98 protein-coding genes are annotated in these 103,391 nt (G+C 43.4%); 70 read left to right on the top strand and 28 right to left on the bottom strand.

The features are described 5' to 3' along the window. The 3 genes from L4D74_RS19815 to L4D74_RS19825 all read left to right on the top strand — a co-directional run. On the top strand, nucleotides 1–837 hold an 837-nt coding region (locus L4D74_RS19815; RefSeq protein ID WP_428754195.1), incomplete at its 5' end, for a TonB-dependent receptor domain-containing protein. Nucleotides 838–852: 15 nt separating this feature from the next. Beyond that, nucleotides 853–1,374: a YfiR family protein gene (locus L4D74_RS19820; protein WP_428754196.1), complete on the top strand. Its 522-nt coding sequence runs from the start codon at nucleotides 853–855 to the stop codon at nucleotides 1,372–1,374. Then, entirely contained in the window at nucleotides 1,371–3,287 is a 1,917-nt protein-coding gene (locus L4D74_RS19825; protein WP_428754198.1) for a diguanylate cyclase domain-containing protein, read from the top strand. The genes L4D74_RS19820 and L4D74_RS19825 overlap by 4 nt, the downstream gene beginning before the upstream one ends. 41 nt (nucleotides 3,288–3,328) lie before the next feature. Here the strand turns inward: L4D74_RS19825 and L4D74_RS19830 are convergent, their stop codons facing one another. Next, on the bottom strand, nucleotides 3,329–4,222 hold the full coding sequence (locus L4D74_RS19830) for a LysR substrate-binding domain-containing protein (protein WP_428754200.1): 894 nt from the start codon (nucleotides 4,220–4,222) through the stop codon (nucleotides 3,329–3,331). Between the two features lie 112 nt (nucleotides 4,223–4,334). On the opposite strand from L4D74_RS19830, the gene L4D74_RS19835 reads away from it, so the two are divergent. From L4D74_RS19835 to L4D74_RS19860, 6 genes are all read left to right on the top strand, one after another. Beyond that, nucleotides 4,335–5,297, top strand: coding sequence for a DMT family transporter (locus L4D74_RS19835; protein ID WP_428754201.1), 963 nt, complete (start codon nucleotides 4,335–4,337; stop codon nucleotides 5,295–5,297). Nucleotides 5,298–5,482: 185 nt separating this feature from the next. Beyond that, the gene (locus tag L4D74_RS19840; RefSeq protein WP_428754325.1) at nucleotides 5,483–7,570 is read left to right on the top strand and encodes an LruC domain-containing protein; all 2,088 of its coding nucleotides are present in this window, start codon (nucleotides 5,483–5,485) and stop codon (nucleotides 7,568–7,570) included. 9 nt (nucleotides 7,571–7,579) lie between these two features. Further along, nucleotides 7,580–8,023, top strand: coding sequence for a hypothetical protein (locus tag L4D74_RS19845; RefSeq protein WP_428754203.1), 444 nt, complete (start codon nucleotides 7,580–7,582; stop codon nucleotides 8,021–8,023). A 154-nt stretch (nucleotides 8,024–8,177) separates the two neighbouring features. Beyond that, nucleotides 8,178–8,732, top strand: coding sequence for an RNA-binding S4 domain-containing protein (locus L4D74_RS19850; RefSeq protein ID WP_428754327.1), 555 nt, complete (start codon nucleotides 8,178–8,180; stop codon nucleotides 8,730–8,732). A 155-nt stretch (nucleotides 8,733–8,887) separates the two neighbouring features. After that, on the top strand, nucleotides 8,888–9,643 hold the full coding sequence (locus L4D74_RS19855; protein WP_428754204.1) for a phosphatase: 756 nt from the start codon (nucleotides 8,888–8,890) through the stop codon (nucleotides 9,641–9,643). Nucleotides 9,644–9,848: 205 nt separating this feature from the next. Further along, entirely contained in the window at nucleotides 9,849–10,211 is a 363-nt protein-coding gene (locus tag L4D74_RS19860) for a cytochrome b562 (RefSeq protein ID WP_428754328.1), read from the top strand. Nucleotides 10,212–10,346: 135 nt separating this feature from the next. Here L4D74_RS19860 and bluB read toward each other — a convergent pair whose 3' ends face one another. From bluB to L4D74_RS19875, 3 genes are all read right to left on the bottom strand, one after another. Continuing rightward, complete coding sequence (gene bluB, locus L4D74_RS19865) at nucleotides 10,347–11,021, bottom strand: 5,6-dimethylbenzimidazole synthase (RefSeq protein ID WP_428754205.1); 675 nt, start codon at nucleotides 11,019–11,021, stop codon at nucleotides 10,347–10,349. 92 nt (nucleotides 11,022–11,113) lie between these two features. Further along, nucleotides 11,114–11,464 (bottom strand): hypothetical protein, encoded by a 351-nt coding sequence (locus tag L4D74_RS19870; RefSeq protein ID WP_428754206.1) that lies wholly within the window; start codon nucleotides 11,462–11,464, stop codon nucleotides 11,114–11,116. A 121-nt stretch (nucleotides 11,465–11,585) separates the two neighbouring features. After that, nucleotides 11,586–12,131: a GNAT family N-acetyltransferase gene (locus L4D74_RS19875; protein WP_428754207.1), complete on the bottom strand. Its 546-nt coding sequence runs from the start codon at nucleotides 12,129–12,131 to the stop codon at nucleotides 11,586–11,588. Nucleotides 12,132–12,445: 314 nt separating this feature from the next. Here L4D74_RS19875 and L4D74_RS19880 point away from each other — a divergent pair, with 314 nt between their 5' ends. The 7 genes from L4D74_RS19880 to L4D74_RS19910 all read left to right on the top strand — a co-directional run bounded on the left by L4D74_RS19880 (nucleotide 12,446) and on the right by L4D74_RS19910 (nucleotide 19,909). Next, nucleotides 12,446–13,405 carry a transposase gene (locus L4D74_RS19880; protein ID WP_428754209.1) on the top strand — a complete coding sequence of 320 codons (960 nt, stop codon included), beginning with the start codon at nucleotides 12,446–12,448 and terminating at the stop codon, nucleotides 13,403–13,405. Nucleotides 13,406–13,797: 392 nt separating this feature from the next. Then, nucleotides 13,798–14,481: an ABC transporter ATP-binding protein gene (locus L4D74_RS19885; RefSeq protein ID WP_428754211.1), complete on the top strand. Its 684-nt coding sequence runs from the start codon at nucleotides 13,798–13,800 to the stop codon at nucleotides 14,479–14,481. Nucleotides 14,482–14,560: 79 nt separating this feature from the next. Further along, entirely contained in the window at nucleotides 14,561–15,844 is a 1,284-nt protein-coding gene (locus L4D74_RS19890) for an ABC transporter permease (RefSeq protein ID WP_428754212.1), read from the top strand. Continuing rightward, on the top strand, nucleotides 15,837–16,736 hold the full coding sequence (locus tag L4D74_RS19895) for an outer membrane lipoprotein-sorting protein (protein ID WP_428754213.1): 900 nt from the start codon (nucleotides 15,837–15,839) through the stop codon (nucleotides 16,734–16,736). The genes L4D74_RS19890 and L4D74_RS19895 overlap by 8 nt, the downstream gene beginning before the upstream one ends. Next, nucleotides 16,736–18,067: a hypothetical protein gene (locus tag L4D74_RS19900; RefSeq protein ID WP_428754214.1), complete on the top strand. Its 1,332-nt coding sequence runs from the start codon at nucleotides 16,736–16,738 to the stop codon at nucleotides 18,065–18,067. Before L4D74_RS19895 ends, L4D74_RS19900 begins: the two co-directional genes overlap by 1 nt. 2 nt (nucleotides 18,068–18,069) lie before the next feature. Further along, entirely contained in the window at nucleotides 18,070–19,122 is a 1,053-nt protein-coding gene (locus L4D74_RS19905) for a sensor histidine kinase (RefSeq protein ID WP_428754215.1), read from the top strand. Nucleotide 19,123: 1 nt separating this feature from the next. Next, the gene (locus L4D74_RS19910) at nucleotides 19,124–19,909 is read left to right on the top strand and encodes a LytR/AlgR family response regulator transcription factor (protein WP_428754217.1); all 786 of its coding nucleotides are present in this window, start codon (nucleotides 19,124–19,126) and stop codon (nucleotides 19,907–19,909) included. A gap of 68 nt (nucleotides 19,910–19,977) precedes the next feature. Here the strand turns inward: L4D74_RS19910 and L4D74_RS19915 are convergent, their stop codons facing one another. Next, nucleotides 19,978–20,748: a helix-turn-helix domain-containing protein gene (locus L4D74_RS19915; protein ID WP_428754219.1), complete on the bottom strand. Its 771-nt coding sequence runs from the start codon at nucleotides 20,746–20,748 to the stop codon at nucleotides 19,978–19,980. 314 nt (nucleotides 20,749–21,062) lie between these two features. Here L4D74_RS19915 and L4D74_RS19920 point away from each other — a divergent pair, with 314 nt between their 5' ends. Further along, complete coding sequence (locus tag L4D74_RS19920) at nucleotides 21,063–21,794, top strand: SDR family NAD(P)-dependent oxidoreductase (protein WP_428754221.1); 732 nt, start codon at nucleotides 21,063–21,065, stop codon at nucleotides 21,792–21,794. A gap of 17 nt (nucleotides 21,795–21,811) precedes the next feature. Here L4D74_RS19920 and gloA2 read toward each other — a convergent pair whose 3' ends face one another. Both gloA2 and L4D74_RS19930 read right to left on the bottom strand, forming a co-directional pair. Continuing rightward, a complete protein-coding gene (gloA2, locus tag L4D74_RS19925; RefSeq protein WP_428754222.1) occupies nucleotides 21,812–22,204 on the bottom strand; it encodes an SMU1112c/YaeR family gloxylase I-like metalloprotein in 393 nt (130 codons plus the stop codon). Between the two features lie 80 nt (nucleotides 22,205–22,284). Next, nucleotides 22,285–23,208: a LysR family transcriptional regulator gene (locus L4D74_RS19930; protein WP_428754223.1), complete on the bottom strand. Its 924-nt coding sequence runs from the start codon at nucleotides 23,206–23,208 to the stop codon at nucleotides 22,285–22,287. 172 nt (nucleotides 23,209–23,380) lie between these two features. Between L4D74_RS19930 and L4D74_RS19935 the strand changes: the two genes are divergently transcribed. The 5 genes from L4D74_RS19935 to L4D74_RS19955 all read left to right on the top strand — a co-directional run bounded on the left by L4D74_RS19935 (nucleotide 23,381) and on the right by L4D74_RS19955 (nucleotide 27,523). Beyond that, a complete protein-coding gene (locus L4D74_RS19935; protein WP_428754225.1) occupies nucleotides 23,381–24,574 on the top strand; it encodes a glycine C-acetyltransferase in 1,194 nt (397 codons plus the stop codon). Between the two features lie 128 nt (nucleotides 24,575–24,702). Further along, nucleotides 24,703–25,734, top strand: a complete 1,032-nt coding sequence (gene tdh, locus L4D74_RS19940; RefSeq protein ID WP_428754226.1) for an L-threonine 3-dehydrogenase — start codon at nucleotides 24,703–24,705, stop codon at nucleotides 25,732–25,734. 494 nt (nucleotides 25,735–26,228) lie between these two features. After that, nucleotides 26,229–26,591 (top strand): antibiotic biosynthesis monooxygenase family protein, encoded by a 363-nt coding sequence (locus L4D74_RS19945; protein WP_428754227.1) that lies wholly within the window; start codon nucleotides 26,229–26,231, stop codon nucleotides 26,589–26,591. A 167-nt stretch (nucleotides 26,592–26,758) separates the two neighbouring features. Further along, nucleotides 26,759–27,307: a DUF2975 domain-containing protein gene (locus L4D74_RS19950; protein WP_428754229.1), complete on the top strand. Its 549-nt coding sequence runs from the start codon at nucleotides 26,759–26,761 to the stop codon at nucleotides 27,305–27,307. A 9-nt stretch (nucleotides 27,308–27,316) separates the two neighbouring features. After that, a complete protein-coding gene (locus L4D74_RS19955) occupies nucleotides 27,317–27,523 on the top strand; it encodes a helix-turn-helix domain-containing protein (RefSeq protein WP_428754230.1) in 207 nt (68 codons plus the stop codon). A 64-nt stretch (nucleotides 27,524–27,587) separates the two neighbouring features. On the opposite strand, the gene L4D74_RS19960 is transcribed toward L4D74_RS19955, so the two are convergent. Next, a complete protein-coding gene (locus L4D74_RS19960) occupies nucleotides 27,588–29,966 on the bottom strand; it encodes a hypothetical protein (protein WP_428754231.1) in 2,379 nt (792 codons plus the stop codon). Nucleotides 29,967–30,315: 349 nt separating this feature from the next. Here L4D74_RS19960 and L4D74_RS19965 point away from each other — a divergent pair, with 349 nt between their 5' ends. The 5 genes from L4D74_RS19965 to L4D74_RS19985 all read left to right on the top strand — a co-directional run bounded on the left by L4D74_RS19965 (nucleotide 30,316) and on the right by L4D74_RS19985 (nucleotide 39,476). Then, nucleotides 30,316–31,185 (top strand): hypothetical protein, encoded by an 870-nt coding sequence (locus tag L4D74_RS19965; RefSeq protein WP_428754233.1) that lies wholly within the window; start codon nucleotides 30,316–30,318, stop codon nucleotides 31,183–31,185. 32 nt (nucleotides 31,186–31,217) lie between these two features. Continuing rightward, nucleotides 31,218–32,570, top strand: coding sequence for an autotransporter outer membrane beta-barrel domain-containing protein (locus L4D74_RS19970; protein ID WP_428754235.1), 1,353 nt, complete (start codon nucleotides 31,218–31,220; stop codon nucleotides 32,568–32,570). 93 nt (nucleotides 32,571–32,663) lie between these two features. Then, nucleotides 32,664–35,759, top strand: a complete 3,096-nt coding sequence (locus L4D74_RS19975) for a chondroitinase family polysaccharide lyase (protein ID WP_428754237.1) — start codon at nucleotides 32,664–32,666, stop codon at nucleotides 35,757–35,759. Between the two features lie 116 nt (nucleotides 35,760–35,875). After that, the gene (locus tag L4D74_RS19980; protein WP_428754238.1) at nucleotides 35,876–37,678 is read left to right on the top strand and encodes a methyl-accepting chemotaxis protein; all 1,803 of its coding nucleotides are present in this window, start codon (nucleotides 35,876–35,878) and stop codon (nucleotides 37,676–37,678) included. Nucleotides 37,679–37,682: 4 nt separating this feature from the next. Next, on the top strand, nucleotides 37,683–39,476 hold the full coding sequence (locus L4D74_RS19985) for a DUF4955 domain-containing protein (protein WP_428754240.1): 1,794 nt from the start codon (nucleotides 37,683–37,685) through the stop codon (nucleotides 39,474–39,476). 96 nt (nucleotides 39,477–39,572) lie between these two features. On the opposite strand, the gene L4D74_RS19990 is transcribed toward L4D74_RS19985, so the two are convergent. Continuing rightward, the gene (locus L4D74_RS19990) at nucleotides 39,573–40,193 is read right to left on the bottom strand and encodes a hypothetical protein (protein ID WP_428754241.1); all 621 of its coding nucleotides are present in this window, start codon (nucleotides 40,191–40,193) and stop codon (nucleotides 39,573–39,575) included. 409 nt (nucleotides 40,194–40,602) lie between these two features. Here L4D74_RS19990 and L4D74_RS19995 point away from each other — a divergent pair, with 409 nt between their 5' ends. The 4 genes from L4D74_RS19995 to L4D74_RS20010 all read left to right on the top strand — a co-directional run bounded on the left by L4D74_RS19995 (nucleotide 40,603) and on the right by L4D74_RS20010 (nucleotide 42,319). Continuing rightward, nucleotides 40,603–41,346 (top strand): alpha/beta fold hydrolase, encoded by a 744-nt coding sequence (locus L4D74_RS19995; RefSeq protein WP_428754243.1) that lies wholly within the window; start codon nucleotides 40,603–40,605, stop codon nucleotides 41,344–41,346. Between the two features lie 97 nt (nucleotides 41,347–41,443). Next, the gene (locus L4D74_RS20000; protein ID WP_428754245.1) at nucleotides 41,444–41,761 is read left to right on the top strand and encodes a cupin domain-containing protein; all 318 of its coding nucleotides are present in this window, start codon (nucleotides 41,444–41,446) and stop codon (nucleotides 41,759–41,761) included. Nucleotides 41,762–41,821: 60 nt separating this feature from the next. Continuing rightward, nucleotides 41,822–42,037, top strand: coding sequence for a DUF3820 family protein (locus tag L4D74_RS20005; protein ID WP_265674459.1), 216 nt, complete (start codon nucleotides 41,822–41,824; stop codon nucleotides 42,035–42,037). 39 nt (nucleotides 42,038–42,076) lie between these two features. Next, on the top strand, nucleotides 42,077–42,319 hold the full coding sequence (locus L4D74_RS20010) for a hypothetical protein (protein ID WP_428754247.1): 243 nt from the start codon (nucleotides 42,077–42,079) through the stop codon (nucleotides 42,317–42,319). A 150-nt stretch (nucleotides 42,320–42,469) separates the two neighbouring features. Here L4D74_RS20010 and L4D74_RS20015 read toward each other — a convergent pair whose 3' ends face one another. Further along, a complete protein-coding gene (locus tag L4D74_RS20015; RefSeq protein ID WP_428754249.1) occupies nucleotides 42,470–42,808 on the bottom strand; it encodes a cytosolic protein in 339 nt (112 codons plus the stop codon). 343 nt (nucleotides 42,809–43,151) lie between these two features. Here L4D74_RS20015 and L4D74_RS20020 point away from each other — a divergent pair, with 343 nt between their 5' ends. The 3 genes from L4D74_RS20020 to L4D74_RS20030 all read left to right on the top strand — a co-directional run bounded on the left by L4D74_RS20020 (nucleotide 43,152) and on the right by L4D74_RS20030 (nucleotide 44,778). After that, a complete protein-coding gene (locus L4D74_RS20020) occupies nucleotides 43,152–43,421 on the top strand; it encodes a type II toxin-antitoxin system TacA family antitoxin (protein ID WP_428754251.1) in 270 nt (89 codons plus the stop codon). Further along, a complete protein-coding gene (locus L4D74_RS20025) occupies nucleotides 43,418–43,951 on the top strand; it encodes a GNAT family N-acetyltransferase (RefSeq protein ID WP_428754253.1) in 534 nt (177 codons plus the stop codon). The genes L4D74_RS20020 and L4D74_RS20025 overlap by 4 nt, the downstream gene beginning before the upstream one ends. 461 nt (nucleotides 43,952–44,412) lie before the next feature. After that, nucleotides 44,413–44,778, top strand: a complete 366-nt coding sequence (locus L4D74_RS20030) for a RidA family protein (protein WP_428754254.1) — start codon at nucleotides 44,413–44,415, stop codon at nucleotides 44,776–44,778. Nucleotides 44,779–44,899: 121 nt separating this feature from the next. Here L4D74_RS20030 and bamJ read toward each other — a convergent pair whose 3' ends face one another. Further along, entirely contained in the window at nucleotides 44,900–45,373 is a 474-nt protein-coding gene (gene bamJ, locus L4D74_RS20035) for a BamJ family beta-barrel-assembly machinery protein (protein ID WP_265674454.1), read from the bottom strand. A gap of 62 nt (nucleotides 45,374–45,435) precedes the next feature. Then, entirely contained in the window at nucleotides 45,436–46,059 is a 624-nt protein-coding gene (locus L4D74_RS20040; RefSeq protein WP_428754256.1) for a thioredoxin domain-containing protein, read from the bottom strand. Between the two features lie 181 nt (nucleotides 46,060–46,240). Here L4D74_RS20040 and L4D74_RS20045 point away from each other — a divergent pair, with 181 nt between their 5' ends. After that, nucleotides 46,241–46,873 carry an OmpA family protein gene (locus L4D74_RS20045; RefSeq protein ID WP_428754258.1) on the top strand — a complete coding sequence of 211 codons (633 nt, stop codon included), beginning with the start codon at nucleotides 46,241–46,243 and terminating at the stop codon, nucleotides 46,871–46,873. A gap of 145 nt (nucleotides 46,874–47,018) precedes the next feature. Here the strand turns inward: L4D74_RS20045 and L4D74_RS20050 are convergent, their stop codons facing one another. Next, a complete protein-coding gene (locus L4D74_RS20050; protein WP_428754259.1) occupies nucleotides 47,019–48,767 on the bottom strand; it encodes a formate--tetrahydrofolate ligase in 1,749 nt (582 codons plus the stop codon). A gap of 171 nt (nucleotides 48,768–48,938) precedes the next feature. Further along, entirely contained in the window at nucleotides 48,939–50,243 is a 1,305-nt protein-coding gene (locus L4D74_RS20055; RefSeq protein ID WP_428754260.1) for an inosine/guanosine kinase, read from the bottom strand. Nucleotides 50,244–50,452: 209 nt separating this feature from the next. On the opposite strand from L4D74_RS20055, the gene L4D74_RS20060 reads away from it, so the two are divergent. Next, nucleotides 50,453–51,403 carry a sensor domain-containing diguanylate cyclase gene (locus L4D74_RS20060; protein ID WP_428754262.1) on the top strand — a complete coding sequence of 317 codons (951 nt, stop codon included), beginning with the start codon at nucleotides 50,453–50,455 and terminating at the stop codon, nucleotides 51,401–51,403. Between the two features lie 70 nt (nucleotides 51,404–51,473). On the opposite strand, the gene L4D74_RS20065 is transcribed toward L4D74_RS20060, so the two are convergent. Beyond that, entirely contained in the window at nucleotides 51,474–51,947 is a 474-nt protein-coding gene (locus L4D74_RS20065) for a CreA family protein (protein WP_428754263.1), read from the bottom strand. 75 nt (nucleotides 51,948–52,022) lie between these two features. Here L4D74_RS20065 and L4D74_RS20070 point away from each other — a divergent pair, with 75 nt between their 5' ends. Both L4D74_RS20070 and L4D74_RS20075 read left to right on the top strand, forming a co-directional pair. After that, nucleotides 52,023–52,535 carry a hypothetical protein gene (locus L4D74_RS20070; protein ID WP_428754265.1) on the top strand — a complete coding sequence of 171 codons (513 nt, stop codon included), beginning with the start codon at nucleotides 52,023–52,025 and terminating at the stop codon, nucleotides 52,533–52,535. A gap of 125 nt (nucleotides 52,536–52,660) precedes the next feature. Next, a complete protein-coding gene (locus L4D74_RS20075; RefSeq protein ID WP_428754266.1) occupies nucleotides 52,661–53,338 on the top strand; it encodes an HAD-IA family hydrolase in 678 nt (225 codons plus the stop codon). Here L4D74_RS20075 and L4D74_RS20080 read toward each other — a convergent pair. Continuing rightward, nucleotides 53,312–53,524 (bottom strand): hypothetical protein, encoded by a 213-nt coding sequence (locus tag L4D74_RS20080; protein ID WP_428754267.1) that lies wholly within the window; start codon nucleotides 53,522–53,524, stop codon nucleotides 53,312–53,314. The genes L4D74_RS20075 and L4D74_RS20080 overlap by 27 nt on opposite strands. Nucleotides 53,525–54,307: 783 nt before the next feature. On the opposite strand from L4D74_RS20080, the gene hpf reads away from it, so the two are divergent. Further along, nucleotides 54,308–54,664: a ribosome hibernation-promoting factor, HPF/YfiA family gene (gene hpf / locus L4D74_RS20085; protein ID WP_265674444.1), complete on the top strand. Its 357-nt coding sequence runs from the start codon at nucleotides 54,308–54,310 to the stop codon at nucleotides 54,662–54,664. Nucleotides 54,665–54,991: 327 nt separating this feature from the next. After that, complete coding sequence (locus tag L4D74_RS20090; protein ID WP_428754269.1) at nucleotides 54,992–55,783, top strand: ribonuclease H1 domain-containing protein; 792 nt, start codon at nucleotides 54,992–54,994, stop codon at nucleotides 55,781–55,783. Nucleotides 55,784–55,872: 89 nt separating this feature from the next. On the opposite strand, the gene L4D74_RS20095 is transcribed toward L4D74_RS20090, so the two are convergent. The 3 genes from L4D74_RS20095 to L4D74_RS20105 form a co-directional block, all read right to left on the bottom strand. Further along, nucleotides 55,873–56,118 carry a hypothetical protein gene (locus tag L4D74_RS20095; RefSeq protein WP_428754270.1) on the bottom strand — a complete coding sequence of 82 codons (246 nt, stop codon included), beginning with the start codon at nucleotides 56,116–56,118 and terminating at the stop codon, nucleotides 55,873–55,875. Between the two features lie 184 nt (nucleotides 56,119–56,302). Beyond that, entirely contained in the window at nucleotides 56,303–58,393 is a 2,091-nt protein-coding gene (locus L4D74_RS20100; RefSeq protein WP_428754271.1) for an alpha-amylase, read from the bottom strand. Nucleotides 58,394–58,557: 164 nt separating this feature from the next. After that, nucleotides 58,558–60,627 (bottom strand): sensor histidine kinase, encoded by a 2,070-nt coding sequence (locus tag L4D74_RS20105; RefSeq protein WP_428754330.1) that lies wholly within the window; start codon nucleotides 60,625–60,627, stop codon nucleotides 58,558–58,560. A 157-nt stretch (nucleotides 60,628–60,784) separates the two neighbouring features. On the opposite strand from L4D74_RS20105, the gene L4D74_RS20110 reads away from it, so the two are divergent. The 4 genes from L4D74_RS20110 to lhgO all read left to right on the top strand — a co-directional run bounded on the left by L4D74_RS20110 (nucleotide 60,785) and on the right by lhgO (nucleotide 67,265). After that, nucleotides 60,785–62,134 (top strand): sigma-54-dependent transcriptional regulator, encoded by a 1,350-nt coding sequence (locus tag L4D74_RS20110; RefSeq protein WP_428754272.1) that lies wholly within the window; start codon nucleotides 60,785–60,787, stop codon nucleotides 62,132–62,134. A gap of 494 nt (nucleotides 62,135–62,628) precedes the next feature. Next, a complete protein-coding gene (locus L4D74_RS20115) occupies nucleotides 62,629–63,642 on the top strand; it encodes a TAXI family TRAP transporter solute-binding subunit (RefSeq protein WP_428754274.1) in 1,014 nt (337 codons plus the stop codon). Between the two features lie 201 nt (nucleotides 63,643–63,843). Next, a complete protein-coding gene (locus L4D74_RS20120) occupies nucleotides 63,844–66,030 on the top strand; it encodes a TRAP transporter permease (RefSeq protein WP_428754275.1) in 2,187 nt (728 codons plus the stop codon). A gap of 8 nt (nucleotides 66,031–66,038) precedes the next feature. Further along, entirely contained in the window at nucleotides 66,039–67,265 is a 1,227-nt protein-coding gene (gene lhgO, locus L4D74_RS20125; RefSeq protein ID WP_428754277.1) for an L-2-hydroxyglutarate oxidase, read from the top strand. Nucleotides 67,266–67,466: 201 nt separating this feature from the next. Here lhgO and L4D74_RS20130 read toward each other — a convergent pair whose 3' ends face one another. Then, nucleotides 67,467–68,084 (bottom strand): DUF6198 family protein, encoded by a 618-nt coding sequence (locus L4D74_RS20130; protein WP_428754278.1) that lies wholly within the window; start codon nucleotides 68,082–68,084, stop codon nucleotides 67,467–67,469. A 332-nt stretch (nucleotides 68,085–68,416) separates the two neighbouring features. Here L4D74_RS20130 and L4D74_RS20135 point away from each other — a divergent pair, with 332 nt between their 5' ends. Further along, nucleotides 68,417–69,016 carry an acyl carrier protein phosphodiesterase gene (locus tag L4D74_RS20135; RefSeq protein WP_428754279.1) on the top strand — a complete coding sequence of 200 codons (600 nt, stop codon included), beginning with the start codon at nucleotides 68,417–68,419 and terminating at the stop codon, nucleotides 69,014–69,016. Between the two features lie 299 nt (nucleotides 69,017–69,315). Next, entirely contained in the window at nucleotides 69,316–70,404 is a 1,089-nt protein-coding gene (locus tag L4D74_RS20140; RefSeq protein ID WP_428754281.1) for a ketoacyl-ACP synthase III, read from the top strand. Between the two features lie 90 nt (nucleotides 70,405–70,494). On the opposite strand, the gene L4D74_RS20145 is transcribed toward L4D74_RS20140, so the two are convergent. Beyond that, the gene (locus tag L4D74_RS20145; protein WP_428754282.1) at nucleotides 70,495–72,198 is read right to left on the bottom strand and encodes an FAD-dependent oxidoreductase; all 1,704 of its coding nucleotides are present in this window, start codon (nucleotides 72,196–72,198) and stop codon (nucleotides 70,495–70,497) included. A gap of 221 nt (nucleotides 72,199–72,419) precedes the next feature. On the opposite strand from L4D74_RS20145, the gene L4D74_RS20150 reads away from it, so the two are divergent. From L4D74_RS20150 to L4D74_RS20160, 3 genes are all read left to right on the top strand, one after another. Then, a complete protein-coding gene (locus tag L4D74_RS20150; protein ID WP_428754283.1) occupies nucleotides 72,420–72,698 on the top strand; it encodes an ArsR/SmtB family transcription factor in 279 nt (92 codons plus the stop codon). Nucleotides 72,699–72,784: 86 nt separating this feature from the next. Then, nucleotides 72,785–73,201: a YeeE/YedE family protein gene (locus L4D74_RS20155; protein WP_428754284.1), complete on the top strand. Its 417-nt coding sequence runs from the start codon at nucleotides 72,785–72,787 to the stop codon at nucleotides 73,199–73,201. Nucleotides 73,202–73,207: 6 nt separating this feature from the next. Then, nucleotides 73,208–73,636: a DUF6691 family protein gene (locus L4D74_RS20160; protein ID WP_428754286.1), complete on the top strand. Its 429-nt coding sequence runs from the start codon at nucleotides 73,208–73,210 to the stop codon at nucleotides 73,634–73,636. Nucleotides 73,637–73,813: 177 nt separating this feature from the next. Here the strand turns inward: L4D74_RS20160 and L4D74_RS20165 are convergent, their stop codons facing one another. Continuing rightward, the gene (locus L4D74_RS20165) at nucleotides 73,814–74,716 is read right to left on the bottom strand and encodes an endonuclease/exonuclease/phosphatase family protein (RefSeq protein ID WP_428754332.1); all 903 of its coding nucleotides are present in this window, start codon (nucleotides 74,714–74,716) and stop codon (nucleotides 73,814–73,816) included. 282 nt (nucleotides 74,717–74,998) lie between these two features. On the opposite strand from L4D74_RS20165, the gene nrdD reads away from it, so the two are divergent. From nrdD to L4D74_RS20185, 4 genes are all read left to right on the top strand, one after another. Beyond that, nucleotides 74,999–77,119 (top strand): anaerobic ribonucleoside-triphosphate reductase, encoded by a 2,121-nt coding sequence (gene nrdD, locus L4D74_RS20170; protein ID WP_428754287.1) that lies wholly within the window; start codon nucleotides 74,999–75,001, stop codon nucleotides 77,117–77,119. Between the two features lie 203 nt (nucleotides 77,120–77,322). Next, the gene (gene nrdG, locus L4D74_RS20175; protein WP_428754289.1) at nucleotides 77,323–77,793 is read left to right on the top strand and encodes an anaerobic ribonucleoside-triphosphate reductase-activating protein; all 471 of its coding nucleotides are present in this window, start codon (nucleotides 77,323–77,325) and stop codon (nucleotides 77,791–77,793) included. 130 nt (nucleotides 77,794–77,923) lie between these two features. Next, the gene (locus tag L4D74_RS20180) at nucleotides 77,924–79,105 is read left to right on the top strand and encodes an amino acid aminotransferase (RefSeq protein ID WP_428754290.1); all 1,182 of its coding nucleotides are present in this window, start codon (nucleotides 77,924–77,926) and stop codon (nucleotides 79,103–79,105) included. 130 nt (nucleotides 79,106–79,235) lie between these two features. After that, complete coding sequence (locus L4D74_RS20185) at nucleotides 79,236–79,940, top strand: ATP-dependent zinc protease family protein (RefSeq protein ID WP_428754292.1); 705 nt, start codon at nucleotides 79,236–79,238, stop codon at nucleotides 79,938–79,940. Between the two features lie 125 nt (nucleotides 79,941–80,065). On the opposite strand, the gene L4D74_RS20190 is transcribed toward L4D74_RS20185, so the two are convergent. Together L4D74_RS20190 and L4D74_RS20195 are read right to left on the bottom strand one after the other, a co-directional pair. Beyond that, nucleotides 80,066–80,602, bottom strand: coding sequence for a hypothetical protein (locus L4D74_RS20190; RefSeq protein WP_265674407.1), 537 nt, complete (start codon nucleotides 80,600–80,602; stop codon nucleotides 80,066–80,068). A gap of 109 nt (nucleotides 80,603–80,711) precedes the next feature. Next, nucleotides 80,712–81,083, bottom strand: coding sequence for a YgiW/YdeI family stress tolerance OB fold protein (locus L4D74_RS20195; protein ID WP_428754293.1), 372 nt, complete (start codon nucleotides 81,081–81,083; stop codon nucleotides 80,712–80,714). Nucleotides 81,084–81,314: 231 nt separating this feature from the next. Here L4D74_RS20195 and L4D74_RS20200 point away from each other — a divergent pair, with 231 nt between their 5' ends. The 4 genes from L4D74_RS20200 (at nucleotide 81,315) to modC (ending at nucleotide 85,485) form a co-directional block, all read left to right on the top strand. Next, on the top strand, nucleotides 81,315–82,787 hold the full coding sequence (locus tag L4D74_RS20200) for a cobyric acid synthase (protein ID WP_428754295.1): 1,473 nt from the start codon (nucleotides 81,315–81,317) through the stop codon (nucleotides 82,785–82,787). Next, the gene (modA, locus tag L4D74_RS20205) at nucleotides 82,784–83,545 is read left to right on the top strand and encodes a molybdate ABC transporter substrate-binding protein (protein WP_428754296.1); all 762 of its coding nucleotides are present in this window, start codon (nucleotides 82,784–82,786) and stop codon (nucleotides 83,543–83,545) included. Before L4D74_RS20200 ends, modA begins: the two co-directional genes overlap by 4 nt. Nucleotides 83,546–83,683: 138 nt before the next feature. Next, a complete protein-coding gene (gene modB, locus L4D74_RS20210) occupies nucleotides 83,684–84,376 on the top strand; it encodes a molybdate ABC transporter permease subunit (protein WP_428754297.1) in 693 nt (230 codons plus the stop codon). Next, nucleotides 84,373–85,485, top strand: a complete 1,113-nt coding sequence (gene modC / locus L4D74_RS20215) for a molybdenum ABC transporter ATP-binding protein ModC (RefSeq protein ID WP_428754299.1) — start codon at nucleotides 84,373–84,375, stop codon at nucleotides 85,483–85,485. The genes modB and modC overlap by 4 nt, the downstream gene beginning before the upstream one ends. A 96-nt stretch (nucleotides 85,486–85,581) precedes the next feature. Here modC and L4D74_RS20220 read toward each other — a convergent pair whose 3' ends face one another. Continuing rightward, on the bottom strand, nucleotides 85,582–86,019 hold the full coding sequence (locus L4D74_RS20220) for a DUF3069 domain-containing protein (RefSeq protein ID WP_250618617.1): 438 nt from the start codon (nucleotides 86,017–86,019) through the stop codon (nucleotides 85,582–85,584). A 213-nt stretch (nucleotides 86,020–86,232) separates the two neighbouring features. Between L4D74_RS20220 and L4D74_RS20225 the strand changes: the two genes are divergently transcribed. Both L4D74_RS20225 and L4D74_RS20230 read left to right on the top strand, forming a co-directional pair. Next, nucleotides 86,233–87,216 (top strand): GGDEF domain-containing response regulator, encoded by a 984-nt coding sequence (locus L4D74_RS20225; protein WP_428754301.1) that lies wholly within the window; start codon nucleotides 86,233–86,235, stop codon nucleotides 87,214–87,216. A gap of 96 nt (nucleotides 87,217–87,312) precedes the next feature. Beyond that, on the top strand, nucleotides 87,313–88,287 hold the full coding sequence (locus tag L4D74_RS20230; protein WP_428754303.1) for a Solitary outer membrane autotransporter beta-barrel domain: 975 nt from the start codon (nucleotides 87,313–87,315) through the stop codon (nucleotides 88,285–88,287). Nucleotides 88,288–88,322: 35 nt separating this feature from the next. On the opposite strand, the gene L4D74_RS20235 is transcribed toward L4D74_RS20230, so the two are convergent. Then, nucleotides 88,323–89,561, bottom strand: coding sequence for a GGDEF domain-containing protein (locus L4D74_RS20235; RefSeq protein ID WP_428754304.1), 1,239 nt, complete (start codon nucleotides 89,559–89,561; stop codon nucleotides 88,323–88,325). Nucleotides 89,562–89,935: 374 nt separating this feature from the next. On the opposite strand from L4D74_RS20235, the gene L4D74_RS20240 reads away from it, so the two are divergent. The 11 genes from L4D74_RS20240 (at nucleotide 89,936) to L4D74_RS20290 (ending at nucleotide 101,013) form a co-directional block, all read left to right on the top strand. Continuing rightward, nucleotides 89,936–90,211, top strand: coding sequence for an HlyU family transcriptional regulator (locus tag L4D74_RS20240; RefSeq protein ID WP_428754306.1), 276 nt, complete (start codon nucleotides 89,936–89,938; stop codon nucleotides 90,209–90,211). A 321-nt stretch (nucleotides 90,212–90,532) separates the two neighbouring features. Beyond that, on the top strand, nucleotides 90,533–92,071 hold the full coding sequence (gene pntA, locus L4D74_RS20245) for a Re/Si-specific NAD(P)(+) transhydrogenase subunit alpha (protein WP_428754308.1): 1,539 nt from the start codon (nucleotides 90,533–90,535) through the stop codon (nucleotides 92,069–92,071). Nucleotides 92,072–92,079: 8 nt separating this feature from the next. Further along, nucleotides 92,080–93,474: a Re/Si-specific NAD(P)(+) transhydrogenase subunit beta gene (pntB, locus tag L4D74_RS20250; RefSeq protein ID WP_428754309.1), complete on the top strand. Its 1,395-nt coding sequence runs from the start codon at nucleotides 92,080–92,082 to the stop codon at nucleotides 93,472–93,474. Between the two features lie 164 nt (nucleotides 93,475–93,638). Next, nucleotides 93,639–95,093 carry a sensor histidine kinase VxrA gene (vxrA, locus tag L4D74_RS20255; protein ID WP_428754311.1) on the top strand — a complete coding sequence of 485 codons (1,455 nt, stop codon included), beginning with the start codon at nucleotides 93,639–93,641 and terminating at the stop codon, nucleotides 95,091–95,093. Continuing rightward, nucleotides 95,068–95,727, top strand: coding sequence for a response regulator transcription factor VxrB (gene vxrB, locus L4D74_RS20260; protein WP_250618624.1), 660 nt, complete (start codon nucleotides 95,068–95,070; stop codon nucleotides 95,725–95,727). The genes vxrA and vxrB overlap by 26 nt, the downstream gene beginning before the upstream one ends. Next, on the top strand, nucleotides 95,727–96,605 hold the full coding sequence (locus tag L4D74_RS20265; RefSeq protein ID WP_428754313.1) for a DUF2861 family protein: 879 nt from the start codon (nucleotides 95,727–95,729) through the stop codon (nucleotides 96,603–96,605). Before vxrB ends, L4D74_RS20265 begins: the two co-directional genes overlap by 1 nt. Before the next feature lie 84 nt (nucleotides 96,606–96,689). Beyond that, nucleotides 96,690–97,823 carry a conjugal transfer protein TraF gene (locus tag L4D74_RS20270; RefSeq protein WP_428754314.1) on the top strand — a complete coding sequence of 378 codons (1,134 nt, stop codon included), beginning with the start codon at nucleotides 96,690–96,692 and terminating at the stop codon, nucleotides 97,821–97,823. 65 nt (nucleotides 97,824–97,888) lie between these two features. Beyond that, complete coding sequence (locus L4D74_RS20275) at nucleotides 97,889–98,041, top strand: YoaH family protein (RefSeq protein ID WP_250618627.1); 153 nt, start codon at nucleotides 97,889–97,891, stop codon at nucleotides 98,039–98,041. Nucleotides 98,042–98,472: 431 nt separating this feature from the next. Continuing rightward, on the top strand, nucleotides 98,473–99,072 hold the full coding sequence (locus L4D74_RS20280) for a hypothetical protein (RefSeq protein ID WP_428754316.1): 600 nt from the start codon (nucleotides 98,473–98,475) through the stop codon (nucleotides 99,070–99,072). 1,054 nt (nucleotides 99,073–100,126) lie between these two features. Continuing rightward, the gene (locus tag L4D74_RS20285) at nucleotides 100,127–100,513 is read left to right on the top strand and encodes a regulator (protein WP_428754318.1); all 387 of its coding nucleotides are present in this window, start codon (nucleotides 100,127–100,129) and stop codon (nucleotides 100,511–100,513) included. Between the two features lie 128 nt (nucleotides 100,514–100,641). Further along, entirely contained in the window at nucleotides 100,642–101,013 is a 372-nt protein-coding gene (locus L4D74_RS20290; protein ID WP_428754319.1) for a regulator, read from the top strand. A gap of 60 nt (nucleotides 101,014–101,073) precedes the next feature. On the opposite strand, the gene L4D74_RS20295 is transcribed toward L4D74_RS20290, so the two are convergent. Next, nucleotides 101,074–101,919, bottom strand: coding sequence for a DUF3037 domain-containing protein (locus L4D74_RS20295; RefSeq protein ID WP_428754321.1), 846 nt, complete (start codon nucleotides 101,917–101,919; stop codon nucleotides 101,074–101,076). Continuing rightward, nucleotides 101,916–102,626, bottom strand: coding sequence for a HipA family kinase (locus L4D74_RS20300; protein ID WP_428754323.1), 711 nt, complete (start codon nucleotides 102,624–102,626; stop codon nucleotides 101,916–101,918). The genes L4D74_RS20295 and L4D74_RS20300 overlap by 4 nt, the downstream gene beginning before the upstream one ends. Nucleotides 102,627–103,391 lie beyond the last annotated feature (765 nt).

Below are 103,391 nucleotides of genomic sequence, written 5' to 3' on the forward strand. Positions count from 1 at the left end.
GGTTGGGGTCGGGCTATTGTGACGCCGTCACGGTTAGAGTTAAGCACGGATTTTCAACAAAATGGCTATATTGAAGGCGCCCAATTTAGCGATGGTAACTACTATGATTACTTTTACAGTTACGTCTACAAAGGCAATGAAGATTTAGCGGTAGAAAGTGTAGAAACGTATGAACTTGGCTATCGATTTTGGAATGAAGACCGCCTGCAATTAAGTGTTAGTGGTTTTTATAGCCAAAGGGACAACATCCGAGCTTACAAAGGTGTGTCGTCTAATCAATGGGTTATTTCGGGTGGATCTTCTCCGGGTACAAGTGGCACGGTGATCGAAGAATACGTATCGCAATATATCGATCCACTTTCAACGCAATCTTATGGTGGTGAGATCGCAATGAAATGGCAAGCTCTTGAGAATCTACAGCTTAATACCAACTACAGCTACAAGCGTATTATTGGTGACTGCTCTGGTGCGATTTGCAGTAAAAATAATGAAGTGAAATATAACCTTGAAAATCAGCCTAATCATTTCGTTAATGCGCAATTAATGTGGGATATCTCCCCTAATCTATGGATGAGCAGCATGATGCAATATGTTGCGCCGTCGGTTTTTCATCCAGATTCAACCAGTGATAACACAGCACGTTGGCCACGCGTACTCAATGTGGAAATGGCGGTTAGTTGGTTACCTAAAGTTGGCTACCCTCGGTTTACGGCATCGGTTGAGAATTTGGGTGCCGATCAAACGACAGAGTACCCTGAAACATACGGGCCATTTCAAAATGGCACCCAATACTGGATAACAGCAGAGTGGGATTATGCCGCTTCGCTGAAACACTAACGGAATGGTCGCATTATGCTACGTGTTCGCTGGCTTCACCGCTTGCTAATGATGTTGGGTTTGTTCTGTTATAGCGTTCCAGCGTCTGCTCAATATAGTGATGATGATTTGAAATCTGTGTACTTATTTCGGTTTGCCATGTTGGCAGAGTGGCCAAAAATTACTGGCGTATCGGTAAAAGAATATTGCGTCGCTCGCGGGTCTCAAGTGGGGGATGGCCTTAAAAAAATCGTTGAAGCCAAATTGGGTAGTCAGGCATTTTATGACGCAGAAACAATGAGTTCGGCAAGTACGTGTCATATTTTATATATTGAATCCGCCAGTACGGCGCTAATATCGAGACTAAAATCGCAATTTCCCCATGCTCTGTTAATTGGTAATGGAATGCAGTTTATTAACCTTGGTGGAATGATTGCTTTCATTCGAGTGAATAATCGAATTAAGCCTTTGATTGCTCCCTCTCATGTTAAACAAAGTGGCATAAAGTTGAGATCTCAATTACTCAGCGTGGCTGAGATTGTGGAGGTGGAATTATGATAGCCAGTCGTTTCGCGTCGATGCCATTGCGTTACAAAATGATGTTACCTACGTGGTTTATTGTGACTTTTATCATGATTGTTGTCGGCTCTAGCGCGATCACTATGTTAAGACATTATCAAGAGCAGGCACTTGATACTCGGGTCAATATCTTATCGAAGGGTGTGGCGAATACGCTTCAAGCCGCGTTGATGTTTGATGACGCGACTACAGCGCAAGAGCAATTGGCCTACCTGTCTTTTGACCCCGATATTATCGCAGCAAAAGTGAAAGATGCAGAAGTGGCGCGCTTAGCGTTTATTGACCGAACACCATCACACTGCATTTGGATACAAGAGCAGTTGGTGTGTGACAACATCGCTTTCGTTGAGCGCTCCATTAATATTGAATTAGGGGATGACTCTTTAGGCGAGTTGATCGTCTGGGTTTCTTTAGAGCGGCTTCAATTAGAACAGCAGCATATGTGGTTTTGGTTAAGCGTGTTAACGGGGTGCTTATCGTTGTTTGCTTGGCAATTGGCGAGAACGTTACATAATTTGATCGTGATGCCGTTGAGCTCATTGCATTGCTCTATGGAAACCATGATTAAAGAAGGGGTGAAGAAACGGGAGATCCCTGTACTGCACAATGATGAATTGGGGCGATTAACCCGTTGTTTTAACGCAATGGTTGTTAGTTTGTTAGAGCGCGAACGTCAACTGCATCAAGCGCTAGAGCATTTAGAAAGTAAGAATCGGTACATTAATAGGGCCTTGGATGTTATGCAAAAAGGCATCATGGTGACTTCGACCAATTTAGATATTATGTACAGCAATCCTCATGCAGCTAAACAGCTTAAAAAATATGAAAAAATCAGTAATGCGAGAGTATTACTGGATGCGGTGTTTACACCGAAAGCCACCGTTGAGGCCATTGTCAACGCCATTCAAAATCAAACAATATTGAATGAAGTAGAATTAAGAAAAAACAAGACTAACCAAAAATTTATGGTGAGTTGCCATCCGATGGGTAGTGAAGAGCACTCGTTAATCCAGTTTGAAGACTTCACTGAGCAGTATTTAGCGGAACATCGACGAAAGTTAATTGAGTTAATGTTTGAACAGCATCAAGAAGCGATGTTGATGCTGAGCCGAAATGGCAAGATTGAAATGCAAAACCCGATCAGTGTGAAGTGGTTTGGTTGGCGAGCGCAAGTTTCTGAAATTAATGTTAAAGGTAAAGTCGTTCCGAGCATCCGTATTTTGAAGAAGCTACTACTGGAAGGGAGTTTGGTGTATCACGTTAAGGTACAAAATGAAGACAGTTCGTGGTTTCCTTGTGTACTTCAATTAAGAACGTTGACCAATGAAAATGGGCGAGTCGAGGCGTTTGTATTAGCGATTCGCGACGAATCTGAAAAAATACAGCTCAAAAGGCTTAACTATCAGGTCAATCATGATTTGCTTACCGGACTGGCTAATCGCGTGAGTGCTATGCAAACGTTACAGCAGCAACATGACTATGGATTATCCTTGTTTGTTGTGTTTATTGATTTGGACGGTTTTAAAGCGGTTAACGATCAATTTGGTCACCATATAGGTGATGAGCTATTAAAGGTTGTTGCTAAAAGGATGAAGGCGATAGTGGGAGAGCATTCATTGGTCGCAAGGCTAGCTGGTGATGAGTTTTTGATTGGTATCGAGAGTCAGCACAATATTGACGTTATTTTGCAGTTGCTTAACGAAAGTCTGTCGACCCCTGTTGAGTTGGAAGGGCACTACTGCCAAGTATCGGCAAGTTTAGGCGTCACGTTTTGGTCAGCAACGTCCAGTGAATCGCTTGATGTTGTTATTGATACGGCCGACAAAGCCATGTACCAAGCAAAACGCGCTGGGAAAAATCGTTACGTTTTAGAAGAGCCACAACCGCTGTAGATTTTTGTTGGAGTAAGGAAGTAGCAGTTTAAACGTGTGTCCTAAGACTGAAACTGCTCTTGAAGCCAATGCCGAAGCGCGGCAACGTTCTTGGATTTAAGTTTGTCGGGGGCACAGACAAAGTAGAAGGCTTGAAGCGGGTTCGCGATAGGTTCGCCAATCTCAACCAGCAACCCATGTTCGATATCATCTTTGACAAACTGGCGGTGAGTGACTAAAACGCCTAGATTGCGGATTGTGGCGTGTATGGCTTGAACCGATGCATTGAACGTCAAGTTATTCGGCGAGTCCGGTGCATCAACGTCATGGGCATCGCACCAGACTTGCCAATCGTTTTTACGTCTGTCGTTGGCCACTGAAATGGTGGGGTAGCGTGTAATCATTTCTGTGGCAGATAGAGAGGGCTGCTCCGTGAGTGCGTTGGGGCTTGCCACCAGTACTAAATCATCCTCGGCTAGTTTTTCACAAAAGTAATCTTGCCAATCGTCGATGGAGCCATGGATGAGCGCGAGATCGACGCCTTCCATTTCCAAACTAAATGCTCCGACTCGATTTGAGATCCTAATATCGAGCTGAGGCAGCGCTTGTTGCAGGTGCGGTACTCGGGGGATCCACCAATGCAGAGCCAGCGAGTTGACCATATTAATGGTCATTCTATTATTACTGCCTTTGTTAAGTATTGCTTCATTAGCCTCAATGATTTTTTCTATAGCAGGCGCAACATCTTGATAGTATTTTTCTCCGTCTGAGTTGACCTCAATATGTCGACCTATACGCTGAAAGAGTTGGGTACCTAACTGGGTCTCTAGCGTTTTTATTGCTTGGCTGACTGCTGAGTGGCTTACATTTAATCGTTCGGCGGCAAGTGACATGCTTCCAGCCTCAACGACGTTAACAAATGCGTAGATTGATTTTAAGGGGATGTGGTTTGTCATAGAATACTCAGTTAAGTTTTTCTAACAATATAGTTCACAATTACTCGTTATTTTACTGTGGGGGAGATCAATATAATAACAATCAGTTGAGCACTTTATAGAGAGGAACATCATGCTACAAAATCCAAGTCAACGCGCGGTAGGATTTATGTTGTCGTCCACACTGAGCTTATCGATTACGGGGGTGCTGACTAAATTTCTAGCGAACGACATTGCTGCGGGCAATTTGACGATACTTCGGTTTCTTTTGCCTGCGACCGTACTCATGTTGTTTCTTCTTGTGACATCGTTTCGAGTGCCGCCAAAAGACATGCGCAAAATTCTTGTATTCCGCGCCTTTAGTATTGGTGCTTGCCAGCTTTGTTTTATTTATGCACTCGGTAAACTGTCTTTGGTTGAAAGTGTGGTGCTATTTGGTACTGGACCTTTGTTTATCACGCTGTTTGAAAGGGTCATTTTCCGCATTAAGTTGTCCTATGTTACCGTTTGTTCGCTACTATTAACGTCGATAGGTGTGGTTTTGTTAGCCGGTGATATCTCTGGATTCAGCGCAAAGCCTGAAGTATTCATTGGTCTGTTGTCGGGTGTATTTAATGCAGGTTCCCAACTGAGCCTCCATAAAGCGTCAAAAGGCAGCATGTCAGGTATCGAAAATAATGCTTGGACATTTTTATTGGCTGGTATCGTCATGCTCCCAATTGTGATGGTTACATTGCCGAGTGGATCCTATGAAGCATGGCGTTTGAATACGCTGTCGTGGGGGACGGCAATAAATTGGCAGATCGTGATGATGCTAGTAATGTTGACAGCGACGGTGATTAATACTCAAACGTGCCGCTATAAAGCCTATCAATTAGCGCCGACGAATTCTCAAATAGCCCCTTTAATCTATACCAACCTTGTCTTTACTGCGGTTTGGCAGTTCTCGTTATTTGATGTGGTGTTTACTCATAATCAAGTCATCGGATTGTTGCTGATTATTTGTGCGAATGTGATATGCACGTTGTTCACTCAGTTTAATTTTGACAGGAAACTAAGAAACACCAATCACAAGCCACCACTATCTTCAAATTGATTCTCAAAATGAGTTACTCTTGTATATTCTCTGTTAAGTATCTGATTTTAAGTCAATAAGTAACATGGCATGTTCCTTGTATGATTGTTGAATATCTGCGTCAATCAAGGGATTAGATAATGCATAGATCAAAACAACATACTCAATTGGCATCCGCGATCAAAGTCAGTGTCGCATTAGCCATGATGACATCCATGAACAGCTACGCGCTCCCCTTTGAAAATTGTCCTAGTAAAGCGTATTTGTTCCAAGCCAATCCAGTACAAGTTTATGGTGTGAATCTTGTTACTGGTTCAACGTCTCTTTTACAGGGTGACACGGGCTTAGATGCCAACATTAATGGTGTAGGTTTCGACTTTAATGGTCGTTATATTTACGGCTATGACACATCGAACAAACAAATTGTACGTTTGGGTGAAGATTTTCTTGCTGAAACGATCAACACGAGTGGTTTACCTACCAGTCATACGTTTTATGTCGGTGATGTGTATGAAGACGTTTACTACCTGTACAGAAAGGGAAAAGGTCTTTTTACTATTGATGTTTCACCGCTTGAAGCCGACCCAACGGCAACGCTCCCTGTGACTCAAGTAAGTAGCCGCGCGGTTGTTAACCTTACTGACTTTGCTTTCCATCCCAGTGATGGGAGCTTATATGGTATCGATAACGGTTCGGGTGCGTTGTACTCATTTGATCCGAGTACCGGGCAAGAAACGTATATTGGTGACACCGGTGAAACGGGCACCTTTGGCGCGGGTTACTTTGATGTGGATGGTTATTATTACGTGTCTAGAAATCAAGATGGTCAGATATACCGTGTCGATCTTTCCCCCGGAAATGCCGCAAACATAGCTGCAGGAGTCGTGCCTGCCATTAAGTTTGCTGATGGTCCTTATTCGAGTCAGAACGATGGGGCGAGGTGTGCGAATGCGCCAGTTATCGATGAAGATTCGAATATTGACTTTGGCGACGCGCCAAATAGTTACTCAACCAAACTGGCGGATAATGGACCAAGGCATGAGCTCGACGATGAGACATGGCTAGGATCAACGGCGCCAGACGGCGATCAAGATGGCCTTTATTCTGGGCTTGCTGATGATGAAGTGGGCATTGACGATGAAAATGGGGTCGGTTTTGTGACCGCAGTAGAACCGGGTCTAGACAGCATTGTCAGAGTTAGTGCGTCTACCACTGGTTATCTGTCAGTGTGGATAGACTGGAATCAAGACGGCGATTTTGCTGATGACGGAGAAAAGGTTTTTTCTGACGAAGAGTTGGATGCTGGTAATAATGATCTTATTTTTACCGCTGCATTAGACGCAGAGATTGGTTCGACGTGGAGTCGCTTCAGGTTCAGTAAACAAACCGGGCTTGATTACTATGGAGGTTCAACATCCGGTGAGGTGGAGGATCACGCTCTTGCGGTCACAGGGACTGGACTTTCAGTTCGTTACTACCCGAACGCCACTGGTTACACCACCGTCGCGTATGAGGATAACTGGCCTTATACCGCCGATTACGACATGAATGATGTGGTCGTGCGGTATCGGATTACTGAAATATTACGCGATGGTGCGGTGGTGAAATCAAAAGTCGATGGTTACCTTGGCGCTGTTGGGGCATCGTATCACAATGGTTTCGCACTTCGTTTCAAAGGCGTCAATCGTAGTGATGTTGATACCACCACGACTCGTCAAATCCATAATGGCAGTCAACTGGCGAATAGTGGACTGGAAGCCATCTCGGACGAGGCCATCTTCGTGATTAGTGAAGATACCTCGGTCTATAAAGTAGAGGGCTGCGAGTATCACAGAACGTTGGCGGCTTGTGCGCAACAAGAAGATGTTCAGCTTAATTTCACACTTCATGTGAATTTCCTTGATGGATCAGATACGACATCGTTAATGAGTATGCCTTATGACCCGTTTATCTTCGCAACTGCAGGGCATTATCACGGAGAAGGTTATCACCAACCGGGTAGAGCATGGGAAGTTCATCTACCGAACTATGAGCCTACAGAGCAATTTAACGCTCAAACTTTTGCAGGGCTAGGTGTTGATGTTAGTGATGCGAGCAGTGGCGTGTACTTTAAAACGTCAGGCAATCTTCCATGGGCGCTAATGATCAATGATGAATGGGAATGGCCGTTAGAACGAACCGACCTTGTCGTCGCCTATCCACAATTTGCGACGTACGCTGAATCAGCGGGTGACCAAGCTCAGACTTGGTTTGAATCTCAATATGCTACACCGGGTAAATGTTACGTCCCGTAGGAGGCTGAAATGAAAAATACAATACTATTTATCACGACACTAGGAATGGTAACAGCTTGCGGTGGCGGCGGAGGTGGCGGTGACTCATCAGGCGGTGGCGGCAGTACGCCAACCCCGGTTGTAGCATCGCGAACGATGGCTGATTTATCGATTCCAGACGAGTTGGACTATAAACCAGTGGAGGCGTATACGCTGTCGGTCGATGCGAGTAGCTCTGTTTTGGGTAGAGCAATGGTCTCGGTTTACACTCAGTTTGATAGCCCTGCATCGGGTGAAATAACGCCAGTATACGATAGCCGTATTGCCTCACTATCATTACAAGGTGGTATTGGAGAATTAGACTTTTCTTCAGCGGAGCATATTGATGCTTTCCTAGTTGAGATTTGGACTCATGATGGTAATCCACCATTGCAAAAAGTTGTCTCAGCCACGAGTCCTCATCTTGTTTGGTAGTGAGCATTGATATTTATGAGTTCGATTTGAGCAAATAGCTTAACATTGGCATCGAAAAGCCCCGTTTTACGGGGCTTTTTATTAGATTGAATGCGCGCAAACCAGTACAATGCGAAGCAATGATACTAAGACACTTATCTTGAGTAACCGCGATATGAATGACGAACAGTTTGACGAAAGCTACGAAGAAGATGCGATAGAAATAGAGGCGCTTGGTATAGAGGTCTCCAGTCACCCGATAGAGCTTTATAAGCTGTTTAAAGTGGCAAACTTAGTCGGTGGTGGTGGCGAAGCCAAACACTTTATCGCGGAAGGTTATGTTGCGGTTAACGGCGAATTGGAAACAAGAAAACGTCGTAAAATGTATGATGGTGATTTTTTCGAATTTAACCAAGAGTACTATGTGGTGGTGTGCGATCAGCCGCCGTTAGAAACGACAAAAAATACCGATGAGAAAGAGACGAACAAAGCGTCTAGCTCTAAATCGGCATCAAAAGAGTCAAAAAAAGCCAAACGTGATACTAAGAAAAATGCCTCGTCGTCTAAGAGAGACCCAGCCAAACAAACTGGTTCCAGCTTAAGCGCTTCTGCTAAAAAGAAAGATAAGAGCAGTAAGAAATCAAAGCCTAAAGCAACCGAAGCGCCTTCAATTGAAACGTCAAAAAAGAAAGATCCAAACAGTGGTCGTGGTGGTATCGATTTCTTTTAATATATCTGTGATATGTTGAAGGAAACTAAGTGACAGTGAGTGAAAAGTAGCGATATTGCGATCTTTCATTTCGCGGTTAGAAAAATTCCCCAAATACTCATTTAGTAACACTATTTCAGTTACTAAAAGCGTCATTGAAAGCTAGGAGAGCAGGAATGCAATTTGTTGTTGATACTCACACTCATACGTACGCGAGTGGGCACGCATACAGTACAATCATGGAAAATGCCAAAGCGGCAAGTGCAAGCGGGTTGAAGATACTGTGTACCACTGATCATGCGGACTCAATGCCTGGTGCACCTCACTACTGGTTTTTTTCAAACCAGAGAGTGCTTCCTCGGTTTTTGTTTGATGTGGCGATCATTCGCGGTGTTGAGGCTAATATCCTTAACGAAGCGGGGGAAATTGATGTGCACCCAACATCTTTTAGCGCGCTTGATTGGGTCATTGCTAGCTTTCATGAGCCGGTATTTCGACCTGCAACCAAAGAGACGCATACACAAGCTCTGATCAATGTCATTGAAAGCGGTAAGATAGACGCGTTGGGACACTTGGGTAACCCAAATTTTGATTTTGATTTTGATGCGGTGGCTCGTTGTGCAGCAAGACATCACGTTGCTATTGAAATCAATAACTCGACTTTGAAAGGGCACAGCCGTGTAGGCAGTATCGACCGTTGCTATGAAATTGCGAAAGCGGTTAAACAGGCTGGTGGCTATATCACCACGGGGAGTGACTCCCATTTCTGTGACACGATCGGTCAACTTGAGCTTGCGAGTCAATTATTGGTTGAGATTGACATGCCGACCGACAAAATTATTACTTTCAGTACCGAGCAGTTTCTTAGCTTCTTACAATTGCGTGGAAGAGAGCCTATTGTAGAGTTCGAGTCGTTACAGCACGGATCGTAATCGACAATAGATGTTGTGCAGTTAAGTCATTACGTTTAGAAACAATTATTGTTACGAATTGCAAACGGAATTCAGTACAATATCGTCGGCAAGTGACCTCACTTTGCCTGTTGGTGCTAGAGTACCATCAGTCGAATCGAGGTCATTTTCATTTCAAAAGGAATCCCAAATGAATACAACAATAAAAGCAGGTGCATTTGCACTCATGCTTACGGTTAGCTCCACAGCGTTTGCAACAGAAGGCTTCGATCTTAAAAAGAATATGCAGGCGATGAAACTCGCATTTAAACAGGCGGCTGAAGCGCAGTCTGTTGAAGAGATGCAAACACCAGTGTCAACATTGGATAGGTTAATTGCAGAAAGTAAGCAAGGGGATTACCCACCTGAAAAAATGGATCTTTACCAAGAAGGTTTTAAAAAATTATCATCTGCTTTACAACAAGTTGATGAGGATTTGCAGCAGGGTGATTTAGACGCCGCGCAGCAGACACTACGAGAAGTGGACTCTTTACGTATTGAATACCATGACCGACGTAACCCAAGCATTTGGCAACGCCTTTTTGGCTAAGTTAAGTCTTCTCGTTCTCACGAGTTAATTACACTTAGCTAATTTTCTATTTTGGTAGGTATCTGATATTAAATAATATTGATTATTTAATATCAGAGGTTATGTTTAGTCAGATGTACTAGGGCAGTATTGAACTCATTCTGTATCAGGGGGATTTGGTTTCGTGTTTTTTGTCCACTTACCGTGGTGGACGACCTGATTTAATGGAGCCCTCGGCAACCAACCAAATGTTTCTAGTTCAGGCTTTTCTTGGAACTCTGAGACATAGCCTAAACATAGGTAACCGATAATGTCGATGTGCTCAGGTATTTCTAGTGCAGTTCTTAGAACGTCATCATGTATGATACTGACCCAGCCAAAACCAATATTTTCCGCCCTTGCTGCTAACCACATATTTTGTACAGCACAAACAGTGCTGTAAAGATCCATCTCTTTTTTGATGGTTCGCCCTATGACAACAGGTCCGTTTCGTTCCCGGTCGCAAGTCACGCATATTCCAAGTGGGGCTTCTAAAATACCTTCTAGTTTAAAGCTTTGATATTGTTCCTTTTTATCGTCACTAAACTGGTTGGCTGACTCGACGCTCGCGGTATCGTAGCCTTGTTTTATCGCTTGTTTGGTTTGGTCGTCGGTGACTAACACAAAGTCCCAAGGTTGCATGAAGCCGACGCTGGGAGCATGATGCCCCGCATTAAGGATTCGCTCCAATACGTCATCGGGAATTGGGGTGGAAATAAAGTCTCTTCTAACGTCTCTACGAGCATAAATAACCTTATAAAGGGCATCTCGTTCTAGGTCACTAATGTTCATATTTCTCTCATTATCGGTGGAGATTGTGGCGTTATATTGGAACTTTGCGAGTAACGAAGTGCCAATTTAGGGACGCTGCGTTAATCAAAATGCTACAAACCAAAACCAATTTTAGGTTGCATACGCACTGAGCGTACTCCCCATGGCGTTAAGTCAGGCTTAGGTTGCCCCGTATAGTTGCCTAAACAAATGTAGCCTTTTGAGAGGTAACGGTAGAGGAAGTCGCCGCCATCGAGTGAATTTGCTTTGTCATTACCTTGGATAAATCCTATACGCTCAACGCGAAGGTCTTGCGCAAGTTTGAACGCTGGATAAACCGATGAGTTAACTTGATGTGAATTGAGGTCATTAAGTACCGCTTTATCAGACATTTTTGCCGTAGTACGGCTGAATATCATGATCAAACGTTTTTGTTGTTCTGACGAAACGATGAGCATTTCCATAACGGGAGTTCCCTAAAAAACGACAGACTATACAGTAAGCACTAGTCTGTGACCATACGCATAAGCCTGGAATTATCCACCAACAGGCATGATGAATAACTCTTGAGTCAACTCGTAGCGGTCAACGTGATTTCTTTTTGGTGATGGTGGACCATTCTTGTCGAGTTATCCCGTACTTTACGGAATCATAGTACTTGCCATTGAAATAACGAACATAACGTAAACGGGCTTCTTGGGTAAGCCCAAGTTTTTCAGCGCACGCCATCATTCTTGGATTTCCGGACCACGTGGTGAGCCCAACACGTTCAATGGGTAATGTCGCAAATAAATGACTAATCCAGAAAGGCACAGCGTGATAAGCAATGCCTTTTCCCCAGTATTGAGAGTTATAAATGATGACGCCGATTTCTAGCCAACGTGTGGCTTCACATTCCCAATAATAGCTAACACTTCCTATTGGTGTGCCGTCCATAACTATCAACTGCATATCATCCCCGCGACATAATCGAGAAAAGGTGCCAGCAGAGAACTCGGATAGGGTTGGCGTCTGATAAGGAAAGTAAGGTCCGTTAAACTTCGTCCATTCTTCATCGGTGGTCACTAGATCGTAAATACAGGGCAGTTCACCTGCCTGAGCTGGTCTAATCTGAATGTCACGGCTCGCCACTAGAGGGCTCCTTTTCGGTTAATGTATAAAGTACCTGTTACGGCGCGTGAAAACTAACGATGAAACCATGTTACTTCTGTTTTAGAAAAAGGCTAGGGCGTGCTGCTAACATGTGTGTGCTAAATATTTCTGATTTTGTCTAATGATATGCTAGGGGTTTTCCGGGGTGAATCATGATCATGGGTAAAAGAGGGTAAAAGGACACACACCAAAAGTATGAAATTAGTTTGATTTTAGTGAATTCGCCAACTCACTACCAATTCCATTAAAAGAGAACTGCTAAGTTATTTAAAACCTTAATAGCGGATCTCGTTTTGACAACAGCCAGAAAACAACTTATCTCCGTGGATGCTACCTCGTATTACCACTGCGTATCACGTTGTGTGAGGCGCAGTTTTTTATGCGGCGAAGACCCGCTCACCAACACGAGCTACGAACATCGAAGAGAGTGGATAGAGCGAAAAATTCACGCTCTGACACACGTATACTGCATCGATGTTTGCGCCTACGCCATCATGAGTAATCACTATCACTTGGTGCTTCATATCAATAAAGACAAAGCGTTAGCATTGTCACTACACGATGTGGTCGAGCATTGGGGGCGTGAACATAAATTACCAGTACTCATAGAGCGTTGGCAGAATAAGCAGCTCACTCACCAAGCTGAGGAAGACAAGTGTATTGAGCTTATTGAAATATGGCGAGAAAGGCTGTGGAGCTTAAGTTGGTTCATGAAAGAGCTCAATTACGATATAGCATGTCGGGCGAATCGAGAAGATAACTGTACCGGGCACTTTTGGGAAAGCCGCTTCAAAAGCCAAGCGTTGCTTGATGAAAAAGCACTTGCCGCCGCAATGGCGTATGTCGACTTGAACCCTATTCGAGCAGGCATTGCTAAAACACCTGAAACGTCGGAGTTTACTTCGATAAAAGCCAGAATCGATGCGCTGGATAAAAACTTAGCGACAGCCTCATGTTTACACCCTTTTATCGGCAATCCGACGAATAGAACGCGTGATGGCATTCCATTTCGGCTCATCGACTACATTGAGTTAGTCGACTGGACTGCACGTCTATTTAGCGAAGACAAAGCCAGTATGGATGATAATCAACCCACTATTTTGGCGCGTTTAAATTTCAATCAAAAGAGCTGGTTAATGGTATGTATTGGATTAGAAAAAACACGTTCGACAGCGGTGGGGTGTCTCGTTCATACAGTCCACGCTAAGGCTGCTTTAAAAAAGAGCAAGATGCACATCTATCAACTAGAATAAGCACAACTTTCACCGCCACTCTTACCCCATAAGCCAGAGAAAATTCTGGGTATCGCTGTTCATCCAATTCGTAAACGTAAGTAACGTCTCTTAAGAAACTAGCCAGCTTTACTAAAATAGATTGAAGAAAGCGAAAGTATGCAATTGATTGCTACTTTGAATACGGGAGTGCTTTTGATTTCTTTTTAAATGTGTGTCCTTGGAAAGATTCTTTCATCCTTTGTAAGATTTAGATTCTTTCTAATCGCTTTGACTATTTCTGCTCACCTAACTCTTCACCGTTAACTCGTCTTATTTACCGTTAACTCTCCTTATAGACCGTTTATCGCATCGTCGTTTTTTCATAGCAAAGGCGAGGTACGCTTAACATCAATCAAAAGGAGAACAGAAAAATGATTAAGTTTGATGGAATCTCAAAACAATACTCACTCGGTCAAAATCAGATTTCGGCACTTGATGGCGTGTCAGGGCAGATCGCACACGGTGAGTTGGTGGCACTGTGTGGGCCGTCGGGGTCAGGAAAAAGCACTTTGTTAAATATCTTAGGCATGCTCGATACGCATTACGATGGTGAAATCACGTTTGGAAGCCAGGTGTTATCTAAAAACCCTAAGTCCTTGATTCAATTCCGTCGTCAAAACTTAGGGTTTATCTTTCAACGTTTTAACTTAATCCCAGTGATGAGTGCTTTAGAAAACGTGAGTTACCCATTAATGCTAAATGGTTTGAGCACTCAAGAGCAGCACGCGCAGTCTTTTGCAATGCTCGAGAAAGTCGGTCTCGGTGACTGGGCACATCACAGGCCGGATGCATTATCTGGGGGTCAACAGCAGCGTGTTGCTATCGCACGAGCGTTGGTTCACAAACCGAGCTTAGTGATAGCGGATGAGCCGACGGCCAGTTTGGATAGTGCGTCGGCAAGCCAAGTTATCGAATTGATGAAGACATTAGGTCATGAGCTGAAAACCACGTTTATTGTTGCTACTCACGATAGCCGTATGGCAACACGATGCGATAGAACGATTGAGCTAATTGATGGAAAGATAAGCCACAGCGCCTATCAATGGGCGAGCTAATCGCGATAGAGAACGTTAAGCGTCTTCGTTATTAAGACGAGTAATGGCTATGGCTACCAATTAAAAAAAGGGAAAGATTATGATCATGCGCACCGTCTATTCATTCAAAATGCCGCTGTTGTATTTACTGCGTAATCGCAGGCGGACAATTTTGTCTTTATCCATTGTTGCTATCGCTATTTTTGCGTTGACCGCTGCGGCGGGCTTTGGATTGTTTACCTATCAATCACTTGAAAAGTCGACAGCCAATGATGTGGGGCATATCACGGTCACTCAAACGGGATACTTTACGTCGGAGGAAGAAACGCCATTAGAAAATGGCTTAACCAAACCTAATGAGCTGATCGCGTTGTTGAAGGGGGTTGAGCATGCAAAAAGCATCCAGCCGAGAGTGTATTTTTCAGGCTTGATATCTAACGGTAGAAAGTCAGCGATTTTCATCGGTAATGGTGTTGAACCCAGTGAGTTTGACGTTCGTGATGGCGTTGTTGATATGCAGTCCGGCGCGGTACTTGCGAGTCAAAGTGACAATCAGCCTGGCGCAGAAGGTCAGGATGATAGCGGTATCATGATAGCCAAAGACTTAGCGCGTAATTTACGGGTAGCAGAAGGCGATTGGGTGACGTTACTTGCTACAACAAGCGATGGTGCGCTTAATGCGATGGACTTCCAAGTAACGGGGATCTATTCCACTGGTGTTCCAGAGATGGATAAACGTCAGATATATGTTGGGCTTTCGGCAGCGCAAGATTTATTAAGTACAGACCGCATTAGCACGTTGTCGGTGTATCTTTCTGATACTAAATATACCGAACAAGGGATGGCTGATGTCGAGCTACGGCTTAATCAATATCACAATCAGGACGACACTTCAGCGCAAAACCTAGAGACGACACCATGGCAGGACAGAGCATTTTTCTATCATAAAGTTCGTGGATTATATAACGGCATTTTTGGCGTGTTGGGTTTAGTGATGGCATTAGTGGTGTTCGTTGCCTTGTTTAACACCATGACGATGACGGTGACAGAGCGAACGCGCGAAATAGGCACCTTGTCGGCGTTAGGCAGTTATCCGCGTGAAATTGTGGGCGGTTTTGTGAGAGAGTCAATGTTGATTGCAGTGATTGGCAGTGCGATTGGCGCAGGACTAGCACTTGCGACGACCCTATTTCTTAAAGTCGCTGATGTTCAAATGCCGCCGCCTCCAGGACGTTCCGAAGGCTATCCGTTAGAGATCGTATTCTCGCCCCAAGTTGCTGTCTATTCGTCACTCGCTATTTTGTTCATCTGTATGTTTGCTGCTTTTATGTCTGCGCGTAAAGGGGCGAAAAAACCAATTACGGAGGCACTCGCTTATGTTTAATTCACTAAATTATCGCTCAACTATCCAAAAGCTATGTCATCAAACGCTAGGTCACCCAAAGTTAGGTCACAAAAAGAAAGAACACCAACCGTCATGGCGTCCCCTCGTCGGTTCTAACTGGCTTGTTGCCATCATAATAGCTTTAACGACGCTGCCGAGTTTCGCTGACAACGTACTTTCAGCCGATGCAAACCTAATGCAAGCCAGCGCCTTGATCGAACAAGCTGACCACTATCGTTTAGACTCAGAGGCATCCCGAGTGGTGTCAGAAGTGAAACTTTATCAAGATGACAACTTGGACAAAACACGCTTGTACGATGTGTATTTAAAGCCCAATCGTGAATCGTTAGTGGTGTTTAAAGCCAAAGTAGAGCAAGGGCAAAAGATGCTTATGCTAGGCGATAACTACTGGTTGCTGATGCCGAAAAGTCGCCGTCCTATTCGTATAACCCCAATGCAAAAACTGTTGGGTGAGGCGTCGGTAGGTGATATTTCAACATTGACATGGAGTCAGGACTATCAAGGTGAAATTCTAAAAACGGAAGAAATAACGGCGTTAGATGGGACAGTACAAAAGACCAAAAAGCTCAAGTTGACGGCAAAAACCACGGGTGCCAGTTACCAGCAGATAGATTTGTGGATTGATGACAAGAATGCGTTTCCAATTCAAGCCGATCTGTATTTGCGCTCTGGAAAGCTGGCTAAAAAAGCGCATTTTAAACAAGGGATCAGAGCGGGGCAACCCCGCGTGACGGCCATGGTTTTGCAAGACCAAATACAATTAAATAAAAAGACGGTGATCGAATATCAGTCGATAGAGCCTTACTCGCTGCCGAGTAAATATTATAACCCGGCGTTTCTATCAAAAAACAAGCAGCTAGGGATAGAGTAATGTTCGAGGCACGCAAGGTTAAATATGTACCGGTATTCGTTTGCCTCGCGTTAGGGGTACTCGTCCCATTGATAGGGTTGGCAAAGGAGATCAATGGTAGTGACCTTACTGGGTCATGGACACAATCGTTGATGCTAACGGTGGACTACCAACTTAACTTGCAAAGTGTAGGGGAGCAAGACTCAGTGTTTTTTCCTGAAAAAAACCGTGAACCCGTTCAAACCGTTAATGGATTGGTTGATATTGGTGTTGGGTTTAAGGCGTTTTCCACGAATGTCGCTTTGCTGGGAAGTGATCTCTTCAATGATGCTGAATCATCATCAAGTGCTTACCGAGAGAGAGAGTTTGATGCAGTCGTGAGGGAAGCGGTGTATGAATCTCAGGTGTCGTTTGGTGATGTAGAACTTGACGTATTATTGGGAAAGGCCCGCATAGACTGGGGCGTAGGTTATGGATATCGAGTACTGGATCTGTTTAATCCATACCGCCGTAATCCAGTCGGCATTCAAATTGAAGAGGGCGCAGGGACGTTGGCGTTGTCTCATTATGGTGTGAGCTCTGAATGGACATTGATCGCAACAGACTCAAGCTGGACGCAATTAGCCAGCTCTGATTTTGATGAAGCGAACCAGCAGCAAGGGGTAGGTGCACGGTATTACACCTTGCGTGGAGATTCAGAAATACAGGCGGTTGGTTATTATGACAATGTCCGGCAGGGTCTTATTGGTGGCAGCTTTGTCACAGTATTTGGTGAGTCATGGGAGTTTCACTCTTCGGCCATGATGCAGCGCCGCTATTTGAATTATAAGTTTGAGGACGCCGCCCCTACAGAACTAAAAGAGAGCCACAATGCTGTGCAGTATCTTATGGGGGTAACCTGGGCTAATGAGGCAGGGCATAGTGTGATTGCTGAATATTGGTTTGATGAAAGGGCGTGGAGCGAACAAACATGGAAGACGGCTTATGACAATACGTCCCAAGTGCACCCTCTAGTTGCTCAGTCTTATGGGCTAGGTTATACACAACAAAATCTTGTACAACATAACGTAATGTTACATTGGTCGCTTGACCCTGCGGCATGGAGCCATTGGGATTGGAGTCGTGGATTGGGCTTAACGGATCGACTGACTCCAAAGATAGATCTGATGCTGTCTCCTGAAGATGGTGGAGTGATTGCGACGCAATGGTTGGATTACTTAATTATGGATACGGGCGATTCGAATTTGCACTTGGAGTTGGCTGCACGTTATGTGACGGGTAAGAGTAAATCCGTATATGCAAACTTACCAGATCGCTATAACATGTTGATAAATATAAAAGGAAGGTTTTAGTTATGCGATGCGGACGTAAAGGTTCTAACCTGTTGCAATCGATGGTCTTTACAACGTTGTTTTGTCTTGCGATTGCTGTTCTTACTTCATCGATCTGGTCGGCTTCCTATCTGGAAAATGCCATAATTAGTTTAGGTTATGGCTATAGCGCGGTGAGCTGCTCATGGTTGATCCATCGTTTTCTACCGAAAATCGCCGAGCTCAACTTGGTGGCGGTTGGCTTGTCCCTTGTTGGGGCGGTGTGTTTAGGTACGCTCAATGCTTATCTGTGGCTGAAGCAATATCCGGGGTTTGATGAGTGGCAGGGGCTAAAACCTATTTTACTGCTCGGGGTAATATTTACCGCGATTTCGTTTTATTTCTTCTATGCACAAGAAAAACAGTTTTTGCTTCAGCAACAAATCGAGCAGGCCAAATTAGACAAAGCAACGCAAGATAAAGCGCTAATTGAATCGGAACTTAAGCAGTTACAAAGCCAAATTGAGCCGCATTTTCTTTTCAATACCTTGGCAAACATTAATGTCTTAATTGATTACGATACCAGTCAAGCGAAAGAGGTGTTGGACAAGCTTACGGTGTTACTGCGAGGCTCTATGTCCCGGCACAGAGAAAGCCATGTCGACATGGCGTCTGAAATCGCATTAATTGAAGCTTACCTTGGTATTCAGCAGGTTCGGTTGGGACCTCGGTTGACCTATAACATCGACATAACGGATGAACTCGCAACCTTCCATCTTCCGCCTTATTTATTGCAGCCCTTGGTAGAAAATGCGGTGATCCACGGAATTGAGCCAAATGTGGCTGGAGGGTATATTCACATTAAAGGTCGCACAGAGAAAGGCGTGTGTATTTTAGAAGTGATTGACTCTGGTTGCGGATTTGATGTGGCTGAAAATACGGTTGGCATGAATGGTAATGGGATTGGTTTAGCGAATGTGAGAGAGCGATTATCGACACTGTATGGCAAAGCGTCGTCTCTTTCTGTCAGCGCGGGTAAGAAAGGGGGAGTGGTATCGAGTATCACCTTGCCATTATTGCCAAAAAAGGAGGTATAGAATGAACTCAGTGACAGCGGTTATCGCCGATGACGAACCACTACTTCGATTTCATTTGGATAAAATGTTAGCCGAAACATGGCCAGAGCTAACGATTGTCGAAGCGTGTGAAAATGGAGAGTCAGCATTAGAGGCCATTAAAACACTCCAACCTAATGTGGTGTTTCTTGATATTCAAATGCCGGGAATGTCAGGGGTTGATGTGGCCAACCAACTGGTCGCGCTGGAAAAGAAAAACCAACTGACTGCACCACTCATTGTGTTTGTTACGGCGTTTGATCAATATGCAATCTCTGCCTTTGAGGCGAATGCTATTGATTACGTTCTTAAGCCAGTACAAGAGGAGCGACTTCTCGAAACCTGTCAGCGGGTTAAACAGCGCTTAGCTTCGTCAGATACTGACGGCACAATGCAAACATTAATGGCGAAGATTGAGCATCTTTCCGTTGGCGGAACTACCAACTACAACAAGTGGATAAAAGCGACCAAGCATGATGAGATTCATATACTTGCTGTAGATGATATCGTCTATGCGAAAGCGGAAGATAAGTACATTACCCTGATTGCGTCAGTCGAAGGAGGCTATCAAGAGTATATATTACGTAGCTCGATAAAAGAGTTAATTCGTCAATTGGATCCAGACCGATTTTGGCAGATACATCGCTCAACATTAATCAATGTAGAGCGACTCGATAAAGTAAAAAAAGACATAACAGGTAAGATGTACGTTTATATCGCTGATAATAAGCTCCCCGTTAGTCGAGCGATGCAGTCACTTTTTCGTTGAAAAAAACGCTGACCAGTATTCGTCACGCTTCACAATCAGATCGGTCTTATATACGGATAGTGCGCTACTTATGTTAGATCGCTAGCAATATTTTTGGGCAATGCCAATTTGGGATGGTGAACACCTTTCGCAGCCATATCAATAATGGTGTATTCCTGGGTGTTTGGTGTCGCCGAATTTCTTGTTTGACTGAGCCGTAGTGCCTCGAACATCAATTCTTCCAGTTTAAGGTTGTATTCTCGAAACTCTTGTTGAGTGAGACGAAGCTTACAAGTGATAAAGTAAGCGTTTTTGTTATTGGGCGAAATTACTTGCACGTGTTGTTGCACACTCTCAATGACACAATTTTTGAATAGCAGAGGGAACTTAGCTTGTTCGGAAAAAGCGGTACTTTTGGGTACCTGAAGAACAAAGTCCGAGCCTTTTAACATTTTAATTAAATTGAGTTTTTCTAGCGCTCTTAGGTAAAGGTAGGTTGAAGGTTCGTTTAAATTAAATACAGTCATCAGCTGTGATGAGTTCGCATTTTCATTCACGATTTCATGGAAAATAGTATACAGCTCAGGCTTGTCATAGAATGCAGAATCTTGTTCCGAAGTGAAGAGCGAAACGGTTTTAATGGCGTCTTCTGCCGTTGTTATCACAGTGGATAGAGGTACTTTTATTAACTCGCAGATCTCATTAAGTTTTGAAACGGAAAGATTGCTTTGCCCATTAAGTAACCTTTTTATACTCACCTCTGAGGTTCCAAGCTGCACCGCAATATTCTTATAAGACCAACCAGACTGCTTTAATCGCTGTTTTATCTCTTTGCAAATTGCGCGGTTCAGTTCGCTCATTCTTGTCTCCTTCCGTATATGCCCTTAAGGGTATCATATTTCGTACCTTTGTGATGATTTGTTGTATGTAAGGTGATGGATATTGATACTGGATTCTAAGGTCACCTATCAAAGAATGCTGAGGAGTCACATGAATATCTTAACATCTTATAACTATCGTTATTTTGCAACAGATTACCTTAAATCTAACGACATCCCGGTTACAGCGATTAGCTTTCGCTCGATCATTTTTTCGTTTTGGCGATAAGGGAGGAAATTTTAAGTGAATAGGTTGGAGATAGAGTTCAATAAAATAGTTGCTTGGGAGTAGTTGTATGGATTTAAGATTAGAAAATAGAAATGTTGTTGTGACAGGAGGCTCAAGTGGCATTGGGGCTGAAATTGTGAAAGCGTTTGCCAAAGAGGGCGCTAACGTTTGGTTTTGTGGCCGTTGCCAGCAACGAATAGATACCGCGTTAGAGTGTTTCGATGATGTGAAGATCAAACCAACGGGTCAAGCTCTTGATGTTTATGACTTAGACGCGTTTACATCTTGGGTTCATTCCATCGCCAATATCGATATTTTTGTGCCAAATGTAAGCGCGTTGTCCGATAAATGGGATGATGTCGTCTACAAAGATCTTATGGCGACCCGACAAGCTATTGATGTTGTTGTACCTATATTACTAAAATCCCCCATTGCAGCTTTAACTTATATAGGTTCGAAGGCAAGCGGAACCACGGTATCTAATGCCAATGCTTATGGTGCAGGCAAGGCTGCGCTTGCACATTATATGAAATCGCTTTCTCTCACTTATGCTCCAGAGTTAAGAGTAAACACAGTGTCGCCGGGTGATACATTTACTGAAGATGGATTATGGGGACGTTGTAAAAACACCTCACCGAAACAATACCAAAGTGTAATGGATCGCAACCCGATGGGCCGGCTTGCTAAGCCTGAAGAAATTGCTAATGTCGTCGCTTTTATCTCAAGCCCTATGGCCAGTTTTGTTTCAGGTGCGAATTGGTATGTCGATGGGGCATCGACATACCATATCCAATATTAGATGGCAAGTGACAGTGTTCACCATGAAAACTCTTCGCACAGTTCTAGTGGCAAGCCGTCAGGATCTTTAAAAAACGTGTAGCGTTTCCCTGTGTATTCATCCACTCGAATAGGTTCTAGCTGGATGTCTTGTTGACTTAGCCACTCGACAGTTTGCTCAATATTTTCGACAGTAAACGCCAAGTGTCTAAGCCCTTGTGCCTCGGGCATGTTTGGTCTGGTTGGGGCATCAGGGAATGAAAATAGTTCGATTTGTGTGCCGTCTGGCAAAGCGAGATCCAATTTGTAAGAGTCTCTGGCTGTGCGATAGTTTTCATCCAAAACCCTGAGGCCTAAGATCTGGGTATAGAAGTGCTTTGAGACCGCATAATTGGAACAAATGATAGCAACGTGATGTGTGCCTTTTAACATGGAGCTCTACCTACAATGGATGGGTCATATTCGATTTGATCTTACCGTATTGTAACTGAAATTAGGAATGTAGTGGTCTGTTATAACGAAAGCCGCTGTGGCAGTACCGACATGACATAATCAATAAATACTCGCATTCTGGCGGGTAAGTACTTGGTTTGGGCGTACTGTAGTGCAATCGCACCATGATAATTACTTTTTATCGTCCAATCTGCGAGGACTTGAACAGCGCTGCCATCGGCCAGCGATTCTTTGATCACAAAATCGTGAAATATTCCAATGCCCAAGCCTTCTTTTACCCCACTTAACCGGAGTTGAGATTGGTTGATGGCGTAGCGACCTGTGACTTTGACCGTTAGAAATTCATCATCTTTTAAAAAATCCCAAATATTGTCTCGTGCCGTTTCGGCAAGGTACAAACAGTCGTGTTGGACTAAATCTTCCGGCGTCGTTGGCATGCCGTATTGCGCGATGTAATCGGGACTGGCGCATAATACGAGATTGGTCGCACCGACATTTTTCATGACTAGGTTTTCGTCTGGTTTATCGGTGAGCTTAAACGCGATATCAATCCCCATTTTCATTAAATCAATGTTGCCATCAAGAGCGCGAACTTTAAGCTGTATCTCTGGGTACAGTTTGAGAAACGGAGTAATAAAGGGCTGTAACACTGAGTTTAGGAACGCTTCTGGCGCTGCCACTGTTAGCGTGCCGCTAGGAACCGTATGATCGGACTGAGAAACCTCTATTGCTTGCTGTGCTGCATTGACCATAAGCACACTTTGATCATAGACCTTTTGTCCTGCTTGTGTGATGACGAGCTTACGAGTGGTTCGTTCAAATAGCTTAACGGAAAGGGCATTTTCTAGCCGAGTGATGGTTTTAGATAATGCGGACGGTGTTACCCCAAGATTTTTGGCTGCAGCGGTAAAACTACCTTCATTAACCACCATGATGTAGGAGGCGAGATCCGGTAATAAGCTGATGAGCTTGTGATTAAACATGATTGTTGCCTCAGATTCACTAATGGTTTTCCATCTTAAGGGATAATCGTTTTCTTCACAATGAACTAGAATGGTTTCATTAAAGACTTACCAGATTGGTATGAGTCTTTCCCTACGCAACCTATGCAGCTATAACAAGCGATGCAAATAGGATAATAAAAAGGAATCTAAGATGTCTTCTGCATTCTACCAACAAATCCAAGATCAAATTGAAGAAGTAAAAGTAGAGGGACTGTATAAGTCCGAGCGCATCATTACCTCTCAGCAAAAAGCAGCGGTAAAAATTTCTTCAGGTGAAGAAGTACTTAACTTTTGTGCCAATAACTACTTAGGTCTTGCCAATCACCCTGAGCTAATCAAAGCAGGTCAAGTTGGCATGGACGAACATGGCTTCGGTATGGCGTCTGTACGTTTCATTTGTGGTACACAAGATATTCACAAAACGCTAGAGCAGAAGTTATCTACTTTCTTAGGTAAAGAAGACACGATTCTTTACACATCGTGTTTTGATGCCAACACGGGTTTGTTTGAAACGATTTTGGGTAAAGAAGACGCGATTATCTCAGATGCGTTAAACCACGCTTCAATCATCGATGGCGTACGTTTGTGTAAAGCGATGCGTTTCCGTTATGCAAACAACAACATGGAAGAACTAGAGCAGCAGTTGATCGCTGCAAAAGAAGCCGGTGCTCGTCATACACTTATCGTGACGGACGGTGTGTTCTCTATGGATGGTGTAGTCGCAAACCTTCCTGCAATCTGTGACTTAGCGGATAAGTATGGCGCACTAGTGATGGTTGATGACTCTCACGCAGTAGGCTTTATGGGCAAGTCTGGTGCAGGTACGCATGAGTACCATGATGTTGTTGACCGTATCGACATCATTACCGGTACGCTAGGTAAAGCGATGGGTGGCGCATCAGGCGGTTACACATCTGGTAAGAAAGAAGTCATTGACTGGTTACGCCAGCGTTCTCGCCCGTACTTGTTCTCTAACTCTGTGGCTCCAGCAATTGTTAATGCATCGATCCGCGTTCTAGACTTACTAGAAGAAAGTGGTGATTTGCGTGACCATCTGTGGGCGAACGCAGCGCACTTCCGTACTCGTATGGAAGACGCTGGTTTCACCATGGGTGGTGCGGATCACGCTATCATTCCAATTATGTTAGGCGACGCTAAAGTGGCGGCAGAATTTGCAGAACGTGCGCTTGAAAAGGGCATTTATGTCGTTGGTTTCTCTTTCCCAGTCGTACCGAAAGGGCAAGCTCGTATCCGTACTCAAATGTCTGCGGCGCACTCGCGTGAGCAACTTGATCGCGCTATTGATGCGTTTATTGAAGTTGGTAAAGACATGGCAATCATTTAATTTTTGCCAAATCTTGAGCAAGATTTTAAGTGTATTTGTCAACGAACGAGCGCCAACTATCGCGCTCGTTCAACATTAGAATTGTATTTTTGCTTGTCATATCGTAAGTGAAAATTATAGGTAACAACATGAAAATTAAAGCACTCTCGAAACTAAAGCCAGAAGAAGGCATTTGGATGACCGAGGTTGAAAAGCCTGAAATGGGTCATAATGATCTTCTTATCCGCATCAAGAAAACTGCTATTTGTGGTACCGATGTTCATATCTACAATTGGGATGAATGGTCTCAAAACACGATTCCTGTTCCTATGGTAGTCGGGCACGAGTACGTGGGCGAAGTTGTTGGTATTGGCCAGGAAGTTCGTGGCTTTGAGATTGGTGACCGTGTTTCTGGTGAAGGTCATATTACTTGTGGCCACTGTCGTAACTGTCGCGGTGGTCGTACCCACCTTTGCCGTAATACTACGGGGGTTGGTGTTAACCGTACCGGTGCATTTTCAGAATACCTTGTTATTCCGGCGTTTAACGCATTTAAAATCCCAGCGGAGATCTCTGACGATCTCGCGTCTATTTTTGACCCGTTTGGTAATGCTGTACACACTGCACTATCTTTCGACCTTGTGGGTGAAGATGTCCTGATTACTGGTGCTGGCCCAATTGGTATCATGGCTGCAGCTGTTGCGAAACACGTTGGTGCACGTCATGTTGTTATTACTGATGTTAACGAGTACCGCCTAGAGCTTGCCAAAAAAATGGGCGTGACCCGCGCGGTTAACGTACTGGAAGAGAAGCTAGAAGATGTCATGAGCGAACTTGGCATGACGGAAGGCTTTGATGTGGGCCTTGAAATGTCTGGTAACCCATCAGCATTTAACAGCATGTTGGTTAACATGAACCACGGCGGTAAAATCTCCCTTCTAGGTATTCCACCTTCAGATATGGCGGTAGACTGGAACCAAGTTATTTTCAAAGGCTTGGTAATTAAGGGCATCTACGGTCGTGAAATGTTTGAAACGTGGTACAAGATGGCAAGTTTGATTCAATCTGGCCTAGATCTCACACCAATCATCACTCACCACTTCAAGGTTGATGACTTCCAAGCAGGCTTTGACGCTATGCGTAGCGGGCTTTCTGGCAAGGTTATCCTTGATTGGGAATAAGATAAATTAAAACGTATTGGCAATGTTGTGGCTCTAGCGCCATAAAAAGGTTCAGATAGCCTTAGTTGCCGATAAAGTTTTTAAAAAATGTCCCAAGAAGCGCTTGGGACATTTCTCCTTTCATTGCTTAGATGTAATTAAACACATCAAATTTTTCGTTACTTATAGTCTTTCACATCCCCATTGATTTTTTCAACCCTTTCCTGTTAGTCATCGACGTTCCCAAATCTCATGCTGATATGGTGTCCATACGAGATTGTTCTAAGCGATTTTTTCATATGGCTAATTTTGGGGGTCGGAGCGTGACCGTTCGTATAATCTGAATCGAATCATAGCAATGTCTTGTGTTATAAGCCTATGAAAGATGGCATCGTTTTGTCGTGGGTACACAAGCGAACCTCGGATTAAAACTTTCTTACAACTTATTGAGTTATGAAAGCTTTGGTGTGCTACTTTTTGCATATATCATTTCTCTAACTCAAAGAGGGCTCATAATGAAGAAATGCAAATCACTCGGTTTACTAACCGCTACATTATTACTTCCATTCACTACCTATGCACAAGTAGTGCTCATTAATCCCTTTACTGTACCTGAGGGTAAGAGTGAAGAAGCCCTAAAATTCTGGGAAACGGCACGAGATTTTTTGAAAGATCAACCAGGTTATGTTTCAACTAATCTTCATCAGTCTATTACCCAAGGTTCTACTTTTGAATTTGTTAATGTCGCTGTGTGGGAATCTGACACCAGTTTTGAACAAGCGACGAACGAGATGCGTAGGTATTTTCGTGAGAACGGAATTGTAGCACCAAAAGGGGTAGTTAACGCCCCTGCGTTATACGAGGTTGTTCGCCAATAATAGGCCTTTTTGACGTTGCGCCGATTGATTATGACCCATGCTCTTCAGTATGGTTGGTGTGACGAAATTGTTGCTAATTGATAATTTTTTATCGTTTATCGATAAAAAATCATTGTCGTTCATATTTTGTGTGTTATTGTGGCTCCTCAACCATGAGGAGCTTTACCATGCAAAAAATACAAACATATAGCCACAGAATTCGTCTGATCCTTCAGTTCTTAATGGTCTCATTGCCTGTTATGAACTTGTACTATTGGCTATCGATTCAAACTGAAAATGACTTCCTCAACTCAATGGGAATTGTGCAATTAAGTTTCGATATTGCTTCATACACGCAAGAACCCTTAACGCTTACCACACGACTATTAGCTTTTTTAATCAGTATGCTGCCATGTGGGATTTTAGTTTATGCACTTGGCGTATTAGTCACGCTATTTAAGAGTTACGAGCAATCAGAAGTGTTTACTGTCAGAACGGCGAACTGTTTCAAAAAGATCGGGTTTGCATTTTTTTATTGGGTATTAGGCGGGGTCATTTACAGTGCTCTCATTTCGGTTACTTTAAGTTTTAATAACCCTCCTGGTGAGCGAATACTCGCGATTTCATTTGTTGGTTTAGACGCCTTATCCGTTCTTTGTGGTTTTATAATCCTTGTGGTTGCTTGGGTCATGAAAGAAGCGCAGCTTATCGCTGATGAACAGCAATACACCATCTAAGGATTAGATATGAATATTACGATTAATCTTGATGTCATGATGGCAAAACGAAAAATGCGTTTGAAAGATCTCTCGGCACTTGTTGGGGTGAGCGAGCAAAATTTGTCGATTCTTAAAAATGGTAAGGCGAAAGCAATTCGTTTTAGTACGCTTGAAAAAATATGTGAAGTCTTGGAGTGTCAGCCCGGTGACATTTTGGTTTACGAAGTGAAGTAGCAGCATATGAATAAAGGGGCTAAAAGCCCCTTTGTCATATTATCAAATAACGATTGAATATTCGTTACTGAGCAACTTGTGCGCAAGACACATAGCGCCAGTTGGACATAGAGTTGTTACCTGATGAACCATCTTTGTAGAACTGAACAGCATTGAGCGTATCAGTGTTGGCGTTTGTTTGCGATGCACTCCAGTAAGCCATAGGCGTTCCTGATTCACCGTTAATTGGCCAGCCATAGATTGGAGATACGTGGTAATCCGTCGTATCTTTTTCGATTCGACCAACCAAACCTTCAGCCGTGTTACTCGCAATCTTAGTTAGGCGCATTAAATAGTTAAACTCAGGCGCTGCGTTTCCTTGGTCTACATAAATGTTAGCTTTATAAGAGCTGTCTGCTCGGCTACTTGGTAAGAACCATGCGCTATCATCTTTTAGATTTAGACAAACATTGAGTGCGACCTTTTCAGCGCCAATTTCCGCTGAGTAAACCGCCCATTGGATACCATTCACTAATTGCGTTCTCGTATAATCAGGGATGCTTGCACCATAGCCAACTTGATCTTTTAGTTTAGCTTCAGCTGCCGACAGTGGGCGGTGGAAAGCAACAGCTTTTCCTGAATGGCGTAGTACAACTTGACGAGCTGGTTCGATCGCGCGTTTAGTCGCATCGAGTTCGTCGTAGTAAACACCACCTGTGATATCACTTTGCTCTGATGCGATAAAGCACTGTTCACCTTTCTCTGTGGTATCAATACAGACTTCTAATTCCTTACCGATATATTGTGCTGAGTTTGCTTCATCTACAGGGAAGACGTTTTCAGTCATGGCTTTATGCCAGTCATTGTCATCAACTACGCCATTGTTGTTACCTTGAGTAGATTCAAACTCAGGTGTGATTTTTGCAATGATTTCGCCACCAATAGTGTAGGTATCAGTTGTAGCGCCAGTCGCTTCTGTCGCAACTTCTACGCGGCTTAGATCACCTGCAGGGCCTTCGATGTTTGAGGTGTCAATTTTCCAAGAAATGCCATTGACGGTATAGCCGTGAGTTGTGACTGTTACATCTTGACCAAATTCAAGTTTGCCAGAGAAATCGATACCAAATGTTTTGACGCCTGTGGTGCACTGCTCGGTACCTGCAACACTATCGTTAGCTTTTGGCGTCACACAGTAGCTGAGATCTTTACCAATGTACTCTTGCTTAACTGTGATTGTACAATCAGAACCGGTAGCGCATGAAACATCGTTGATCACCGTACCTGCGGCTTTCCATACGGCGCTTGAGTTATCAGCACTACCGGAAGACGAAGGCGTATAGTCGTAACCTGCGGTTAATACGTCACCAAGGATAGTGTGATTAACATCGTTATCGCTGGTGATGGTTTTTAACGTTACTGTTGGAACATCGCCTACTGGGTCACCAATATCAGTCATTGGTGCTGAGCAGCTTTCTGCACCAGTAGTAGGCAGACCTGTTAATGCTTCAGGAGTGACACAGAACGTTAAACTTTGATCCTTATCTGCAGACTCAATCGTGTAATTTGCAGAGGTTGCGCCTGAAATCGGTGTATCGTTGCGCTTCCAAACTAGCTGACTGCTGCCCTCAAGATCGCCATCAGCATCGGTATAGTCATATTCGCCGACTAACGATGAACCTACGGTATTATTGCCGACAATATCTACATTGTTAGCAACTGGTGCATCACCGGATAGCGGAAGAACAGCATCGGTAACCGCAGAACATACTTTGTCGCCAATCGTTGGATAATGTGGGGTATTGTCTGGGTTTTCTGATACTGGCGTAACACAGAAAGAAAGCGTTTTACCTTCTTGCACATTGGTTACACTGAATTGTTTGGTATCCGCACCACTAATTGGGCTTCCATCTTGTTGCCACTCAAATTCAGAGTCTGCCTCTAAATCACCATCCGCATCATAATAGTCGTAACTGCCTTCAAGAGGATCGCCAACCGTCGGAGAGGTGTTGTCGATCGTGACATTTGATGCTTCAGGTTTTTCGCCATGATCAGGTGCGTCAATTAGCACTGGAGCAGAACAGGCCTGATCACCAACGGTGTTTGATGTACCGTCAGCAACTGGCGTAACACAGAAGTAAACGTGAGACTGGTCGTGCTCTGGTAGTAATGGCAAAGTCAGGTCATTACCGATGACGCTATCATTTACATAAGGTGTTTGAGCGTTTTGGCGCATCCAAGCATAGAGGCTATCGCCCTCTGGACGAGGAGTATGGTTAGCATCAGTAAACTGATATTGCCCAGTTAGTGTTGATCCGACGAGTGGATCTCCTTTTAATACGACGTTAGATGCACTAGGCGGTATCCATGGTTGGCCATTATTGTCGCTTGCGTCGTTGCTCTCAGAATTACATCCAGACAGAGCAGCAGCGGCTGCTAAAGCTATCGCGCTATATCTCAGTTTCATTAGTCTTCCCTATTGGTAATCGTATATTGCCCTTCATTACTTTTCGCTGAAGGCAGATTTTATTTTCAGAAAGGCTAAGTGAAAGTGTTTGTAAGTCAAAGTGGTGAGATTCGAAAGTGTGATGAGCTTCATGTGCTTGCGATATGTTCCGTGATCTTGCGCATTTCTTTCGTTGTCACGTGTTGACGTTATCTGACAACTAATTGATAGTTCTCTGACTTTCGTTGCCTTTTGTTTTTAGGCGAAGTGAAAATTTGTGAGATTGTTAACATAGGATGGTAAGGTCACAATGAAAACCAAATTCTTCTCACCGTCGGTGCGAGTTAGTTGTATAAGTTTAGCGCTGTGCATGATTCCCTTAAGTGCGCAGGCTGCACGAGTGAATGCCACATTGTCATGGGAGTCAGGCGATTACGGAACGACTTATAATTACGCAGGGCCAAGGCTTGATATGAGTATTAATCCCGATGGTTCGAATTGGTATTACACCTTGGGTTATAGAAATAGGACGCACGAAACAAACCAAAATTATACACGGACAGAGGGACAAGCGGCGTATCGCTTCCGCTATGCAGAGGGGTGGATTCAACCGCACCTCAATATCCGCCAAGATGTGACTTCGTTTGAAAGTAACAGTAGAACGAAGGTCGACCATTATAAAGCAGGTGTCACCTATATCCACGATATCGCTGATAGCTGGTCGTTATGGGGAGTTTTGAAAGGCGGGATAGAAAGACAGTCGGATACTAACGCAAGCCAAGGAATTACCAGAGAGTCAGATTACCTGCAATGGGAGCTAGAGCCAGGCATACGTTATTCGTTCTCTCCAAACAGTCGTATTACCGCATCGTATTACAACAATGGTGTTCGAAGCGATAAAGGTGAAACGTGGGGATTAACGGATGATAAAAGTAGTGAGCAAGTTCGCCTTTATTACTTCTATCGAGCGGACAATGGCTTTACTTTCTCGCCATACGTACGACAAGCGATTGGTTGGGGAAACCAACATACTTGGTATGAAAGTGCGGCGCTTGATGGAACGTTAGCGCTAAATAAAGTATCTCGTTACGCGCTGCAAATGAGCTACCCAATTTTTGACTCAGTTAGCTTAACAGCAGAATATTACATTGAAGATGTCGAATATAAAGAGAACTTCGATTTAGGAAAAGATGATCTTCGAGTCAAATATTTAAAGTTAGGCGTAAGAGCTAGCTTTTAATTGATTTTCATTACCTAATTTCGAGATTTATTATGAATTCTAAATTTAATTTTAATAAAACTACATTGGCAGTATGCTTTGCGATATCGCCGCTTTCATTTAATGTAATGGCGGATACTGTTCTTTCGCCTACTCAAGGGTTTGATGAGTATAATCAAAACCAAGTTATTTCGCACAATACACCATTTTTAGTTAACGCTAATGCGAGTTTAGTTAACGCTAATGCTAATAACGTGAATGATTTTATTGCTCAAGCTGCTAGAGGTGGCGCTTCAGGCAGTGAATTAGTTGTCGCGGATTATATGCTTAATTTTGCTTTAGACAATCAGGGTAATGGATCTGAAGTGTCACAGCAGCTACTAGACTTGTTTGCATCAGTGGGCAGTAGTGATGAGGCCGCAGCTCGTCTTGCTGGTGAAATCACCCCTGACGCTGAGGGAAGCGAGATCATGGCTACCTTGCTATTGGTCGATAAATTGAGAGCGAATGCTAATGAGCGAATAGGGTTGCTTAGAAGTGGGGCAAGTTATGGCAATCCAAGTACCGGTTGGAATAACTGGGTAAGTTTCATTGGTGGCGCTGGCGACAAAGCAAGTCAAGGTAACGTCAACGGATATTCAATGAACAATTACGGATTGAATATTGGTTTTGATCGAGCATTTAATGACACCAATATGCTTGGTTTTTCGATGGCTTATTCCAAGTCTGATATTGATATAAAGAACTCTCAGAATACTAAAGAAGTCGAAAGTATCCAAACCATGATGTATGCAGGTTGGTATAATGACTATATGTTCATCGATGGTAATGTAAACTTTGGTCGAAATATGAATAGCACCGAACGTGTAATTGGTGCGTCTTCTGGATACCAAGGCGAGACGAATGCCACTGCAAGTTACGATGCCTATAACTTTGGTATTCAATATACAATGGGTGCGATGTTCGATCTGAATTATTTCATGATTGAACCTAAGGTCTCTTATAAATATCAATGGTATCGACATACTGATTATCAAGAAACTGGCTCGCCAGCGAGTTTAAGATATGACCGTCAACAGTACTCTATTTCCCAATTAGGTGCTGGCGTCAATTTACATCAAAGTTATAGTACGACACTTGGACTATTAACTCCGACGTTTAGCATGATGTATTACGCTGACCTTAATGATGAAAGGGTTCGCGAGAGCGCGAACTTAGTAGCCGATGATTCTAAATCGCGCTTTGTCATTGTTGGAAATCAGGTTGGTGGCGATATGTTGGAAACGCGCTTGAATGCTCAGCTACAAATGAGCCAAGCTTGGTCAATGACTGGTGGTGTGAATTACTACCAAGTCGATGATTATAAAGATGTCTCTGTCGCACTTAGTGCCTTATATCGTTTCTAGCCTATAGGTTGAAACCGCGATGGTGTGCTTTATTTTTGTCACTAGAGCACATCGATACCGCGGTTTCACTTTTCAAATAAGGATTCATTCTTTATGTTTTCTACCAAATTGACGCAAATATCGATTGCGCTTTCATTCCTATTTGGTGCAGCAGGTTGTTCGCAATTCACGCCTGTAGAACGCGTACAGCAAACGCAACAATTGGCTCCGGTTATGGAGTCACAAATTATTTCTTTTGATCAGTCAATCCCAGCAGGCGTGTCTGCAGGTGAAGGATCAACGATAACACTGAGTGATGATCGCTATATTCTAGGTGAGCATTCATTGAAATGGGATTGGACATCTGGCAGTACATTGCTGGTAAATGAACCTATTCGATTGATTACCGACACTGAAGCGGGTCAAGCATGGGGTCGTCGAGCGACTCAAGTACTTTCGTTTTGGGTATATAACGAAACTCCAGTTGATGATTATATGGTTGTCGATTTAGGGCGAGGCCTTGGAGGAAAGGCGACGGGCGATGCTGGTTTTAAAGTGAACATGAACTTTACCGGTTGGAGAACAATTGGTGTGTCATTACAAAATGATATCCAAGGGCGCGAAGTTGAAGGCGTGAGTATTACCGATAGCGCGCAAGGTGAAGGCGCGGGTGGTGAAGCGATTCTCGGTGGACCAAGAAGTGATATGGATAGTATCCGATTCTTAGCGCCGTCAAGTGTTGAGTCTGGCGCATTCTATATCGACCGTATTATGTTGTCGGTGGATGACGCACGTTACCAATGGTCAGATGATCAAGTTAAAACTCGTATCGTGATCCCAGAAATTGATTTCGGGCTACCAGCAGAAATACCGACAGCGACATCTGAAGAGTTGCTTGCTGCGCGAGAAGTCTCTGATTCGTTGACTCAAGTCTTTGTTGAAGCAAGAAATTTGCGCGGTTATGCCGATCTTCGCTCTGTCGATAACATTAGAGAAAAGTATCAAGAATTGTCGATCAATATCGACGATGAAGGCCACATTACAGGGCGACACATCATTACACGTCCGCAAAAAGTTATTTATCAACCGCAGTTTATGAAGGCGAGTGATAAGGAGCTGTTTGAAGAGTATGTTGATATTGATGACTACGCGAGCCTAATGCTAAATGTCGCCAGATATCGCCTGCTTGCAGACTCTGAGACCCAGAAGCAAGAGCTAGAACAAATGTACGTCAACATGACCCTTCATATGATGGATCAGGGTTTCGTCCATGGTAGTTCACTTGTCACGACCCACCACTGGGGTTACGGCTCTCGCTGGTGGTACATTTCGGCTATGCTGATGTCTGATGTATTAGCAGAGCAAGAGCTGCAACAACCTATTTTTGACGCTTTGCTTTGGTATTCAAGAGAATTTAAAGCCAACTTCGATATGATTGCAGGGCCGGAAAGTTCTGACTTGGATTACTTTAACACGCTGTCGTTACAACATTTGGCGTTAATCCTATTAGAACCTAATGAGGATAGAAAGGTTGCGTTGCTGAAGAAGTTTGGCAATTACATCAATATCGCACTTTCTCAAACCCCACCGGGTGGTTATGACGGGTTAAGACCCGATGGTACCGCGTGGCGACATGAAGGTAACTATCCTGGTTACTCGTTCCCCGCATTTACCAATGCCGCTCAACTGGTTTACATTCTAGATGGTACACCATTTAGTGTCAGTAACACTGGGCGTGCAGCACTGAAAAAAGCCATGTTGTCGGCTTGGGTATACAGTAATCCTCAAGTTGGTATTGGTCTATCGGGTCGCCATCCATTCAACCCACCAGAACTGCGCCATATGAGTGAGTCGTATCGTTGGCTTGCGATGTCTGGTAACCCAGAAACGGATGCACCTGTTGATCATCAACTTGCCGCTGCCTACTTGCAAATGACTCAACAATCAACGGCAGACTCTACAGAATTGTTTGGTGAAAAAGTAGAGGCCGCAACGTTGCCACAGGGCTTCTGGGCATTTAATGGTGGCGCATTTGGTATCCATCGCTATCACGACAAAATGGTGACGATGAAGGGTTACAACAGTAATGTTTGGTCATCTGAAATCTACTATCGAGATAACCGATATGGCCGCTACCAAAGCCACGGTGCGGTACAAGTGGTTCCATATGGAAAGCAGCAAGCCATTGGTTTTGTAGAAGAAGGGTGGGATTGGAACCGTAACCCGGGTGCAACCACGATTCATTTACCATTGGAAGAGTTAGATAGCCCGAACTCACACACGTTAATGTTACGTGGTAACCAACCATTTAGTGGCGCGTCTCATATTGATGGCAAATATGGCATGTTTGGCTTTAAGTTTGATGCGCCATCTATGGCGAAGTTCGACAGCAGCTTTACTAGTCGGAAAACCACTTTTGCTACAGATGACCGTATTGTCATGCTTGGTACTGATATTTCTAAGAGCTCATCCCCTTATCATGTTGAAACGACGTTGTTCCAACACGCTATCACCGAGCAAGCGAGTGATATTTGGATCAATGGCGTGAAAATTGACGCTCCGTCTTTTGAACAACAATTAGGCCAAGGAGATTGGCTAATTGATGGGCAGAGCAATGGTTATCTGATGGTCAGCGATTCATTAGTTGAGGTGCGCCGTCAGCAACAAGAATCTGCTCACAACAAGACTCGCGCCGTCACCAAGGGGCACTTCGCGAGTGCATGGATTGACCATGGAAATAACCCAAGTAGCGATGCCTACGAGTATTTACTGGTACTTGAAGCGACACCAGAGAAAATGAAAGCGTTAGCGAGTGACTTACAGAGTGAAGTCAAACCTTACCGCGTCATTCAAGCTGACCGAAATGCACATGTGACCTACGATGCTAAAACACAAACGACGGGCTATGTCGCATTTGAATCTACTTCATTCGATAAGCAGTTGGTAAAAAGTATCGCTCAACCCGCGATCATTATGACTAGAGTGGTCAACGATGATGAAGTGGTTGTCAGCGGTGTGACACCAGATCTCAATATGACTCGATATACTGAGGCGAAACCTACCGCGGTTCGTATTGAAATTGAAGGTCTTTGGGATGCTAAAGTCGCCAACGATAAAGTGACCGTATCACACTCTGGTAATACCACCAGATTGAGCTTTGAAAGTTACTTCGGTATACCGCAACAGGTCACTCTACAGAAAACGAAATAACAACAAAGTGACACGTTTCAACCAGTGACTCGTTTCAAACAGAAACACGACTCAAACAGCAAGGTGGTTTAGGCCTCCTTGCTGTTTTTTAAATTACATACTATTAGGACGTCAACATGTTCACATTAGCTAGGTTAGGGTTTGCGCAGCGGCTTATCGTTGGCTTTGGTCTGCTCATTATTTTTATTATCAGCATGCTTATTGAAGGTATATACAGTCGACAGCAGTATGATCAAAACGTCACGCAGCTCAATCTTGCAAACGTTGGAGCACGCGAAGTGTTTGGACTGCAAGTATTAGAAAACAGCTACGTGAGCACAAGGGACCCGATCTATGCCGAGCGCTTCAACCGTTGGCATAAGTTCAATCTTGATAATTTTATTGCCAGCAAGCATTTACTATCCGACGACGTGTATCGTGACTATGTTGAAAAATTCGAAACTGCGAATGTCAAATATGGACAAGAGTTTAACCAATTTAACCAACTCGTTCTTAACGTTTATGAGCTCAACCAAAATCTAATCGATATTGAACAAGCGTGGTTGCAATCCATCTCTTCAGCGGAACAAACTTTAAAAGTATCCCATTTGAGTAACATGCGAGAGAGAGTGGTCCTCACGTTAGATGATTCCAACATGGAACAATGGGCAGAAGCATCGGCTGAACTAAAAGCGATAAGTGACGTGACAACCGTACAATATCTTCAAAAGTTTGATGCGTTATTGCAGCTAATTAAGCAGTCGGCGGAATCTCGTGAACAGATGCTTGTCTTTGCTGCCGAAGTTCGTGACAACGCAAAACTGATTGTTGAAGAAGTGACCATACAGATGGAGCAAAATAAGAACACCAGCATGTTGCTTGGTACATCGGTTTCAATCATCGCGCTTGTAGTGGGTATATTGACGTGCTTCGTGCTTTGGCGCTCGTTAACCGTGCCGTTAAAACAAACTCACACCCTAGTGGAAAAAATTGCGGGTGGCGAGTTATTTCATGAGCTCAAAGTCACCGGCTCAGACGAACTGAGTACATTGTCCCATTCGCTTAATCGTATGGTTTCGGCACTTCGCAGTATGATTGGTGACGTTAGAAACCAAGTTGAAGTCCTTAATACAACGTCTTCAAACATCATCGCCATGGCTGATAGTAATGAAAGCAGCTCTAAGCAGCAGGCTATCGAATGTGAGCAGATGGCTTGTGCCATGACACAAATGATTGCGACGATTTCAGAAATAAGCCTTGCGGTGGAACAGGTGGCAGAGGACACCAGTTCGAGCCAGTCATTACTTGAAACGTGTAATCAAAGTACGTTGCAAACAATAGGTGTGACAGGGCAGCTTTATGAGGCGGTAAATCATGCTTCAGCAAGTATCGAGTCATTGGCGCAAGAAACACATAACATCAGCTCGGTTCTTGAAGTGATCAACAGTATTTCAGAACAAACCAACTTATTGGCGCTTAACGCAGCCATTGAAGCGGCGAGAGCAGGTGAGCAAGGGCGAGGATTTGCGGTTGTAGCAGACGAAGTTCGATTGTTAGCTATGAGAACCCAAGAATCCACCACAGAGATTGCACAGATAATTCAGACCTTGAAAGACAAAGCAACGGAGACCGTGTCCGTTATGCAAACTAGTCAGGGGTATGCAAATGAGTCAAAAGAGCAAGTTGAGGCCGTGGGAGAGCAAATTCAAGCGGTACTAGAAAGGGTCAATAATGTCACAGGACAAACAATTAACCTTTCATCAGCAGTTGTTGAGCAGCGTTCAACCGCCGAGTCATTCAACGACAGTATGAAAGTAATTGTGGATATTTCACACAATACGTCAGATATGGCAAAACGTTTAAGAGATGGCACCGCCGATTTGTCCAACGCGCAAGATGCGATCAATCAGCACGTCAGTCGCTTTAAGACGATAGGTTAGGGTTATGATGGATAGTAAAAAACAGATAAAAAGCATACCCAACTTATTGAGCGTTAGCCTGTTATGTTTGTCTACAACGGCCATCGCGGATGAGGTATTAGTGTCAGACTATTGGCAACATTACTTGGCAACGCGTCAGCACAATAGTGATTTGTATTCTGGAGAAAACAAAACCGATCAGCCGGTATTGAATAATTTTTCTTACGCAGGGTACCATTTTGGCGAAAAACCGATCCCAACCAGTATGTTGGTAAATCATGAGGCGAGTTCGTTTACCGCTGAAGATATCAAATATGACCAAACAACTGGGTACAGAATTTTCCTCGTCGACGATTATGGCGCAAAAGCCAATGACGGTAAGAGTGATAAGCAAGCGATTAAGAGGGCAGTCGCTGAAGCCGAGCGGTATGTCGAAAAGGAGGCTGAACGGGGCGCGATCGTACAGTTTTCAGCAGGCCGATATCACATTAACGAAGCCTCTGACATGACTAGCATTGATCCAGCGTCAAAATTAGACGTGTTAGATGGTCAGACTATTAAGATCAGAAGCAGTAATATCGTGCTAAAAGGTATGGGACAAACGGCGACAGAATTGTATATGTCCCAGCCGTTACTTCCTGTTGATAGTAGTAAAATGTGGACCACACCGCGCATTATTAAGTTTGAAGGGAATAGTAAAGGCACGCACAGCAGTCGCGTGATCGCTTCGCTCGTTGGTGGAGCAAGCAAATCGATAACGTTATCAAGTAGCAAAGGCTTTGAGGCAGGTGATTGGGTACGCTTGAGTGGTAAAATTTCTAGAAAAGAGATCATTGAGAAACAGGTTTACCCCTATCAATTAGAGGCGTCATGGACGGCAATAAACCGTAGCTTAAACATTGTTGAATATCACCAAATCACCGAAGTTGAAGGGGATGCGTTGGTGTTCAAAGCACCTGTACAGATAGATATCGATCCCCAAGACAAGTGGTTGGTTGAAGCGTACGAGCCCATTGAAAACGTGGGCATTGAACATTTAACCTTAAGAGGTAATTGGCAGGAAAAATTTAAACACCACGCAAGAAGCAAAGACGGCACAATCCACGATAGCGCCTGGAGCCTACTGGAGTTAAACAACGTGGTGAATGGCTGGGTGAAACAGGTCACGCTCGCTGACTTCAATGCAGGGGTTCAATTAAGTGCAACCGGTTATTCTACCGTCAGAGATGTTTTGCTTACAGGAACGCCCGGTCACTTATCACTGCAGTTCAATGCGTCTTTCAATAACTTGTCGATGGATGTGAATGATGAGTCTAATGCCTGGCATGCGCCTGGCTTTTCCCATAGAGCGTCATCTAATGTTCATTTGAGAACCCGTTATCTCGCATCGACGTCATCGGATTTACACGGTGCGCAACCGCGTATTAACTTGTTTGATAATTTAAAAGGTGGCTGGATACCGTCTCGCTGGGGAGCGGCAATTAGTAATTTACCCAATCATTTAGCAGGGTTGACCTATTGGAATTTTGAGCACATCGGCGCGCCGCAAACCGGCTTTGAAATGATGTCGACTAAATCCAAATATGGCCGCTTAATCGCGCCGTATATGATTGGTAATCATGGCAGTCCGATTAGCTTTGCGTCCATGCAAGAATATTCTAAGCATGCGACTAAAAAAGGCGAGGCCAGTTACAAAAAATGGTTGCCTGATCAGCCACAAGCTTGGTTAGAGTCAGACGGCGAGCGAGTTGTCCCAGAGTCTTTGTATCAAGCTCAATTAGAACAACGGTTGGGTGCGCTACCTGAGTGGGTACGTTAGTGCTGTTCTGATTAAATTATTGAATACCGCTTTGGCATGATCTCGGGGTAAAGTATGGGTAAGCCACCTAATGTGTAGGTGGCTTTTATTTGGGTATTAGAAACCTGCAGAGTACTTTGCTTCTAATTCGGCGATTTCTTGTTTTATCTCACTGAGCTTCTGCTTAAGTTCTGACAGAGTGGCTTTATCTTGTGGCGTCATTTCAAGCCTTGTTACGCCAATACCGCAAGCTTCCCGTGTGGAATGACTAAATCGAGTGAAGCCAATCAGAGGCACCGAGTATTCTATAAACTGACTCTGTTGTTTATTCGATGCTCGAATATGGATCGCATGACCTTGCTTACTTTGCATAACAACCTGATTAACAAGGGCCATATTGTGTTTTGTCACCCGAACGAAGCCTTCTTTAGTACTGTTGGAAAAAAGTTGACCCTCTAGTGTTAATGGGTCATGTTGATCGATTTTGAATATGACATCAATTTTGGCATTGCGTTCGTCCAATTCGGTCGCAAACCCAAGGGTGATGAGCAATTTATTCCTATTGTCACAGCGGATACCATACGTCGTAAATTCATTTCCAATTAGCGAACCAAACCCCCAAGCACGATGTGTTTCAACTCGGTCAAACTTATCTATATTGTGTTCATTAAACCAAGTTGCAAGTGCAACAGTAGGGAAGGCAAGTAGTGGCGTAATTAATAGAGCGATAAGATTCAACGGTTACTCCTTCTGCCACTGACTGAGTTCTCTTCTTTATATACATTGCAATTATAGTCTGTTGTTTTCTCTCAGGTAGGCATAAGCTACTCATATTGAGTTTAGATGAAACTGCCGAAAAGGTGTGCCATGGCCATCATCAGGGGTAAATCATTTACTGTGGTTCGATGTACCTTGTTAGCTGTTTTTCTATGTAATCGGTTGTTACTAGCAGAGTTATGTTATTTAGCAGGGATGATGAAGGGTTATCATATGGTTAAATGTATGCCTTTTGGGGGATTGCGAAAGAGTAAAAATTGCCTTAGCGTGACTTACCAGTTAAATAGCTTGAAGCCAGTATAGAATGAATATCGCCACCTCAAATAGAAATCTTGAACAATATTATCAAAGCTATGGAAGCGGTAAACCCATGGTAATGATTCACGGATCTTACGCCACCACATCAACGTGGAAACAAATGCTACCAATGCTTACGGGAGATTATCGCTGTATTCTAATTAAACTTCCTGGGCATTGTGGTACGCCAGATCCAAGCGATTTTGATGCAGCTAACATTGAAACTGAACGAGCGATTATTGAAGCGATTATTGAACAAGAATGTGATGAACCTGTTCATTTAGTCGGTCATTCCTATGGGGGCGTGGTTGCGTTAGCATTGGCGCTATCTGGTCGCCTACAATTGAGTCAATTAACGTTATTCGAGCCTGTCGCTACGTGGGTGTTGGACGTTCAAGAAGATCTTCCATCTATGAAATTGGTGACTGACTTTTTAAAGCATTATCGTCGCTCCGTTGAATTGGATCTTCCCAACGCGTGTGGGCTAGTTATCGACTTTTGGAGTGGAGGCAATCATTTTGAACAATTTCCGAATTCAGTGAAATTGATGATGTCAAACTTGCAGCGTAATAACGTTCGGCATTGGGATATTTGTACAAACGCAGAATTTACTCAATCTGACTTAATGGCGCTAGAGGTTTGTACCACCATTATTTACGGAAATCAGTCTAACGTGGTGGCAAAGAATATAGCAGAGCATCTATACCAGCTACTTTCTAAGTCGAATTTAATTGAGATTGATGGGGCAAGTCATGGCCTAGTTAACAGCCACGCGAAGGAATGCGTTGACGCAATGATGCTAAACACTGCAACCTGATCAGAAGGCACCCATAGGAACGTGTTTGCGTCATAGTGTTGGCTACGTGAGTGTTATGCTAATCTATCGCGAACTTACAAGGTTTTGGAGTGAAAAGATGGAAGGTGGCAATCTTTTTAGTGAGATTCCAGATATTATTAACAACGAGCTACTTGAAGATATTCAAAAGCATAAGTCCGTTCGTATCGAGCGTATTATTTCCGATGGCCATGCGAGTGCAGAAGGAGAGTGGTACGACCAAGAAGAACATGAATGGGTTTCTGTTCTAAAAGGAACCGGTGTCATTGAATATGATGATGGAACAGTAGTCGTGCTCGATGTTGGCGACTACGTCAATATTCCAGCACATACCAAACATCGCGTAAAATCGACATCGGCGACAGAAAAAACGATTTGGTTAGCCGTGTTTTACTAGCGTAAGCGAATCCGCCACTAAGTCACGCCATTATAGGCAAAGATCAGCAGACAATAGATTATGTTAAATAAAGAGAATTTAGTTAAACTTGCCAGAACGCCAATGCCGTTTGGTAAGTACGCAGGGCGTATGCTTATCGATCTTCCAGAAGAATACTTACTCTGGTTTGATAAAAAAGGATTCCCTAGCGGTGATCTAGGCGACTTATTAAAGCTCTGTTTAGCACTCAAAATAGAAGGTTTAGACAGCGTGGTAAAGCCCTTAAAGCGTATCTAACCTACAAAGAAATTCCCCATTTTAACGAAAAGACTGACTATGAATTTTGATATCAATACACTGAAACACCACCAACTGGTTGAAGATGGCCAATTAGAGGGGTGTTACATTCATCAGCCTGCCGAAGGTAGCCAGCCAGATGACAACGCTGTCTTGGCAGAGCGCCAAGCGCTGGAAAAGATGGGGTACAAGGTAATACAGCTTAAAGCCAAAGGAAGGACAACAACATTTGCTGAGGCGATGCAAAAGTTTGCGAAGAAGACGGGTCACCAGCCTAAGTAATCAGCGACTGCAACCGACCAAAGCATCTTTAACCTCTTCGACAATACCCTGTGTTTTCCTGCACAAGAGTCAGACCGCCAGGCTGACTCTTTTTTTGATCCATTCCTCGCTAGAGAAGCTAATTCGGCGATTTCAACTTACTGAATAATTTCAGTCCATTCGGGTAATAAAGGTTTGTTCGTCATCCACAAAAGCCACAAAGCCGCCGTGATAGATAAACACCCGACCATGCCCCTCAACTAGGCAAGCAAGCTGGGGGTGTAAATCTTCTTCGTTATTCTGGCTTTGAAATGTGCCAGTATCGGTGATTACGCCGCTAAGTGTAGGCAAATATCCATAAGTGCGCTTGGCTTGATCAATCAGGTTCAATTCGCTGGTGGTAGAGAAGCAAAGGGGGATCGCACCGGCTTCTTCGATAAACATGGTTTTCAGTTCTTCAAAAGCTGTAATAACCAGCCAGTCGATGCCGTTAACATGATGGATAAACATTGGGTTTCTCGGTAATTCTGATGCGGAGATTCTATCATTATCATGGGAGAACGTAGTAGAGATTTAGTTGCTAAAGGCGGTAATTCTGTGCTACTTCCGGACATTCACTAGGCCAACTTGAAACACAGTTTTGTCCAGAGCCTTGTTGACTAGGTATGTAACAAAAAAGTGCCCCAACGAACTAACCGTCCAGAGAGCCTCTCAATGGACCAAATTAATCTAATCCAAATGTTGAGGACGTTATATGGAAATTTTCCGTAAGCTATCCGTACAAATTGTATAAGTCCAATATTTGCTCTATAATCGCCATGATTACGGAATATATCCGTACGCAGGAGGTTCTATGGCAACAGCACGTTTAGATATTCGCCTTGACGAAGAGATCAAGGCAAAAGCAGAAAAAGCATCGGCTTTGCTTGGTCTTAAAAGCCTTACAGAGTATGTAGTTAGGTTAATGGACGAAGATGCAACTCATGTAATTGAAGAACACGAAAGTATCGTAGTTAAAGATAGTGTCTTCGATGAATTTATTATGGCATGTGATAAAGCAAAGGCGCCTAATCAAGCTTTGCTTGAAGCAGCAAAATTCACAGATGAGAGTGGTATCAAGTGAGTTGGGGAAAAGAGTTCGTTGAACTTAGTAAATCAAAACATGATCGTAGCTCATTTGATTGTGGTGAGTCAGAGTTAAATACATTTATCAAAACTCAAGCAGTAAAACACATGCAAGCTGGTATTAGCCGAACTATGGTTTTACCAAGTTCTCAACCATTGCTTAATCAAAAGTACGCTATTTGTGCTTTTTATAGCGTTGCGCCTAGCTCAATCAGCAGAGAGACTTTACCGACTAAACTAGCGAAAAAATTACCTAGGTATCCAATTCCTGTTTTTCTATTAGCTCAGTTGGCTGTCCATAAAGAGTTCCATGGCTCAGGGCTAGGAAAGGTCAGTTTGGTTCGCGCTTTAAAGTACCTTTGGGAAGTTAATCACCATATGAGAGCTTATGCTATCGTAGTGGATTGCCTTACAGATACCGCACAAGCATTTTATACAAAGTTTGGTTTTGAAGTCCTGTGTGAACATAATGGTCGTATTCGTATGTTCTTGCCAATGAAAACAGTAGTACAGCTTTTTAGTCAATAGGTTACGAATATAACAAATAAGGATTAAGGTGTTGTGCAGTCAACACTAAATCCCGAGTGTAGAACAAGCCAGAAGCCACCTTATCAATCAGTTAGCCATTTTTTCTTTCTTTCGTCACCTCTCGTCTGCTTTCTCCGTTACCGTTACCGTTACCGTTACCATTATCTTCAATGTCGATGCCGTGTTGGCTCTCCATAACTCGACTTTGTAATATTTGTAGTTATTCATGGTTTACTAAATTAGGAGGTTTACTCGCAAACTTTTGTCCAAAGGTGAGTTGGGTTTACTCTTAAAGCGAAGCTAAGAATCGTAATATGTCACACCGTTTTTAAATCTGACTCTAAAGCCGGATGGTTGCTATTGAATACGGCCAATTATACCTGTTATCAATGACTAAAATTGTTGGCAGAATCAGGCAAATTGATATCATAGTAGCTTGTTCTCTAAGGTAAGAAAAAGAAATGACGATTCATCGAGTTAACCCTTGTAAGCGTTGGTCTGACGTGACCGTATTTAACGGAATTGCGCACTTTGTTGAAGTGGCGGAGTCAGACACATCTGCCGGAATACAAAGCCAAGTCCAGCAGATTTTCGACCAAGCTGAAACCATGCTTCAATCCATCGGTAGTGACAAATCTAGAATTCTCTCCGTCACAGTTTACGTGACAGATTTCGCTAATTTCGATGCGCTGAATGAAGTATGGGATTCGTGGTTCCCAGAGCAATGCGCACCAAGCCGAGCATGCGTTAAGGTTGAACTGGCCGATCCGAATTTATTGGTGGAAATGGCGTTTGTCGCAGCAGCTGGTGAGGACTATTTGCCTTAGTGAGGATAGGCAGGGTTAATTAACTGCTAAGGGCTCACAAAAAAAGCTCCTAATAAGGAGCTTTTTGTCTATTTAAGCTTGAATACTTTGCGTTGGCACTCTAAGTGTCGTAAAACTCTAACTACTGAATTGCAATCAACTCAACATCAAAGATCAAAACAGAGGCCGGTGGGATAGGGCCTGAGCCGCTTTTGCCGTAGGCAAGGTTACTAGGAATAAACAGGCGGTATTTGTCACCTTCATTCATGAGTTGTAGACCTTCAGTCCAACCTTTAATCACTTGGTTTAAACCAAAGCTAATCGGCGTGCCGCGATCAACAGAGCTATCGAAGACGGTGCCATCGATGAGCGTACCGTGGTAATGAACTTTTACTTTGCTTTTAGCTGAAGGGTGAACTGTACCTTCGCCTTTATGTAATACCTGATATTGAAGGCCGCTTTCGGTTGTAGTCACTTCTTCTTTTAGTCCATTTTCTTGCAAGAAAGCCTGACCTTGTTGCAAGTTGACTTCGCCAGCTTTGTTATTTGTCCATGTACGGTAAATCATAAAAGCTGCGAGTAGCACAACGATGAGAGGGATAAGTATCTTTGACACGGTAATTCCTTGATCTAATTTAGGTAAATTGCCACTGGCTAAAGTGGCTTCTACGGTGATGCTTATTTGGTTTTTAGGTAATTTATCGTCTCTGCGATTTCTTTGATGCCTTCGTGACCTGAGAGTACCACTTCATACTTACCATTGACGATAAAGGTCGGTACTGCGTTGATTTGAGCTTCAGTTGATACCGTGTTAGCCAGTTCAATGTATTCGAATAGCTCTTTTTGCTGCGCTTCATCAAAGTCGTAAGGTGTGACCATAGTGCGAGACTCAAAAATTCGATTTAACTCAATTTGTTTTTGCTGGCCATCCAGCTCGCTGTTTTGAACTAGAGCAAACAATTCAAGTTTCATGTCTTCAGGAATACGCTGGTCTTCAGATTGCATAACGGCACTGTAAAAGATCATCGCAGCGATTTGTGCGCTGTCGTTAAACATCACATGTACTTTGCCTAGCTTAGAATCGGTAAGCTCCTCAAGTTCCGGCAAAAGTGGCTCCAAATTACGACAATGGCCACAGCCTAATGAGAAAACTTCCGTCACTTGAGGAAGGTTATGTTGGCTAAGATCGTTAGGTAGAACTTTGTATTGTTTGCCTTCAACGGGTGTATTGGATTCCCCACAAGCGGTGATTAGGACAGCGAGAGAAAGTACTGCGGCGAGTTTGCTAAGTGATTTAAACATGTTGATGCATCATATTATTAATAATACCTCGAGTGTAACTGTTACCAATTACTTCAGACAAGCAATTAGTAACAATCTGAAACAGCTAAATGAAGAATATTTTCTTCTCGTTGGTAAAGTTTCTGATATTCACGCCGATAAAAGAAATATTGGATGTTGCTACGAGCGTTTGGAGTGTGTCATGAAGAAAATTGCGTGTTTGATTGCGGTCGGGTTATTGGCGGGCTGCAGTTCTACGTCATCGATAACTGACAAAATGTTCGCAGGCATGCTCGATACGGCTCCACGGTCTGAACACGACGTCATGCATCCTGAATGGGTCAATGCACCTCATATCAGTCATTCAGCGCAAATGGGGGCGACAGTGGAAGGTCCCAATGGTCAATATCGTACTCAGGCTTGGGATTCGCTAGAAACCTATCTGGTTAATCATGGGCTCGATTATGAACTTGTCCCAGGTGACTACGTTATGATTCGTCTAAAAGAAAAAATCCACTTTAGTACTGGTTCGTCACGTGTTTCTGATAATTCTTCCCAATGGTTGTTTCACTTGGCCAATTTTCTGTCCCAGCAGCAGGGCATAGATGTGGTAATTGGTGGTCATACTGACAATACAGGGGCAATAGTGAGAAATGATGTGTTATCGGACAAGCGCGCCGAAATGGTGAAAGAAACGCTAATCAAGAATCAAGTCTCTCGCCAAATCATTTATACACGTGGCTATGGTGAGGCGGTGCCAGCTTGTACCAACAGCACGTCTTTTGGAAAGGCTTGCAATCGGCGCGTAGAGTTAACGTTAATTGTCGCTAAGTAAAGTAGTTAATAGTGTAGTTAGTGATGGCAATAACGCACGGTTGAAACCTGATAATAGATACAGAAAAGCGACGATTATTCGTCGCTTTTTTTGTACCCTTTAATCGGTCTTTTCGCTAGCTCATACTGGTTTTGCGCCTACTGCTTTAGCTCAGACCGATGATGTTACCCTCATCATCAAGGTCAAGTGACATAAAGGCGGGCTTATCCGGTAAGCCCGGCATCGTCATTACGTTACCGCAAAGCGCATAAATAAAGCCTGCACCAGCACAAAGCTTGAGCTCTCTGATCACCACTTCAAATCCAACGGGAGCGCCTTTAATACTGCCATCTGTGGTGATAGATAGCGGTGTCTTGGCTAAGCAGACTGCTAAATGATTGAAGCCTTGAGTTTCGTATAGCTCAAGCTGTTTTTGTGCTTGGTAAGATAACGAGACATTCGCTGCCCCATAACCTGCTTCACACACTGCCATGAGCTTTTCTTTGACAGTTTGTTCAGCGCTATACAATGGTTTGAAGTTAACGGGTGTTTGACACGCTGCGATTACTTGTTTTGCAAGATCAATCGTACCATTTCCGCCAAGGGAAAATCCTTCGCTTGTTGCGACGCGACAGTTGCCATTAAACTGTTTGATCCACTGGGTCAACAAATCTAACTCTTGTTGCGAATCCTGCGGGAAGCGATTGATGGCGACCACCGCAGGAACGCCATATTTGGCTACATTGTTAATGTGCCATTTCAGGTTTTCAAATCCGGCTTTTAGTGCTTGCTCGTCATCTTCAAATAATGTGTCTGGGATTGGTGCGCCAGGTTTAAAGTCATACAATCCGGAGTTGGCTTTTAGCCCGCGAAGCGTCGCAACAATAACGGCACAATCTGGTTTCTTATCAGTTGCCGCTGCTTTGATGTTACAGGCTTTCTCGAAGCCCATATCAGAGCCAAAACCACCTTCTGTGACAGTGTAACTCGCGAGTTTTGTTGCAATTTTATCGGCAATGATAGAGGAGTTACCGTGAGCGATGTTAGCGAAGGGGCCCGCATGAATCAGCGTCGGAACGCCTTCCAAGGTTTGCATTAGCGTCGGTTCTACGGCGTCTTTCATGCTTACTGCCATCGCGCCGGCAACTTGTAAGTCTTCAGTTGTGATCGGCGTACCTTCAATGCTGTATGCGACAACAATTTTGCCAATGCGAGCTCTAAGATCGTTAAGGTTTTCTGATAACGCTAATATGGCCATGAGCTCTGAAGCGGCAGAAATATCAAACCCGTCTTCGCGTTCAACCCCGTTGATGGTTTTATTGACCTCGTTTTTGCCAACTGTGACCATTCGTAGCGAGCGGTCATTATGGTCAATAACTCGTTTCCAAACGACGTTCTTTACGTCGATTTTAAGCGCAGAAAGTCCAGTTCGAGATTCAAAATTGTCGTAGCCCAGGCGTTGTTCATGATAGATGCGAGCATCTATCGCCGCGGCAGCTAAATTATGCGCTGCAGTCACGGCATGGATATCGCCAGTTAAGTGTAGGTTGAGCTCTTCCATGGGTGCGACTTGCGCGTAACCACCACCAGCGGCGCCGCCTTTTACACCAAATACGGGACCCATAGAAGGTTGGCGAATGCAGGCAAATACGCTTTCGCCGAGTTTTTTAAGTCCTTGAGATAGACCTACAGTGGTTACGGTTTTACCTTCACCTAATGGGGTTGGGGTAATCGCAGTGACGACAATAAGCTTACCATCAAGATTGTCTTTTAGGCGCTTAATTGCTTTTAGCGAGACTTTCGCTTTATGCGCACCTTGAGGAAGTATTTCGTGATCAAGTAAACCAGCGTCTTTGGCAACGTCGGTGATAGCAGAAAGTGACGCACTACGGCAGATTTCAATGTCAGATAGCATTAACGGTCCTTTAAAGCCACAAAATTAATGAGGAAAACGTTTGCGTCGAGATAATACTGGCTAATAATTCTTTGTAAAGACAAAAATTCAGTACGCTGTACTAAAATTGACCAGATCAAATGGTTAGCTTTGTTTCAGTCAAAAAAAGAGGCTCATGAGCCTCTTTTAAATTTATCTATCCCAGTATGCTTCTTCTAGGCTGTCTTCTCGTTCGGGCAACGCACGAGTCAGTCTTGGTGAGTGTTGCATTAACACCTCGTAACTGACGCGGTTCGCATATTTACATATTTGCGACAAAGAAGAGTAGGTTAGGCATGGCATCACGTGCTTGTCCGACCCAGGTACATTGTTGTGATGGAATGCATTGGCCGTCATATCATGTAGCAGAGCTGAAAGAGCACCGTCACCAGCACCATTGGTATTCTTGATCTCAAGCGGACCACCTAAATACGGTCCAATGTGAGAGTATACTTTCTGCGGATCAGCACAATCTTGTTTGCGCATCGCTCGACTGAATTCAAACTGGTTAAAGTTTTCAATTGGGCCTTCTAAGAGCTCATGAGTGGTGTCTCTAAGTGCAACATTGTCGCAATAGCCAGCCATGTAAAGGCCATGAGGACCTGCGGTACACAGCACCAAATCAACCCAATCTAGCGCTTTATCTGCAGCAAGAAGTGGGTCTGAAAATCCCGTTAGGGCTTCCCCTTCTTCTTCGTTCATCGCCACGATAGTGACGTTCTCTTTGATGTAGTCTTGCCAAAACTGTTCGTTACCCTGGATAACCCACTTCGTACCGAGAGTGAGGACAACAGGTACAGACTTTTGTTTAGCAAGCTCTACAGCGCGAGCTACAGCTAATGGCATTGGATCTTCTGGTTTGCCACGCATTAAGTAAGATGAGACGACTAACGCTGACGCTTTATCAAAAATAGATTCTGGAATACTTTCTGGAAGCAGCTGGTTCATTTCACCTTCGTTGATCGCAAAGGTACGTTCGCCATCATCAGTGATTAACGTGTAGCAGCGACCAATTGGTCCATCGACAGTTTGTAAATGGTTGAGGTTCATACGTGACGAAGTGCGGCATAAGTAGCGGTAGCCATACGAACCTACTTCAATGTTTTTCGACATCACGCCAAGCAACACAGATTTACTATCAGCAAGAACGGAGTAATTGTGAAGGGTATTACCTATCGTATCACCTGGAAATTGATGAGTAATTAAGCCCTGTTCAACTAATTCTTGATACAAAGCATCTGCTTTGCTTTCTTCGAGAACAAGTGAGTGTCCCTTACTCAACTCATACTTTTCTAAGAAGGAGTCGTCCACACGAGCTTCAATATCGACAATAGTTTGCCCAACACCAATGATGGTTGGTCGAAAGTATTTCGGCGCAGCTTGAGCCTGGCTCACTGATAGGTTCTTTTTACTTGTTGGAAAGTAATGCTTTGATTTACGTTGTCCGGGGAATCTCATACTAAACGCTAAGGGAACAAAATTTTCCGCATAATATCACAATGTGTGTCATTTTGTTGCAATGAATTGCACGAATGCTGTCGTAAAATCCACACAATGTAGCATTTGGACCGGTTTGTTATTAGCTTGGGTTCATATTGGTAGCCTTATCATTGACATGGGTAAACAGAGTACTAGGCTAGATAAAAACAATAATAAGGGGTGCGATTTTGAATCAACTTGATATTAGTAAGGTTGACTTTAAGCAAGCGTTTAACCGCCTCGACAGTTACTTTTTTATTAAAGATGTGCAAGGTTGTTATGTTTTCGTGAATGAAGCTATTTGCCAACTGTTCAATTTATCGAATGAGCAAATTCTAGGGAAAAAGGATGATGCATTTTTTAACCTAGACCAAAGTGAAGATATCTTAATTAATGACCAGTTGGTTCTTAATGGGCATACGGTATCTAAGCTAGAAAAAAATATTTTGAAGGATAACCGAGTTCGGTACTACCAAAATATGAAATCACCTTTATTTGATAGTAATGGTGAGGTCATAGGAATTTTTGGGATAGCCATAGACGTGAGCGACACGATTGCGAAGCACAATGAACTGGAGACGATGGTAATTCGAGATGAGTTAACCGGAGTCTATAATCGGCGATTTTTAGAAACACAACTCGCTCGTGAATATGCTTCGTTTCAACGCCATAAGCAGCCATTTTCATTTCTTATGCTAGATGTTGACAATTTTAAGTTTATTAATGATGTACTTGGTCATAGCTCTGGTGATCATGTACTCCAACAAATTGGTAAAATTATGTTGGAATCGTTACGTGTTGAAGACTATTGCTGTCGCTTTGGGGGCGATGAATTTGCCATTTTGCTACCAAATACGGAGTTACGTGAAGCGTACTTCCTTGGAGAAAGGCTGCGCGAAAGAGTGGGGGCTTTTAAGTTTACCTGCGTTGAAGGTCGGGTATTTAGTGTAACGGTCAGCATTGGCATCTCACATCTTACTGAGCAGCAAGAACAAGGGAAGCTGACTAATATTGCTGACGAGGCGTTAATGCAGGCAAAGAGAAATAGCAAAAACTCAACACTGGTGTCGTGTTATAAACAAACGCTTGTTACAAAGTGTTTGGATTGTACGTTATGTAATTTAAAGTCCGATGACTGACGGGTTGAGGATTAGAATCCTATCTTAACTAGAAGAGAGCCCATGAATAATGGGCTCTCTTTACTAAATCTTATTGCGCAGTTGTAGTTGGCTCAACGAATGCTTTCGTTCCCCACAACGGAACCGTAGATAGGCTGTGTTTAAAGCTACCCGATGTTTCTTTAGTTGAGTAGGATAAATACATGAGGGTTTGGTTGTCCGCATCAAAGATACGACGCACTTTCATGGTTTTGAAAAGTATACTTTTTGACTTTCTAAATACTATTTCACCGGATTTGGACTTGTCTATTTGTGCTATCATTTCAGGTGTGATTTCACCTGTTTGACGGCATGATATGGAACTGTCACTTGGGTCTGAAAAGCTTAAGTTAGCCTCAATGCTTGCGATATGACACGTAACACCGGGTACTTCAGGATCGGTTAATGTGTTGAGTTTAATGTCTTTTAATGTAAACATGCCAAGTGAAACATCACCAACCTCCTTATCTCCGCAGCCCGCTAAGGCAAGGGCAAGAGCTGGAACAATCATGAGCTTTTTCAACATATTGGGGCAATCCTTTAAAATAAGAGCTTGTGTATACAATAACCACGGTCAGCAAAAAATCAAATAGGATTTACAATGAAAGACGCGGCAATGGCTCTATATAACAAAAAGAATGAATGGTTAGCAAGCCAAGTAGATGTCGAATTTCCCACATCAGAAAGCATTAAAGGACGAGCGTTATATCTCGACTCTTTAACCAGTAGGTTTCTTGAACCTGTCTCGCTTGCGGAAAGTTTCTCCGCAAAAATTGAGTGGCATCTCGTTGATTTTCATCGACTTACCGTTATGTTTTCACTTCTTCAGTCAAAAATATGGGAAAGCGAAGAGGCTCAAAATTTCATTGTTGAGTATTTGACACAGATAATCCTAGATCCAGAATACAGCCTGTATGTAGGCTTTAGTGAAGGAGAGGCCGTTTCTGCGGCGATTATGTGCCGTGAAAATGACGTGGTCGTTGTGTCTGATATCGTCGGTGCAACCGCGTCAACGAGTCATGATGACATCGCTTTGTCACTGATTCATGAGACCTTGAACATCAATAGTGACGAAAATTCAAACTTAGTGAACATATGGATTGAAAAACGGTGATCAGCACGAAAGTTTCGTGTATTACTTAGAGAAATGTTGTAAACCCTCGTGTAGATACCGTTTTGCGTACCCATAGTCTATTAATATTTATAGCGAATTAAGTAGCTGTGGGTATGTAAAGTAGTATGTCAGAAGTAAAGTGTGTCTTATTTGATTGCGATGGAACCTTAGTCGACAGTGAAATGCTATGTTGTGAGGCGCTGGTAGCGACCTTTAAAGAGGTAGGCGTGTCTCTATCATTGGAGGTGGCGGCTGAAAACTTCTCAGGAGGCAAAATTGCTGATGTGCTTATGTCGGCAAAGCGTATCACCAAATCTAATGCGTCGCTGGATCTGCTTGAGCCCATTTATCGACGCTTGACCACGGAGCTATTTGAATCAAAACTCACGCCAATTCATGGTGTGGAAAAGCTGTTAGATTATTTGGATGATCAGGCGATTGAATACTGCGTTGTCACTAATAGCCCTACTAAAAAAGCATTGCATATGTTGTCTATTGTTGGCCTTTCTGAACGGTTCCGAGGAAAGGTTATTTCGGCTTTTGATGCGAATAGTTGGAAGCCAGAACCCGATCTATTGCGTTACGCTGTGACGATTATGGGTTTTCTTCCGAAGGAATGCGTTTATATTGATGACACGGTAAAAGGTGTCAACATGGGCATTGCGACGGGAGTTAGGACAGTACATTTCGCTAAAGTATGCAAAGTTGATCAACCCAATGTGACATGCCTGTCCGCGATGACTCAAGTCGTCGCGCATATTGGCGAGCTTAACGGTTTAATGAATGAGACAGCAAAGTTGTGAGTTAGGCTGTGTTTGAACCAATACTTTATTCACATACATCACCGTCCAATCTTTGGAGTATTCTTGCGTGTAGAATCCACAGCTTGCACAAAGGAATGTTTCCCCATCTTCTGACAGTAGGTATTCATCCGAATCGCACTCAGGGCAGTCGTTGCGATGTTGCGTGTCGATAGTGTATTTCTTCATTGGAAGTACCTTATGATTCAATCAATTGACTAGTCTGTCATCAAGCTAAGCATAATACGCATCACTAATTTTATGTTGAAAAATTAGCCTCTTGCATGACAACCTGCGACTGATGTCACTAAATTTATAGCTCTGGGTGGTTACTTATATCGGTCTCATTAGTTTGAGTTATGGGTTGGGCTGTGTAATGACGCCGTATTTACCTCGCCTTATGATTTATTGATTACTTTCATAAACGGCGTGAAGCTTTGTACATGAGGTAACGACAAGATGACGAAAATTGAACGAGTGTATGGGACTCGTCCGCAGTAATGCTTGGGGAGAAAGGGTGGGGTTTTGTCTCTACGGCAAAAAGGTGAGTAATCGTGCGAGTTCTTGAATGTATTTGAAATGTAAGTTTTCAAAGTAGATTACCCGACGTCTAAACCTGTACTGTTTCGTTAGTTTAACTGCCGGAAGTCATGTCATTTACCCGTTAAAAAGTCGCGGCTAGCGACAAGTTTGCAAGTAATAAGTTACAGTGTAGCCTATGTGCGGGGCGTGACTTGTCCTTTAGTTATCAATAGGTTGAATTTTCTCTGAACCTATTGATAGGTCAAAAATACATCGTTTATCTCTTTTCCTGCCCCTATATATTCTGTCTATCGGCTACGTATTCAAGGGGCTGTATGAAAATTATTTGAGAACAAGGAAGTTAATCACACAAGTGTACAAATTCACTTGGTCAAATGACGTGGAGTTTGCTACGTTTAAATGACACAGTGATTGGAAAGGTAGAATTATATGAAAGTAAATGTTCAAACACATCATGTATCAATCAACGACGATTCTCGCAAAGAAATAGAAAGCAAATTTGAGAAGGTTTCCGCTCACTTTCCACAACTGATTAGCTGCGACATTATCATCACAAAGGAACATGGTCAGCATCAAGTGGAAGTCTTTACTAATTATGAAGGTGTTAGAGTTTCAGCAAAAGCGACTGACGACGTAATGTATCCAGCTATCGCAGGCGCGGTTAAGAAATTAGAGACAGGATTACGAAACAGGAAAGGGCAGCTCAAATCAGGGCTTCATGAAAAACCAACAAGCACGAAACCTGAAATTGCATCAGATATCATTCAAGAAATGAAACTAGTTTAATTTTTAAGCCGTTAATTTTTGAAGCCAGCACCTAGTGCTGGCTTTTTTCATATGGTTTGATGAGAAAGAGGCAATAACACTGAGACGCACAAAACAGACCAAATTACGGTTTGTGATTTCATTATCGATTAATCCAGTTGCAAAGTGATGACAATAGCAGCAGGTGCACTAAAAAAGACAAGGTTGGATGGTATTTTCATACCAGCTTGGCTACTGTACTGTCATTGATGAGTCATTTTATGGTTCATGTATTCTTGTCGCGATGAAGCCTAACATCACGGGTTAATAGCATCACGGGTAATTCTAAGTGTAGAAAAGGGTAAAGCATTGGCTAAAAAGTATTACGTAGTGTGGAAAGGAAGAGAAACCGGCATTTTTTCAACATGGGCAGACAGCAAGGCTCAAGTGGATAAGTTTACTGGTGCGAAGTTTAAGTCTTTTCCTTCTTTGGCTGAAGCGGAACAGGCGTACAGTTCCAATTATGCGATGAGCTCGTCGAAGCCTGCTACAGGAGGAAAGGTGCCAGCGACTAAAACGTCGATAAATAAGACGGTAAAGGCTAAAACTGCTCCCCTTACTCAACAAGATATTACGGCGATGCCATTGGAGATTAAAATATTTACCGATGGCGCGAGCGACCCAAACCCAGGGCAGGCTGGAGCGGGTATCGCAGTGTATCAACATAATTCACTGGTTGCGCTGTGGTATGGAAAATATCAGGCGTTTGGCACCAATAACACCGCGGAGCTAAATGGCTTGCATCAATCGATGCTGCTGGCAAAAGAGTACGTGTCGGATGGAAGCAGCGTTGCCATATATTGTGATTCTATGTATGCGATTCAGTGTATCACCACGTGGGCGAAAGGATGGGAAGCAAAGGGCTGGAAGAAGTCGGGGGGAGAGATCAAAAACCTAGATTTGATTAAGCCAATGTTTGAACTGTATCAGCAAATCTCGAATCAAGTGGCCATTCACCATGTTAACGGGCATGTGGGAATTGAAGGTAATGAGTTGGCGGACCGAATGTCTATCGTTGCTGTAGAGACTAAGCAAGAAGCCATGGTGCAGTATTCAGATCTTTCAGATCTTGCAAAAATACTTGCATTGCGTGCAGGTTGAGCCACTCATTTAACAGGCTTGTTTAACTTAAGTGGCCCAGTATACAAAGTAGCAGAATGTCGGCTAGTCGCTTACGGGTTTAACCTATATTAATGACGTTTAGGTCCGGTACGAACTAACTCTTTACCTGTTTCAAATATTTCATCGCTGATCCAGCGAGCAAGAAGCAACTCTTGCTTCTCATTGAAAACCGCAACAAAGTGGCGACCATCAGAATTGTTTGTCGCCATTCCTACACCGGCAACGCCTTCCAATCCGAGGCCGCCATTTTCGACCGAAAGCAAGAATTGCTCTAGTGATTCAAGAGTGTCGATAATGTTGTTATCTGTGTTCATGGGTTTACCGCTGTATGTTGATTAATGTGACTAATAGAGCGGGCACTTTACCGCGGTAGCCAAAAAATGTGAATAGTACTGGCGAGGAAAGCGGAGGTATTTTCCTATTTTAGATCCCACTAGATACGTTGTTCTATCTGTATTTAAAAACAAGCGCTCATACAATGAGCGCCATAAGTTCGATTCATCGACCAAAGTACGCAACGACGACTTTATCTTCACCGAGGGTTCGGGAAAATACAAATGCATCATCATCAGTGATAACGTGGTGCACACCCGCACCGACTGCAGGATGACGGTCTCGAAATTGACCGACGGTTTTCCAATGTTCGAGTAGTTGCTGTTTATTGGTGTCGAGTGACCAAAGCATATCTGAACGCGTACCTTGATGGAAATCATCGGCGAAAGGTCCTATGTCTCTGCCGATTTCATCTCCGTAATAAATCTGTACTGCGCCCGGACTCAGCAGCAGGGCGTTGGCAGCACTTTTTTGCATTTGGTAGTTTTTAAATCGGCTAAAAAACAGTTCGGTATCGTGAGATGACATGTAACTGACGGGATTAAAGTCCGTAGAGTCAGCAATTGAATTTGAGTAGTGCTGATAAGTGTCGGCCATTTGACTAAAACAAGCGGCGCCTTTGTCGAGTTTTTTCTGCATATCAAAGTTGATCAACGCATCAAACCCATCATCAAAATACGGACTGCGATAAGCGCTATGTCCCCACACTTCTCCCATCATCCAGAAAGGCTGACCAGAGGTGTTATTTAACGTGCGCCATTGTTCTAAACTGTAAGTCGCTTCGGATTTAAGTCGCTTCCACACTTCTGGCTCGACGTGCTTGACGGTATCAACTCGATAGCCGTCTATACCGAAGCGCTTGACCCAGTCCGTTTGCCATTCTATGAGGTAGTCGGCGACAGTATAGCTGTCTCTTGATGTGACGCGTGTGCCGGGATTATTCATCAGCCATTGAGGAGGCTGAACATGTTTAGTCGACTCTGTTTTGAAGTCGGGTAATCCCGCCAAAGATAGCGTAGTGTCACTTGAACCGGGTTGGTCATAACCGGGCAGTCCGGTTCTAACCCAATCGGCTCCCCACCAGTCTTTCCAATTTGATGATTGATAGTTGATGTTGCTGTGGAAGCTGTGCCAGTTTTCCCCTTTCTTAGGCGCCCAGTCGGCCCATTGAGTCGGTAGCTTTTCCGGTGTGGTAATAACATTTAGTCCATCAAATTGTGCATCGGCTAGCGTTGCGTAACCTGGGTGGTTAATGACGGCATCTAGTAGGACTTTTATTCCGCGTTTATGGGCTTCTGAAACGAGGCGTTTTAGGTCTTCTTCGTTACCGAAACTCTCATCGACTTTAGTAAAATCCCGTGCCCAATAGCCATGATAAGCATAAAATGGGAAAGATCCGCTGTCACCTCCACCAACAAACCCGCGCACTTGCTCAACAATTGGTGACAACCAAATGACATTAGTGCCAAGGCTCTTAATATAGTCGAGCTTTTCTGTGACGCCGTTTAAGTCACCACCATGAAAAGTACCAATTTCTTGCTTGTTATCGTTATGTCGAGAGTACGGTTGCGATTCGGGACTATCAGAATTATTGAAACGATCAACCATGACAAAATAGATGTTGGCATTGCGGTAGTTAATAGTTTTGTTTATTTCTGCGTCGGATGTTTTAGCTAGCGTCTGTACCGGCTCTAGAAGGATGAGACCGCCATTTTCTTGAGAAGGCGTTACCGTGACCAGACCATTGTTGACGCGTAATTCCTCTCCGGAAAATACCTCCCGAAGTAATGTGCCATCAGCAAAGGAAGAGGAGACATTAATATCCTTCGGGCCGTCACTAAACGCTTCACACTGTACCTTTGGCAGTGGGCGTTTAAATGCCGTTTGAGCAACTTTTTTAGGTTGCCGCTTAAACAACAAGGTTTGGTTTTCTTCCTGATAGGAAAACGAATAATCTCCTGTGAATCTAATGATAAGTGATAGTTGAGTGGTTTCACCACATAGCAAAGGGATTGGCGTATTAAATTTAATTTTGCTTGGAAGCTGATTATCGCATTGCCCATCAATTCCAGAAATAGTCAGTTGATATTTGTCTTTAGTAAGTGGCACCACCACAGCGTTGCCATTTTCTAGCGGGTAATCACGACTGGTTGTGGTTGTAGATATTGTCAGATAAGGCGATGCCAAAAGCGCAGACGACGCGAAGAGTGACGGCATTGCAATAAGCAAAGAGGTGAACAGAGTCTTATGTTTCATGGTCATTCCGTTGTTATTGTTTTTCACCCTCACTGTACTTATCTAATACTCAAGGCACATCATTCTTGTACTCTACGCCTCAAAGTTTGCTGCTGTTCACATTATGAGCGCGTAGGGCGTAGAAACGATATTAATCTGGTGATGTAAGCGTCGAAATGCCAGCGTTAAACATTGGCTTCCGGCAGCATTAGGGTAAAAGTCATGCCGTGTTGCGCATTATTGTCTGCGCTGATAGAACCGTTCATATCTCGCATGTTGTTAGCGGTAATTGATAGTCCCAACCCAAGTCCGTCGCCTATCTTTTTACTGGTGTGAAACGGTTCAAATATTGCGTCTATTGAAGAAGGGTTTACGCCGCAGCCATTGTCTATGATTCGTATTTCTATCATGGTATTCACCTTACTAATAGCGATGGTGAGTATTGGTTGCTTAGTATCGCTGAGCGCATCGATGGCATTGGATATAAGGTTGCCTAATACCTGTCTAAGACGTTGCTCTTCGCCTAGGATGGTTGGCAGCACTTCTGGCGCTCGAACCCGCACGTCAATAGTGGCCAGTTTTGACTGATAAATCCGCAATGTCTCTTCGAGTGCTTCAGATAACGAAACTGGGTTGAGTAACTCGGGTTTGCTATAGGCAAAGCTTTTTAGCTGGCGAGTCATATTTGCCATGCGATCAATGAGCGTTTGAATTAACGTGTGGTTAGCACGCATCATTTCGTACTCATTGCGTTCCATTAAAAGCTCGTTGGTAGTGAGCAATGTGCGAAGCCCAGTGAGAGGTTGGTTTAACTCATGAGTAATTGCACTGGACATTCGCCCTAATGCCGCCATTTTACTTGCTTGAACGAGTTCGTGTTGCGCTTGTTCTAAAGCCTGAGTGCGTTCTTCAACACGTTTCTCAAGCGCTTGGTTCGCTTGCTGTAGGGCCTGTTCAGCAGTTTTTCGTTTGCTGATATCAATGACGGTGGCAAGGAAAAAAGGCTGACCATGCCAAGGAAATAGAGTTAAAGAAAAAAGGACCGGAAAAAGAGTGCCATCACTTCGCTTTGCCATGGTATCTACTGCGCTCAATTCGGTATGCTCTTTGTGAATCGCTAGATTCTTTAGCAGTTTGAGCGTGGTGGAGTTGGGGTTACCCGCGTCAAACAACTCCCATGCATGTATCGCTTTGCTATGTCTATCTGGAAGACAGAATTGGCGTTTTGCCATAGGGTTAACATCGAATAGAAGTCCGTGATCATCTATTACCATTAAACCGACATGTGTCTTATTGATCATCTGAGTAAGGCGTTGTTGTGACTCCTCCAAAATGGATTGGATCTGCTGTTTACTTTGCTGCTTTTGATGACGTTGAAAGAAGATGATAATCAGCAAAGTGACGAATAGTAGTACGGTGATTGTGCTCCAGCCAACAACATTAATCGTCTGTTGCATTGGTTTCAACGGGGTCAGGTAACTGATTTTCCAATTTAAGTCGTCAAGCTTAACTGTGTGGGCAAGGTAACTATCTGCGGAAATGGTTTGTGAGTTGGTGAGTTGCCACGTTTTAATGCGCGTGTTGTCATACAGCAACTCGGCATTTTGCACAATGTGATGGGAAGAGTCGTTTAGCCAATCTGCACCGTATTGAGTACTACTGGATAAAAAGAACTGATCCTGCTGGTTCTGAAACGTAATGACGTCGCTACTGGTAATGATTTGTTCGGTTAACAGACTGAGATCAATTTGCACGACAGCAATGCCAGCAATGTCTAAGCCAATAAAGATTGGGGCGGTCAAATAATAAAATGGAGTCGAACCTTTGGTTTTACTCACCAACGATACACGTTCGCCTTGAGAGTGAATTTGTTGCGCGATGGCTTGTCTATCAGAGAGGCTGAATCGTTCTCCCGCAACACTAGATGCAAGTGCTTCACCTGTGGCAGACAGAATCAGCCAACCTTTCGTATTTGCAGCTTTATCAAGTTGGAAGAGTTCGTCTTCAACACTTTGCTTTAGTGCTAAATCACCAGCCACCAATGCGATGGTTCTAGGGTTATTGGTGACTAGGTAAGGAAGGTGATAAAAACGCTTTAATGTCCGTCTTACTTCGCCGATATAGTCGAGCAAGCGCTCTTGGACGAGTATTTGGGTTTGATTACTAAGCCATTGCCGTGAGACTTCTCGGCTAGTGCTATAGAAAAGCCCAATCAACATGACGACAACGACAGTAATTATCCACTTATATCTCATCATGAATCCCGCAATAGACTGATTTTCTTTTATTAAAAGACTGCGCTGTTTCTTATTGATGTAAAAGAGTTGTGATCAAAAAGTGCGACTTAGCTCCTTTTATCCTATTGCAAATTTACCTAACGTAGATATGGAGTATTCATTTGGGTGATAGGTTATGGTTTTCGTAGATGCGGCACGAGTAGCACTAATTGAAGATGACGACATTGTTCGACAAGCGACGAGCCAGTGGTTACAACTTGCAGGTTTTGAAGTGGAGGCATTTAGCACAGGGTTAGCCGGTAAGTCTGCGATTCTTAATGGCGACTACGATGCGATAGTCAGTGACGTGCGACTACCCGATATAGACGGTTTAACACTACTCGCCGACCTAACGGCAAACAATATTCAAACCCCAATGATCTTAATTACCGGCCACGGCGATGTCGACATGGCGGTAAGTGCCTTGCAACAAGGTGTGTTTGATTTTATTGAGAAGCCCTTTCAACCAGAAAGATTGTCGCAACGTGTTAACGAGGCAGTGCTCTTGTATCGAGCGCAAGCGTCGGCTCAGCATCGGCAAGAATATTTGGCTAGCGTTAATGGACTTGAGCAAGTGTTAATTGGGCAAAGTGCGGTAATGGTGCAATTGAGGGCTCAGGTGGTTAAGTTGGCTCGCATTGATACTCATGTCATTATTTATGGTGAAACGGGATGCGGTAAGGAGCTGGTGGCCATCAGTTTACATAATGAAAGTCCGCGCAGTAAACGTCAATTTGTGCCAATTAATTGTGGGGCGGTACCCGAGAATCTATTTGAAAGTGAGTTGTTCGGTCACGAAGCTGGCGCCTTCACGGGGGCGAGTAAAAGGCGAATTGGTAAGCTCGAATATGCTGATAAAGGGACGCTGTTTTTCGATGAAATCGAGAGTATGCCACTTGCCATGCAGGTTAAAGTTCTACGTTGCTTACAGGAAAATACCGTAGAGCGGCTGGGAGGAAATCAGACGATCAACACGGATCTTCGAGTGATTGCCGCAGCCAAAGAGGATTTGAGTGACAACGGCGAATTTCGACAAGACTTATATTATCGCCTCAATGTTGCTCAAATTCACATTCCCCCCTTGCGAGAGCGAGAAGAAGATGCCTTGATCTTGTTTGAACACTTTATTAGTCACACTCGTGAAGATGCACGAACACTAAGCGACGCTGATCGACAGGCGATATTGAGTTATTCGTGGCCCGGTAATGTCCGTGAGCTAAGGAACGCCGCAATGCGTTTTGCTCTTGACGATAGCGTGTCAGTCATGGAAATTCTGACGATGCGCCCTAGCTCTACGACAGAAATGACTCAAAGTGGTGTACCACTAGCGATTCAATTACATAACTTCGAAAGAAAGGTGTTGAGTGATGCTTTGTCTCGCCATCATGGTTGTATTACCGATGTCATGCTTGAGTTAGATATACCAAGGCGAACGCTTAATCAAAAAATGCAAAAGCTGGGTCTGAATCGAGGGGATTATACCTAACGCAACTAAGCTACAGAGCAACTAAGCAACTAAGCAACTAAGCAATAAGCATCGGAGTAACGAAGCAACGAGATTTGTGTCGATGAAGTTGGCTAATTGATTGTTTTTATTCTTGAGTAGAAAGTAGAAAGTAGAAAGTAGAAAGTAGAAAGTAGAGAGCTGGGCTAGTTGCAAACTCATTTCGTGAAGTGATCTAGAGAGGCGAGTCTATGACGCAATGTTATCGGCAAAAAGTTGCTTAGTGGGATTACGTCTAAAACATCCGTCAAGTCACAATTTTTTAACATGTCGACGTTGTCGCGCGACTTTCTCGGTGTTTGGGTAAGCAAAAATTTGCTCATGTGTCGTGGCACATTTGAGCAATAATTTGCTCATTTTATCATTGTTATTTAGTAATATTGTTACTTATCAATCAGTTAAACTTTGGCATCACGCTTGCTATAGAAGATTGATTGATAACAAGTGTGTAACGCCAAATAACATGGAGTGTAACAATGAACAAAAATAGAGTAGCTAAAGCGTTAGTCATCGCCCTGACTTCTTTTGGATTGGTCACGAATGCCGCTATCGCACAAGAGCGAAGCTATATTTTGTCAACGGCGTCTACGGGGGGAACGTATTACCCCGTAGGTGTGGCGCTGGCCACGTTGAGCAAGGTCAAGCTAGCACCCAAATACCATTTTTCGCTATCGGCGATTAGTTCTGCGGGATCAGGCGAAAACGTCAAACTTTTGAATGAAAATGAAGCTCAGTTTGCCATATTGCAAGGTCTATACGGCGCGTGGGCGTGGTCTGGTGAAGGCCCATATGCAAAGAGTGGTCGTCAAGAGCAGTTACGCTCAGTGTCTATGCTGTGGCAAAACGTCGAGCATTTTATCGTTCGTACTGAGCTAGCGGAAACCGGTACCGTGTCTGACTTGAATAATCTGGTTGATAAGAAGTTCTCTATTGGTAAAAAGAATTCTGGGACTGAAAACTCGGGTCGCCAAATTATGAAAGGGTTAAAGGTGGATCCTGACTCATTTAATCTTGCGTTTATGGGCTACGGCGGTAGCGCGAGTGCTCTACAAAATGGCACGATCGATGGCATGAACACACCAGCAGGGGTGCCAGTCGGTGCGGTCACTCAAGCATTTGCTGCGCTTGGTAGTGACATTTCTATTTTGTCCTTTACCGATGAACAAATTAAAGAGGCGAATGGTGGTTTCAACCTTTGGACTAAATATGACATTCCAGCCAATACCTATCCCGGTTTAGACAAGCCAATTACGACGATTGCTCAGCCTAACTTTTTGGCAGTAAGAGATGATATTTCTGATGATGATGTCTACGAACTGACGAAAGCCATTTATGAAAACTTGGCGTTTTTGCAAGGCATTCATAAAGCCACAAAAGCCATGGCGCTTGAAAAAGCGATAGCTGGTTTGCCTGTCCCACTTCACCCAGGTGCTGCTCGTTACTATAAAGAGGTGGGTTTAGAGATCCCATCTCACCTGATTGCTAAATAGCAAGTAAGCAAGTTAACAGCGTACAAAATGCGCTGTTAGTTGGATGGAGTTACCACTGGCTACAGACATTCTGTCAGTGGTGCTGCTTCTTACTAGCTAATGGCGCGACAATGCCTTCGCGTTCGTTGAAGGCATTCCTTAAATACGTGACCTTAGATTCGTGAATAGTTAGGAACAGAAGCCGATAGGCTGGAGTATGTCATGAGCGATACCGTTCAAAAGGAATTGCAAAAATTTGAGCTGCCGACTCGCAGTGATTTTCCATGGGTAACCACCACGATCACGGTGTTTGGTGTCGTGCTGTCTTTGCTTCATATTTGGTTTAATACGCTATCAACGTTACCGGAGCTTTGGATTTCTGCCACGCACTTCGCTGGGTTCGCTGTGATATGCAGCCTTTGGTATCCTGCTCATGTATCACTGAAGTCCAGTAAAGCAGCGCTTGTGGTTGATGTCTTTATCGCGCTGGCTGCCATTGCCTGTTTGTTGTATATCCCTTATGCCGAAGATGCACTCTACGAGCGTGGCGTTAAATTTGTCACCAGCGATTGGGTATTCGCCATTCTAGCGATTGTTATCGTAATTGAACTGATACGTCGAACGATGGGATGGTTTATTCCAATTCTCATTGTCGTTTGTCTAAGTTACGTTGTGCTGTGGGGGCAATGGGCAAGCGGTATTTTTCATTTCCCCGGCTTGAGTATGGAAACCTTGTTATATCGGAGTTTCTATTCGTCTGAAGGAATGTTTGGCGCAATCTCGCGTATTAGCTGGACGTTCGTATTCATGTTTATTTTATTTGGAGCGTTTTTAGTTCGTTCTGGTGTGGGTGACTACATTATTAACGTCGCTCGAGCGGCAGCCGGAAAAATTATTGGCGGACCGGGATTTATAGCAGTGATTGGTTCAGGGCTAATGGGCTCGGTTTCAGGATCAAGTGTCGCTAATACGGTTTCGACAGGGGTAATTAGTATCCCGTTAATGCAAAAAGCGGGGTTTCCTTCTCGATTTGCGGCTGGAGTAGAGGCCGCTGCATCGACTGGCGGACAATTGATGCCACCAGTCATGGGGGCGGGTGCGTTTATTATGGCGTCTTATACTCAAATACCTTACGTGGATATTATCGCCGTCTCTTTTGTTCCTGCGTTGATCTACTTTTTATCCGTTGCGTTCTTTGTGCGGATAGAAGCCAAACGTAGCGGCGTTCAAAAAATTACCACGAGTGAAGTGCCTTTATGGAAAGTCTTGATATCAGGCTGGCACAATTTGATTCCACTCGCCGTTCTGGTGACATTGCTGGTGCAAGGCTTTACACCAACCTATGCTGCGGGCATCTCAATTCTTTCCGTAGTCGTAGCGTCGTGGTTTTCTAAAGATCATAAAATGGGACCGAAAGCGATCATTGAAGCGCTGTCACAAGGGGCTAAGAATATGGCGACTACGGCGATATTGCTTGTGGGTATTGGGCTGGTAATTAATGTGATCAGTACCACTGGCATCGGCAATACGTTTTCTTTGATGATAGACGGTTGGGCAAGTGGTAATTTGTTGATCATGCTGGTGTTGATTGCGCTAGCGTCTTTAGTGCTTGGTATGGGGCTTCCAGTGACGGCTGCGTATATTGTGCTTGGCACCTTGTCTGCGCCGGCATTGTACAAACTCATTGCAGAAAATCAATTGTTTGAACTGATGGTGTCGGGACAACTGCCCGAACAAGCGAAGGCCATATTTATGTTGGCGGCACCAGAGCGTTTACATTTACTCAATGCCCCAATGCCCATAGAAACGGCGAAAGAGCTAGTAGCGTTAGTTCCCGCAGACTTTGTGGAGACCTTATTAGAGCAAAGTATTGGAATGGAAGCGGTTGGGCTAGCGTTGCTCGCAGCGCATTTGATCATATTTTGGCTTTCTCAAGATAGTAATGTAACACCGCCAGTGTGCTTAACGGCTTTTGCTGCTGCAACAATCGCGAAAACGCCACCTATGCGAACGGGTTTAACTGCTTGGAAAATTGCCAAAGGCTTATACCTTGTTCCCTTACTTATCGCGTACACAGGTTTGGTTAGCTGGGATGTGATGTCGGTAGTGAGTGTTGGGTTCTTTGCGATCATTGGTACTTACGCGTTAATTGGTGCGATTGAAGGATACCTAGAAGGCCCGTTAACGGTACTGTTGAGAGTCGTACTTGTGGTGGTAGGTGTTTGCTTAGTTTGGCATGATCTTCCTATACTCGTTCGTGTGATTGCATGCGGTGTATTTGCATTGGTTTTTATACACAGCAATCGCGTATTTAAAGCGGAGAAAATTAAAGGTCAAAGTAATAAATCTGAAGACACGAAAGCTAAAAACAGTAAAGCACAACAAACGAAATCGGTATCAGCATCTTAAGGGGTAACATGGACACGGAATATGACTATGTGATAGTGGGAGGTGGCATTGTTGGTGTGTCGACCGCTTGGCAATTGCAGCTGCGATACCCTGAGAGTAAGATCTTATTGTTAGAAAAAGAGACGGGTGTTGCTCAGCATCAAACGGGTCATAACAGTGGTGTTATTCATGCAGGCGTATACTACCAACCGGGCAGTATGAAAGCCGATTTTTGTAAGCGCGGTGTAGAACGAACGTTGGCATTTTGTCGTGCTCACGAGATACCAGTAGAAAATTGCGGTAAGTTATTGGTCGCGACGAACGCCGTCGAGCAACAACGTATGATGGCGTTATATGAACGATGTCAGGTGAATGGCATAGAGGTAACCTTGTTAGACCAAGCGCAACTCAAGTTAGCAGAGCCCAATATTACTGGGTTAGGCGCTATCTATGTTGCAACGACTAGCATTGTTGACTATCGGTTGGTGACGCAGCAGTTGGCTGTGGAATTTGAGGCGAACGGCGGCATCATTCAACTCGAAACCAAGGTGACTGAGCTTGTGGAATGCGATAACCAAATAATCATTGGTTGCATTAAAAAGGATAAGGCTCTGACGATGACTAGCCAGTTTTTGATCACCTGCAGTGGCTTGATGGCAGATAGAATGACGCAGTTGCTTGGAATCAAAACGGATTTCCAAATTATCCCTTATCGTGGTGAATACTATCGCTTAGATAGCCGTCATAATAGGGTGGTAAATCATCTTATTTACCCTATTCCAGATCCAGATTTACCCTTTTTAGGAGTACATTTAACACGAATGATTGATGGCTCGGTCACGGTAGGGCCCAATGCCGTACAAGGTTGGAAGCGAGAAGGCTACGGCTCTGTGAACCTTAGTGTGCAAGACACTTGGCAAATGCTGACATTTTCCGGTTTCTGGAAAGTGACAAGAAAGCACATCAGAACAGGACTCACTGAATTCAAGAATTCCTGGTGGAAAGCAGGGTACTTGAAAGCGGTGAATAAATATTGTCCGAGCATTACGGTCGATGATCTTAAACCTTATCCAGCGGGTATTCGTGCGCAAGCGGTCTTATCTGACGGTACGCTTGTTCATGACTTTTTGTTTGCAGAAAGTGCGAGAAGTTTGCATGTCTGTAATGCACCTTCCCCGGCAGCAACATCCGCTATTCCAATCGGGGAGTATATCTGTGACAAGGTCACAAATAAGCGTAAAAATAGCGAGCTTTAAGACAAGATTGTCATTCTGTCCGACATAAGCCATAAATAATGAAGTGACATGTGAGCGGCTTGAGGTTTGGTGACCACAAGCCCTTTACAGTACCTATATCCTCGCCGTATCTATATTCTTGTCGGTACCTATCCTCATACAGTAACCATTCCTTCATGGCCGCTATTGGTATGAATTTTATCAGTTCGAGTGTTATTTGTGTTAAGTCTGAGGCTTAGCCGCAACCGCAGCTTGATAGCGGCCAGGCTTGTGGTTCATGGCAAGAATAAGGTTTGTGGTAATCGCTCCCAAGATAGACAGTGCAATTAATGACAAGTCAACGATGAAGAAAGACAGAATCACGATGGAGCAATCGAGCGCCATTTGAACTTTACCCGCACGAATGCCAAAGCGATCTTGTAGAAATAGTGCAAGAATATTGAATCCACCTAAGCTCATTTTGTGTCTGAAGATGACGAGCATGCCGATACCAATTAAACCACCACCAATAATCGCGGCGTACAGAGGCTCAATATGACTGATTTGAATAACATGATGTAGATGGTCAACTGCAAATGAAACGATACTAACAGCGATAAAAGTGTTAATGGTAAATGGCCAGCCCATTCGAGTTGCGGAGAGTAGGTAAAAAGGTAGGTTTAGCGCGAAAAATACCTGTCCAAACGTAAATGCTGATACTTTAGTAATGAAAATAGCCAGACCCGCAGTCCCACCAGTGAGTAATCCGACTTGGTTGAAAAAAATGACACCAAGTGAAACCAATGCACTACCAAGCAATAACGCTAGTAGGTTTTCTCTTAAGCTATGATCCTTATCCATGTTAATGCATTCCTTTGTTAATTTGAGCTTATGTTAGCTTTGTGTACGTCGGTTTGACTGCAATAAGTAGCCGGTATATAGCGTGTCCAACATGTTCCGATGGGTGGTTTCCTTGCCATTAGCACGGATATTATGTTTTCACGAAGATTGGGATAGTAGCCTTGCGTGGTCGATGTCGTCGAGGTTCTGCCGTTAATTAGCATTATGGAAAGTGTTGCGAAACCTTTACAGGTAAGTGATTCGGACAGCAAAGCTCTTAATCTATTACGGTTTACATTGAATAAACGCGCAGTAGTAGCCACACTGTTTTAAAGTTGAATAAAAGGAACGGGATGAATTTTTTAGCGCACCTTCACATTGCCGATCACTGTCATAGTAGTTTACTAGGAAACTTGTTGGGCGATTTCGTTAAAGGCGATCCAGCAAAAATCTATGGCGTTGAGTTAGCTAGTGGAATCCGGTTACATCGCAGCGTGGACTCGTACACCGATAATCATGACATTATTAAACAATGCAAAGCGCTATTTGCACCAGAAAAGCGCCGCTTTGCCCCTATAGCGCTAGATATGTTTTGGGATCATTGTTTAGCGAAACATTGGCAGCATTATCATGTCATGCCGTTATGCGATTTTGTTGATAATGCACATCGCGACGTTACTACACCACAAGAGGTGGATGCCGCGCCATTGCCGGAACGTTTTCTACGCATGAGCGAATTTATGTGGCGTGATAGGTGGTTAGAATCGTATCAAGAACTGGATAATATCCAATACGCCTTGGAAAGGATGTCGCAACGTAGCCTAAGGATGGAACCTCTTGCCGAATGTGGTGTTGACTTAGAGTTGAATTACCAACGCCTCTCGAATTTATTTACGGAACTCTATCCTCAAGTGCTGCTGCATGCGCGATATTTCTCACAAACTAACCCCTAACGTGTTAAGTGAAAGTCATTAGGGCTGCGATATGGTTCGCGATTGTTTATTGGTAAGACCTGTTAATATCCAGGTCTTATAATCAGGCGTGAATAGATTTTTGCTTAATTATTATCCGATTTTGTCATGCGCAAGCTTGCTCAATCTGTTTTAAATATAGGTTTGAATGGGTTGCATTTGTTGGGTGAATGGTTGGTGAACGACACGGTCCACAAGCATTGTTTGCATTTGCATTAACAATCAAAATGTTGTGATATGATGGAAAAATTGCTTAATGATTCAATATAGATAGGTACAGAATGACAGCTTATTATGCCGAAATCACTGGTTGGGGTAAGTGCCTTCCACCAGCAACATTGACTAACCACGACCTAAGTACGGTAATGGAAACTTCTGATGAGTGGATTCGTTCTAGGACTGGGATAGAAACTCGTCGTATTAGCCACGTTAATACCTCTGATATGGCTACGGTTGCAGCGCAACATGCGATGGCATGCGCTGGTATTACGGCAGAAGACGTTGATCTGATTATTGTAGCCACTTGTTCACCAGACTCATTGATTCCAAATACTGCTTCTCGTGTACAACAGAACTTGGGTGTTCCGGCTGCTGCTGCGTTTGATCTAAATGCGGCATGTACGGGTTTTGTTTACGGCTTAGAAACCGCGACTAAGTTGATTCAGTCGGGTAACTACCGTCACGCGATTGTTATCGGCGCTGAGCGTTTGTCTTTCTTCCTTGATTGGAGTGAAAGAGATACCGCTGTATTGTTTGGCGATGGCGCAGGTGCTGCGGTATTAAGCCGTACAGAAAGTAAAGTGGGTCTGCAAGACGCGCAAATAGGCTGTGACGCGAAAGGGCGTGACATTTTAGCTGTGCCGAAGTTTGGTACGTCGATGGATCGTTTCGCGGCGGATAACGGTTACTTTGAGTTTGAATTCATTGGTAAAGAAATCTTTAAGCGTGCAGTAAAAGGTATGGGCGCTGCTGCGAATACCGTATTGTCTCGTTCAAACTTGACCAAAGAAGATATTGATGTGGTGATCCCTCATCAAGCGAACATTCGCATTATTCAAACCTTGTGCGATCTGTCGGGCATTGAACGCGAAAAAGCATTTGTGAACATTCAAAAGTATGGCAACACGTCTGCGGCGACAGTGCCTATTGCGTTGTGTGAAGCGGTAGAGCAAGGGAAAATCAAACCCAATGATGACCTGCTATTAGCAGCATTTGGCGCTGGACTAACTTGGGGTGCAGGACACATTAAATGGGGTGAGCGTGTTACGCCAATTAATAGCAGTGATGCACAGCTGCCAGCGTGTGAACAATCTGCTTTGGAATTGATGGCTACCGCTATCGAGCATTGCCAGAACAAGCCTGCTAAATAATTAACTGAGAACTCAGTACAAAAAAGGAAGCCTCGGCTTCCTTTTTTCTTATCGTTTGGTGTGTTATCTAGTAATAAGAATAATTGATACTTATAGTGAGGCAAATTTATAAGTACGGTAACCACCAATAAGGTTACGAGCTTTAAAGCCACTATTAACCAGCTGACGATAGGCGACGTTACCGCGTAACCCAACTTGGCAGTAAATGATGATCTCTTTGTCTTTCGGTAGCTCATCCATACGTTGACGAAGTTGGTCCACGGGGATATTGATTGCACCATCGATAAAGCCGACATTCTCGAGCTCACTAGGGTTACGAACATCCAACAACACTTGTTCGCTTGTCAGGTTATCTATCTCATCAAAATGAATCGGTGTTGCATCACCTTTAAGTATATTGTTGGCAACAAACGCGGCTTGGTTAATGACATCTTTTGCACTGCCATACGGGGGAGCGTAAGTCAGTTCAAGGTGTTGAAGTTGCTCTACTGTCATGCCTGCGCGCTGCGCGACCGCAAGAACATCGATTCGCTTATCCACACCATCTTTACCAGCGGCTTGAGCTCCAAGAATTTTGCCTGTTTCCGGGCTAAAAAGCAGTTTTAGCGACACAATTTCAGAACCAGGGTAATAACTCGCATGACTGGCCGTATGAACGTACACTTTCTCATAGCGAATACCTTCACGTTTTAGTACTTTTTCATTTTTGCCTACAGATGCAACGGCTAAGTCGAAAATCTTAACGATAGCGGTACCTTGTGTACCCTGATAGCTTTCATTACGTCCAAGCATGTTGTCTGCCGCCATACGTCCTTGACGATTTGCAGGCCCTGCGAGTGGAACAAAGCCTGGCTTACCAGTGACGAAATCTTTGTCTTCTATGGCATCACCAACGGCATAAATAGCAGGATCACTGGTTTGCATTGTGTCAGAAGTGTAAATACCACCAAAGTTACCAAGTTGTAATCCTGCTTCTTTCGCAAGGCTTGCTTCTGGACGAACACCGATAGCCATAATGAGAATGTCGGTAGTCAGTGTCTCGCCACTATTAAGAGTAAGTTCTAGTTCACCCTGAAGATGCTGCTCTTCATTCAATTCACCTGCATTTGCATCAGCCACTTGCTGATTGGGTAAGTAGTTAACGGATTCAAGTGCGACACCTAAGCGTAGGTCGACACCATGTGATTTGATCTCGGAATGAGCAAAGCCTGCCATTTCCTTATCAACCGGTGTCATAACTTGGTCTGCCATTTCAATTAACGTGGTTTTGATACCAAGCTGGTGGAATGCTTCCATCATTTCTAAGCCGATAAAACCGCCACCAACGACCGTGGCATGTTTGGGTTTATTCATCTGAATAGTATGTAGAATTCGGTCCATATCGGGGATGTTACGCAGAGTATGCGTAAGGGGGTTATCAATACCCTTGATAGGTGGAACAAAAGGGGCAGCGCCGGGGCTCAGTAACAGAAAGTCATACGATTCAGTATATTGACTTCCATCGACTAAGTTTTTAACCGACACGGTTTTATCGCTTCGGTTGATTGAAGTGACTTCATTCATGACACGAACATCAACATTAAAGCGAGCTAAAAAGCTTTCAGGAGTTTGTAATAGTAGTTTGCTACGATCCTGAATATCCCCACCGACATGGTATGGTAAGCCACAGTTCGCGAAAGAAACAAAAGGTCCACGTTCGAACATCACGATCTCAGCATCTTCACTTAAACGTCTTGCTCGTGCCGCGGCAGACGCGCCTCCTGCAACACCACCTACGATTAATATCTTAGTCATACAATACCTCTGTTCATTTTATTTAAAGCTAATCGTGCTAAATAGACGATCTTGCCGTCAATTCATTTCAGTTGCGATTACTATAATGCTATAAATTAGCAATGTCTAATTTATTTTAGTCTAAATTCACAGATGCTAATTAAGTGTTGACTAAAATAATGGGTGCGTAGATAATTAACTAAATCATGACACGTGGAGGTAACAACGTGGATTTATTGCATATGAAAGAACGCGTAACGGATGTCGCAGAGGTACTGAAGACGCTATCGCATCCAGACCGTTTGTTTGTGTTGTGCCAGTTAGTGGATGGAGAGCAGGGGGCTGGTCAATTACAAGCGAATTCAGATCTAAGCCAATCTGCGTTTTCACAACATTTAGCGGTGTTAAAGAAGGCGGACTTAGTTTCTTCAAGGAAAGAATCACAGCATGTTTACTACGCACTCAAAGATGAACGTGTCGTGGGGCTTATTAAACAGTTGCACACATTATATTGCCACTAGTTACGCGATATTGAAGCTGTGTTAACTTGCAAAATTTTAGATGAGTTTTGCAACTTAAATCAATTTTATGTTTTAAAGAGGTCGTTATGGAGTTCACTTTCCCGTGGGCATCGCTGCTCGGTGGTATGTTACTTGGGCTATCCGCCACATTGTTACTATTTTTCAACGGCAAGATTGCTGGTATAAGTGGCGTTGTTGGCCGGATTTATCAAGCTAAATTAGGCGATACGAGCTGGCGTCTTTTGTTTGTATTAGGCATGGTCGTTGGGGGCACTCTATCGGCAAAACTGATGAATGTCGCTCCTGTTGAGATGGTTGTCTCTGCGCCACTAGTCTTGGTTGCTGGCTTGCTCGTCGGTTTGGGAACCAAGTTGGGTAATGGCTGCACCAGCGGGCATGGTATTTGTGGGATGGGCCGTCTATCGAAGCGTTCGATTGCTGCTACGATGGCATTCATGGCGGTTGCAATGGCAACAACTAGCGTTTTGTTACACGTACTATAGGAGGCAATGATGCAACGTATTATCTCACTCATTAGTGGTTTTCTGTTTGGTATTGGCATGATTGTTTCTGGTATGAGTGATCCCAAAAATGTCATCGCTTTTCTTGACATATTTGGTCACTGGTCCCCTGATCTCGCCTTTGTTATGGGAGGCGCATTGCTGGTGTTCGCACCAAGCTATTGGCTGATTATTCGTAAGAAAGAGCAGCCAGTGTGTACTGATCAGTTCTGCGTTTCAGATGATAAGAAGATCGATGCTCAATTATTAAGTGGCGCTGCTTTGTTCGGTGTAGGCTGGGGTATTGCGGGCATTTGTCCTGGACCTGCTATCTCGTCAATCGCCAATGGCAGCATGGGTATTGTTGGCTTTGTGGTTATGATGCTCGTCGGAATGTTTATTGGCGATGTTTTGTTGTCTAAACGCAATAATAATTAGGCATTTGGCGAAAGTAAGACGGTGTGGCTCGCTCTGATGTGGGGCTGATAAAGGCTTGGTTTAATCACCAAGCCTTTTTATTTGTTAAACAACCCATTGATGTTAGTAGGTTCTGCCCGCCCATAAGTTATTGCAACTGTGGGTACGAAAGGCTCGCCATAGATACCGGTGTGGCGGCTAATACAGCGTCACGCTAATAGGGCAATGGTCGCTCATGTTAAAAGACAACACGTCTTTGGTCTGCATTGTATTCTGAATAGCCGGGGAGGTACGCAGCGATGGACTCACTATGATATGGTCGATCAGTGAACGGAACTGATGGGTGCGATTGGGGTTTTTATTAGATTGTACCTTACAGCTTGCTTTAGTGGATTGGCTCGTTAATCTTGGGCTGTAAGTGAGACCATTGATCATCTGGGCCCACAACCAATCTCCGCGATACGCTAGGTTATGGTTGAAATCGCCGAGCAAAATATAGTGTTGTCCTTGCTGCTCAACTTGTTTAAGCCAATTATTGATGGCTTTGCCCTGACGTTGGAGTTGTTTGCATGACGATGTTGAGGAGTATTTCCCGCTGCACCCCGCCTTAAGATGTACAGAAAGCAGCTGAATTTTTTCACCTTTATAGGTTAACGTCACTGCAGAAGCAAATCGCAGTCGATTTCCTTGAGTAAGAGGAAAGTCAGGGAGGTCTTTGACTTGTAACGTGTCGCGAATAGCAAAGCCAGTATATTGGTTTATCTCATTAAACTGGTGTTTATGGTTATGGGAAAGCGCTCGGTCAGAAAAGTAAATGGTGTACTCGTTTCCCACTACTTTTTGAATAGCGGCGATGGAGTCTACCTCTTGGAATGCCAGAATGTCGGGTGACACTTGTTTTAAATGGCGTGAGAGTGCTTGAAAATCGGCATCAGTTCGTTTGCTCTGTTCGAACCGGTTGGAAGGGGTAAGAGATAGCCACTCTATATTCCAACTCGTAACCGTTAATGCGTGCGTAATTGTAGGAAAAATACTTATAGCCACGACGCAAGTAAATTTCGTCACTTCATAACAGATCGTTCTAAACATCGTCCTTGCCATTTCTAAATAATCGTCCAGCCAATGTGCCGTAAGCGATGCCAAAAGATCAACATAAAGTTGGCAAAATTTGATGAAAATTCGCTGCAATTTATTAACTGGGATCAAGCTCATCAGATTGAATCCTTCTTGTTCACTACCTCATTTTACTTGATCTAAATCAATACTTTTAGTTTGCACTTCTCGTTAAATACACCACAATATATTGTGTCAGAATCAATCGTAACACCCCCATATAGTGTATTTGTGGATAAGTCTGTGAATATTGAGGGGATAGGAGAAAGGGTGAAAACAATCGTAATCAAAAGAGACGGCTCTCGTGCTCCGTTTACAAAGGATCGTATAGAAGCTGCCGTAGTAAGAGCAGCAGAACATGCAGATAAAGCGCTTGAACTCTATGCGGCTAATGTCGCGATAGCAGTAGAGCTTAAACTGCAGGATTGCGAAAATGTAGACATCCAAGAGATCCAGACTCTTGTCGAGAACGAATTGATGCAAGGTCCATATAAAGGACTGGCTCGTTCGTATATCGAATATCGTCATGACCGTGATTTGGCGCGCGAGAAAAAAAGTGCGTTGACCAAAGAGATTGAAGGTCTGATTGAAGAAAGCAATGCCGACTTATTAAACGAAAATGCGAACAAAGACGGCAAGGTTATTCCAACTCAACGTGACTTGTTAGCGGGTATCGTCGCGAAGCACTACGCGAAAACACGTATTTTGCCACGTGACATTGTACAAGCGCATGATGAAGGTGATATTCATTATCACGATCTCGATTATGCACCGTTTTTCCCGATGTTTAACTGTATGCTGATTGATCTGAAAGGCATGCTGACTCATGGGTTTAAAATGGGTAACGCTGAGATCGATACCCCTAAATCGATTTCTACTGCGACTGCGGTTACGGCTCAAATCATTGCGCAAGTGGCAAGCCATATTTATGGCGGAACCACTATTAACCGTATCGATGAAGTGCTTGCTCCGTATGTAAAGACCAGTTATGACAAGCACCTTGAGATTGCTAAAGAATGGGATATTCATGCACCTGAAGAGTTTGCGATCAAGCAAACTGAAAAAGAGTGTTACGACGCTTTTCAATCTCTAGAATATGAAGTGAACACGTTACATACCGCAAATGGTCAAACTCCTTTTGTTACGTTTGGTTTTGGTCTTGGCACAAGCTGGGAATCAAAATTGATCCAACAGTCTATTTTGAAGAATCGTATTGCCGGCCTGGGTAAGAATCGCAAAACGGCGGTTTTCCCTAAATTGGTGTTTGCTATTAAAGATGGTTTGAATCATCAAGCGCAAGATCCACACTATGATGTTAAACAGCTAGCATTGGAATGCGCGTCAAAACGTATGTACCCAGACATTCTTAACTACGATAAAGTTGTAGAAGTCACGGGGTCATTTAAAACTCCGATGGGCTGCCGTAGTTTCTTAAATACTTATGAAGAAAACGGTGAATTACAGCATGAAGGCCGCAACAACTTAGGTGTTGTTAGCCTCAACTTGCCACGAATTGCAATCAAAGCAAATGGTAGTCTCGATAAGTTCTATGAGCTACTTAATGACCGCATGACATTAGCACGTCGCGCGTTAGAAACACGTATTAGTCGTCTTGAAAAAGTAAAAGCTCGTGTGGCACCTATCCTTTATATGGAAGGGGCATGTGGTGTTCGCTTGAAAGCGGATGATTCCATTGCGCCGATTTTTAAAAATGGTAGGGCATCTATTTCACTAGGCTATATCGGTATTCATGAAACGATGACAGCGTTGTTTGGTACTGAAGTGCATATGTTTGATGACAACGACATCCGTGATAAAGCGCTTGATATCATTAAACACATGAAAGAAACCGTGAAATCGTGGGCAGAAGAAACAGGCTACGCATTTAGTCTTTACGGTACGCCGAGTGAAAACCTATGTAGCCGATTCTGTCAGATTGATACCAAAGAATTTGGTGTGATTGATGGGGTAACTGACAAAGGTTACTACACCAACAGTTTCCACTTGGATGTACAAAAGACGGTTAACCCATACGATAAGATTGACTTTGAAATGCCGTATCCTGAAATATCGTCAGGTGGCTTTATTTGTTACGGCGAGTTCCCGAACATGCAGCGCAACATCGAAGCGTTAGAAAACGTTTGGGATTACAGCTATAGTCGAGTGCCTTACTACGGTACAAACACGCCAATTGATGAGTGTTACGAATGTGGCTATACCGGTGAGTTTGATTGTGCGAGTAAAGGCTTTACTTGTCCTAAGTGTGGTAACCACGATTCATCTAAGGTATCCGTCACACGCCGTGTTTGCGGTTATTTAGGTAGCCCGGATGCTCGCCCTTTCAACTTCGGCAAACAAGAAGAAGTGAAACGACGCGTAAAACACTTGTAGTAAAACCAGCTAGTAGCGTTGAGCGCAGTGCCTGTCGTGATACTGCGTCTAACCTAACGAGAGGGTAATGACTTCTTGTTAAAGGTTAACTTGAGTCTAGCAAAAGCAGAATAAGAGCCGTCTTCGCATAGTGTTATGTGCAGACGGCTCATTTATTCGGTCGTCATTGAATCGCCAAGTAAAATTGTAGAGACTTAATCATTATGAACTACCACCAGTATCACCCGATTGACGTTGTAAATGGACCCGGTACAAGGTGTACGCTTTTTGTGTCTGGTTGTGAGCACCAATGCAGAGGGTGTTACAATCAATCTACGTGGTCGTTGCGCTCTGGACATGCTTTTACACAAGCACTTGAAGATCAAATTATTGCTGATTTGAATGATACGAGAATTAAGAAGCGTGGGCTGTCTTTATCTGGAGGGGATCCGCTGCATCCAGCTAATGTTGAAGCGGTACTTAAATTGGTTAAGCGAGTCAAATCCGAGTGCGTTGGTAAAGATATTTGGTTATGGTCAGGTTACACCTTAGCGAACTTGTCTGCCAAGCAGCGTGAGGTTATAGATCTTGTTGATGTGCTGGTGGATGGCAAGTTTGAGCAGCCACTATTTGACCCAGAACTTGAGTGGCGCGGTAGCTCCAACCAAATTATTCATCGCTTTACTGAAATTTAAGCCATCGTTTTGCTGATTGTGGTGTAATTCTCCTCAGCTCGCATGGTCGAGCGCATAAAAGTATTTCATTCATTTGAATCTAGTGATAACGTGAAAGCCATTGCTTGAATTTCAAAGGGTTGTGACTTTCATGTTTTCTCATTTATCCGAGCCTACGCTCGATCCTATTCTTTCTCTCTCTGTCGCTTATCGAAACGATCCTCGTGAGGATAAAGTTGATCTTGGTATCGGTGTCTACCGTAATAGCGAAGGCCAAACGCCAATTATGAAGGCTGTTTCCGAGGCGCAACGAATTGTGACCACTGAGCAGCAAACCAAAGCTTATGTCGGCTTAGCAGGTTGTGAAGAGTTCAATCAAAGTATTGCTAAAGTCGTGTTTGGCGAGACGCCTATTTATGACCGAATGTCTATCATTCAAACGCCGGGTGCAAGTGGCGGGTTGAGAATGTTAGGGGATCTGCTTAATGTTGCGGCGCCGGGTACGACAGTATGGTTATCGAATCCAAGTTACGTGAACCATAAACCGGTGATGGAAGCGGCCGGACTCAATGTTAAGTTCTACCGCTACTTCAACACCGAAACCAAGCAGGTAGACACGGATGCGATGTTGACAGACATCAGTTCTGCTGGTGTGGGTGATGTGGTACTTCTGCATGGTTGCTGCCATAACCCTACCGGAGCCGACATTTCGTTAGAGGATTGGAAACAGATTACCGATCTGAGCGTACGCAATGGATTTGTTCCTTTTGTTGATGTTGCGTACCAAGGCTTTGGTGACGGCCTGGAGGCAGACGCATTTGGTCTGCGTCACATGGCAGAAAATGTCGAAGAAATGCTGTTAACTACGTCTTGTTCCAAGAACTTTGGTCTGTACCGTGAGAGAACTGGGGCGGCGGTTGTAATTGGCAAAAATGCTAAGGAAGCGGCGAACGCCCGTGGAAAACTGCTGACCTTGGCCCGCTCTACCTATACGATGCCACCAGATCATGGTGCCGCACTCGTCAAAACGATTTTGGCAGATGAGCATTTAACGAGTCAGTGGCAAACAGAACTGTCAGAAATGCAGCAAAGATTGGTTTCGTTACGCGATGGTCTATGTAAAGAATTAAAAAACAATCATTCATCTGACCAATTTGACTTTATCATGGCTCACAAAGGCATGTTTACTGTGCTAGGATTTACAGCAGAGCAAATGCAGCGCCTACGAACTGATTTTGGTATTTATGGTGTAGATGACGGTCGAATTAATATTGCCGGTTTGTCAGAAACGCAGTTACCTTATGTCGCTAATGCTCTTATGTCTGTGAGCTAACCGTAATTTTAGCGCGTGAACGATAGCGCGCAGTTTAAGTAAATCGTCGTTCATTCGTTGATACCACTGAATGGTAGTTAGCAAAATGGCGACGGTAACCCTATAAAAAAAGTAATAAAAAGGTGAATGAATGAAAGCGTGGAAAGTGATTTTACCACTGATGTTGAGTGGCGGCTTAGTGGCATGTTCTACAACAAGCCAAACTGAATCAGTGACTCCACCACAAGTAGAAGAGCCTAAAACGGACTCATCTGCAACGCAATCTCCAGCCGACTCTGAAACGACGAAAGCTGATCCAGTTAAGCCTGAGCCTGAGGCCGAAAAGCCTGCGATTGTTGAAAAAGAAACCAAACCCGCAGAAAAGCCTACTAAACCAGCGGTGAAACCTTCGCCTGTGAAAAATGGTGAAGGGAAATTGATTCTAGGTGAGCAGGAATATGTTCGTCTTGTTGACATGAAAGTAACCACAAAGGCAAGGGTAGATACTGGTGCGACGACTTCATCATTGAGCGCGGTGGATATTGTCCCATTTGAACGCGATGGAAAAGACTGGGTGAAATTCAAGGTTAAGCACAAAGGTGTTGAGTCGAAAGAAATGAGCTTGCCAGTAGAGCGTTGGGTGAAAGTTAAGCAGTCTGGTTCAGAAGAGAGTGATAAACGACCAGTTGTTCTTTCAGCAATTACTATTGGTGATATGACAAGCAAGACCGAGTTTACATTAGCGGACCGTACGCACCTTAAATACCCAGTGCTATTAGGCAGAAGTTTCTTTAGAGATGTAGCCTTGGTGGATGTTGGTAGAAAATACGTACAACCGAAACCAAAATCTAAGTAAACCGAGATCTAAGCAGAAATCGAACTTGGTAAACACAATAAAAAGGCTTTCATTATGAAAGCCTTTTTGCTGTTTGAGTATTATTTGAACTAAATTTCGAACGCTATATCGATTATGTTTGATCGTTAGAACTCAAATCTGACTGACATTTGTACTTGTGGTCCGTAAATACCACCATCTTTAATGTCAGCACCTAGAGCAAGTTGATCCGTTGAGTGGAAACGAGCACCCGCACTCCAAATAAATACCGTGTCATCACGGCGATTTAACATACCAATTTGACCAACGCCTTCGATATTCTCGAGAAGCCATACACGCGAGCCAATATTAAACTCTGACATAAATTCACTATCAAATTTTTCATCGTCGCGCGTTTTTACATTGTGAACGAGAAGTTGGCCATATATGTCGGCAAATTGGCCAGCAGGCCCATTAAAACCAATACCACCAGCGACATCCCAGTCGCCTTCAAAGCGAGAGTCTCCACGTACTATAATGTGAGTGTTTTCGGTAAAGAAAGTACTAAACTCTGCTCCTACTGTACCTGGGTTTGCACCTAAGCGAACTTGAAACGCGTTGTAATTAAAATTGTTAGCTTGAACTAACGATGGGGCGGTGACTGCTAACGCTAAAAGGGCAGTACGACTTGCTTTACCTAGCATGAGAACTCCGTAATGAATGTCGACATAAGGTCAAAATGATCAATTCGTCAAGTATATATAAAAAAGGTCTGCAAAATACAGACCAATTTATCTTATGTCGAGACATTCGTTACATTATTTGAATATGGTCCACCTCAATTTCCGGTGTAGAGCCGCCCTCATACTCACCAAAAATGCGGACTTTGGTTTTATTATCAATCGGTGTGGTTAGAACTACGTCATCTAATTCAACTTGTATTTCGGCATTACCGTCACTAAATATAAACTTGTCGCCTTTAATTTGGCGGACGAGGTAACCATCAACGATGACGTTTTGTTCGCTAAACATGCTGTTATCCGCCAGCAATTGACTGACCGATGTAGTATCAACGGGACCGTTATACACGACGGCTGGGACTGTTTTATGCCCACCGTCTTTAGCGAATACAAGAGCAGGGCCGAAAGTGAGGGCCGTAATGATGGCATAAGTTATTTTTTTCATGGTGAATATCCTATTCTGTAGGGCTGGTTGTTATGCGAGTTCGTGGTCTATTAAAGCGCACCATCGCTTAACGGTGTCTGAGCCATGCATTCATTTTCAATTCACGCTGGCTTTTATTTATGCCTTGTTGTTTTGTTGAGTAATACTGTCATTTTGACTATGACAGTATTTGGGATATCTAAGTAAAAAAGGTAAACTAACCAAAGGCTTTGAAAGGATAATTAGGAACGTATGCGTCGGACTTCACAAGCTCTGATGGTGCAAGGCACCACATCAGATGCCGGGAAAAGTGTATTGGTGGCAGGTTTGTGCCGGGTATTAGCAAGAAGAGCGGTGAAAGTTGCCCCCTTTAAATCGCAAAATATGGCACTGAACAGTGGTGTTACTCAAGATGGTGGTGAAATTGGACGTGCACAAGTCGTACAGGCGCAAGCGGCTAAGGTTTTACCAACAGTAGATATGAATCCAGTGTTGATTAAACCTAACTCTGATACGGGCGCACAGATCATCATACAAGGTAAAGCGTTTACCAATATGGATGCGGTTGATTTTCACGGCTATAAAAAAATTGCCATGCCCTATGTTATGGACTCGTTTAACAAACTTTCTCAACAGTTTGACACCATTATCATCGAGGGGGCCGGCAGCCCAGCGGAGATTAACTTAAGAGAAAACGATATTGCGAATATGGGCTTTGCGGAGAAAGCTGACGTCCCAGTGATTATCGTAGCAGATATAGATAGAGGTGGCGTATTTGCCCATTTATACGGCACATTAGCACTGCTATCTGAATCTGAGCAGCGCCGGGTCATCGGTTTTGTGATCAACCGTTTTCGAGGTGACATCTCTCTTTTAGAGCCAGGATTGGATTGGTTAGAAGAAAAAACGGGTAAACCGGTTTTGGGTGTTATTCCCTATCTACATGGGTTAAACATCGAAGCTGAAGATGCCATTGTCGGCGAGCAAATTAGAAATGATCAAACCAAGCTGAGTGTGGTGGTTCCGGTATTAACTCGTATAAGTAATCATACCGATTTCGATGCATTACGACTCCATCCTGACATTGACTTTAGGTATGTCGGTAAAGGTGAGTCGCTAGGCAGTGCTGACTTAATCATTCTGCCGGGTTCCAAATCTGTGCGAGATGACCTTGCGTATCTACGAGAGCAGGGGTGGGATAAGGAAATCTACCGTCATTTGCGTTATGGTGGAAAAGTGATGGGAGTTTGTGGCGGTTATCAAATGCTCGGTAAAACTATTTCAGACCCATTGGGGATTGAAGGCGCTGCTGGTACAACTCAAGGGTTAGGGCTGCTGCAATTAGACACGGTATTAGCAGAGCACAAGCAATTGAAAAACGTTGCTGGCGAGATTCAGCTGTTAGATAAATGTTTACCTATCCAAGGCTATGAAATTCATGCAGGTGTCTCACAAGTTGGTGAGAAACAACCTATCATCAGTAGTGACGGCGTCACTGATGGGGCGATAAACGAAGATTCAACAGTCATCGGGACTTATTGGCACGGTCTCTTTGATTCTGCTGATATGGTAGAACTCATAGCTGAATGGGTTAATGGTTCACAACTGCAATCATTCTCAATCGCTGACGAAAAAGAACAAGCGATTGATTTAATTGCCGATGCGATAGAATCGCATATGAATCTTGAAGCTTTATGGCCAGATATTCAGTTGGACTTACAATGAAACGACTACTGATACTAATTGTGGTGACGTTGTCACCGACTGTGTTCGCTGCAAAGCTCACAGTTTATGCCGCCTCTTCGATGACCAATGCGGTTAACGCCTTAGCCCAGGGCTATACCCAACAAAGTGGTGTCGATGTCACGACGGTTTTTGGTGGTTCGTCCTCTTTAGCTAGGCAAGTGTCTCAAGGAGCGCCTGCCGATGTGTTTATTTCCGCTAATGAGCGATGGGTTGGCTATCTAATTGAGCAAGGTATCACCTCGGCTGAGGCAACATCAGTGATTGCGAGCAATCAACTTGTCGTCGTCTCAAGAACTAAATCAAAGCCAAATGTCAATTTTGAAGTATCAGATGGACAGTCGTGGCAACAAGCTTTGAATGGGGGCCGCTTAGGAATAGGCATTCCTGCTTCAGTACCAGCGGGAATTTATGCCAAACAGTCTCTAGTGTCAGTTGGTGCTTGGGAGCAAGTTAAACACCAACTGGCGCCGTTGAGTAATGTAAGGCAAGTGCTAGCAATGGTAGAGCGTGGCGAAACGCCACTTGGTATTGTGTATAAAACGGATGCTTTGCTTAGCCCGGAAATTGAAGTGTTAGCCACATTTGATAGCAATACTCACGAGGCCATTGTCTATCCTTTAGTACAACTGAGCCAATCTGAACCTTCACAACAATTTGTAGAGTACGTATTGTCGACTGAAGGGCAACAGCTACTGCAGACTTATGGTTTTGAGGCGGCGGATACTGAGGATAAGTAATGATGATCGCCAAAGCGCTCGAGTTTACGCAGGTACTAAAGCGAACAGTGGCACTTATATTACTAAACTAAGTACAATATTTAGACCAATAGGGTAATTGAAATGGGCAAATTTATAGATGGTAATAGTGGATAAACAATGTTGAGTGAATATGAGCTCCAAGCACTATGGCTGAGTCTTAAAGTGGCCAGTGTCGCTATCATTTGGCTGATTCCTATTGGCATTTTCTTTGCGTGGATACTGAGTAAAAAAACGTTTGTTGGCAAAAGCCTACTCGATAGTTTAATTCACTTACCGCTTGTTCTGCCGCCCGTTGTCGTCGGATATTTACTCCTTATATCTATGGGCCGTCAAGGTTTTATTGGACAGCTTCTATTCCAATGGTTTGGCGTCAGTTTCAGTTTTAGTTGGAAGGGGGCTGTATTAGCCTGCATTGTTGTCGCGCTGCCATTAATGGTGCGTTCTATTCGTTTATCAATGGATAGCATCGATCATAAATTGGAGCAGGCAGCCCGCACACTTGGAGCGTCGCCATTAAAAGTGTTTTGTACGATCACCTTGCCGCTCATCATTCCTGGAGTTATCAGCGGTACGATGTTGGCTTTCGCACGTAGTCTGGGGGAGTTTGGAGCAACAATCAGTTTTGTGTCGAACATCCCAGGTGAAACTCAAACCATTCCATTAGCCATGTATAACTTCTTGGAAACGCCTGGCGCAGAATCCGCAGCGATGAGGCTGTGTATTATTTCTATTGTTATTTCTCTCGCCTCATTATGGTTTGCTGAAGGGTTAAACCGTTGGACTCAAAGACGATTGGGAGTAGAGCGTTGAAGAAGATTCAGATTGATGTTCATAAGCAGCTTTCCCCACATCAATTTCATTTCAAAGCTGAGCTACCCGCAAAAGGCATTACAGCGGTGTTTGGTCGCTCTGGAGCGGGAAAGACGACGTTTATTAACCTGCTATGTGGGTTAACTCCCCCTGATAACGGCAATATTACCGTTCAGAACACCGTCCTTTTTTGTTCACAGCAACGGGTGAACGTTCCAATTGAAAAGCGAAAGATAGGTTACGTATTTCAAGATGCTCGTCTCTTTCCTCACATGAAAGTGCGACGCAATTTGTGTTACGGGGTCACGTTATTTGACCAGGCACATTTCGATGAGGTCTTATCGTTATTGTCTATTGGTGAATTACTAGAGCGATACCCTTCAGAGCTATCAGGAGGGGAAAAGCAACGTGTGGCGATCGGTAGGGCTTTATTGAGTAAACCGGATCTGTTGCTTATGGACGAACCACTCGCATCGTTGGATTTGCCGCGAAAACGTGAGGTGATGCCTTATCTTGAGCGGTTGTCGAGTAGCATTGATATTCCCATTATTTATGTCACCCACAGTCTAAACGAAATACTGCGATTGGCTCAGCATCTCATTGTGATTGAGCAAGGGGAAATTGTTGAATCGGGCTCAATTGAAAAGGTATGGCGCTCACCTTCAATGCAGGCATGGCAATCGTTTTCTGATAAAAGTGCTTTGTTTAAAGGCCAAATTATCGAACAAAGCCAAAGTTATGCGTTGACCAAGATAGCTCTTAATTCACAAAGCTATTTGTGGGTGCAGCATACAGAGGGAGAAATCGGTGAGTTAGTTCGATTACGTGTGAGGGCGAGTGATGTTTCCATTGCGCTCGAGCGCCCTACAAAGACGTCGATACGGAATATACTCGCCTGTAATATTAAAGCTATTAGTATGGGCGCCCATGGTAGTTCAACACAAAGTGTAGAAGTCGTACTAGGTTTAGGAGAGGACTCCGAACTGGTCGCGGTGGTAACACAATGGGCGGTGGAAGAGCTAGAACTAATGGTTGGACAGCGGGTATATGCTCAGATTAAGGGTGTCAGTGTTGCGCAGCGAGACGTAGCGTTAGATCCTCATTTTTAAATTCGCTCAGGATACAAAAAAAGGCACTATTTACTAGTGCCTTTTTACGCTCTTGTGCTTTGACAAAGAGTTTAATTCTCTCGCGTCAAATGAGGCTTACTTTTCGAAGACTTCTTTGAATTCACGTTTCAAAATTGGGTCACGACGTGCTTTTTTGATTTGCTTAACCATATCTTTAATACAGTTATGCAGAACTTTATCAATTAGGTTCGCACGGTAGTCTTCTTTTTCTTCGTCGCTCATGTCTTTTGGAAGATCCATTGATGCGAACTCTTCCATTGTGTTTACACCTGCAAACCCTTGGCTTACAGAGATAAGGCCATGGAACTGTTCGAAGTTATCAAGAATGTTTTGAGCGCTTCCTGGTAGTGAGTCCCATGCTTCGCGTACTGCTTCTTCTGTCACTTCATGGATTGATACAATCATGTTGTGCAGCGCTTCTGGTACTTCATCAAATTCGATGACTTTGCGCAATTCAGGTGAGATGGTGGTTAGATCTACGGTTGTTGTTTCGGTATTTTGAGTATCAGACATACGGCTATCTCTTCTGAAAAATGTTCGCCTATCCTAAAAAAGGCAGGATAAAGGTTAATGATAAACTGTGTCGCAAAAAAAATCTTCGTTTAAATACTAATTTCCTGAGCAGTTAGCCAAATCATATTGAAAATATGGGCTTAAATGAATATTGTCCTATTATGTGTTATATCTTAGTAATAAGTAGAAAGTTTAGTTTTTACAGGGAAGACTATGATTTCGATGGACTCTTCAATGAGAATACTGCTGGTTGACGATGCTCAATTAGAGCGGATGCAATTGCAGATTAGGTTAAAGCAATTGGGACACGAGGTTGAAACAGCAGCAAGTGGCAAAGAAGCACTCGCACTTTACCCTAATTTTGATCCTGAACTCGTGTTACTGGATATCTCTATGCCAGAAATGGATGGGTTCGAAGTCGCGGCAAAAATACGCGAAGGTTACCTAGAAGACTGGATCCCTATTATATTTTTAAGTAGCCATGATGAACCTGAAATGATCGCCAAAGCCATTCAGGCAGGAGGTGATGACTATCTAGTGAAACCTGTAGATAAAATTGTGTTGCAATCTAAGCTTATCGCGATGCAACGAATTGCCCATATGCGTCGAGAACTTAAGCAGGCAAGTGCTCAATTAGAAGAAGCCAATAAAGCCCTTCAGCATCAAGCAAACGAAGACGGATTAACCAAGCTATTTAATCGTCGTTATATGGATGAAAAGTTACTTGAGTTAGTGCAGTGGCATGGCCGTCACCAGGCCCCATTGTCGGTGATTTTAATGGATGTTGATCACTTTAAAGCTTATAACGATAACTATGGTCACACTCAAGGCGATCAGTGTTTGATTGACCTTGCCCAATTTCTGGACGTAATGTTTATTCGAAGTGGTGAATATGTCGGCCGCTATGGTGGAGAAGAGTTTGTTATATTCATTACTAACTGTGACATAGCGGAAGCGGAAGATCACGCGTTGCGCGTTAAAGAGGGGGTTAGCGGTTTGAACATTAAGCATGCTTACTCCTCCACATCAAACTGCGTGACACTGTCACTCGGTGTCATTAGTTTTATCCCTCACGGCACAGAACCTATAACTAGTTTGTATGAAAGCGCTGACAAACTCTTGTATGAAGCAAAACGTAGTGGTAGAAATAGGTATGTATTGCCTATTGAGCGAGACTTAGCCTCCTCAATCACATAGAATTTTTTGCTTTATTGCTCCATCTTTTATTGCTCGATCTTTTGTTGCTGAGCTCAAAGATAGGCGAAATATTTTATACACTCTAAGAGGGTTTGGGTGCGCGGTTTTCAATCATTATTTCCAGTAGTAGCTTTGCTCATACATCCTTCTTTTTCTTATGCAGACCCTCGTTTTGCCAGTATATTTGAAGATAGTTTCGCTGGGGCGATAATTCTTACTGACAGTGATGCATTAACGTTAGGCGTAAAAGACTTTGACCCAAACGATTGGCTAAATATTAACAACGATAATATAGGGTCTGAGGATGCGTTAGATTTAAGAAAAAGTATAGGTGTTTCCACGTTACCGTTTACCTTTGAACTAGGGAAGAGTGATGTTATGACACAGCGGGCTGTCTTAAGGTTCTCTGCGTTGCGTGCTGAAGGTGATGTTGTTGATATTCCAGATGAACCAACCGATCTGCATAAAGAAACCATTCTTGGTGTTTTTACTGGCTACGAACAAAATATTGAATTTGCGAAACATTGGAGTTTCGAAACAGGGATCGGCTTCCATCTGCAATACTACATCAGTGACTACGATTTCAACTCTAGTATTTCTCAAGAGATAATTAAGCCTCTTATTGATGGTCAACTGGTGAATACCAGTGCTTGGGCTGCCACAGTTCAGCCAAAAGCTGGTTTTGTATATTCAGCGCCTAGAGATTGGGGACATGTTAAGTATAACTCAACCTTTAACTATTTTTCAGGAGTGGGTTGGGGAAAAGCGAACAACGGTGATGTTGGTACTCCAGAGGGTTGGTATTGGTCTAATGAAGCGAAATTCTTCTATGACGTGACCGACTGGGGACGTTCTGTTCAAACGCTGTATTCAAGCATTAGGCGTGTTGATGTTGGCGGTGATACCGTTGGCCCAATTGGAGCACAGCACTATTACGAAGGTACTGTTGGTTGGTTAATGACGCCACCCTTTAAGATTCAGTTTGTCGATAATATCGGCGTGGGGCTAAGTGTTAATTACGGCAGCGCTCTAAAAGGGGGAAGCTTGGTGTTGTTCTTTAATCAAGATTAAGTCTGCTTGGTGATGTTAAGAGGTTCCCGCAGATGCTACACCATAGCATGTACGCGGTTTCTGCCCAGCTCTTTCGCTTTGTACAACGCTTTATCCGCTTTCTTCAATACCTGTTCTGGTTTATTGGTATTTTTGCTGTCTGATACACCAATACTGACGGTTATGCTCACCGTAGAACTGTCATTGTCTTTACCGCGACGCTGAGCGCCTGCTTTATTGTTTTTAGGGCGCTGTTCATTGTCTCGAATGACCATTTTATAGTGCTCAATCTCGCTTCTAAGTTCTTCTAAGAAAGACTTACTTTCTTTGACCGTCTTTCCTTTGAAAAGAATAGTGAACTCTTCACCACCATAGCGGTAGACTTTCGCATTACCACCTGTGCTTGTCATTCGAGAGGCGACGAGTTTCAGGACGTCATCGCCTGTTTCATGGCCATAAGTGTCGTTAAACTTTTTGAAATGGTCGACATCAAGCATCGCAATGGTGAACTTTCGTCCCAAGTGCTTCATATCCATTTCGAGCGCTCGTCGCCCTGGGATATTAGTTAATCGATCATTGAACGCCATTTGATGACTCGCCGAAATGACGTAAATGATGACCAAGATTCCGGCAAGAGAGAAGAGCGTACTAGAGACATACGGAAGGTGGAAAAAAATGAACGTGGTACTTGTTAACAAGATACAAGTATAAACAACAGCATCAATAGGGCGATTGTAGTTAAGGACAAAAATGCCCGTGGCGCCTGTCATCGCGATGCAATACAGGATTAATACGATAGGTAATCGCGATATCGTTGGAAATGAGAAAAGGAGATCTTCTTCAAACCCACTAAATCCTCCGGTATAAAAATGCGTCAAGATAAGGTATGTCCAAACGAGAAAGCTAAACATAATGGCGCTAAAGATATACATGCCGCGGTTAAAAATACCGGTATCCGGAAATAAAAAAGCCAGGCAACACGATACTGGCAATAACAAACTGACGAGAGATAATTCAAGTAAGGTAGTGCCGGTAGAAATTGGTGTTTGTAAGCGGGTTTGAATGACTACATAAGCAATAAGCATAGCCATCGAAACCATGGCAATACGCGATTGTTTAAAACTGTGACTGAGCGCGAGTGCAGTGCCAAAGAGAATATAGGGGAGGTTAGTTGTAAATCCAGAGTTGGCTTGCGTCGCTTCAATAATGTGGTTCATTCCAAAAAGTACGCAACTAATCAATACGACAGGAATAAACAGTCTGAACAAGTTTGAGCTAGCAAAAGATGTCGACATTAATGGTACGGCTCAGGGCTTAATAATTTACATAGTTATGATAGCTAGCATACGGTAATTTGATGTTTTGCCAAGTATTTTGTTAATGATAGTTTGAAAACTATGGTGTTCGGCTCGCATTCCTGATAATACATGCATATTACGATATCGGCTGACGATACCGTTAATGATGCCGATGGTTACACGTTTCCGTTTCTATACGGTTGACCGATTAGATAATAGTCGACACCATAAGGTTAACAAAACATCGGTTGGTTTTGATGTCGATTTACTCCCTTGTATAGATGCATCAAGGCCTGCAAACAGTCAGCAAGTCTTCCCCTTAGGCTTAAAGTACATGCCGACAATAACTTCTTATTTCAAAAGGAACTAAAATGGGATTTTTCTCAAAATTATTTGGTGGTAAACGCCAAGAAGAAGCAAAAGAAGTAGAGCCTGTAGAATATAAAGGTTTTTTAGTTTATCAAGAGGCGCTTTCAGAAGGTGGCCAGTATAGAGTAGCTGGTAAGATCACTAAGCAAATCGCGGACGAACTAAAAACACACCGTTTTATCCGTTCTGATGTGTTGGGCAATGAAGCTGATGCTAACGAGTTAATGCTAAAAAAAGCGCAGATGTTTATAGATCAGATGGGCGACAGTATGTTTTAACACTATTTTGTCATAGCTTTTTCTTCTGGAAAGACCAGTTTGAGTTTTTGGGATTAATTGATGTTGGTCATCCGCTTACAGGGAAAATTGTCATAACATGACGCGTCTACCTGAATTCTTCCTGTAAAAGCTTAAAATTATACAGGTATGACCTCTAAATAGCGTAATAAATGTAGTTTTTTTACTGAAAAAGATTGTTTAATCTTCCTTACATTCAGTTATATGTAATGAAATATAGTCTTTTTCTTACAAAAGACTTGATGTTATGAAGTTGGTTGGTTAAAAAAGAATAATCATTGTGCCAATAGTTAAGGAACAGCTATGCAAATTGGTGTGCCAAAAGAAATCCTCGCAGGTGAAACGCGAGTCGCTGCAACACCGAAATCGGTTGAGCAGTTATTAAAATTGGGATTTGATGTCTCAATAGAATCACAAGCCGGTTCGCTCGCGAGCTTTGACGATACAGCTTATGTCGCCGCAGGCGCAAAAATAGTGACAACCGAAGAGGTTTGGAACTCAGAGCTTATCTTTAAAGTTAATGCGCCAACGGATGAAGAAATTGCTCTACTCAACGATGGAGCTAGCCTAGTCAGCTTTGTATGGCCTGCGCAAAATCCTGAATTGATGGACAAGCTATCGAGCAAGAACATTAATGTCATGGCAATGGACGCGGTTCCTCGAATTTCCCGTGCACAAGCTCTTGACGCGTTAAGCTCAATGGCGAATATTGCTGGTTACCGTGCAGTTGTCGAAGCGGCTCATGAGTTTGGACGATTCTTTACGGGACAAATTACTGCTGCGGGTAAAGTTCCACCGGCAAAAGTTCTTGTCGCGGGTGCGGGTGTTGCAGGACTTGCGGCGATTGGTGCCGCAGGTAGCTTAGGTGCGATCGTTCGTTCTTTCGATGTTCGACCTGAAGTCAAAGAGCAAGTCGAATCTATGGGCGCAGAGTTTCTTGAAGTCGATTTTAAGGAAAACTCGGGTTCTGGTGATGGCTATGCCAAAGAAATGTCGGATGAGTTCAACAAGAAAGCGGCTGAGCTTTATGCTGAGCAAGCCAAAGATGTCGACATTATCATTACCACCGCGCTAATTCCTGGTCGTCCTGCTCCAACGCTGATAACCAAAGAAATGGTTGACTCAATGAAAGCGGGTAGCGTCATTGTCGATCTAGCGGCTGCCAATGGTGGTAACTGTGAATATAGCGTAGCGGATCAAGTAGTCACAACACCAAATGGCGTTAAAGTCATTGGTTATACTGACATGGTTGGTCGCCTTCCTACACAGTCTTCCCAGCTTTATGCGACAAACATCGTTAACTTAATCAAATTATTGAGTAAAGAAAAAGATGGCAACATCAACATCGACTTTGAAGATGTAGTATTGCGTGGTGTCACAATCGTAAAAGAAGGTGAAGTGACCTGGCCTGCGCCACCCATTCAGGTTTCGGCCCAGCCTGCAGCGCCTAAAGCTGCGCCGGTTAAGCCAGCAGAGAAAGTGGAAGAGCCAACATCTCCAATTAAAAAATTTGCAGGTTTGGCTGTCGGGCTAGGTGCTTTCGCTTGGGTTGCATCTGTTGCTCCAGCTGCCTTTTTGTCTCACTTTACTGTATTTATTCTTGCGTGCGTAGTTGGGTATTACGTGGTTTGGAATGTATCTCATGCGTTACACACACCGCTAATGTCGGTAACTAACGCGATTTCAGGCATTATTGTGGTTGGTGCACTACTACAGATAGGACAAGGTAACGGAGCCGTAACTGTGCTTGCGTTTATCGCTGTTCTTATTGCAAGCATTAATATATTTGGTGGCTTTACTGTTACCAAGCGTATGCTTGAAATGTTCCGTAAAGACAAATAGGAGGCGACATGTCTGCAGGATTAGTACAAGCCGCTTATATTGTCGCGGCGTTATTCTTTATCATGAGTTTAGCAGGTCTATCGAAGCAAGAATCTGCTCGTTCAGGCAATTACTATGGCATAACGGGTATGACTATCGCATTGATTGCGACGATCTTTAGCCCTGACGCTCAAGGTTTTGCTTGGGTTATTATCGCAATGGCAATTGGTGGTGCTATTGGTATTTTCTACGCTAAGAAAGTAGAAATGACCGAAATGCCAGAATTAGTGGCGATTCTTCATAGCTTTGTTGGCCTTGCGGCTGTTTTAGTAGGTTACAACAGCTATTTGGAGCCACCTGTTGCTATTTCAACCGATTTGGCTGAAATGCACGCGGAACATGTTATTCACTTAGTTGAAGTCTTTTTAGGCGTGTTCATTGGTGCGGTAACATTTACTGGTTCTATTGTTGCTTTTGGTAAGTTACGTGGTGTGATTTCGTCTTCACCGCTGAATATTCCTCATAAGCATAAATGGAATTTGGCTGCAATTGTCGTTTCAACGCTTCTTATGATCTACTTCGTGAAAGCAGACGGCAGCATGTTTGCACTTCTTGTCATGACTTTGATTGCGTTTGCATTTGGTTACCACCTAGTTGCTTCAATCGGCGGTGCTGATATGCCAGTTGTCGTTTCAATGCTGAACTCATATTCAGGTTGGGCAGCAGCGGCGGCAGGTTTCATGCTTGCAAATGATCTACTGATTGTTACCGGTGCGTTAGTGGGCTCCTCTGGTGCGATTCTCTCTTACATTATGTGTAAGGCGATGAACCGTTCGTTTATTAGTGTTATAGCCGGTGGCTTTGGCCAAACGGTTGTGATCTCTGAGGATCAAGAGCAAGGCGAACACCGTGAAACGACAGCAGAAGATGTTGCTGAGATGCTTAAAGACAGCAAATCAGTCATTATTACTCCAGGGTATGGTATGGCGGTTGCTCAAGCTCAGTATCCAGTTCATGAAATTACTGAAAAGTTACGCGCTCAAGGGATCGATGTTCGTTTTGGTATTCACCCTGTAGCGGGTCGTCTTCCAGGTCACATGAACGTTCTACTTGCTGAAGCGAAAGTTCCGTATGACATCGTTCTTGAAATGGATGAACTAAACGACGACTTCCCAGAGACCGACACGGTTTTAGTTATCGGTGCAAACGACACGGTAAACCCAGCGGCGCTAGAAGATCCAAATAGCCCAATTGCGGGAATGCCAGTCCTCGAAGTTTGGAACGCGAAGAATGTTGTCGTGTTTAAACGCTCGATGAATACCGGTTATGCGGGTGTGCAAAACCCACTTTTCTTTAAAGAAAACACATCAATGTTATTTGGTGATGCTAAAGAAAGTGTTGATGCGATTTCAAAAGCGCTTTGATAAAGAGTGATAATCGAGAAAGCCAGCGAAAGCTGGCTTTTTTTTCGACTATTTACACGACAAACACATTATTAACAGAATATTTGCGTGCACTTGGCGTGAATCTTGCCGATAATATGTAAAACTCTGTTGCAATCTCACTACGTAGAGACAAGATCAGCCCTTTGAAGAAATTAACTCACACATTGTTGCTTGCGATTATATTGCCGTTCGCTAGTTCTGCGAGCGCTGAATCTTTGCCGGAACGCATTGATAACTTTGTAAGCTTTTTTGATTATGAGCAAGCAAAGGCTTCATATGACATTCGTGTTATCCAAGCGGACTTTCCTACACAGTTGTTGACGCCGGTATCTATGTTGCCACAAACAACAAAGTATCCTCTAAAGTCAATTCAGCAACTGTATCGATTGGCAGAGCAGTGCAGTGGTAAACTGCCGCTAAGCCCGTTGATTACAGAGCCACTAGTTTTTACTCGAGCGATGTGTAGTGGAAGAAAAATATCAACGAAGTGGTTTGCTCGAAGTGGTTTGATTCATCCTGGAGGGGGAACATACGCTGCAAGATACATTGCTAAGTATCCAGAGAAAGCTGAAGAATTAAAAAAGTTCATGCATATAAATGAACGCGAGCTTTCACCGCCTGGTTCGTTGCTTGGCAGATTACAGGTCATGGATGAGCAAACGGTTATTTCACTAATACGTGGCTCTTCGATGTTTGTGGAAAATGGAGAGTTGTGGCTAAGGCGAGGAGATGTGTACTATCTCTTTGAGCCAAGTGTTTGGAAAAATAATATTAAAGAAGCAGGTTTGAACTATAAACTTGCATCGCAAACCTCTACATGCTTTGTTCAGCGTGGTAACTTGTGTTGGGAAGTTGAAGATCATTCTGACGTGTTACGCATAAGCATGATCGTTTTGATTATCGCAAATATCCTATTAGTGATTGGATGGGCGATTTATCGGTGGAATAGCAAGCGCGAAGAGATGAGAAGTCGTATGCTTGTATTGCAGATCCTAACTCATGAGCTGAGAACTCCGATTGCAAGTTTGTCTTTAACAGTAGAAGGGTTTCGTCGTGAGTTTGAGAGGCTGCCAGAATCTGTTTATGATGAATTTAGAAGGTTGTGTGAAGATACGCGACGACTACGGCAATTAGCGGAAGCGAGTAAAGATTATTTACAGTCAGATAACAAACCGCTTGCAACAGAATGGCTTCCATCTGTTCAAGATTGGTTAAGCTTTAAAGCAGAAGAAGAGTTTGAAGTTGACGTTAATCTGACTATTAATCAGGACATCGCCGCTAAAATCAATATATATTGGCTAGGTACATGTATCGATAACCTGTTGCGCAATGCGATAAAGTACGGTGTTGCTCCGGTTACGTTAAATGTCATCACTTCTTCAAATTCACTTAGAATTGAAGTGATCGACAATGGTCCATTGTCAGCACGCGATTGGCGTGAACTGAGAAAACCATTTGTTAGTAAGGCTGGCCTTGGGTTAGGACTTACGATTGTAGAATCTATGGTGGGTCGAATGGGTGGCAAAATGTCGCTTGCTGGACCGCCTACAACATTTATTTTGGAGATACCCTGTGAAACAGACACTGCTACTTGTTGAAGATGACAAGAATCTAGCTGACGGCCTTTTAGTAAGCTTAGAGTTAGCCGGGTATAACTGCCTACATGCAGAACTTATCTCTCAAGTTGAACAGTATTGGGAGGAAGCGGATCTCGTTATTCTAGACCGTCAATTACCCGATGGTGATTCAGTACAACATTTACCTGGCTGGAAACAAATAAAAGATGTTCCAGTTATTCTTCTGACGGCACTTGTTACCGTAAAAGATAAAGTAACGGGGTTAGACGCTGGCGCAAACGACTATCTTACCAAGCCATTTGCTGAAGCAGAGTTATTTGCTCGCGTACGTGCACAGCTACGCGCACCAGAGTCAGATATTGAAGAAACGAACAAGGTGGTTACCGACAGCTTAGTGATCGACAAATCTACACGTGAAGTGGATTACAAAGGTGAGATGATTACGCTCACTCGTACCGAGTTTGATTTGTTACTTTTCTTAGCGAGCAATCTTGGCCGAGTATTCACTCGCGATGAACTACTTGATCATGTCTGGGGTTATAATCATTTCCCAACAACAAGAACGGTAGACACTCACGTATTACAATTGCGCCAAAAGCTTCCAGGGTTAGAAATCGAAACTCTGCGTGGTGTTGGTTATAAAATGAAAGGCTAATGTCAAAACACTCATTGCTTTTGATTTGTTCATTACTTACGGCATCAACTCAGGTTGGTGCCGAGTGGTTTGAGAACAATACGCCAATATCTCAGGCTCATCGACACCTTTTGACTAAAGATCAAGAGTCGATGTTTCAGTCGTTAGTGGAAATTTGGCAGCAACAGCCATCAAAAACGATAAAAACTCACATCAATCGGCTGTTCCTTCAGTCATTAGAAGCGGATTGCGGTAAAGGTTACTCATCGCAACCACTACCGAAATGGCTAAGTTCTGTCATCGTAAAGCAGCAATCGATTCAAAGCCCAGGACGTGACACTTTTCAAGCAACTATTGAACTGGAGTCGGAGATAGCGATATCTTCCATTACCCTGAAGAAGTGGGTCGACCGTAAAATTTCTAATGATCGAGAGTTTTTTACTAATGCCATAAGTGACCCTGTCACTCACGCGGCGGTCTATGGGATTCGTTATAATTTAACGTCACCGATTGATGTAGGGTTATATCGACTCGAAGTGAAGCGAATTGACGGTGAAGTGTGGAGCCAGTGGCTCATTTTTACAGACCAAGCACTAAAGCAAACGGTGCGATGGTCGGCTAAAGATAAGTGGCAAATTGAAAAAAACGCTTTGCTGAATCCTTATTGTCCTTTACCTAAACTAGAAGTCGGGCTCTACGATTATGTTGATGGTAAATATACACAAATCTGGGGCCAGGAATACGAATCTGATTACCCGTCAGAGTTGAAAGCCAAGAATGTACCACCAGACCGATATGTGTTGGCGGTGTCAATGAAACAAACCCGATGGCAAGGTCCAATTCTTTTTGAGCGCTCTCAGATCATAAGTAAGACGTTTGATGTCTCAGTTGACGATTAACATCGGAAAAACAACGTCTAATTACTAAAGTAAATTCAATTGATGCCGTTAATAGCTAAATAAAGGATTAACGGCATTTTTGTAATGAACACTAGAATCAAAACGCTTACCGCACTCTCGATCGTGTCAACCACGTCAATATTGTCTTCGGCTTCGGCCAACGCTTCAACACTAGCGATTGATGCTCGCGGTGATGCGATGGGTGGAGTCGGTGTTGTCTCGGCATCTTATCTTACTGCACCATTCTATAATCCCGCTTTGGTTGCTATCTATCGACGCAATGACGATGCAGGCATGTTAGTACCAAGTCTAGGTGTGAGTTATAACGATGAAGATCAAATGTTAGACAAAGTTGACACTGCGATTAACTCCCCGTCAGCCGCTACACTCAATGCCTTACATGGTACACAAGCTAAAGTCGATTTTGGGGGGGCAATAGCATTCGGAATACCAAATCGCTACTTAGCGGCGAATATATTTGGCAAGGCGTACGCTGAAAATGTAGCCACGCCAGACATTGTGACTGACGGCACTGATATAGAGAATGCGAATAAATCTGCAGTCAAAACCGCATCAGTTGCAGTGACGGAAGTAGGGATCTCGTTAGCACGATATCAGACACTCTTTGGGCAACACTTCTCTTTTGGTGTGACGCCAAAACTACAGCGAATTTATACTTATACGTCTGTGAGTTCATTAAAAGACTTTAACCTTAATAACATTCGTGAAAACTCGCAAGGTGAGACAGCGCTTAACTTAGATGCGGGCGCACTCTGGTTCAATGGCCCGTTTCGAGCGGGGTTCTCTGCTAAAAACATGTTGTCGAGAAATATTAAAACCGATTCTGGAGTGGTCAATATTGGCGGGCGGAATGTCAACTATGGATACGAATATCAGTTAACGCCTCTTTATACTGTTGGCGCAGGATTTGTCGCGGACTACTTTCAGTTCTCAGTGGACTATGACTTGAATGAGGAAAAGAAATTCACTCAATTCGACGATAACGTGCAAATGCTACGAGCTGGCATTGAAGTTGATTTAGTTCGACAAATTCAACTAAGGGGAGGGTATATGAAAAATATGTCCCGAGATTCAGAAGGCACGATCACTGCAGGTATTGGATTGAGTCCTTTGAACATCTTCGAAATCGATATCGCAGCAAGTTACACTTCACCGCAAGCAATGGGCGCAACAATAAACTTCATGACAACTTATTAACGCTTGCCTGAATGAGATTATCGTTTATAGTCCTCCTTTAAGACCCACTTCGTCAGGAGGACTTTATGTTTGACGATTTACCCACCTTATCTCATCAAGAGCAGCAAGCTGCCGTCGAGAAAATACAAGAACTCATGCAGCAAGGCGTTAGTACAGCTCAAGCGATAAAGATGGTCGCTGAACAGATACGAAAAGAAAAAGCAGAGTTACCAAAATAGTCAACATCAAACAGAATTACATTAAAGGCTCCCAATAGGGAGCCTTTTTTTGTGCCTTAATACATACAACTCCGCGTTTATATTACAAAGAACCGATTCAAATAAAACGCAAGAACAACAACTTATCGCAGAGTAATATGCTGCAGTGAGTTGTTGTAAATTCTGGCTTTGTAATTTAATTACATGGGTTAAAGCCAATCAAAATCCAGCCAGCACATTATGCTGCTTCGGTTCTTGGGTAATATAACAAAAGTAAGTGTTTACTGTGAACAAGATTGGAATGCGAATCTTAGTGCACTATAACTTAATGATGTTGGTAGTAATTCAAACAGACATAACGCTATATGAACGTTGTGCCATACTAATATTGAGGCACGCTATCGAAATATGAGTTGTCACTTTTACTACTAGGCATTTACAGAGGTCATATTATGTTTCCATCACCTTCCTTATTAGCTCGACAGTTATTGCAGCAGTCTAAAAACCTAGTCACACCAACTCAGTTGTGTTCTGCTTTGGCCGTTATAGACAAAACCTCTACGGCTCTCGTACCGGTGACGAACTATAAACTTGATATTCCAGTCTGTGTATTTCCTAGGGCTATCTTTGAAGAGCACGTGAAATCCAACAAGACACTCGGTAGAAAAGACGGTGTTTTCTGGGTTACAGACCGTAGTACATTCGATAGTTTTGGAAAAAGTCTGACACACCTAAAAATAGAGCGCATTTTGGGCATGAACCCAGGTTACTACCCAAGAGATCAGGACTTAGTTATGGTAGTCATCGATAACGCCGAAGAAGATGACTTTCGACTACCAAGTGATAGTGAAGGTGGTGCGAATGATAACTGGCGAGAAGGGGGCTATGCTGGTTGGCCACATACTTATATGTCGACTCCAGAGCGCGTTGCCAGTTCGAGAAACAGTACATTAGCCGAAATTAGCTCAGCAATGATGTTAGTGCAAGGGCTAACAAATCCACTTGATGTATCTGGCTCGATTGATGACATATACAGTCACTTTAAAAAGTAGTGACACCCATTGCTAGTTACTGTTTAAATACACAGTATTCGGTGGTAGCTAATAATCTATGTAAACCTTATATCATATACGTGTCGCATTCGTGATGATGTTTACGAATCGTGTCAGGTAGAATTCGGTTTGAGTGACACGGTAACACAGTGATGATTTTAGTTCGTATAGGACTTAGAGTGTATCAGGACTATAGTATGACCAGTTTCACTTGATGTGACAGGGTGACTTTATCGCGCGATAGATAAGACTTGAGAAGATGATTCATATCCAGTGATCTTTGACTTAGCTGTAGACGAAAAAAATACAAACCTCCTAAAAGTACATTTTGGTTAACGACAAGCTATTTAAATGGTCTTAATCAAGAAGCTATGATTGCATTGTTTCAGGTGTCGGAGTGTTTTTGTAGATAGAGATAGATTGTGTATTTCGGTGGTTTTCAAAATCGAACATTAGTTGGAACTAGCGAGTAAGCTATAGTATTTCAACCCTGAAATTTTCTGAGTAGTATTTTGAGCGCTAAGAGAGACAAGTTGATTCACCAAAGCCAACGATACGAATGGACAGAAGATACAGAATTTCATGGGGTAAACAAATAGCCAAAATATTACGTTCAGCAGTTTTACAGTTAGTGGGTTGATGAATGTCGGCATCAAACCAGCGACGAACGGTGGCAACATTAACGTAAAAAACTCAGCGCCTTAGTGAATAGATGAAAGCTCACAGCAGTTAAACATTTTGAATGACTCATAAAACATGATGTGCCGCAGGAACTTGAAGCGCGGCGAAATTATTTTTTCGCTAATTTTAGGCTGTTAGAAGTGCAATGCGCAGCAATAATGGAAGCGAGCCATTCGGGCTGTATGAGGAGTTAGCGCTGAGAAAGGAAAGGTTTATAGAGAGTTCGGCATACATATCAATAACTTACTGTAATGAATGAGACAGTTTTGAACGTGTGTGCCTAAATGTTAAATTTGGGTGCGCTAGTGCGCATTATGCCAGCTTAAGTTAAATAGTACTGACTAAGTACATAATTAGGAAGTTTGGTGGTTTTATGCGCTTTACTTACAATAAGTTAAGTACTTACCAAAAACACAAAACTCTGCGGATTTTTGAAGATTTGACCGTGGAAAGTGTAGCAAAAATTTGTTTTAAATCTGTGACTACCGTCGAGAAATGGAAAAGCAGTGGTTGTATCCCACCGGAGTATAAAAGGCTCGTCAGATTGTACCGCAAGAGGGAACTTTCAGATGAAGAAAAGTGGGATGGGTTTTACATGGTAGGAGACAGCCTGTGCTTGCCTACGGGCCAGTTGGTACAACCACAACAAATCATATTGGCTATGGCACTACTTGAGTTAGGGGCGCATCCAGATGTAAAAATTAACAGCAAGATAGCGAGGATTGCGAGGAAGCTGAACGAACTCCGTTTAAAGCCTTAAAGACATAATCGAAAGAGTGGGTGGTGAGTGCAACTATCATTGCTTATATTGATAGTTGCATAAACTGACAGGTATCTAAAGTTACAGTGTCGCGTATGAATGTACTTTTCACTAAGAAAGGTATAAAGATGAGATACTTAAGTGTTACGGATAACTACATTTTTAGGCAGATGAAGTGTGGTATTTCGCCAGAGATGACGGCTAAACTTTGCTTTAAAACACTAAAGGATGTCCGGGCGTGGGATAAAGGGAAGCCGATACCACCCGAATGTAAACGCCTAATCAGGATGTATGCGCACCGCGAACTTGGGATTGGCGATTCATGGGAAGGTTTTGAAATGGTCGGGGAGAAGTTGCACTTACCAACAGGCCAGATGGTAAGTGCACAACAAATCCTTACTGGTATTGCGCTTATCGAGATTAACTCTGAATTAGAAATAAAAACAACAAGTAAGCTACTTCAATTCTCTCGTGCTATAACAAAGATAAAACTAATCTAGTTCTGGAAAGCTTGCTGCCACTGAAAACTAAAAGAGGCTTTAACAGCCCCTTAGTTAGTGTTAACTAATTAATTCAAAATCATCAGGCGAATGCCAGTTGGGTTTTGCAAAAGTGAAAATGCTATTTCTATTTTCAAAGTCTTGAATCTGAACACCTAGTTCTTTCATCTCTTGAGTTACTACTTCATATGCTGTCTGAAATTCATCGGTGTTACGAGTAGGCTTCTCTAAAGCAAAAAGGAAATTCTCGTGTTTGATTGTCTTCGCTCTAATCAAGTGTTTAATACGAGATATCCAACGTTCACCATGATCCGCAAGCATTAAAGGCGTATGCTGATCAAAAGCTAATGGCTTAATCGCTTTGATATCGTTGTTATCGACAGTAACCAAGGGTAGTTTAAAAAAACCATAACCTGCATCTAGTCGTTTCTCTTGATACTTGATATCAATAGCAGTTGTTAGCTCTCGCCTAAGCGCTTTCACCATTTGCTGCTCTCTATACTCTTTAACTTCTTTAAAATTTCGACCAATATATACTTCGAAAAGCTCAGTTAATGCTGCATCAGGGTTTTCTGAAATCATAATGCCAGGGTCAGCAAAAGTCATGAGACCCTCACGCTCTCGAGTGATCTCGAGCATCATGTTAACCAAGTCTTGCCCTTTTAACCTTCTGGCAAACTGTTGAACAGAGTGCAGTTCTTCTTCAAAAGTGCTAATAGCCTGTTTATAGAGGTTACCTTCGATATCCTCGAAGAAATCAGAAACTCTCTTAAAGCGTTTAGGGGCAATTTTAAAGTTAACATAGCCAGTTTTCGGGACAAAAGCTAGAACACCAACATTTGCAAACTCCTGAGTTTCTGAAAATGGCATAAATCGAATGATTGAATAATGTACAGCTACTTTCATTTTATACCCTCCCAAAAGTCTGCTGATTTAAAGAGCTCCAATCTTACAATGATTTCTGCATTAATACTATCAAGAGTAAATGTATCTGTTTCCAGCCAATCGTTTGGCAAAGTTTTAATTGCATCTGGAATTACAGTCATTGCATCAGTAAATTTTTGCTCATAATGTTGTCTATCAACTAAGTCTAGCTCTTTTCCTACAGAAGCACACGCGTGTAGAGTTTTATGTGAATCTAGATCGAAATCATTATCGAAGGCTAAGTTATGATCTAACACAAAAAGCTGCTTAGTGCTTTGCTCAAAAAATAAATTGGGATTACCACCAAATTCAGTTAAGTTTCGGTCGTTATTCCTAATCCAATAATCAAACATATAGATATCTTTTAACTCCGACGTTTCTAATTTTTTCAGCTGAGAGAAGGTGACATCTTGAATGTTACGCTGAAATTCAGAAGCAAAACAATAACCTGAGTTTATATTCAATGGTGAATACTCTGTGAGAATATCATCGAGCCATGCAATTTTGAAAGGTGGGATAGGTAAGCCAAAACGCAGTGCTAAATGACCAACAATCCACTCTTTTACCAGTTCACCTCGACTAGTATTAGCCCCCTTAACGACATATCTTTTACCGTCATCGGCTAAGCACAGTAGCGGCCTAGTTCTTCCTTGTTTTAACTCTCGTTCAATCTTTTCAATAGCAATCACTGTGATATGAGTAACCAAAATATTATGTGCTTATACACGTATTAGACATTATTGTATCTGCAACTTCAACTTTTGAATTTTCCATTATTTCATGGTATTAGGTGTCTATGTAATCTTGAATATACTGATGTCCTTGGGAATTTACCCCCGTAATACAGGTACGGGGGTTTGACGCTTCCGCGCTCGCTTCAATCACAATCAAAAGCCTTTTCTCTATCGTTGATCCTTCTTTGGGTTGCCGTTGCTTAACTCGCCGTTTTCGTTTCTGCTCTCTGCAAGGCTGGCTTTGCAGGAAGGTAGGGGTTTTGCGTCTTCTTCATGGGGAGCTTTGGCTTCGGGCGGGTTGGGGCAGTCATGCCCAACTTTGTATCGGTGGGCGCCCTTATCCCTGTCGGGCCATTCACGTTAGCTTAGGAACTTGAACTTGTTGAGCTGGCGTTCGCCGTGAGTTTGTCATTTTTTAACGTACTGGTATGTCATGCGATGACATACTCTCGCGTTGATTCTTTTCGTACTAGAACTTTCGTTTCATCTGCATTTCATTTTAACAAAATTGACGTAATTTCATACTTTTACCATACTTGACTGCACTTTTTCACACAACGCACGGCCTCCGCTCAGCGTCGCTCCGTTCGTGCGTTGTGTTCAATGCGTTTCGTGTAATTTGTATGGTTCGTTCAAGATTCAGCTTGATGTGTTCACAATCAAGTATGACCGTCTGTGACTGACTTCATGAGTGTGCTTTTAACATTTCACATACCAGAT

The sequence above is a fragment of the Vibrio cionasavignyae genome (assembly GCF_050337155.1).
GTDB lineage: Bacteria > Pseudomonadota > Gammaproteobacteria > Enterobacterales > Vibrionaceae > Vibrio > Vibrio nomapromontoriensis.

What these genes read in the sequence shown, in the direction of transcription:
- L4D74_RS19820 (WP_428754196.1), top strand. Translation starts at nt 853, where the DNA reads ATGCTACGTGTTCGCTGGCTTCACCGCTTGCTAATGATGTTGGGTTTG.
- L4D74_RS19825 (WP_428754198.1), top strand. Translation starts at nt 1,371, where the DNA reads ATGATAGCCAGTCGTTTCGCGTCGATGCCATTGCGTTACAAAATGATG.
- L4D74_RS19830 (WP_428754200.1), bottom strand. Translation starts at nt 4,222, where the DNA reads ATGACAAACCACATCCCCTTAAAATCAATCTACGCATTTGTTAACGTC.
- L4D74_RS19835 (WP_428754201.1), top strand. Translation starts at nt 4,335, where the DNA reads ATGCTACAAAATCCAAGTCAACGCGCGGTAGGATTTATGTTGTCGTCC.
- L4D74_RS19840 (WP_428754325.1), top strand. Translation starts at nt 5,483, where the DNA reads ATGACATCCATGAACAGCTACGCGCTCCCCTTTGAAAATTGTCCTAGT.
- L4D74_RS19845 (WP_428754203.1), top strand. Translation starts at nt 7,580, where the DNA reads ATGAAAAATACAATACTATTTATCACGACACTAGGAATGGTAACAGCT.
- L4D74_RS19850 (WP_428754327.1), top strand. Translation starts at nt 8,178, where the DNA reads ATGAATGACGAACAGTTTGACGAAAGCTACGAAGAAGATGCGATAGAA.
- L4D74_RS19855 (WP_428754204.1), top strand. Translation starts at nt 8,888, where the DNA reads ATGCAATTTGTTGTTGATACTCACACTCATACGTACGCGAGTGGGCAC.
- L4D74_RS19860 (WP_428754328.1), top strand. Translation starts at nt 9,849, where the DNA reads ATGCTTACGGTTAGCTCCACAGCGTTTGCAACAGAAGGCTTCGATCTT.
- bluB (WP_428754205.1), bottom strand. Translation starts at nt 11,021, where the DNA reads ATGAACATTAGTGACCTAGAACGAGATGCCCTTTATAAGGTTATTTAT.
- L4D74_RS19870 (WP_428754206.1), bottom strand. Translation starts at nt 11,464, where the DNA reads ATGGAAATGCTCATCGTTTCGTCAGAACAACAAAAACGTTTGATCATG.
- L4D74_RS19885 (WP_428754211.1), top strand. Translation starts at nt 13,798, where the DNA reads ATGATTAAGTTTGATGGAATCTCAAAACAATACTCACTCGGTCAAAAT.
- L4D74_RS19890 (WP_428754212.1), top strand. Translation starts at nt 14,561, where the DNA reads ATGATCATGCGCACCGTCTATTCATTCAAAATGCCGCTGTTGTATTTA.
- L4D74_RS19895 (WP_428754213.1), top strand. Translation starts at nt 15,837, where the DNA reads ATGTTTAATTCACTAAATTATCGCTCAACTATCCAAAAGCTATGTCAT.
- L4D74_RS19900 (WP_428754214.1), top strand. Translation starts at nt 16,736, where the DNA reads ATGTTCGAGGCACGCAAGGTTAAATATGTACCGGTATTCGTTTGCCTC.
- L4D74_RS19905 (WP_428754215.1), top strand. Translation starts at nt 18,070, where the DNA reads ATGCGATGCGGACGTAAAGGTTCTAACCTGTTGCAATCGATGGTCTTT.
- L4D74_RS19910 (WP_428754217.1), top strand. Translation starts at nt 19,124, where the DNA reads ATGAACTCAGTGACAGCGGTTATCGCCGATGACGAACCACTACTTCGA.
- L4D74_RS19915 (WP_428754219.1), bottom strand. Translation starts at nt 20,748, where the DNA reads ATGAGCGAACTGAACCGCGCAATTTGCAAAGAGATAAAACAGCGATTA.
- L4D74_RS19920 (WP_428754221.1), top strand. Translation starts at nt 21,063, where the DNA reads ATGGATTTAAGATTAGAAAATAGAAATGTTGTTGTGACAGGAGGCTCA.
- gloA2 (WP_428754222.1), bottom strand. Translation starts at nt 22,204, where the DNA reads ATGTTAAAAGGCACACATCACGTTGCTATCATTTGTTCCAATTATGCG.
- L4D74_RS19930 (WP_428754223.1), bottom strand. Translation starts at nt 23,208, where the DNA reads ATGTTTAATCACAAGCTCATCAGCTTATTACCGGATCTCGCCTCCTAC.
- L4D74_RS19935 (WP_428754225.1), top strand. Translation starts at nt 23,381, where the DNA reads ATGTCTTCTGCATTCTACCAACAAATCCAAGATCAAATTGAAGAAGTA.
- tdh (WP_428754226.1), top strand. Translation starts at nt 24,703, where the DNA reads ATGAAAATTAAAGCACTCTCGAAACTAAAGCCAGAAGAAGGCATTTGG.
- L4D74_RS19945 (WP_428754227.1), top strand. Translation starts at nt 26,229, where the DNA reads ATGAAGAAATGCAAATCACTCGGTTTACTAACCGCTACATTATTACTT.
- L4D74_RS19950 (WP_428754229.1), top strand. Translation starts at nt 26,759, where the DNA reads ATGCAAAAAATACAAACATATAGCCACAGAATTCGTCTGATCCTTCAG.
- L4D74_RS19955 (WP_428754230.1), top strand. Translation starts at nt 27,317, where the DNA reads ATGAATATTACGATTAATCTTGATGTCATGATGGCAAAACGAAAAATG.
- L4D74_RS19960 (WP_428754231.1), bottom strand. Translation starts at nt 29,966, where the DNA reads ATGAAACTGAGATATAGCGCGATAGCTTTAGCAGCCGCTGCTGCTCTG.
- L4D74_RS19965 (WP_428754233.1), top strand. Translation starts at nt 30,316, where the DNA reads ATGATTCCCTTAAGTGCGCAGGCTGCACGAGTGAATGCCACATTGTCA.
- L4D74_RS19970 (WP_428754235.1), top strand. Translation starts at nt 31,218, where the DNA reads ATGAATTCTAAATTTAATTTTAATAAAACTACATTGGCAGTATGCTTT.
- L4D74_RS19975 (WP_428754237.1), top strand. Translation starts at nt 32,664, where the DNA reads ATGTTTTCTACCAAATTGACGCAAATATCGATTGCGCTTTCATTCCTA.
- L4D74_RS19980 (WP_428754238.1), top strand. Translation starts at nt 35,876, where the DNA reads ATGTTCACATTAGCTAGGTTAGGGTTTGCGCAGCGGCTTATCGTTGGC.
- L4D74_RS19985 (WP_428754240.1), top strand. Translation starts at nt 37,683, where the DNA reads ATGATGGATAGTAAAAAACAGATAAAAAGCATACCCAACTTATTGAGC.
- L4D74_RS19995 (WP_428754243.1), top strand. Translation starts at nt 40,603, where the DNA reads ATGGTAATGATTCACGGATCTTACGCCACCACATCAACGTGGAAACAA.
- L4D74_RS20000 (WP_428754245.1), top strand. Translation starts at nt 41,444, where the DNA reads ATGGAAGGTGGCAATCTTTTTAGTGAGATTCCAGATATTATTAACAAC.
- L4D74_RS20005 (WP_265674459.1), top strand. Translation starts at nt 41,822, where the DNA reads ATGTTAAATAAAGAGAATTTAGTTAAACTTGCCAGAACGCCAATGCCG.
- L4D74_RS20010 (WP_428754247.1), top strand. Translation starts at nt 42,077, where the DNA reads ATGAATTTTGATATCAATACACTGAAACACCACCAACTGGTTGAAGAT.
- L4D74_RS20015 (WP_428754249.1), bottom strand. Translation starts at nt 42,808, where the DNA reads ATGTTTATCCATCATGTTAACGGCATCGACTGGCTGGTTATTACAGCT.
- L4D74_RS20020 (WP_428754251.1), top strand. Translation starts at nt 43,152, where the DNA reads ATGGCAACAGCACGTTTAGATATTCGCCTTGACGAAGAGATCAAGGCA.
- L4D74_RS20030 (WP_428754254.1), top strand. Translation starts at nt 44,413, where the DNA reads ATGACGATTCATCGAGTTAACCCTTGTAAGCGTTGGTCTGACGTGACC.
- L4D74_RS20040 (WP_428754256.1), bottom strand. Translation starts at nt 46,059, where the DNA reads ATGTTTAAATCACTTAGCAAACTCGCCGCAGTACTTTCTCTCGCTGTC.
- L4D74_RS20045 (WP_428754258.1), top strand. Translation starts at nt 46,241, where the DNA reads ATGAAGAAAATTGCGTGTTTGATTGCGGTCGGGTTATTGGCGGGCTGC.
- L4D74_RS20050 (WP_428754259.1), bottom strand. Translation starts at nt 48,767, where the DNA reads ATGCTATCTGACATTGAAATCTGCCGTAGTGCGTCACTTTCTGCTATC.
- L4D74_RS20055 (WP_428754260.1), bottom strand. Translation starts at nt 50,243, where the DNA reads ATGAGATTCCCCGGACAACGTAAATCAAAGCATTACTTTCCAACAAGT.
- L4D74_RS20065 (WP_428754263.1), bottom strand. Translation starts at nt 51,947, where the DNA reads ATGTTGAAAAAGCTCATGATTGTTCCAGCTCTTGCCCTTGCCTTAGCG.
- L4D74_RS20070 (WP_428754265.1), top strand. Translation starts at nt 52,023, where the DNA reads ATGAAAGACGCGGCAATGGCTCTATATAACAAAAAGAATGAATGGTTA.
- L4D74_RS20075 (WP_428754266.1), top strand. Translation starts at nt 52,661, where the DNA reads ATGTCAGAAGTAAAGTGTGTCTTATTTGATTGCGATGGAACCTTAGTC.
- L4D74_RS20080 (WP_428754267.1), bottom strand. Translation starts at nt 53,524, where the DNA reads ATGAAGAAATACACTATCGACACGCAACATCGCAACGACTGCCCTGAG.
- hpf (WP_265674444.1), top strand. Translation starts at nt 54,308, where the DNA reads ATGAAAGTAAATGTTCAAACACATCATGTATCAATCAACGACGATTCT.
- L4D74_RS20095 (WP_428754270.1), bottom strand. Translation starts at nt 56,118, where the DNA reads ATGAACACAGATAACAACATTATCGACACTCTTGAATCACTAGAGCAA.
- L4D74_RS20100 (WP_428754271.1), bottom strand. Translation starts at nt 58,393, where the DNA reads ATGAAACATAAGACTCTGTTCACCTCTTTGCTTATTGCAATGCCGTCA.
- L4D74_RS20105 (WP_428754330.1), bottom strand. Translation starts at nt 60,627, where the DNA reads ATGAGATATAAGTGGATAATTACTGTCGTTGTCGTCATGTTGATTGGG.
- L4D74_RS20110 (WP_428754272.1), top strand. Translation starts at nt 60,785, where the DNA reads ATGGTTTTCGTAGATGCGGCACGAGTAGCACTAATTGAAGATGACGAC.
- L4D74_RS20115 (WP_428754274.1), top strand. Translation starts at nt 62,629, where the DNA reads ATGAACAAAAATAGAGTAGCTAAAGCGTTAGTCATCGCCCTGACTTCT.
- L4D74_RS20120 (WP_428754275.1), top strand. Translation starts at nt 63,844, where the DNA reads ATGAGCGATACCGTTCAAAAGGAATTGCAAAAATTTGAGCTGCCGACT.
- lhgO (WP_428754277.1), top strand. Translation starts at nt 66,039, where the DNA reads ATGGACACGGAATATGACTATGTGATAGTGGGAGGTGGCATTGTTGGT.
- L4D74_RS20130 (WP_428754278.1), bottom strand. Translation starts at nt 68,084, where the DNA reads ATGGATAAGGATCATAGCTTAAGAGAAAACCTACTAGCGTTATTGCTT.
- L4D74_RS20135 (WP_428754279.1), top strand. Translation starts at nt 68,417, where the DNA reads ATGAATTTTTTAGCGCACCTTCACATTGCCGATCACTGTCATAGTAGT.
- L4D74_RS20140 (WP_428754281.1), top strand. Translation starts at nt 69,316, where the DNA reads ATGACAGCTTATTATGCCGAAATCACTGGTTGGGGTAAGTGCCTTCCA.
- L4D74_RS20145 (WP_428754282.1), bottom strand. Translation starts at nt 72,198, where the DNA reads ATGACTAAGATATTAATCGTAGGTGGTGTTGCAGGAGGCGCGTCTGCC.
- L4D74_RS20150 (WP_428754283.1), top strand. Translation starts at nt 72,420, where the DNA reads ATGAAAGAACGCGTAACGGATGTCGCAGAGGTACTGAAGACGCTATCG.
- L4D74_RS20155 (WP_428754284.1), top strand. Translation starts at nt 72,785, where the DNA reads ATGGAGTTCACTTTCCCGTGGGCATCGCTGCTCGGTGGTATGTTACTT.
- L4D74_RS20160 (WP_428754286.1), top strand. Translation starts at nt 73,208, where the DNA reads ATGATGCAACGTATTATCTCACTCATTAGTGGTTTTCTGTTTGGTATT.
- L4D74_RS20165 (WP_428754332.1), bottom strand. Translation starts at nt 74,716, where the DNA reads ATGGCAAGGACGATGTTTAGAACGATCTGTTATGAAGTGACGAAATTT.
- nrdG (WP_428754289.1), top strand. Translation starts at nt 77,323, where the DNA reads ATGAACTACCACCAGTATCACCCGATTGACGTTGTAAATGGACCCGGT.
- L4D74_RS20180 (WP_428754290.1), top strand. Translation starts at nt 77,924, where the DNA reads ATGTTTTCTCATTTATCCGAGCCTACGCTCGATCCTATTCTTTCTCTC.
- L4D74_RS20185 (WP_428754292.1), top strand. Translation starts at nt 79,236, where the DNA reads ATGAAAGCGTGGAAAGTGATTTTACCACTGATGTTGAGTGGCGGCTTA.
- L4D74_RS20190 (WP_265674407.1), bottom strand. Translation starts at nt 80,602, where the DNA reads ATGCTAGGTAAAGCAAGTCGTACTGCCCTTTTAGCGTTAGCAGTCACC.
- L4D74_RS20195 (WP_428754293.1), bottom strand. Translation starts at nt 81,083, where the DNA reads ATGAAAAAAATAACTTATGCCATCATTACGGCCCTCACTTTCGGCCCT.
- L4D74_RS20200 (WP_428754295.1), top strand. Translation starts at nt 81,315, where the DNA reads ATGCGTCGGACTTCACAAGCTCTGATGGTGCAAGGCACCACATCAGAT.
- modA (WP_428754296.1), top strand. Translation starts at nt 82,784, where the DNA reads ATGAAACGACTACTGATACTAATTGTGGTGACGTTGTCACCGACTGTG.
- modB (WP_428754297.1), top strand. Translation starts at nt 83,684, where the DNA reads ATGTTGAGTGAATATGAGCTCCAAGCACTATGGCTGAGTCTTAAAGTG.
- L4D74_RS20220 (WP_250618617.1), bottom strand. Translation starts at nt 86,019, where the DNA reads ATGTCTGATACTCAAAATACCGAAACAACAACCGTAGATCTAACCACC.
- L4D74_RS20225 (WP_428754301.1), top strand. Translation starts at nt 86,233, where the DNA reads ATGATTTCGATGGACTCTTCAATGAGAATACTGCTGGTTGACGATGCT.
- L4D74_RS20235 (WP_428754304.1), bottom strand. Translation starts at nt 89,561, where the DNA reads ATGTCGACATCTTTTGCTAGCTCAAACTTGTTCAGACTGTTTATTCCT.
- L4D74_RS20240 (WP_428754306.1), top strand. Translation starts at nt 89,936, where the DNA reads ATGGGATTTTTCTCAAAATTATTTGGTGGTAAACGCCAAGAAGAAGCA.
- pntA (WP_428754308.1), top strand. Translation starts at nt 90,533, where the DNA reads ATGCAAATTGGTGTGCCAAAAGAAATCCTCGCAGGTGAAACGCGAGTC.
- pntB (WP_428754309.1), top strand. Translation starts at nt 92,080, where the DNA reads ATGTCTGCAGGATTAGTACAAGCCGCTTATATTGTCGCGGCGTTATTC.
- L4D74_RS20265 (WP_428754313.1), top strand. Translation starts at nt 95,727, where the DNA reads ATGTCAAAACACTCATTGCTTTTGATTTGTTCATTACTTACGGCATCA.
- L4D74_RS20270 (WP_428754314.1), top strand. Translation starts at nt 96,690, where the DNA reads ATGAACACTAGAATCAAAACGCTTACCGCACTCTCGATCGTGTCAACC.
- L4D74_RS20275 (WP_250618627.1), top strand. Translation starts at nt 97,889, where the DNA reads ATGTTTGACGATTTACCCACCTTATCTCATCAAGAGCAGCAAGCTGCC.
- L4D74_RS20280 (WP_428754316.1), top strand. Translation starts at nt 98,473, where the DNA reads ATGTTTCCATCACCTTCCTTATTAGCTCGACAGTTATTGCAGCAGTCT.
- L4D74_RS20285 (WP_428754318.1), top strand. Translation starts at nt 100,127, where the DNA reads ATGCGCTTTACTTACAATAAGTTAAGTACTTACCAAAAACACAAAACT.
- L4D74_RS20290 (WP_428754319.1), top strand. Translation starts at nt 100,642, where the DNA reads ATGAGATACTTAAGTGTTACGGATAACTACATTTTTAGGCAGATGAAG.
- L4D74_RS20295 (WP_428754321.1), bottom strand. Translation starts at nt 101,919, where the DNA reads ATGAAAGTAGCTGTACATTATTCAATCATTCGATTTATGCCATTTTCA.